Origin of the sequence: Streptomyces sp. NPDC050485 (genome assembly GCF_044458185.1) — a bacterium.
In the GTDB taxonomy this organism is placed as follows: domain Bacteria; phylum Actinomycetota; class Actinomycetes; order Streptomycetales; family Streptomycetaceae; genus Streptomyces.
The window spans coordinates 171,572-285,768 of record NZ_JBITHR010000002.1 but is presented as its reverse complement, the minus strand read 5'-3'; the positions used below and the strand labels follow the sequence as shown (position 1 = coordinate 285,768).

Sequence of the window (114,197 nt, the reverse complement as noted above, 5' to 3'; positions counted from 1 at the left end):
GGGTTCGGCACTCCCGACCACACGCGACGCCGTCAGGCCGGGTGAACCGGGACGGTCCACAGGTTCACCAGGTGCCTCGCGAGTGAAACGTCCTCGATGAAGACCAGCACCTGGAAGCGCAACTGCGCTCGCACGCCTCTCCTTCGCCACCGGGGCGGGCTGGGGGCGACAGTGGACCGGATCCCGTGGCCTGCCAAGAATCTGCGGACCTCGTCAGCGGATTCAGGTGTAGCGACACGTGCCACAGGCGCGAGCAATCCGTACGGGTAAGGACGAGCGCGCCCTCCGGCCACGAGCGCACGAACTGCATGGACCCAGCCACGTGCGCCCATGACCTCAATACCTCCGGCTCGGCGGATCATCGACGGCACGGTTGCCGCATACACCCCAATACGACAGATGCAACCACAAGTCATAAAACGCCACTAAGGCTTCAGATGGGGTGTCATGGTGAAAAAACGGATTCCCGTGTTGACGAACCAGGCTCAACCCAGGACTTCGCCGAGGAAGGCGCTCCACGATTGGAAGAACGGTCGCGGTTTCGCGGCCCTTGCGGATGGACGGGCGCAGCCGGGCTGGCCTGAACTGCAGCCGTTCACTTCCCCCGGCGGTCCGTGACACCACAGCCGGGAAATCGCCGCCTCCACCGCACCCGCAGCGCCGGACAGCGCCAGGAGCCTGGGGGATCCACCAGGTGAGAGCGAAGGCTTCACAACCCGGAAAGATCCAGGACTCCGCCACCAACCCGGGGCACCGATATGCCCACCATTGGGCACAAAAAATGCCCTCCGAAACCGCGTTTCCGCAGGTCAGAGGGCATTTACCGGGTGGAGCCTAGGAGATTCGAACTCCTGACATCTGCCTTGCAAAGGCAGCGCTCTACCAACTGAGCTAAGGCCCCGGATGAGGTGTTGCGGGAACAGAGTACCGGGTGGAGCCGGGGATCTCGCAAAAGGATTGGGACTCCCGGTGGACGACCACTCTCCGTAAGATGCTCGGCGAGGTTCGCACCCGTGAAGCGGCCTCACTGGGGAAGCGATGGGGAGACGCGCAATGGACGCAGCACAGCAGGAAGCGACCGCCAGAGCCAGGGAGCTTCAGCGCAGCTGGTACGGAGAGCCGCTGGGGGCGCTCTTCCGCCGCCTGATAGACGACCTGGGGCTCAACCAGGCCCGGCTCGCCGCTGTTCTCGGGCTCTCGGCGCCCATGCTGTCGCAGCTCATGAGCGGGCAGCGCGCCAAGATCGGCAATCCGGCCGTGGTGCAGCGCGTCCAGGCCCTCCAGGATCTGGCCGGACAGGTCGCCGACGGCAGTGTGAGCGCCGTCGAGGCCACCGACCGCATGGAGGAGATCAAGAAGTCGCAGGGCGGCTCGGTGCTGACCAACACCGCCCAGACGACGTCCAGTTCGGGCGCCCCGACGGTACGTCGCGTGGTCCGCGAGATCCAGTCGCTGCTGCGTTCCGTGGCGGCCGCGGGCGACATCATCGAGGCCGCCGACACCCTCGCCCCGGCCCACCCCGAGCTGGCAGAGTTCCTCCGGGTGTACGGCGCCGGGCGCACCGCGGAGGCGGTCTCGCACTACGAGGCGCATCAGAGCTGACAGGGTCCGATCCAGGGGGGCGCCGGGTGGGTGAGGTCTTCGCCGGTCGGTACGAGCTGATCGATCCGGTCGGACGCGGCGGGGCCGGGGCCGTCTGGCGCGCCTGGGACCGGCGCCGGCGCCGCTACGTGGCGGCCAAGGTGCTCCAGCAGAGCGATGCCCACACCCTGCTCCGGTTCGTCCGCGAGCAGGCCCTCAGGATCGACCACCCGCACGTCCTGGCCCCGGCCAGCTGGGCCGCGGACGACGACAAGGTCCTGTTCACCATGGACCTGGTGAGCGGCGGCTCGCTGGCCCACCTGATCGGCGACTACGGGCCGCTGCCGCCTCGGTTCGTGTGCACCCTGCTCGACCAGCTCCTCGCCGGTCTGGCCGCGGTGCACGCGGAGGGCGTCGTGCACCGCGACATCAAACCGGCCAACATCCTTCTGGAAGCCACCGGAAGCGGCCGCCCGCACCTGCGGCTCTCCGACTTCGGCATCTCGATGCGCAAGGACGAACCGCGCCTCACCGAGACCAACTACGTGGTGGGGACGCCGGGTTACTTCGCCCCCGAGCAGATGATGGGCGCGGAGCCCGACTTCCCCGCCGACCTGTTCGCGGTCGGCCTGGTCGCGCTGTACCTCCTGGAGGGCAGCAAGCCGGACGCACGGGCACTCGTCGAGTACTTCGCCGCCCATGGCACTCCGGGAGCCCCTCAGGGCGTCCCCGAGCCCCTCTGGCAGGTGCTGGCGGGACTGCTCCAGCCGAACCCGCAGAACCGCTTCCGCACGGCCACGGGGGCCCGCAAGGCACTGGCGCAGGCGGTCGAACTGCTCCCCGAGCAGGCCCCGGACGAAGAACCCGTCGAGGTCTTCGACCAGATCGGCCCCCTGCCGCCCGGCTTCGCCGAGGAAGGCCCCGGCCAACCGGCCCCGGAGGCTTCAGTCTCCGTACGGCAGACGGGCGTGGAGCGGGCTGGCGGGCAGCAGGCGGGCCGGCAGCAACTCCCCGGGGAGCAGGGGCATATAGGGCAGGGGTTGCATCAACAGGGCGCAGCATCCGATGAGTTGGGCTCCGGATGCACACCGCAGGGCACCGGCAGCCTTCCGCCGACCCCGCCCACACCCACACCCACACCCACACCCCCCACCCAAGCGCCGCCGCACGCGGACTCGTACGCGCCACCGCAGTACGAGCAGACCCCGAGGACTCCGGCGACCACCCCGTACACAGCTCCGTATCCCCAGGCGACCTCGTACCCCACCGCGACGCGGTACCCCGATGCGGCCCCGTACCTCAACGCGGGCTCCTACCCCAATGCGGCCTCGTACCCCAATGCGTCACCGCCGCCACAAGTTCCCGTCCAGGGCGGCGATTTCAGGCCGCGGCAGCCGGGGCCGTCCGCCAAGGTCGCGGTTCCGGTGCTCCTGGTGGCGCTGGTGTGCTTCGTGGTCGGCTTCTGGGCGCTGACGCAGACCTGAGGGCCCCGGAGCCTGGGGCGCCTACCAGGAGGCGGGCGGACCGAACCCTTGCGGCGCCGGGGCGGCCGCGCGCCTGCGGGCGACCAGCGTCCACACCCCGAGCCCGGCGACCAGCACCGTGCCCGAGCCGATTCCGGCGGCCGCGAGGAGTTTCATCGCGCTGTCGTCGGCAGAAGGGGCGGCCGTCCCGAAATCGGGCGCCCGACCCGCGTACGCCGGGCCGGATGTCGCCCCGCCCCGGATGCTCAGCCGCAGGGTCACGTCGTACGGCGTGTTCCCGAAGGTCTGCCCGACCTCGGGGCTGAGCGACACCGCCAGGTAGTAGGAACCGCTGAAGCGCATCGCCGAGACCTGGTCCGACGGCGCGTAGCGGTTCTCGTAGGCGACCGGCGCGAGCGGGTCGAGCGCGGCCTCCTTCTGCCTGCCCTCGTACGGCGCCGACGCTCCCGAGACCAGCCCGCGCCCGGGGTTGTAGAGCTGGAGGGACAGCGCGTTGCCGACGTAGCCGTCCTTGGCGGTGGCGATGCTGCCAAGGCCGGCGCCGGCGAAGAGCTGCTGCCCCCAGTCGAGCGGCACGCTGAAGAAGAGGGTCTCGCCCGGCTGGATCGTGTCCCTCCACTGTCCTTCGGACAGTGCGGGCGCATCGTAGAAGCCGCTGCCTCCGTGGCGCCGCTGCGGGGCGCCGGCCGGCGGGGCCGGTGACGCGGAGGGCCAGCCGGAGGGCGCCGTACTCGGCCCGGCGGTCTTCCTGGTGGGCTCGGTCGAGTAGCGCAGATCCAGACCCCAGTCGCCGGGCGTGGAGGCGGCGTCGCTCTCCCGCTCGACCACCATGTAGTACGTGCCCGGCTCCTGACAGGTCGACAGGCTTTTGCGCAGGGCACGATAGGCGTAGGCGGCGATGGGGTGCGGGTACTGCGCCGAGCCGATCGAACGGCGCTGGGAGTCGCAGTCGTTGCCGTCGGCGTCCTGGAGCGACACCTTGATGGAGTCGCCGTAGGCCAGCTTGGCGCCCGAGGGCCCCGGCACGGCGACCGCCGACACATAGGCGTCGTTCTCGCCGTCCAGGACGACCTGGAAGTAGAGCTTGCCGTTCGGCTTGATGACCGACCTGTAGGCGGTACCGGACCGCAGGACGGGCCCGTCGGTGTTCTTCGCCGCCCCCGCCACGTCCCGCACACCGTCGGGGTACCGGTACGGCTGCGGCTGCCCGGCCGCGTGTACGGGTCCCGGCGCCGCGAGCAGTGCGCAGAGCGCGCCCGCCACCGCCCCGATCCTGTGCGCCGCCGTCCGGGACCTGCTGTGCCTCGTCCTCACGTCGCCCCGCCCACCTTTGCCCTCGCAAGTCAATTATTCGCTTACGTGAACTCGCTCGTCACCGGGACCGCTCCCACCCCCGGGACAGCACGAAGCCCCGGCCACATCAGCGGCCGGGGCTTCGCAACTGGGTCTTCGGTCTCACACACCCGAACCTGCGGGCACGGAGTCGGTCGCCTCCGTCCACAGATCCTGCTCGGCGCGATCCGCCTGGATCTGGCGGTACACGAGGAGCCCGCCGATGGCGGCCAGTGCGACCAGGAGAAGCTTCTTCACCGCGCGACCTCGTCTTTCCTTGACGTAAGGGACCTCTGTCGCCCGACTATACACACCGATCGATATCAATCGGTGATGCTCCATCCGTGTGTACTTCATCGGAAGATCCGCCGATACGGTGCGTCGCTCCTCGCCACCTCCGCACTGCCCGCACATCATCAGATACAACGCAATTCGGGCAACCCAAAAGCGCACCCTGCGCATGGAAGAAGCGAGGAAGTCATGGCAACCAGCAAGCTCACGACGTGGTGGACGGCCCTCATCAGCATGTTCGTCGCGCTCTTCGCCGCTCTCGGCTTCGCCGGCCAGGCCTCCGCCGCCGCCCCCGTGGCTTCCGTACCGCAGCACGACGTGACGTACAACCGGAGCGAACTCCCCGCCTCCGTTGCTCCTACCGTGCACTGGGCCCTGCCCTCTCCCTCGGCCCTGCCGCCCACCATGAAGCAGCGCATCCGCGCCGAGGCCCATGGCGCCTCGCCCTCCTCCCGGCACCGCGCCGACGTCCGCGACGGGGGCGACGAGCCGAACGCGACCGATGACAGCGCCCAGGAGCCGGAAGCGCCCGGCGCCGGCACAGCCGAGAACAACGCCCCCGTCGGCGACGCCGCCGAGAACAGCACCCCCGCGGGCGGCGATGCGCCGGAAGCCCCCACCGGGGCCGAGGCCCCGACCTCCTGACCCAATCCGCTCCGCCCGAGCTGCGAGCCCGGCAACTTCCCCAAGTTGCCGGGCTCTTCGGCGTTTTCGGGGCCCCCGACGCCGCCCACAGTAAAAGCACAGGATTAAGGCGACAAAACGCCTCGGGGCCTCCAGAGTTTCGTCCTGGAGGCCCCGAGGCGTTCTGGTGGGCTCTTTAGGAGGCGTCGCTCACTCTTTGCGTGTGTCGAACTCGATCGCCATGGCGACCGGAAGCCGCGGGCGACGGCGAGCTCGTCGGCGTGCGTCCCGACACCCGGGAGGACCGGAGGGAGCCGAGGGCTGAGGGGACTGACGGGACGGCATGCAGAAGGCCCGGTGATCGTATGATCTACCGGGCCTGTGACCTGCATCAGGTCTGCTGTGGGGCTAACAGGATTTGAACCTGTGGCCTCATCCTTATCAGGGATGCGCTCTAACCAACTGAGCTATAGCCCCGCCGCGCTCTGCGGGATGTCCCGCGCGCTGACCTCTGAAGATTAGCGCACGGGACGCCCAGTCCCAAAATCGATAGCCGGGCGGCTGTGGACCGCTGCTACTCGTCCTCGGCGAGCGTGAGCTCGATGCCGCCCACGAACCCGGCCGACAGGTTGTAGATGAAGGCGCCGAGCGTCGCGAGCGCCGTGGCGAGCACCACGTCGATCACCGCGATGACCGACGTGAAGAGCAGCACCCGCGGCAGCGACAGGAACGACTGGAGGTCGAAGCCGTTGGACTCGTTGGAGCCGGTGGCCTCGCTGATCGTGCCGCCGACCGTGGAGAACACGCCCATGGCGTCCATGACCATCCACAGCACCGCCGCCGCGATCACCGTGCAGATGCCGAGCGCGATGGACAGCAGAAAGCTGACCTTCATCACCGACCACGGGTCTGCCTTGGCCACCCGCAGCCGCGCCTTGCGCGTACGGGGCGTCGTACGCGCCCCGGTACGCGGCCGGCGCACCGCCTCGGACCGGCTGCCCCGCTGCGGCGCGGGATAGGCCTGCGGCGGGTGGTAGGGCTGCTGGCCCTGCGGGAGCCTCTCACGCTCGCCGGGCAGCGGCCCGTTGGCGTGGCCCTCGTACTCCGTGCGGCCCTGTGGCCCCCGGGTGTCCGTCACCGTTACCCCCTGGGAGTCCGCGGCAGGGCCACGGGCACCGTTCGCTCCGGAAGCGGCCGCTCCGGCGCCCGTGGCTCCACTCACGCTTTACTCCTCGTGCTCCCCGGCCAAGGGCTGGACGCCCTCGGCAGCAGCCTCGGCAGTAGCGCCCTCGGCGTCGTCGGCCCCGTCGACCTCTACGGCCTCGCTGCCCGCCTCGGCGTTACGGGCGATACCGACCACGGCATCGCGCTTGCCCAGGTTGATCAGTTGGACGCCCATGGTGTCACGGCCCGTCTCCCTGACCTCGTTGACTCGCGTACGAATCACACCGCCGCCGAGCGTGATGGCGAGGATTTCATCGCTCTCCTCCACCACCAGCGCGCCGACCAGCGAGCCCCGGTCCTCCACGATCTTGGCGGCCTTGATGCCGAGGCCGCCGCGACCCTGGACGCGGTACTCGTCGACGGGAGTGCGCTTCGCGTACCCGCCATCGGTTGCGGTGAAGACGAACGTACCGGGCCGGACGACATTCATCGAGAGCAGTTCGTCGCCCTCGCGGAAACTCATCCCCTTGACGCCCGAGGTCGCGCGTCCCATCGGGCGCAGCGCGTCGTCCGTCGCCGTGAAGCGGATGGACTGCGCCTTCTTGCTGACCAGCAGGAGATCGTCCTCGGCGGAGACCAGCTCCGCGCCGATCAGTTCGTCGTCGCCGCCGTCCGCGGTCTCCCGCAGATTGATGGCGATGACACCACCCGAACGGGGCGAGTCGTAGTCCTTCAGGGACGTCTTCTTCACCAGGCCGCCCTTGGTGGCCAGGATCAGATAGGGCGCCGCCTCGTAGTCGCGGATCGCGAGGATCTGGGCGATCTTCTCGTCCGGCTGGAAGGCGAGCAGGTTGGCGACGTGCTGACCGCGCGCGTCGCGTCCCGCGTCCGGCAGTTCGTACGCCTTGGCCCGGTAGACCCGGCCCTTGTTGGTGAAGAACAGCAGCCAGTGGTGGGTGGTGGAGACGAAGAAGTGGTCGACGATGTCGTCCTGCTTCAGCTTCGTGCCCCGCACGCCCTTGCCGCCGCGCTTCTGCGAGCGGTAGTCCTCGGTCTTGGTCCGCTTGACGTAGCCGCCATTGGTGATGGTGACGACGATGTCCTCTTCGGCGATCAGGTCCTCGATGGACATGTCACCGTCGAACGGCACCAGCGCCGAGCGCCGGTCGTCGCCGAACTTGTCGACGATCGCGGCCAGTTCCTCGCTGACGATCGTGCGCTGCTTCTCGGGCGAGGCGAGGATCGCGTTGTACTCGTTGATCTTCGCCTGGAGCTCGTCGTGCTCGGCGACGATCTTCTGGCGCTCCAGGGCGGCGAGCCGGCGCAGCTGCATCTCAAGGATGGCGTTGGCCTGGATCTCGTCGATGGAGAGCAGGCCCATCAGGCCCTCGCGCGCGACCTCGACGGTGTCGCTGCGCCGGATCAGCGCGATGACCTCGTCGATCGCGTCCAGCGCCTTGAGCAGGCCGCGCAGGATGTGCGCCCGCTCCTCAGCCTTGCGCAGCCGGAACTTCGTCCGCCGGACGATGACCTCGATCTGGTGCGTCACCCAGTGGCGGATGAACGCGTCGATCGAGAGCGTGCGCGGTACGCCGTCGACCAACGCCAGCATGTTGGCGCCGAAGTTGGACTGCAGATCGGTGTGCTTGTACAGGTTGTTCAGGACGACCTTGGCGACCGCGTCCCGCTTGAGGACGATCACCAGGCGCTGGCCGGTACGGGAGCTGGTCTCATCACGGACGTCCGCGATGCCGCCGACCTTGCCGTCCTTGACCAGGTCGGCGATCTTCTGCGCGAGGTTGTCCGGGTTGGTCTGGTACGGCAGTTCCGTGACCACCAGGCACTGGCGGTTCTGGATCTCCTCGACCGCGACGACCGCGCGCATGGTGATGGAGCCGCGACCGGTGCGGTACGCCTCCTCGATGCCCTTGCGGCCCACGACCAGCGCGCCGGTGGGGAAGTCGGGCCCCTTGATGCGCTCGATCAGCGCGTCCAGGAGCTCCTCGTGCGAGGCCTCCGGGTTCGCCAGGTACCACTGGGCACCCTCGGCGACCTCGCGCAGGTTGTGCGGCGGGATGTTGGTGGCCATGCCGACCGCGATCCCGGCCGAGCCGTTGACCAGGAGGTTGGGGAAGCGCGCCGGCAGGACCGTCGGCTCCTGGTTGCGGCCGTCGTAGTTGTCCGTGAAGTCGACGGTCTCCTCGTCGATGTCGCGGACCATCTCCATCGACAGCGGCATCATCTTGCACTCGGTGTACCGCATGGCGGCGGCCGGGTCGTTGCCCGGGGAACCGAAGTTGCCGTTGGAGTCCACCAGCGGCATGCGCATCGACCAGTGCTGGGCGAGGCGCACGAGCGCGTCGTAGATCGAGGAGTCGCCGTGCGGGTGGTACGTACCCATGACGTCACCGACGACGCGGGCACACTTGTAGAAGCCCTTCTCGGGCCGGTACCCGCCGTCGTACATGGCATACAGGACACGGCGGTGGACGGGCTTCAGTCCGTCCCGTACGTCCGGCAGCGCACGCGAGACGATGACGGACATCGCGTAGTCGAGGTAGGAGCGCTGCATCTCCGTCTCGAGCCCGACGGGCTCGATGCGCAGAACAGGGCCTTCCTCGGTGGGTTCAGCGGTCGCGGGAGTGTTCTCGTCGGCCATTGCTGGTTCTCAAGTCCTTTCGAAGCGGTCAGCGACAGACCGAGTCAGATGTCGAGGAAGCGGACGTCCCGCGCGTTGCGCTGGATGAACGAGCGGCGTGCCTCGACGTCCTCGCCCATCAGCACCGAGAACAGGTCGTCGGCCTGGGCCGCGTCGTCCAGGGTGACCTGGCCGAGCACCCGGTGCTCGATGTCCATGGTGGTGACGCGCAGCTCCTCGGCGTTCATCTCACCAAGACCCTTGAAGCGCTGGATCGAGTCCTCACGGATCCGCTTGCCGTTCTGCTTGCCGAGCTCGGTGAGCGCGTCGCGCTCACGGTCCGAGTACGCGTACTCGAAGTCGTCCCGGCCCCACTTGATCTTGTAGAGCGGCGGACGCGACAGGTAGACGTGCCCGGCCTCGACCAGCGGCCGCATGAAGCGGAACAGGAAGGTCAGCAGCAGGGTGTTGATGTGCTGGCCGTCGACATCGGCGTCCGCCATCAGGATGATCTTGTGATAGCGGAGCTTCTCGATGTCGAAGTCCTCGTGGACCCCGGTACCGAACGCCGAGATCAGCGCCTGGACCTCGGTGTTCTGCAGGATCTTGTCGATCCGGGCCTTCTCGACGTTCAGGATCTTGCCTCGGATGGGCAGGATCGCCTGGTACATCGGGTTGCGGCCGGACTTCGCCGAACCACCGGCGGAGTCACCCTCGACGATGAAGATCTCGCACTTGGTGGGGTCGTTGGACTGGCAGTCCGAGAGCTTGCCGGGCAGCGACGCCGACTCGAGCAGCCCCTTGCGGCGGGTCAGGTCACGCGCCTTGCGGGCGGCGACGCGGGCCGTCTGCGCCTGGATGGACTTGCGGATGATGTCCGCGGCCTCGTTGGGGTTGCGGTCGAACCAGTCGGTGAGGTGCTCGTGCACCACCTTCTGGACGAACGTCTTCGCCTCGGTGTTGCCCAGCTTGGTCTTGGTCTGACCCTCGAACTGCGGCTCGCCCAGCTTGACGGAGATGATCGCCGTCAGACCCTCGCGGATATCCTCGCCCGAGAGGTTGTCGTCCTTCTCGCGCAGCAGCTTCTTGTCACGGGCGTACCGGTTGACCAGGCCCGTGAGCGCGGCACGGAATCCCTCCTCATGCGTACCCCCCTCATGCGTGTGGATGGTGTTCGCAAAGGAGTAAACGCCCTCGCTGTACTGAGAGTTCCACTGCATCGCGATCTCGGCCGAGAGAAGTCGCTCCTTGTCCTCGGCCTCGATGTCGATCACGGTCGGGTGGATCAGCTCGCCCTTGCGCGAGTTGAGGTACTTCACGAAGTCGACGATGCCGCCCTCGTAGAAGTACTTCACCGAGAGGGGCTGCTGCTCCTCCGCCTCATCGGTGGTGTCGGCGCCCGAGACGGCCTTCGCCGACTCGCGCTCGTCGGTCAGCGTCAGGGTCAGGCCCTTGTTGAGGAAGGCCATCTCCTGGAAGCGCCGCGAGAGCGTCTCGAAGGAGTACTCGGTGGTCTCGAAGATGTCGCCGTCGGCCCAGAAGGTGACCGAGGTGCCGGTCTCCTCGGTGGCCTCGTGCTGGGCGAGCGGCGCGGTCGGGACGCCCGCCTTGTAGTCCTGCGTCCAGCGGGAGCCGTCGGTCTTGATCTCGACCGAGACCTTCGTGGACAGCGCGTTCACCACGGAGACGCCCACACCGTGCAGACCACCGGAGACGGCGTAGCCGCCGCCGCCGAACTTGCCGCCCGCGTGCAGCACGGTCAGCACGACCTCGACGGCCGGCTTGCCTTCGGACGGAATGATGCCGACCGGGATACCGCGCCCGTTGTCGATCACTCGTACGCCGCCGTCCGCGAGGATGGTGACGTCGATCCTGTCCGCGTGCCCGGCCAGGGCCTCGTCGACCGAGTTGTCGACGACCTCGTACACGAGGTGATGCAGACCACGCTCACCGGTCGAGCCGATGTACATGCCGGGTCGCTTGCGGACCGCGTCCAGACCTTCGAGGACGGTAATCGCGCTGGCGTCGTACGAGGCGGTGACCTCGCCGTTCTCCCCGACGGCAGTGGACGGGGTGTTCTCGTTGGGGTTGCCGGAATCGGCCACGAAGCGCCCTTTCTGGCACAGCACAAGCCTTCCCCTGTCAGGCAGGAGCGGCTGCGTCGTTCAGCGATGGTCAGCGTCGGGCACCGCCCGTGGGGGCAGGCGTCCGTCCGCGTCTTTCGGTGCATCCCGCGAGGACGGCGGGATTATTGACCAGTCTACCGGTAGCGCCGACATGAATGGGGGTTTGCCGGTGCCTGAGTCCGCATGTGCCGCCCTGAGCGGGCGCCTACCGACTCCCCATATTCGGGGAGGGGCCCCAAGAGCTTCACACGGGCATTCAGCGCTTCGACCTGTCAACCTCCGACTACGGTGAGGGACGCCTCATGCCCCTCACCCGGTTTCAGGCACCTCTCGCGCCCCGTTTTCCCACGTCATCAGGGGTGCGGCGGAGACGCGTAGGACACCCCTCGGCGCGCCCGGACGTCCCGTCCATCGCGGACGTCTCCTCCACGACGTCTCCTCCATACGGAGGGCGTCGCGTCACAGAGGGCGTCGCGGAGGGATCCGGTCCCCCGGCTCACCGGGGGCGCGCCGCCGGCCATCACCCGTAGGTGTCGCCCGGCCCGGTGCTCCCCGGCGCGCGCAGCCTGCCGTAGCGCTGCGGCGGTCCGCTCGGGCCGAACACCTTGATCAGCCGGACCGTGCCCTGCCCCAGGTCCGCGTTGAGCCGCGCCACCAGCTGGGGCGCGAGCAGCCGCAGCTGGGTCGCCCAGGCCGTCGAGTCGCACTGCACGGTGAGGACGGCCTCGGTCTCGTCGTACGACTGGGGTACGCAGTGGTTGGCGAGGTCGTCGCCGACGATCTGCGGCCAGCGGCCCATCACCCCGCCCACCGCGGCCGGCGTCTCCCAGCCGCGCTCGCTGATCAGCCGGTTGATCGCGGCCCCCAGCGGCAGCGGGTCGCGCCCGTCGGCCCGCGCGCCGGAGCGCAGTCCGCCGCCCCGCCGGGCCTGCTTCTTCTGCTGCGCGGCCGCGCCCCGCGCCTTGGCCTGCTCCTTGGCCGCGCGCAGCGCGACCCGCGCCAGATCGACCCCGGAGGACTCGGGCACCTTCGGCTGCTCGGCGGATCCGGATGCCTCGCTCATACCCGCGCCACCTCGCCCGCCGCGACCTCGTAGCGCACACCCGCGAGGATCCCCGGAACGTCGTCGTCCACCGCGGCGGTCACCAGGACCTGCTCGCCCGGAGCGACCAGTTCCGCGAGCCGCTCGCGCCGCTTGGCGTCCAGCTCGGCGAACACGTCGTCCAGGACGAGCACCGGCTCGTTGCCCTCGGCCCGCAGCAGGTCGTACGAGGCGAGGCGCAGTGCCAGGGCGTACGACCAGGACTCGCCGTGGCTCGCGTACCCCTTGGCGGGCAGCTCGCCGAGGTGCAGCAGAAGATCGTCGCGGTGCGGCCCGGCCAGCGTCACACCCCGCTCGATCTCCTGCTTGCGGACGTCCGCGAAGGCCGCGATGAGCTGGCCGTACAGCTCGTCGCGGGTGTGTCCGGAGCCCGGCGCCGACGGCTTGTACTCCAGGGCCAACGGGCCGCCGCCCGGGGCCAGTTGCTCGTACGCCTTGTCCGCCAGCGGCTGCAGCGCGGCGATCAGGTCGAGGCGCTGGGCGAGGAGCTCGGCACCGGCCTGGGCGAGGTGCTGGTCCCACACGTCGAGTGTGGACAGGTCCATGCCACGGCCGCCGTGCCGGCGGGCCATCGCGGCGGACTTCAGGAGGGTGTTGCGCTGCTTGAGGACCCGGTCGTAGTCGGACCGCACCGCGGCCATCCTGGGCGAGCGCGCGGTGATCAGCTCGTCGAGGAACCGCCGCCGCTCCCCGGGGTCGCCCTTGACGAGCGCCAGATCCTCCGGGGCGAACAGCACAGTCCGTACGATCCCCAGCACATCGCGGGGTCTGACCTGCGAGGACCGGTTGATACGGGCCCGGTTGGCGCGGCCGGGGTTGAGTTCGAGCTCGATCAGCTGGGAGCGCTCGCCCTGGGTGACGGCCGCGCGGATGACCGCCCGGTCGGCGCCCATGCGCACCAGCGGCGCGTCGGAGGAGACCCGGTGGCTGCCGAGCGAGGCGAGATAGCCGACTGCCTCGACCAGATTGGTCTTGCCCTGCCCGTTGGCCCCCACGAAAGAGGTGACGCCCGGGTCGAGCGGAACCTCGACCCGGGCGTACGAGCGGAAGTCGGCCAGCGAGAGATGCGTGACGTGCATGGTGTCGCCGACCTCCCCCGGCTGACCTACTGCTCTTTACTGCTACTTGGACTCGACCGCGTGGCCGCCGAACTGGTTGCGCAGCGCGGCGATCATCTTCATCTGCGGGGAGTCGTCCTGCCGGGACGCGAACCGCGCGAACAGCGAGGCGGTGATCGCGGGCAGCGGCACGGCGTTGTCGATGGCGGCCTCGACCGTCCAGCGGCCCTCGCCGGAGTCCTGCGCGAAGCCCTTGAGCTTGTCGAGGTGCTCGTCGTCGTCCAGTGCGTTGACCGCGAGGTCGAGCAGCCAGGAACGGATGACCGTGCCCTCCTGCCAGCTGCGGAACACCTCGCGGACGTCGGTGACCGAGTTGACCTTCTCCAGCAGCTCCCAGCCCTCGGCGTAGGCCTGCATCATGGCGTACTCGATGCCGTTGTGGACCATCTTCGAGAAGTGGCCGGCGCCGACCTTGCCCGCGTGGACCGAGCCGAAGTCGCCCTCGGGCTTCAGTGCGTCGAAGACCGGCTGGACCTTCGCGATGTTCTCGGCGTCGCCGCCGTACATCAGCGCGTAGCCGTTCTCCAGGCCCCAGACGCCGCCGGAGACACCGCAGTCGACGAAGCCGATGCCCTTGATGCCCAGCTCGACGGCGTGCTTCTCGTCGTCGGTCCAGCGCGAGTTGCCGCCGTCCACGACGATGTCGCCGGGCGACAGGAGCTCGGCGAGCTCGTCGATGGTGGACTGCGTCGCGGCGCCCGCCGGGACCATCACCCACACCACTCGCGGACCCGTGAGGCTGTCCACAAGTTCCTTGAGGCTGTGGACATCCGCTACGTCCGGGTTGCGGTCGTAACCGATGACGGTGTGGCCTGCGCGGCGGATGCGCTCGCGCATGTTGCCGCCCATTTTGCCGAGGCCGACGAGACCGAGCTCCATCACATGATCCTTTGACGTTGTGGCTTTCGTACCCGCGTCCGAGCCTACGCCGGGGCCTTCGCACACACCTGCGGGGTCAGCCGCTCAGACGTACGCCCCGGGACCCGGGGCGTACGTCCGCAAAGCCACTCAGCCGGACAACCGCACCGGCATGATCAGGTACTTGTACGCGTCGTCCGCCTCGGCGTCCAGCGCGGGCTTGCCGCTGAGCAGCGCCGGCTTGGTCGAGGTGGTGAAGGCGAGCTGGGCGACCGGGGAGTCGATCGCGCTCAGGCCGTCGAGCAGGAAGGTCGGGTTGAAGGCGATCGAGATGTCGTCGCCCTCCAGGCTGGCGTCGACCCTTTCCACAGCCTGTGCGTCGTCGCTGGAACCGGCCTCCAGGATGAGCACGCCCTGCTCGAAGCTGAGCCGCACCGGGGTGTTGCGCTCGGCGACCAGGGACACGCGCTTGACGGCCTCGACGAAGGGGGCGGTCTCGATCACCGCGACCGAGTTGAACTCGGTGGGGAAAAGCGTCCGGTACTTCGGCAGGTCGCCCTCGAGCAGGCGGGTGGTGGTGCGGCGGCCCGCGCCCTCGAAGCCGATCAGGCCCTCACCGGCGCCGGAGCCGGAGAGCGCCAGGGTGACCGTGTCGCCGCTGGTGAGCGCCTTGGCGGTGTCCAGGAGCGTCTTGGCGGGCACCAGGGCGACCGCGGAGGCGTCCGGGTTCTCCGGCTTCCACAGGAACTCGCGGACCGCGAAGCGGTAGCGGTCGGTGGAGGCCAGGGTGACCGTGTCGCCCTCGATCTCGATGCGGACGCCGGTCAGCACGGGCAGCGTGTCGTCGCGGCCGGCCGCGATGGCGACTTGGGCGGCGGCGGAGGCGAAGACCTCACCGGGAACGGTGCCGGTGGCGGTCGGCATCTGCGGCAGCGCCGGGTACTCCTCCACAGGAAGGGTGTGGAGGGTGAATCGCGAGGAGCCGCAGACCACGGTCGCCCGTACACCGTCGGTGGAAATCTCCACCGGGCGGTTGGGGAGAGCGCGGCAGATGTCGGCGAGGAGGCGGCCGGAGACGAGCACCGTGCCGTCCTCGTCCACCTCGGCGTCGACCGAGACCCGCGCCGAGACCTCGTAGTCGAAGCTGGAGAAGCTGAGCGCGCCGTCCTCCGCCTTCAGAAGAAGGCCCGCGAGTACGGGCGCGGGCGGACGGGCCGGGAGGCTGCGGGCCACCCAGGCCACCGCCTCCGCGAGTACATCGCGCTCCACCCGGATCTTCACCGGAACCGCCTCCTGCTGTTGCTGGCTCGCCCTGCTGGCTTTCGTCGTCGGCTGTATCGCCGGGGACCAGTCTGACGTACGCCGCTGACACTCGGTGCGCGTCGGGGTCAAGTCGCGTCGAGCGGTGTCGGGAGCTCCGGCGGCCAGTTGTGCACAGGCCCCACTTCGAAGCGGATTCCGAGCTAACTCTAAGTGGGAGTAGTAGTAGGGCCTGTGGAAACCGTGGATAACCCCGTTTGCGCAGGTCACGCCCAGTTTTTTGTCCACTGCCCCTGTGGGTGGAGCCGGTGGACAACTCATGGTTTCTGTGGACGCCCGAAAGTTCTGCACAACCAATGCACAGGAGGGGGCTACTTCTCCCCAGGGCTGTCCCCAGCTTTACCCACGTTCCCCACAGGCCAACCCGCCTCCTTGGTGTGACGGCTTTCACTCGGTCCAGTGATCCCGGGTGTTTCCTTGCCGAACAGTGGACAGGGGTGTGGAGAACGTGGTTGAAGCTGGGGACAACGGATCAAGACCTGTGGGTCGCCGGTGGACAACTTCACCCACAGGCTGTGGACAGAGATTTCATCCACAAGCTGTGGAACGACGATGCCCACAAATCCACAGGCTGTTGACCTGGGGTGATGGAGTATCAGCCGCTACGCCTGTGGAAGCAATCTGGACAACTTCGCGGTCCCCAGGGTGTGGACGGAAGAAAGTCCCCGGATCTGTGGAGAACCGCCTCTGACCAGCCGGTATTCGAACACCGGGGGCTCCGTCGGCCTCGTACACACGCTTCCTTCGGAGCCGTACGCACGTATTCCGGGGCCTCCCGAGGGCCTCCCGAAGGCTCGGAACGGGCCCGGACCGGAGTCCGGGAACGCCGAAGGGCGCCCGGAGAATCGATCCCTGGGCGCCCTTCGGGGTGTGTCCGCTGAGGCTCTGTCAGCCGTTCTTGATGCGGTTGGTGAGCTCGGTGACCTGGTTGTAGATGGAGCGGCGCTCCGCCATCAGCGCGCGGATCTTGCGGTCCGCGTGCATCACCGTCGTATGGTCGCGGCCGCCGAACTGGGCCCCGATCTTGGGCAGCGAGAGGTCGGTGAGCTCGCGGCACAGGTACATGGCGATCTGGCGGGCCGTCACCAGGACCCGGCTGCGCGAGGATCCGCAGAGGTCCTCCACCGTCAGACCGAAGTAGTCGGCGGTCGCCGCCATGATGGCGCTCGCGGTGATCTCGGGCGCCGAGTCCTCGCCGCCGGGGATCAGGTCCTTCAGCACGATCTCGGTCAGCCCCAGGTCCACCGGCTGCCGGTTGAGCGAGGCGAACGCCGTGACCCGGATCAGCGCGCCCTCCAGTTCGCGGATGTTCCGCGAGATCCGGGACGCGATGAACTCCAGGACCTCCGGCGGGGCGTTGAGCTGCTCCTGCACCGCCTTCTTACGGAGGATCGCGATACGCGTCTCCAGCTCGGGCGGCTGCACATCAGTGGTGAGGCCCCACTCGAAACGGTTCCGCAGCCGGTCCTCCAGGGTCATCAGCTGCTTGGGCGGCCGGTCCGAGGACAGCACGATCTGCTTGTTGGCGTTGTGGAGCGTGTTGAAGGTGTGGAAGAACTCCTCCTGCGTCGACTCCTTGCTCGCCAGGAACTGGATGTCGTCGACCAGGAGGATGTCCACATCGCGGTAGCGCTTGCGGAAGGTGTCGCCCTTGCCGTCGCGGATCGAGTTGATGAACTCGTTGGTGAACTCCTCGGAGCTCACGTACCGCACCCGTGTGCCGGGATACAGACTGCGCGCGTAGTGCCCGATCGCGTGCAGCAGATGGGTCTTGCCGAGGCCCGACTCCCCATAGATGAACAGGGGGTTGTACGCCTTGGCCGGCGCCTCGGCGACTGCGACGGCTGCGGCGTGCGCGAACCGGTTCGACGAGCCGATGACGAAGGTGTCGAAGAGGTACTTCGGGTTCAGCCGCGCGTGCGGCTCGCCCGGACCGCCCTGCGCGGGCGCCCCGCCGGACGGGGACGGCGCCAGATGACCGGAGCCGCCGCGCTGCGGGGCCTGCCCGTCCGGCAGATCCCGGCGCTCGGGCCGCTCATGCCGTTCGTGCCGCTGTTGCTCGTACGGCTGCGGCTTGGGCTGCTCGTACTGCGGGCGGTCCGGTCCGTACTGGCCGCGGTCCTGCTCGTACTGGCCCCGCTCCTGGCGCTCCGGCGGCTGCGGTGACCGGTAGTCGTGCTGCGGCTGCTGCGGGCGGGGGCTGCCGTAGGGCTCGCGCCACTGCTCGCCGGACGGCTCGCGGTCCTGGAAGCCGCCGAGGCGGGGCTGCTGCCAGAGGTCTTCCTGGGCGCGCGGCCAGGCGCCGGGCTCGGGACGCTGCTGGTACTCGCCGGGGTAGGCGGGGCGCACCGTGGGCAGCCCGTCGTCGGCGGGCCGGCCGTACGGGTCGTCCTGGTAGCGCTGGGGCTGCTGCTGCTGCGGAGGCTGCGGCGCGGGCTCGCCCACGGAGTCGTCGACGGTGATCGCGATCCGGATGGTGCGGCCGCACTCGCGGCTCAGGGTCTCGCTGATCAGCGGGGCGAGCCGGCCCTCCAGGACGCGCTTGCCCCATTCGTTGGGGACGGCGAGCAGGGCGGTGTCGGCCACCAGTGCGAGCGGCTGGCAGCGCTCGATCCACTGCTTGTCCTTGGGCTCGATGCCCTGCTGCCCCTCCCCGAGGAGATGCTCCAGCACTCGTGGCCACACTGCGGCAAGATCGGCAGGTACGTCAGCCACAGGGCACGCTCTCTCGCAGGTCCCACGAATGTGTGGTTCTCGGGACGGGATGGGATGGCACAGACGGCCAGGCAAGGACAGATGGGGAAAAGATTCTCGGAGTTCAGCCACGGTAGTCGGGGCCACTGACGTGGTTCAAGTTGTTGTCCACAGCCTGTGCACAGTGGGCCCCGTCAAGACGCCGGTTTGACCGGATGGCGTAGCCGCGCGTACCGTAACCAGGTCGAGTTGTCGATGGCTGCTGCCGCCTGCCTCCGATGGGCAAAGATCACGATCTGTGATCGTGAAGCGGTGCACACGGGCGTATACGCGAGCTACTCGTGGGCGCACGGTGACAGCCAGGCGATGTCCCGCCGCCAACGAATCATTTCTGGAGCCCCCGAGTGAGCAAGCGCACCTTCCAGCCGAACAACCGTCGCCGCGCCAAGACCCACGGCTTCCGCCTGCGGATGCGTACCCGCGCCGGCCGCGCGATTCTCGCGAACCGCCGTGGCAAGGGTCGCGCCAGCCTGTCCGCGTAATCGCGAACAGGTCATGACGTGCTGCCTACCGAGAATCGGCTGAGGCGGCGCGAGGACTTCGCGACCGCGGTACGCCGAGGACGCCGGGCCGGCCGCCCGCTCCTCGTCGTCCATCTACGCAGCGGTGCAACGGACCCGCACGCGCCTGGGGAGAGCGCTCCCCCGACGCGTGCGGGTTTCGTTGTCAGCAAGGCCGTGGGCGTAGCGGTCGTCCGCAACCTGGTGAAGCGCAGGCTTCGCCATCTGATGCGTGAACGGCTCACCCAGCTGCCCGCCGGTAGCCTGGTGGTCGTACGGGCGTTGCCCGGTGCGGGTGATGCCGACCATGCACAGCTGGCCCGAGACCTGGACGCCGCTCTTTCGCGGCTGCTGGGAGGGGGCGCGCGATGAAGTACCCGCTGCTGGCCCTGATCAAGCTGTACCAGTGGACGATCAGCCCACTCCTCGGGCCCGTCTGCAGGTACTACCCGTCGTGTTCCCACTATGGATATACGGCGATCGACCGGCACGGCGCGGTCAAAGGCACTGCCCTGACCGCCTGGCGCATTCTGCGGTGCAATCCGTGGTCGCCGGGCGGCGTGGACTACGTACCGGAGCGCAAACGACCTCGATGGCACGAGGCGTTGCGCGCTGCCTGGCGCGGCAGGAAGGGCGGGACGTCCGCCGCTGAGACCAGCCCGGCCGCAGAGACTCCGCCCAATGCTCAAGGAGCCTGATTAGTGGACACGATTGCCAGTCTGTTCAGCTTTATCACTTGGCCCGTTTCCTGGGTCATCGTCCAGTTCCACACGTTGTACGGCGCGATCTTCGGGCCGGACACGGGCTGGGCCTGGGGCCTGTCGATCGTGTCCCTCGTGGTGCTGATCCGTATCTGCCTGATCCCGCTCTTCGTGAAGCAGATCAAGTCGACCCGGAACATGCAGGCGCTCCAGCCGAAGATGAAGGCGATCCAGGAGCGCTACAAGAGCGACAAGCAGCGACAGTCCGAAGAGATGATGAAGCTGTACAAGGAGACGGGTACCAACCCGCTCTCCTCGTGCCTTCCGATCCTCGCCCAGTCGCCGTTCTTCTTCGCGCTCTACCACGTGCTCGCCGGCATCGCCAACGGCAAGACCATCGGCGTCATCAACCAGCCGCTGCTGCAGAGCGCCCAGAAGGCCCACATCCTCGGTGCCCCGCTGGCCGCGAAGTTCACGGACGGCGCGTCCAAGGTCGAGGCCCTCGGCGCCACGCTCACCGACGTCCGGGTCGTCACCGCGATCATGATCGTGCTGATGTCGGCCTCGCAGTTCTTCACCCAGCGCCAGCTGATGACGAAGAACGTGGACCTGACGGTCAAGACGCCGTTCATGCAGCAGCAGAAGATGCTGATGTACGTCTTCCCGGTCATGTTCGCCGTGATGGGCATCAACTTCCCCGTCGGTGTCCTCGTCTACTGGCTGACCACCAACGTGTGGACCATGGGCCAGCAGATGTACGTCATCAACCAGAACCCGACGCCGGGTTCCAAGGCTCAGGCGCACTACCTGGAGCGACTGGTCAAGAGCGTCTCCGTGCACGGTGAGGTGCGCGGCAAGCGGCGGCTCGCCGTCGTCCAGGCGATCGTGGCCAAGGGTCCGGACCGCAACGACAACGAGCGCAAGTTCATCACCAGCCTGTCCAAGCAGGGCTTCGCGGCCCAGGCCGACGGCAGCGTGCTGAAGAGCGACACCGCGGCCGCCGAGGCCGAGGGGGCGGCGCCGAAGCGTCAGCAGCCGAAGCGGCAGACCAAGGCGCAGCGTCAGGCCGCGGCTCAGCAGGACGACGCGGCCGCGAAGACCTCGCTGGCGAAGGACTCCGGGGACGCCGCGGACGAGGTGTCCGAGGAGAAGAAGGCCGAACCGCAGGACGCGAAGCCCCAGCCGGAAGCCAAGCCGAAGCAGGGCAAGCCCACCGCCGGCCAGGCGCGAGCCAAGTCGGGTCAGCGCAAGGGTCAGCAGCGGCCCAAGCACCCGTCCAAGAAGTAAGAAGGAGTCCATCCCGTGACGGAAGGCACCACCTCTCCGGCCGCCGAGGGCGTCGACCCCCTTTCCCGCCTGGAGCAGGAAGGGGAGATCGCCGCCGATTACCTCGAGGGCCTGCTCGACATCGCCGACCTCGACGGCGACATCGACATGGACGTCGAGGCGGACCGTGCCGCGGTCTCCATCATCAGCGACAGCAGCACCCGTGATCTGCAGAAGCTCGTGGGCCGCGACGGTGAGGTGCTGGAGGCGCTCCAGGAGCTGACGCGGCTCGCCGTGCACCGCGAGACCGGGGACCGCAGCCGGCTGATGCTGGACATCGCGGGGTACCGGGCCAAGAAGCGCACGGAGCTCGCCGAGCTGGGTGCCAAGGCGGCGGACGAGGTGAAGAGCACCGGTGCGCCGGTGAAGCTGGACCCGATGACGCCGTTCGAGCGCAAGGTCGTGCACGACGCGGTCGCGGCCGCGGGGTTGCGTAGCGAGTCGGAGGGCGAGGAGCCCCAGCGTTTCGTCGTCGTGCTGCCCGCCTGAGCGGTCCCAGTTTTCTCGGCCCCGTCTGTTCGCAGGCGGGGCCGATCTTTGTCAGCCTGATAGTCAGCCGCCACAGTGCGGTCATGCGTAGGTAGGGAAGGGACGGTCCCCGTGACGGAGGCAGAGGCAGCAGCGGAGCTTCCCCCGGCGCCGGAAGTGGCGCGGGCGGTTTTCGGTGAGTTCTTCCCGGAAGCCGTGCGGTATGCGGAGCTGCTCGCGGATGCGGGGGTCAAGCGCGGTCTCATCGGGCCGCGTGAGGTGCCGCGTCTGTGGGAGCGGCATCTGCTCAACTGCGCGGTGCTCTCCGAGGTCGTTCCGGAGGGCGTCACGGTCTGCGACGTCGGTTCGGGTGCGGGCCTGCCCGGCATCCCGCTGGCGCTGGTGCGGCCGGACCTGAAGATCACCCTGCTCGAACCGCTGCTGCGGCGCACCAATTTCCTCCAGGAGGTCGTGGAGCTCCTCGGTCTCGACCATGTGACCGTGGTCCGCGGCCGGGCCGAGGAGATGCTGGGCAAGGTTCCGCCGGTGCACGTGGTGACGGCCCGCGCGGTGGCGCCGCTCGACCGGCTGGCCGGCTGGGGCGTTCCGCTGCTGCGTCCCTACGGCGAGATGCTGGCGCTCAAGGGCGACACGGCCGAGGAGGAGATCATCGGTGCACGCGCCGCCCTGAGCAAGCTCGGTGTGGTGGAGACCACGGTGCTTCAGGTCGGCGAGGGCATCGTGGACCCGCTGTCCACGGTCGTACGGGTCGAGGTCGGCGAGAGCCCGGGTGGTGTGCGGTTCGCCGCGAAGCGCGCCAAGGCCGCCAGGACGAGCCGAACCCGGCGCCGCCGCTGAGCCGTTGCCCCCTGGAGTCTGTGCCTTGTGGGTGCGTTCAGGGGGCGAATGCTCCATAGAAGGCGGCATACGTACGCATTTCGGAGTGTCGTAACGGACTCCGGTGAGCGCGGATGCATCGTGTTTCACGTGAAACGTCGCTCACTGCTGCATGGAATCATCAGCCGCGGCCGTGCGGCTTCCTCGTCGCGCGACCGCAGACCGTTCGCAGGGGGCCCCGAGTCCCCCGAGAGGGCTGCGGAGTTGTCCACAGAGGTGGATTCATCCACAGAAGACCGGGCCTCGCTGGTTCACGACCCCGAAGACATGGGAGGCTCTGCTTATTGCGAGCCTGAAGTCGAGGAGAGTGAATCCTTGCGGTCCGACGCCAACATCGCGGGACCGATGACCGATCCGGTCCCCGGTCCCCGTACCGAATCGGCGGGGGAGGATGTTTCACGTGAAACACCGCCCCCGATGGACGACACCCCCATCGGTCGTGCTGCCCAGCTGGCGGTGGAAGCTCTCGGCCGGGCCGGCGAGGGTCTGCCCCGGCCGGAGCAGACCCGAATCATGGTCGTTGCCAACCAGAAGGGCGGCGTAGGAAAGACCACCACCACGGTCAACCTCGCCGCTTCCCTTGCGCTGCACGGTGCGCGGGTACTGGTGGTCGACCTCGATCCACAGGGCAACGCCTCGACGGCACTGGGTATCGACCACCACGCCGAAGTCCCTTCGATCTATGACGTGCTGGTCGAGAGCAGGCCGCTCGCCGAAGTCGTGCAGCCCGTCCCGGACGTCGAGGGCCTCTTCTGCGCGCCCGCCACGATCGATCTCGCCGGTGCGGAGATCGAGCTCGTGTCCCTGGTGGCTCGGGAGAGCCGGTTGCAGCGCGCCATCCAGGCGTACGAGCAGCCGCTGGACTACATCCTCATCGACTGCCCGCCTTCGCTGGGCCTGTTGACGGTCAACGCGCTGGTCGCGGGGGCCGAGGTCCTGATTCCGATCCAGTGCGAGTACTACGCGCTGGAGGGTCTTGGCCAGTTGCTGAGGAACGTCGATCTGGTGCGAGGCCATCTGAATCCGGCGCTGCATGTGTCGACGATTCTTCTCACCATGTACGACGGCCGGACCAGGCTCGCCTCGCAGGTGGCCGACGAGGTGCGCAGCCACTTCGGCAAAGAAGTGCTGCGGACCAGCATCCCGCGTTCGGTCCGCATCTCCGAGGCGCCGAGCTACGGACAGACGGTGCTCACGTACGACCCGGGCTCCAGCGGCTCGCTCTCGTACCTAGAAGCTGCCCGCGAGATCGCCCTGCGCGGTGTCGGTGTGCAGTACGACCCCACGCACGCGCATGTGGTCAGCCAGAACAACCAGCACAGCATGTCGGAGGGGATCCAGTGAGTGAGCGACGTAGAGGATTGGGGCGTGGGCTCGGTGCGCTGATCCCTACCGCCTCGCAGGAGAAGCCGGGCTCCTCGGTGAGGACGGCTTCCACGTCTCCGTCTTCGGTGCCGCTGCTGACTGCGGAGCGGGGGGTGGCGGCCGCGAAGGTGGCGACGCTGCCGGCGGCTTCTGTTTCACGTGAAACATCGCTGCCCGAGCCCGAGGCCGCACCGGAACTGGTGTCGTCGGCCGGTGCGTTCTTCGCCGAGCTGCCGATCGACTCGATCACGCCCAACCCGCGCCAGCCGCGTGAGGTGTTCGACGAGGATGCTCTCGCCGAACTGGTCACCTCCATCAAGGAAGTCGGGCTTCTCCAGCCCGTCGTCGTCCGGCAGACTGGCCCCGAGCGCTACGAGCTCATCATGGGCGAGCGGCGCTGGAGGTCCTGCCGTGAGGCTGGACTTGAGCGGATCCCTGCCATCGTCCGGGACACCGACGATGAGAAGCTCCTTCTCGACGCCCTTCTGGAGAACCTCCACCGGGCCCAGCTGAACCCGCTGGAAGAGGCTGCCGCCTACGACCAGTTGCTCCGGGACTTCAAGTGCACCCATGACCAGCTGGCGGACCGCATCGGCCGCTCGCGGCCGCAGGTCTCCAACACGCTGCGGCTGCTGCGTCTTTCGCCGCCCGTGCAGCGCAGGGTCGCCGCCGGTGTCATCTCGGCGGGCCATGCCCGGGCGCTGCTCTCGGTGGAGGACACCGGGGAGCAGGACCGGCTGGCCCACCGCATCGTGGCGGAGGGACTCTCGGTGCGGGCGGTCGAGGAGATCGTCAGCCTGATGTCCTCGGAGCCTCAGGCCGCTCCCAAGGCCAAGGGGCCGAGGGCAGGAACGCGTCTGTCGCCCGCTCTCTCGGATCTGGCCAACCGGCTCTCGGACCGCTTCGAGACGCGGGTGAAGGTCGATCTGGGCCAGAAGAAGGGAAAGATCGTCGTCGAGTTCGCCTCGATAGACGATCTGGAGAGGATTCTCGGCACCCTCGCCCCGGGCGAGGGGCGGGTCCTGGAGAAGGGGCTCGCCGAGGACGCCTCGGAGGACGGCGACAGCTGAATCCGTGCGGCGCCGCTTGAGGGCGGGTCGTGTTCCGGTTCCTACCGGAACACGACCCGCCCTTTGCATGCGGACGCTATCCCCGCCATGACCGGGTGGATACGATGCGTACTGGTATGGCACATCCACCTTGATCCACCTTCTAGGGGGCGCGAGGCCATGCGAACGGTGAGCCGCACTCAACTGGTGACAGCGGGTCTTGGCCTCGGGGCCGTCGGCGGATTCGTCGGGAGCCTGCTCCGGGAGCGGGGCGCGCTGACAGCCGCGCGGGGTGCAGCAGGCGAGGGAAGTGAGGAACAGCCTTCATGGGGCGTCGGCTCGTACCGCTCACGCTGGACAACCTTCCGGACCTCCCCAAGCGTTGCCGCTCCTGTGTCTTCTGGGAACTCGACCCGGTCAGCGGAGAGGCCGCGTTAAAGGCCGGCCGGCCCGAACTGGAGAAGGAGGCCTGGATCTCCGCCGTGCTCCTGGAATGGGGCTCCTGCGGACGGGTCGTCTATGTCGATGACATTCCGGTCGGTTACGTGCTCTACGCGCCCCCGGCCTACGTGCCCCGGGCCACGGCCTTCCCCACCAGCCCGGTGTCCGCCGACGCCGTACTGCTGATGACCGGGTGGATCATGCCGGGCTATCAGGGGCAGGGGCTGGGGAGAGTGATGGTGCAGACGGTCGCCAAGGATCTGCTGCGCCGGGGCGTGAAGGCCATCGAGGCGTTCGGAGACGCCCGTTGGCGGGAGCCCGCCTGTGTGCTTCCGGCGGACCATCTGCTGGCGGTGGGGTTCAAGACCGTACGGCCGCATCCGAGGCATCCGCGCATGCGGCTCGAACTGCGCACGACGCTGTCCTGGAAGGAAGACGTCGAACTGGCCCTGGACCGACTGCTGGGCGCAGTTCAGAAGGAACCCGCGCTGAGGCCGCTGTAGGAGTCGACTTCACGTGAAACGGGCCCGCCCCCTCAAGGGGGCGGGCCCGTTTCACGTGAAACAACGAGCGAGTGGAGACTTACTTCTCGCCGATGAAGCCGTCGAGGTCACGCAGGAGCGCCGCCTTCGGCTTGGCGCCGACGATCGTCTTGGCGACCTCGCCGCCCTGGTAGACGTTGAGGGTCGGGATCGACATCACGCCGTACTTGGCGGCGGTCGCCGGGTTCTCGTCGATGTTGAGCTTGACGATCTCGATCTCGTCGCCGTGCTCGGCGGCGATGGCCTCCAGCGACGGAGCGATCTGGCGGCACGGGCCGCACCACGCGGCCCAGAAGTCCACGAGGACGGGCTTGTCGCTCTTGAGGACGACCTCATCGAAGTCGGCGTCGGTGACGTTCTTCAGGGTGCCGGCCACGGCAGTCTCCTAAGGGGGTGTGGGAGGGGAAGGGAGAAGCTGGAAGGAAGGCTCAGACGGTGGCTGCGGCCTTCTCGCCGTCGGCGAGGGCGGCGAGGAAGCGCTCTGCGTCCAAGGCGGCGGAGCAGCCGGTGCCGGCGGCCGTGATGGCCTGCCGGTAGGTGTGGTCGACGACATCGCCGGCGCCGAAGACCCCCGTCAGGTTGGTGCGGGTCGACGGGGCGTCGACGTTCAGGTAGCCCTCGTCGTCCAGGTCGAGCTGGCCCTTGAAGAGCTCGGTGCGCGGGTCGTGGCCCACGGCGATGAAGAGACCGGTCACCGGCAGCGGGGAGGTCTCGCCGGTCTTGGTGTTGCGCAGGGTCAGACCGGAGAGCTTCTGGTCACCGTGGATCTCGGCGACCTCGCTGTCCCAGGCGAACTTGATCTTCTCGTCGGCGAAGGCACGCTCCTGCATCGCCTTGGAAGCGCGCAGGCTGTCGCGGCGGTGGACGATCGTGACGGACTTGGCGAAGCGCGAGAGGAAGGTCGCTTCCTCCATTGCGGTGTCGCCACCGCCGACCACGGCGATGTCCTGGTCCTTGAAGAAGAAGCCGTCGCAGGTGGCGCACCACGAGACGCCGCGGCCGGACAGCTTGTCCTCGTTGGCCAGGCCCAGCTTGCGGTGCTGCGAGCCGGTGGTGACGATGACGGCCTTGGCCCGGTGGACGGTGCCCGCGGTGTCCGTGACGGTCTTGATGTCACCGGTCAGGTCGACGGCGACGACATCGTCCGGAACCAGCTCGGCGCCGAAGCGCTCGGCCTGGCCGCGCATGTTGTCCATGAGCTCGGGGCCCATGATGCCGTCCTGGAAGCCCGGGAAGTTCTCCACCTCCGTGGTGTTCATCAGCGCACCGCCGGCGGTGACGGCGCCCTCGAACACCAGCGGCTTCAGCGACGCACGTGCGGTGTACAGCGCGGCCGTGTATCCGGCCGGGCCCGAGCCAATGATGATCACGTTACGGACGTCGCTCACGGGTTTCTTCCTCGTCTCTGCGGACTGCCTGCTGCCTGTCGGGGCCCCGGTCCAGGACTCTCACCCCACCCAACGGATCCTACGGGGGATGCATTCCCGAGCCGGACGGGCGGCACGGAGACTCGGCTTGCGCCCTGTCTCAGGGGCGGGGATAGGAGTGTGTCAGCAACAGCTTTCCCTGAGCCGGGGGCGTGGCGGTCACGCAGGTGGCGTCAACGACGTACGCCTCCACGTTGGCGGGGTTCGCCCGGTCGGGCAGCACGACGAGATACGCCTTGGTTCCCTCGTACGTGCCCTGCTCGGCCGCCAGAGGAGATTGGGAAGGACGCCCGGTGCCTTCCTGGACACAGGACGGCACGCTGACGGCGGACCGGACCCCGTCCCCCGCGTTCTCGTCGTTGGGTGCCTTCTTCGTTGACGGCGCGATCTTGGCCGAGGGGGCGCTCTGCGCGGTCTGGCCGCCGTGCTGGGATGCCAGCAGCGACTGGACCCGCCCTTCGAGCGTGTCCGATGCGAACACGTTGCCGCTGGGCCGGGGCGTACCGGACGCGTTGGCGTTGGCCCTGGAGGAGGACGAGGGTGCCTGGTCGCTCTGCACGAAGAAGATCCCCGCGCCGATGGCCGCGGCGCCGAGCACGGCGCTGAGCACGGCCGTACGGCGGCGACGTGCCTTGGCGGAGCGGCCGGGGCCGGTGGCGGCTCGGCCGCGCCCGGCGGGGCGGTCAACCACGGGAGCGTCGGGCCGTGCAGCGGCCGGGGCAGGATCGGCCGTCGGCTCGCTCGCGGTGGCGGGTGTTTCACGTGAAACATGCGTCGTTTCACGCGCGGTGTCCTCGGGGGCCGTAGCGTTGAGCAGCGCCTCTGCGGCGAGCGCCGCATCGATGCGCCCCGCCACATCGGCGGGCATCCGCTGCGGCCCGGGCAGCGTGCCGAGCAGATCACGGATCTCTTCGAGCGAGGCCCGTACATCGGCGCAGAGGGCGCAGTCCTGGAGGTGCCTGCGGACGTCCGCCGTACGGGACGGCGGCAGAATGCCCTCGGTGAGTTCGGAGATCTCCGAGACGTCCGGGTGTTGTGTCGTTCCGGTCGTGGATGTCACGCGCGCCCACCTCCGCCCTTCACGGCAGCCGAATCGCTCGGTCCTGCGTTGTCTGTGCCCGACGCCGGTGGGACGGATGTCCCCGGCGTCCGGTTCCTTCCCCCACCGGACTCACTGCTACCCCCCGCGTCACCGCGCAGATGAGTGAGCAGCGGCACCAGCCGTGCGCGCCCCCGTGCACAGCGGCTTTTCACGGTGCCGGTGGGGACATCGAGCATGCGGGCCGCCTCCGCCACCGGATAGCCCTGCATGTCGACCAGTACGAGGGCGGCGCGCTGGTCAGGAGGGAGGGTCCCCAGTGCCTCGATGAGCTGGCGGTGCAGGTCCTGACGCTCGGCTGGGGCTTCGGCCGACTCGTGCGGCTCGATGAGCTGCTCAAGGCGCTCGGGATCGTCGACCGGGGACGTCTTGCGGGAAGCCGCCTTGCGGGCACGGTCGAGACAGGCGTTCACCGTGATGCGGTGCAGCCAGGTGGTGACGGCCGACTGCCCACGGAAGGTGTGCGCGGCACGATAGGCGGAGACGAGGGCGTCCTGGACGGCGTCAGCGGCCTCCTCGCGGTCGCCCAGGGTGCGCAGCGCCACCGCCCAGAGCCGGTCGCGGTGACGCCGCACGAGTTCACCGAAGGCGTGGGGGTCGCCGTCCACATGGCGCGCCAGTAGGTCCTGGTCGCTCAGGTCGCCCAGTGTGGCCTCGTCCAACGGTGAGCCCCTCCCCCTGCCATTCGGTCAGCCGGCGAACTTCACATCCGTGATGGCCTGCTTGTGCCCCGCGTGGCTGTACCGGTCCTCGGGCGATTCGGGCATCGCCGTGATCCAGAGCAGTACATACCGCGATGAGACCGGAGAGCTCGCCTTGAGGTCGGCCTGGGTGCCGCTGGTCCGGGTCGTGGCGATCTTCTTCATCTCCCCGACCGTTGTCGACGGGGACAGCGAGTCCGTCGCGTACAGCGTGATGGTGGTGTGGTCCCCGCCGTAGCGCAACAGTATCGACGCGGTCGAGACGTTCTTGGCCGAGCCGAGGTCGTAGACGATGCCGACCCCTGCCTTCACCGACGGCACCAGGTCGGGGCCGTCGACAAAACTCTTGGTGCGCCAATAGGTGGACGTATCGCCGTCGTAGGTGTTCTTCACGTCGGCCGCGTTCTGGGGCGATCCGTCCGGGGCGTACTCCTCGGCGTCCTGGATCTTGATCGGGGCGGGAGCCTTCGGCTTGTCGCCGTCGCCGTGGTCCGTCGTCTGGGTATTGCCCGTTTCGTTGGACCCCTTGTCGCGGTGGAGCAGGGTGTCCGCCAGCTGCCAGCTGCCGAGACCCAGGGCGGCGATCAGCAGGGCCGAGACGCCCCACTTGAGTGCCTTGCCGGTGCGGCCCTGGAGCGGCGCCGGCGGAGCCGCCACGGGCTGGGGGGCTGTTCCGGGACCGGCGGGGCGGCCGTAGGTGCCCTGCTGGTAGGTGGTGCGCTGGTACTCGGGGGGCGCGGTGAACGCGGGCTCCGGCGGGCGGATGCGCGGCATCTCCCCGACGGCCTTGACCAGTTCGTCCGGGGTGGTGCAGGGCGGCTCCTGGCGGGACGCCGTGGCCCCGTCGTTGACCAGGGCACGCATGGCGAGCTCGGAGAGACCCCGGTGGACACCCGCCCGTACCTGGTCGGGGGCGATCAGACCGACGCCCTTGGGCAGCCCGTGCAGGCCGTAGGCGTCGCTCTCGTACGGCCAGCGCTGGGTGAGCGCGGCGTACAGCAGGGCGCCGATGGCTTCGGTGTCGGTGCGCTGCGGGGTGTCGGAGCTGATGCCGCGCAGCGCGGCGGCGACGGCGAGACCCCGGATGCGGTACTGCCCGGTGGAGGTCCGCAGCACCGCGCTCGGGGTGAGCCGGAGGTGGGCGAGGCCCTCGCGGTGGGCGGCAGACATGGCCTGCGAGACCTGGGTGACCATCTGGTAGGCGTCGTGCGCCTCCAGCGGGCCGAGGGCGAGCAGGGCGGTGAGCTCGGTGGCGTCCGGCAGCCACTCGTGGACGACGTAGACGAGGTCGTTCTCCTCGACGGCGTCCAGGACCTGCACGAAGCGTGGGTCGCCGAGCAGCGCGGAGGACCGGGCGGCGGCCAGTACGGAGCGCGCCCGCGGGTGATCGGCGGGCAGCAGGTGGACGCCGACCGCCCGGCGGAGTTTCTCGTCGACCGCACGCCAGCTGCTGAAACCGTCCAGACGGGTGACGCACTCCTCGAGGCGGTAGCGTCTGGCCAGCTTGTGACCGCTGTGCAGTTCGGGCGTAGCGATGGACGGCTCAGTGGCCTTGCGCTCGCCGCCGGTGCCGTTCGTGCTCTGCTCCGCCGTGTCTGCAGTGTCGATGGACTCCGTCACTCCGTCGGTCGTCGCCTTGTCCGCCTTGGCGGTCAGCGGGTTGTCGCCGCTGTTGTCGGCCACGTCGACGGCAGCCGTGCTACGTTCCGCCACCGTCGCTCCTGCCTCCCCATCCGTTGCGTGCTGTCGGCCAGCCATGCAAAGTCATGCCAATTGTGCCCACAGTCCGGCACTATGCACGACACGCGGTCGCCGACGATGGTTGTGCGCGGGCTCCGGCCTCAGCGGCCGAGGCGGCCGCGCACCATTCCGACCATGGCGTTGAGCTCCTGGATGCGCATCCGCTTGGCCGCCACGAAGAACACGCCGAGCAGGACGGCACCGCCGACGACCAGCGCCACGACCGACCCTCCCGCGCCCTCGCCCAGGAACTTCAGCAGACCGAAGCTGACCGCGCCAGCGGCCAGCGCGGCCGGCACGGCGGCGAGGCAGAGGCGCGCGTACGTACGCAGGACGTGTGCGCCGTCCAGGTCGCCGCCCAGCCGGTTGCGCAGCCGCCGCCAGGCCACTCCGACACCCACGGCGTAGGCCAGACCGTAGGCGGCGGCCATGCCGACGACCGCCCACCGGGCGGGCAGCACTACGTAGCAGACGGCCGAGACGGCCGCATTGACGGCCGCCACGATGACCGTGTTGTAGAACGGCGTGCGGGTGTCCTCGTACGCGTAGAAGCCGCGCAACACGACGTACTGCACGGAGTACGGAATCAGGCCGAGCGCGAACGCCATCAGGATGAAGCCCATCGACTGGGCGGCCTGGACGCCGCTGGAGGCGTAGAGCAGGGTGCACATGGGGACGCCGAGCGCCAGGAACGCGAAGGCGACCGGCACGATAGCGACCGCGGAATTGCGCAGGCCCTGCGAGATGTCGTCGCGGACCGCGCCCGGGTCGTTGTCGTGTGCGGCGCGTGAGATGCGCGGCAGCAGGGCGGCCATGACGGAGACCGTGATGATGGCCTGCGGCATGCCCCAGATCAGCTGGGCGTTGGAGTAGGCGAGGAAACCGGCGCCGGAACGCCCGGATTCCTTGCCCGCCGCCGTGGCGAGCCGTGTGACGACGATGACTCCGGCCTGGTTGGCCAGGACGAACATGACGGTCCACTTGGCGAGCTTGACCGTCTTGCCGAGCCCGTGGCCCTTCCAGTCGAAGCGCGGCCGGAAGCGGAAGCCGGTCTCCCACAGGTAGGGAAGCATCGCCAGCGCCTGCACGACCAGGCCCAGCAGGGTGCCGATGCCGAGCAGCCGGACACCGTCGTGGGGGATCGTCTGGACACCCATGTGGGACTGGGCGGAGGTGCCGTAGACCCAGATGAACAGGCCGAACGTGCAGATCATCACGATGTTGTTGAGGACCGGGGTCCACATCATCGCGCCGAACTTCCCGCGGGCGTTGAGGATCTGGCCCATCACCACGTGCACACCCATGAAGAAGATCGTGGGCAGGCAGTAGCGGGCGAACGTGACGGCGACGCTGTTGGCGGCCGTGTCGTTGGCGATGGTGGGCGACATCAGCTGGATCAGCAGCGGCGCCCCGAGGACCGCGAGGGCGACGATGGTGCCGAGCGCGACCATGACGAGCGTCAGGAGGCGGTTGGCGTAGGCCTCGCCGCCATCCTCGTCGTCCTTCATGGAGCGGACCAGTTGGGGCACGAACACCGAGTTCAGGCCCCCGCCGACGGTGAGGATGTAGATCATCGTCGGCAGGGTGAGTGCGATGGTGAAGGTGTCGCCGAGCAGTGCGGCGCCCAGCGCTGCCGTGATCACCAGGCTGCGTACGAAGCCGGTGAGGCGGGACACCAGGGTGCCCGCCGCCATCACGGCGCTGGACTTCATCAGGCTGGAGGCGCGGCCGCCCGACTTCCGGGGCGGCGCGGGAGCCGGCTCCGGCGCGGCGGGAGCCGGGGGCGGGCTCGCCTGCTGCTGGTCCCGGTAGAGGTGGGCGAACGCGTCCTGCTCGGGGAGTTCCTCGCCGGCCTGGGTGACCAGGTCGTCGACGCCCACGAACTGCGTGCTCCCGGCGGCGTCGCCATAGGGCAGATGGCGCGAGGGCCCCTCGGGCTCGGGCGGCGGGGTCTGCGCCCAGATCCGTGGGTCGGGCGCGTACTGCTGGGCGGCGGGCTGCTGGTAGAGCGGCGGCTGCTCGGTATAGGTGCCCGGAGGCGGCGGCGGGTGGGCCGCGCGGTCGTAGAGCGCCTCGGTCACCGGATCCTGGGCGGACAGGTCCTGGGACCGGTACGGGTCGTAGGCGTACGCGTCCTGGACGTAAGGGTCCGGCGCGGACTGCGGCGGCGGGACCTGCCCGGGCTGGGCGGGTGCCGGGGGCATGCCCCCGGAGGGCGCGGCACCGCTGCCAGCGCCCTGCCCACGGTCACCGTCGTACGGCGCGTTCATGGTTACCCCACCTCATCGTCCCCGGCCGACCGGCCACGACATAGCTCAATGGTCCACTTTCTCACCCGGGCCCGGTGCGGCCCCGCTTTCCGGACCGGTGTCCGGTGCCGGGTCACTCGGCTGCCCGGGATCCGTGCCCGGCGAACCGTTGGACTGCCCGGGGTCGCCGTTCTCCTCGGATTCCTCACGAGCCATGGAGCGCTTGCGATGGGTGTACATCCTGATGCCCGCGAGCACCAGCAGCAGGACACCGCCGGCGATGACCAGCATCACCGTCGGAGTGATCTCGGAGACCTGGACGGTGAACTCCATCGGCTCACCGTACGGCGTGCCGTCCTCGGTGTAGAGGCGCGCGGTCACCGGCACGGGACCGTTGGCGTTGGCGATGGCGGTGAACTTCACCGACTGACTGCGGTCGCCGTCCACCTTCACCGGCTGTTCGCCGATCGCGTCGCCGTCCTGGCCCAGCTGCAGGCGGGTCGGGCTCTTCGGCTGGAGTCTCAGCACCAGGTGGTCGACGCCCTGCACGAGTTTGTTCTGCACGGTGACGGCGATGGTGGCGCTGCGCCCCGACATCGTCGCGGTCGACTTCTGGATGAGATTGACCTGGTCCGTCAGACTGTCCAGGTAGAGCTGGACGCCGGAGCGGTAGTTCTGCGCGCCGCCCGAGTCGCCGCGCCAGGACGTCGACATCTCCCGGTTGATCGCGTTGCCGAAGGGCGTGACCACCCGGTCGGGTGCGGTCAGGATCACCTTGAACTTGTCCAGGGTGCCCTGGGTGTTCTTCATGTCCTGGAAGGCGTTGACCGGCAGTTCCTGCTGGCGCAGCGAATCCGGGTAGGCACCGGCGCCGGGCACCTTCGTCGTGGCGAGCGGATCGGGCTTGGCAGTGGCGGCGCCCGACAGGTCGAGCGGCTGGGTCCAGCGCTGCGGATCCAGCGCGTGCAGTGCGGCGGCCATCGTCTGCGCCTGGCTGACGGTCGGCATCCGCTGCGGGGCCACGACGATGCTGCGCTGCTTTTCGGTGTCCTGCAGCGTGATCGCGAGGGTCTGCGCGAGGAACTCCTGCACCGCGAGCGTCGAGGTGTCCGCCATAGACATGTCGCCCTGGAAGGCCGTGGAGAGCCGGGCGTCGGCGACGATCGCGTTGGTGCCGCCGCCGATCGGCCGGGCCGCCGTGGGAGCGTACGCGACCGCGCCGTCCCGCAGGCTGTCGCTGCGCGCGATCACGTTGTGCGCGCCGGCCGACGTGGCCACATCGACGATGGACGGGTCGACGGCGCCGTCCACGGGCCAGGAGTAGTCGACCGACGGGGTCACGTGGAGGATCGTGTCGATGGTCTTCTGTGCCACCTCGGTGGCGCTCTGGAGATGGCTCAGCGAGCCGGGGACGTCCCGGCCGTGGTGGGCGAGCGAGGCGAGATCGGGGTCGGCGAACGGGAGGGCGACGACCTTCTCGCCCTGGACCGCCGCCTCCAGCGAACTCAGCCACTCCTTGGCCACGTCCTGGCCGGTGCCGGCGACCAGGTTGTCGCCGACCTTGATCTTGTAGTTGCGGGTCATCGCGTCGACGGTGGCCAGCAGATCGGGGTCGATCACCCAGGTCACGGGCAGTTGCCGGCCGAGCGAGACCATCTGCTCCAGCTGGCCGCCGGGGCCGATCTCCTTCGCCAGGGAGTCGTCGGTGAAGACGGGCGTCTGCTGGGCGTCCGAGCCCGTCTGTGCGGTGAGGTGGGCCGAGGAGACGAGCGGCCACAGAAAGGTGAGCTGGCTCTTCTTGCCCTCGGTGGCCTCCGGCTGCCACGGCAGGAAGGTCCGCTGGATGCCGAGCACCTGGTCGTACCGCTGGTTCGCGGTCTGGCCCGACACGGAGACGCCGAGCTGGTAGACGCCGTCCTCGCCGAGGCTCAGCTTGGAGACCGGCACGGACAGGGTGAAGTCCTGGCTGATCCCGGTGTCCAGCTTGTCGAACTTGACGGTGTACCCGTCGCCGATCTCCGCCGCGTCGCTGCTCGGGGAGTACCCGGTGCGGGTGGCCGCCTCGTCGATCGCGGTACGTCCGGACAGTTTCGGCCCCACCCTCAGCCCCACATGGGCGCCGGTGACGGCCTGCCTGCCCTTGTTGGTGACCCTTCCGGAGATCGTCAGGGTGTCGCTTTTGACGGGGGCCTTGGGGGCCACCGAGTCGAGTGACACCTGGACGTTCTGCGTCGAGGTGCTGTCCTCGGCCTGCGCCGCCGGGGTGGCCGTGGCGGACAGCAGGCCCGCGAACAGCGGGGCGCCGACGAGCAGTGCCGCCGTGCGGCGCAGCCACCGGTGGGCAGGAGAGGGAGTCATCCCCTGGGAATCTGCCGCCTCGGCCACGCGCTCGCCCGTCCCTCGCTGTCGTCGCTGTCGGTTGCTGCGTCCACGCATGGTAACGATGCGCACTGTGGCGAAGTGCCGCGGACTGCTCCACATGATCGGAAGATTGCCGTACCGACGGGCCTGCCCGCATATCGGGGGCCCGCAATAAGAATGACGCCCCGGTCGGCCGGGCCACGTACCCTTTTCTGTTGTGCCGAACGCCAACGAAGACAATCCCAGTGCACTGAGCCAGGTGCAGCGCCGCGCGGTGAGTGAACTGCTGCGGGTGTCCCCTGTAGCGGACGATCTCGCCAACCGATTCGAGGAGGCGGGGTTCTCGCTTGCCCTTGTCGGCGGCTCGGTCCGTGACGCGCTGCTCGGGCGGCTCGGCAACGACCTGGACTTCACGACCGACGCCCGCCCCGAGGACGTTCTGAAGATCGTGCGGCCCTGGGCGGACGCGGTCTGGGAGGTCGGGATCGCCTTCGGCACGGTCGGCTGCCAGAAGGATGGTTACCTCATCGAGGTGACGACGTACCGCTCCGAGGCGTACGACCGGACGTCGCGCAAGCCCGAGGTGTCCTACGGCGACTCCATCGAGGAAGACCTCGTCCGCCGCGACTTCACCGTCAACGCGATGGCGGTGGCGCTGCCGCAGAAGGAGTTCGTCGACCCGCACGGGGGCCTGGAAGACCTGGCCGCACGGGTGCTCCGCACGCCGGGAACGCCCGAGGAGTCCTTCTCCGACGACCCGCTGCGCATGATGAGGGCCGCGCGCTTCGCCGCGCAGCTCGACTTCGAGGTGGCCCCCGAGGTCGTCACCGCCATGACGGAGATGTCGGGCCGCATCGAGATCGTCTCCGCCGAGCGCGTGCGGGACGAGCTGAACAAGCTGCTGGTCTCCACGCACCCGAAGAAGGGTCTGCGGCTGCTCGTTGACACCGGGCTCGCCGACCACGTACTCCCGGAGCTGCCCGCGCTGCGTCTGGAGAGCGACGAGCACCACCGGCACAAGGACGTCTACGAGCACTCGCTGACGGTCCTTGACCAGGCGATCGACCTGGAGCAGGACGGTCCGGACCTGGTGCTGCGGCTCGCGGCGCTGCTGCACGACATCGGCAAGCCGAGGACACGGCGGTTCGAGTCGGACGGCCGGGTCTCCTTCCACCACCACGAGGTGGTCGGCGCGAAGATGACCAAGAAGCGGATGACCGCGCTGAAGTACTCGAACGAGATGGTCAAGGACGTCGCGCACTTGGTGGAGCTGCATCTGCGCTTCCACGGCTACGGGACCGGGGAGTGGACCGACTCGGCGGTGCGACGGTACGTCCGCGACGCGGGCCCGCTCCTCGACCGGCTGCACAAGCTGACCCGCTCGGACTGCACTACGCGCAACAAGCGCAAGGCGAGTGAGCTGTCGCGGGCCTACGACGGCCTGGAGGAGCGGATCGCCGAGCTTCAGCAGCAGGAGGAGCTGGACTCGATCCGGCCCGATCTGGACGGCAACCAGATCATGCAGATCCTGGGCATCGGCCCCGGTCCGGCGATCGGGCAGGCGTACAAGCACCTGCTGGAGCTGCGTCTCGAGAACGGGCCGATGGAGCACGATGCGGCCGTCGCGGCACTCAAGGAGTGGTGGGCGGCGCAGGGCTGAGGCCATGTTTCACGTGAAACATGACCGGCTGACGGCATGACGAAGGGGCGGTGTTTCACGTGAAACACCGCCCCTTCGTCATGCGTGCTACTTGGCGTCGCCCAGGCAGAGGGTGAAGGAGTCGCTCTTTTCCTTCCAGGTGAAGGCCGCCGTGGTCCCCGTGACGTTCTGGCAGGTCAGCGAGGGAAGGCTGGCGCCCGGGCTCTTCTTGAGCACCTTGTGGGTCGCCTTGGCGTCCGTGCAGCTCACCTGCTGGATGTCGGGGCTGTTGTCGGTGCCCTTGTTGTACAGGCAGTCGCCGACGGCCAGCTTCTTGGCGTCTTCGCTGTTCTGGTTCAGATACCAGCCGCCGGCTATGACGACCAGGCCGATGACGGCGCCGATCACCTTGAGCGCGGTCTTGCCGCCGCTGCGGGTCGGTGTGCCCTGCGGTGCCATCGGGACACCCTGGTAGGGCGCGCCCTGCGGCGGCCAGCCGGGCTGGCCAGGCTGGCCGGGCTGGCCGTAGGGCCCGGGCTGCCCAGGCTGCCCGTACGGAGCGTTCTGCCCGTACGGAGCGTCGGGGTTCTGGGCGTACGGGTTCTGGCCCTGGGGCGGCGTGGTCACTGAGAGGGTCCCCTCGAAAATGCTGGCGATGTATGACGCCCGTAAGTTAGCGGGCCCCCAGAGCAACGCAGACACCGCAGGTCATTCTGTGGCCCCGATGTGACACTCAGGGACGCGAAACCTGGTCATAAAGGCCGCTACCGCCGCGTAGATGACGGACACCGTGATGACGAGGGCGGCCGAGCGGCCGTCCGGCGGGAGCATCAGGGCGGCTACGGCCGCAGCGCCGACGAAGGCCATGTTGAACAGCACGTCGTACAGGGAGAAGATCCGGCCCCGGAAGGAGTCGTCCACCGAAGACTGGATCACGGTGTCGGTGGTGATCTTCGCGCCCTGGGTGACCAGGCCGAGGACAAAGGCGGCGATCAGCATCGGCACGGGTTCGAAGGGCAGGCCGAGCGCCGGTTCGAGCACCGCGGCGGTGGCCGAGCACACCACGATCCAGCGATACTGGCCGAGCCGTGCCACCGCCCACGGGGTTATGACGGCCGCCGCGAAGAAGCCCGCTCCCGAGACGGCCACGGCGAGCCCGAGCAGCGCGAGACCGCCGGCCGGGCCCCCGTTCCCCGGCTCCTTCGCCCAGGCGTACCGGCAGAGCATCAACAGCATCACCGTCAGTGCCCCGTAGCAGAACCGCATCAGCGTCATCGCGATGAGGACCCGCGCTGCCGATCTGCGTGCGTTCAAGTGCCGTACGCCGTCGGCCAGTCCGCGCGCCGTGGAGCGGATCACCGCGGCCAGGCCGGGCTGCACAGCTTTGGGGTCGGGCCCGAGCAGGCCGGGCGGCAGGCGCAGGGAGGCGAGCGACGCGCAGAGATAGAGGACGGCGCCGAGGACGACGGTCACCGCGTTAGCGTCGATCACCAGGCGCAGCGCGAAGGCCAGCCCGCCGCCCGCAGTGGCAGCCAGTGTTCCGGCTGTCGGGGAGAGCGAGTTGGCCATGACGAGGCGCTCGGCGTCGACCACCCGCGGCAGCGAGGCTGAGAGACCGGCGAGAACGAAGCGGTTGACGGCCGTCACGGCGAGCGCGGAGGCGTAGAACAGCCATTCGGGCGCGGATCCGATGACGAGCAGTGCGGTGCAGCCGGCGAGGACGGCTCGCAGGAGGTTCCCGTACAGGAAGACCTGCCGACGGCGCCAGCGGTCGAGGAGGACGCCCGCGAAGGGGCCGACGAGTGAGTACGGGAGCAGCAGGACGGCCATGGCGGAGGCGATCGCGCCGGGCGAGGTCTGTTTCTCGGGGGAGAAGACGACGTACGTGGCGAGGGCGACCTGGTACACGCCGTCCGCGGCCTGGGACAGCAGCCGTACGGCCAGCAGATGCCGGAATTCCTTCAGACGCAGGAGCACGCGCAGATCACGTACGACGGGCATGTGGGCAAGCGTCACACACGCCAAGGGCCCCCGGGCGCACATGGCACACGGGGACCCTCAGCAGTCCTCAGGGGTGCGAGCTCTAGCGCTCGACCTCGCCCTTGATGAACTTCTCGACGTTGGCGAAGGCCTCGTCGTCGAAGTACTGGACCGGCGGGGACTTCATGAAGTAGCTCGACGCCGACAGGATCGGGCCGCCGATGCCGCGGTCCTTGGCGATCTTCGCGGCGCGCAGGGCGTCGATGATGACACCCGCGGAGTTCGGGGAGTCCCAGACCTCGAGCTTGTACTCCAGGTTCAGCGGAACGTCACCGAAGGCACGGCCCTCGAGGCGCACGTACGCCCACTTGCGGTCGTCCAGCCAGGCCACGTAGTCCGACGGACCGATGTGGACGTTCTTCTCGCCCATGTCGCGGTCGGGGATCTGCGAGGTGACGGCCTGCGTCTTCGAGATCTTCTTGGACTCGAGGCGGTCGCGCTCCAGCATGTTCTTGAAGTCCATGTTGCCGCCGACGTTGAGCTGCATGGTGCGCTCAAGACGGACACCGCGGTCTTCGAACAGCTTCGCCATCACGCGGTGCGTGATGGTGGCGCCGACCTGCGACTTGATGTCGTCGCCGACGATCGGAACGCCCGCCTCGGTGAACTTGTCCGCCCACTCCTTGGTGCCGGCGATGAAGACCGGGAGGGCGTTGACGAACGCGACCTTGGCGTCGATGGCGCACTGCGCGTAGAACTTCGCAGCGTCCTCGGAACCGACCGGCAGGTAGCAGACCAGAACGTCGACCTGCTTGTCCTTGAGAATCTGGACGACGTCGACCGGAGCCTCGGCGGATTCCTCGATGGTCATGCGGTAGTACTTACCGAGACCGTCCAGGGTGTGGCCGCGCTGGACCGTGACGCCCTTGTTGGGGACGTCGCAGATCTTGATGGTGTTGTTCTCGCTGGCACCGATGGCGTCAGAGAGGTCGAGGCCGACCTTCTTGGCGTCGACGTCGAACGCGGCGACGAACTCCACGTCACCGACGTGGTAGTCGCCGAACTGGACGTGCATCAGACCCGGGACCTTGGTGGCCGGGTCGGCGTCCTTGTAGTACTCGACGCCCTGCACCAGCGAGGCGGCGCAGTTGCCCACGCCGACGATGGCTACGCGAACCGAACCCATTCCGGTTGCTCCCTGTGTGATCTTCGAAGTCCTGCGAACGCAGGCCTTCAGTTGGCGGTGTCCTCGGACGGATCCGGCCGGGTGCTGTCCCGGTGCCGGGGCAGGCCGCCCGTCTCTCCTGATGTGTGGTCCTGCTGAGCCGAGCCGGTGGCGGAGCCGGATCGCTGATCCCGTCCCGCCCGCTCGCTCTCGATGAGCTCGTTCAGCCAGCGCACTTCGCGCTCCACGGACTCCATGCCGTGGCGCTGCAGCTCAAGCGTGTAGTCGTCCAGGCGCTCGCGCGTACGGGCCAGGGAGGCACGCATCTTCTCGAGGCGCTCCTCCAGCCGACTGCGACGACCTTCCAGCACGCGCATCCGCACCTCTCGCTCCGTCTGGCCGAAGAAGGCGAAACGGGCGGCGAAGTGCTCGTCCTCCCAGGTGTCGGGGCCGGTGTGGGAGAGCAGCTCCTCGAAGTGCTCCTTACCTTCCGCCGTCAACCGGTAGACGATCTTGGCGCGGCGCCCTGCGAGTGAAGCGGCGAGCGCATCCTCGGGAGCGCTGCCCGGCTCCTCGATCAACCAGCCGTTGGAGACCAGCGTCTTGAGGCAGGGATAGAGGGTCCCGTAACTGAAGGCCCGGAAGATCCCCAACGAGGTGTTGAGCCGCTTGCGCAGTTCGTAACCGTGCATCGGGGCCTCGCGGAGCAGGCCGAGTACGGCGAATTCGAGGATGCCGGAGCGCCTGCTCATCCTTCGCCTCCTCGGTCGTCGGGGACCTTTATGCCGTGCTGATGTATCGACTCGATACATCAGCACGATAGAGCCGAGTCGCGGCTGCGACAAGAGGGGCCATGGTGAACGGCGTCACATCGTCAATTCATAGGCAGCAACTTGCCTGATTTGGGGTGAACTTCGGCCCTGGGGCGGTTTTGGGCGTGCGTAGTCTGTGCGCCATGCAGACCACTGTGTGCCGAGTGACGTCAGGGGGCGTCGGCGTGTTCAGCGCCATCGGCACACGGGATGCAGCGTGGACGCGCCCTTCACAGGGGCGCTCCGCACATCGGGGGGACAGGAACCCAGCTGCCGTTTCCAGGCGCTCTCGCCTGCCCGAGGAGTAGTTGTTCGATGAGCGAGCACCGTCGCAAACCGCCGCAGCCTCAGGGCGGTGGACGTGCTGCTGCCCGGCGCGCCGCGCAGCAGCCCCCCGGCCGCAGAGCGGCTCAGTCGCCGTCCGATGGGTACGGGGCGCCGTCGGCGCCGAACGCGGAGGAGTCGGCCTACGGCGGGCGGGCCGAGGCGCGCCGGGCTCAGCGGGGTGGCGGCCGTAGGCGTGCAGCGGACGCCGGCGGCCCTCCTGGCGGGCCGGGGCGCCGGGCGGGCCGGGGTGGCGCGGGCGGAGGCCGGCCGCCCAAGAAGCGGTTCATCGACTACCCCCGCTACGGCAAGCACGGATGGCGCCGCTGGATGCCGTCCTGGAAGCTGGTCGGCGCCTGCTGTCTGAGCTGCTTCGGTCTGCTGGTCGTCGCCATCGGTGTGGCGTACTACATGGTGGGCGTGCCGGACGTGGCCCGGGCGGCGACGGCCCAGAACAACGTCTACTTCTGGGCGGACAACACGCAGATGGTCGCCACCGGCGGTGAGGTCAACCGCCAGATCATCCCCTACGAGAAGATCCCGGCGGCGATGCGGTACGCCGTCATCTCGGCCGAGAACAAGACGTTCGAGACCGACAGTGGCGTCGACCCCCAGGGCATCGCCCGCGCGGTGCTGAACATGGCGAAGGGCGGCCAGACCCAGGGCGGCTCGACCATCACGCAGCAGTACGTGAAGAACGCCCGCCTCGACGACCAGTCGCAGACGATCACCCGTAAGTTCAAAGAGCTCTTCATCTCCATCAAGGTCGGTGCGACCAAGCAGAAGAGCGAGATCATGGCGGGCTATCTCAATACCGCCTATTACGGCCGCGGCGCCTACGGCCTGCAGGCCGCGGCCCGTACGTACTACGGCAAGGACGCCAAGGATCTCGACCCGAGCCAGTGCGCCTTCCTCGCCTCGCTCCTCAAGGGCGCGACCTATTTCGACCCGGCCGGCGCGCCGGAGGTCGACCCGGCGGCCACCGCCCAGCAGAACACCAAGAACGCCACGGAGCGCTGGGGCTGGATCCTCGACCAGGAGGTCAAGGACAAGCACATGGACGCGGCCGAACGCGCGAAGTACAAGATCTTCCCGATGCCCGACAAGCCGAAGAAGAACGCGAACCTCGGCGGGCAGATCGGCTACCTCGTGGGCCTCGCCCAGGGGTATGCGAGGAACGCCAACCCGGACATCGACCTGACCAAGGGCGGCTACCAGATCCACACGACCTTCGACAAGAAGAAGGTCCAGGAGATGGAAGGCGTCGTCAAGCAGGTCCGGGACAAGAACATCGACCCGAAGAAGCGCCCCGACGTGGACAATTTCGTCCAGTTCGGCGCTGCTTCGGTGGACGTGAAGACAGGGGCCATCGTGGCCATCTACGGCGGTGAGGACGCGACCAAGCACTTCACCAACAACGCCGACGAAACCGGTGCCCAGGTCGGCTCGACCTTCAAGCCGTTCGTCCTCGCGGCCGGGATGGAGTACGGAAAGCGCGACCCAAACAAGCCCGCGCAGCAGAGCGACTCCGACCGGACGCCCGTCTCGCCGGACAGCATCTACAGCGGCAAGAACAAGCTGAAGATCAAGAACTACGACGGGACCATCTGGAAGAACCAGGACGGCAACGAGTGGCTGCAGACCAACGACGGTGACGAGTCCTACAACCCGCCGAGCTACGCCATCGATCTCCGCTACGCGATGCAGGAGTCGGTGAACACCCCGTACGTCCAGCTCGGTATGGATGTCGGCACCGACAAGGTGAAGCAGGTCGCGATGGCGGCGGGGCTGCACGACAGCAAGACCAGCATGGCCTCCTCCAGCGTCCCGTCGTTCTCCATCGGCACGTCGTCGCCCAGCGCGATCCGGATGGCCGGCGCGTACGCCACCTTTGCCGCGAGCGGCACGCAGCGCGACCCGTTCTCCGTCACGTCGGTGCAGAAGGACGGGAAGACGATCTACCAGCACCAGGACCAGGCCAAGAATGCCATCCCCGCCGCTGTGGCCAACAACGTCACGGACGTACTGAAGACCGTCGTCGAAAAGGGCACGGGAACCAACGCGAAGCTCAGCGGCCGTCAGGTGGCCGGTAAGACCGGTACCACCGACGGCAACCGGTCGGCGTGGTTCGTCGGCTACACGCCGCAGTACTCGACCGCCGTCAGCATGTACCGGCTGGACGACAACGAGACCAGCAAGAAGCGCGAGTTCTTGAAGATGTTCGGAACGGGCGGCCAGGAGAAGATCCACGGCGCCTCGTTCCCGTCGACCATCTGGCACGACTACATGGAGCAGGCGCTCGGCGACTCTCCGGCCGAGACGTTCCCGGCCGCCGAGAAGATCGGCGACAAGGTCTACGGCGGAGGCATGTCCCCCAGCCCCAGCGCGGCTCCTTCTCAGAGCGCGCCGTCCTCGCCGTCCCCGTCCAGCACCCCGTCCGGCACTCCGTCGAAATCGCCCTCCCCGAGTCCCAGCAGCTCGTGCAGCAAGTGGGACTGGACTTGCAACGACACGGGTGGCACCAACCAGGGCCCGACGAACGGTGGGACCGTCGGCGGACCCAGCCTCAGCCCGTCGCCCAGCAGATCGAAACCTGGCGGCGGCCCCGGCGGTTGGTTCGCAGGAGCCGGCGGCTAGGTCGGCCGACTGAAGACGAGGGGCGGTGTTTCACGTGAAACACCGCCCCTCGTCTCGTTTCACGTGAAACACACCGCTTGTTTCACGTGAAACACCACCGCTCCCCGTATCGACAGCGGCGTACGGCAGGATGTCGGGCATGACGAGCGAGACGAGCCCCCGTGTGCACGAGGACCGGCGCGGAGCCTCCGCAGAACCCGTCGTACGCCCCACGGAGCAGGACGAGGTCGCCGCGGCCGGAAGCCAGCTGATCGGCGGCCCCCTCGGCCGCTGGGCCAGGCCCGGCCACCACTGGCTCACCCCGATCAGAATCGTGGTGCTCGTCGCGATCGGCATGTTCGCCCTGGGGATGGCTCAGAAGCTGCCCTGCTACGACTGGGCTTGGTTCCGGGGTGCCAATTCGCAGTACACGCACGCCTGCTACTCGGACATCCCGCACCTGTACTCGCTCCGCGGCTTCGCCGACAATCTGGTGCCGTACTTCGACCGCCTCAACGGCGATATGAACTACCTCGAGTACCCGGTGCTGACCGGCCTGTTCATGGAAGTCGCCTCCTGGCTGACACCGGGCAGCGGCGACATGCAGCACCGCGAGCAGATGTACTGGATGGTCAACGCGGGGATGCTGATGGTCTGCACGGCCGTCATCGCCGTCTGTGTCGCGCGGACGCACCGCCGCCGCCCCTGGGACGCTCTGCTCGTCGCGCTCGCCCCCGCCTTCGCGCTCACGGCCACCATCAACTGGGACCTGTTCGCCGTCGCCCTCACCGCGGCGGCCATGCTGATGTGGTCCCGTGGCCGATCGCTCGCCTTCGGCATCCTGATCGGCCTGGCAACGGCCGCGAAGCTCTACCCGGTGCTGCTCCTCGGCCCGCTGCTCGTGCTGTGCTGGCGGGCCGGGAAGTGGCGCGAATTCGGGGCCGCGATGCTCGGCGCCGCCGGTGCCTGGCTGGTCGTGAACCTGCCCGTGATGATGCTCGCGCCCGAGGGGTGGAAGAAGTTCTACACCTTCAGCCAGGATCGGTCGGTCGACTTCGGTTCGTTCTGGCTGATCATTTCGCAGCGCACCGGCAAGGGCCTGGACACCGGCATGGTGAACACCCTGGCCACGCTTCTCATGGTCGTCGCTTGCGCGGGAATCGCGGTGCTCACCCTCACCGCGCCGCGCCGCCCGCGCTTCGCGCAGCTCGCCTTCCTGGTCGTCGCCGCGTTCATCATCACCAACAAGGTCTACTCGCCGCAGTACGTCCTGTGGCTGATCCCGCTGGCCGCGCTCGCCAGGCCGCGCTGGCGGGACTTCCTGGTCTGGCAGGCCGGTGAGGTCGCGTACTTCCTGGGGATCTGGCTGTACCTTGCGTACACGATGAGCGGTGACAAGCATCAGGGTCTGCCGCCCGAGGGTTACCAACTGGCCATCGCCGCCCATCTGTTGACGACGCTGTACCTGTGCGCCGTCGTGGTGCGCGACATTCTGATGCCGGAGCGGGACGTCGTTCGCCGTGACGGCTCGGACGACCCGTCGGGAGGGGTCCTCGACCGGGCCGAGGACGTCTTCGTGCTGGGCCAGGCGGCGCATCCGCCGCGGCACGCTGCACAGCTCGTCGAGGGGCCGCGAGTCGAGTGGGGCACGAATTCACCCGCGTCGTAGAAAAGGCTCGGGCCCCTGGCTGACGGCGGCTGTCGTCGGCCAGGGGCCCGATGTCTTGGGGCAGGTTACCGTTAGCGCTCGACCAGGCGGTCGAACTGCGTGGTGGTGTGGCGCAGATGGGCCACCAGCTCGTCGCCCACGCGCGGTTCCTGCGAGTCCGACGGCACGAACAGGATCGACACCTGCATGTGCGGCGGTTCCGCGAACCAGCGCTGCTTGCCCGCCCAGACGAACGGCGACAGGTTGCGGTTGACGGTGGCGAGCCCCGCCCGGGCGACGCCCTTGGCGCGCGGCATCACGCCGTGCAGGGCCTTCGGGGCCTCCAGACCGACGCCGTGCGAGGTGCCGCCGGCGACCACGACCAGCCAGCCGTCGGAGGCGACCTTCTGCTGGCGGTAGCCGAACCGGTCGCCCTTGGCGACCCGGGTGACGTCGAGGACGGCGCCCCGGTACTCGGTCGCCTCATGGTCGCCGAGCCACAGCCGCGTACCGATGCGGGCCCGGAAGCGGGTCTGCGGGAACTGCTGCTGCAGCCGCGCCTGCTCCTCGGCGCGCAGATGGCTGACGAACATGGTGTGCAGCGGCAGCCGGGCCGCGCGCAGCCGGTCCATCCATGCGATGACCTCCTCGACGGCGTCCGAGCCGTCGGTGCGGTCCAGCGGGAGGTGCAGCGCGAAGCCTTCGAGCCGTACGTCCTCGATGGCGGAGTGGAGCATGCCGAGCTCCTCCTCCTTGACGCCGTGGCGCTTCATCGAGCTCATGCACTCGATGACCACCCGGGCGCCCACCAGAGCGTGCACGCCGTCCACCGAGGAGACCGAGCGGATGACGCGGTCGGGCAGCGGCACCGGCTCCTCGCCGCGCCGGAAGGGCGTCAGGACGAGCAGATCGCCGCTGAACCAGTCCTTGATGCGGGCGGCTTCATAAGTGGTGCCGACCGCCAGGATGTCCGAGCCGAAGCGGGATACCTCGTCCGCGAGCCGCTCATGGCCGAAGCCGTAGCCGTTGCCCTTGCAGACCGGGACGATGCCCGGGAACTGGTCGATCACGGACTTCTGGTGCGCCCGCCAGCGAGCGGAGTCGACGTAGAGGGTGAGCGCCATGGCCGTCCGGACCTTTCTGATGGCTGCGATGTGTCGGGGGTACGGGGAACGAGGTTACGCAACCGGTCAGCGGCGCGACATATAGATGTCCAGCGCCTTGTGGAGCAGCTTGTTCAACGGGAAGTCCCACTCGCCGAGATACTCGGCGGCCTCGCCCCCGGTGCCCACCTTGAACTGGATGAGGCCGAAGAGGTGGTCGGTCTCGTCCAAGGAGTCGGAGATGCCGCGCAGGTCGTAGACGGTCGCACCCATCGCGTACGCGTCGCGGAGCATCCGCCACTGCATCGCGTTGGACGGCCGGACCTCGCGGCCGATGTTGTCGGAGGCGCCGTAGGAGTACCAGACGTGTCCGCCGACGACCAGCATCGTCGCAGCGGAGAGGTTTACGCCGTTGTGCCGCGCGAAGTAGAGCCGCATCCGGTTGGGATCCTCGGAGTTGAGGACCGTCCACATGCGCTGGAAGTACGAGAGCGGACGCGGCCGGAAGTGGTCGCGCACCGCGGTGATCTCGTACAGGCGCTGCCACTCGGCGAGGTCCTCGTAACCGCCCTGGACGACCTCGACCCCGGCCTTCTCCGCCTTCTTGATGTTGCGGCGCCACAGCTGGTTGAAGCCCTTGAGGACGTCGTCGAGCGAACGGTTGGCCAGCGGAACCTGGAAGACGTAGCGCGGCTGGACGTCGCCGAAGCCGGCGCCACCGTCCTCGCCCTGCTGCCAGCCCATCTTCCGCAGCCGGTCGGCGACTTCGAAGGCGCGCGGCTCGATGTGCGTGGCCTCGACGTCGCGCAGGCGCTTCACATCCGGGTCCTGGATACCGGACTTGATGGCGGTCGAGTCCCAGCGGCGGATGACGACGGGCGGGCCCATCTTCACGGAGAACGCGCCCTGCTGCTTGAGGTGCGCGAGCATCGGCTTCAGCCACTCGTCCAGGTTGGGCGCGTACCAGTTGATGACCGGGCCCTCGGGCAGATACGCCAAGTAGCGCTTGACCTTGGGGAGCTGGCGGTATAGCACCAGACCGGCGCCGACGAGCTCGCCGTTCTTGTCGAACCAGCCGAGGCTCTCGGAACGCCATTCCGTCTTGACGTCAGCCCACGCCGGGACCTGGCAGTGGCTCGCCGCAGGCAGGCTCTGGATGTACGCCAGATGCTGCTCACGGCTGATGGTCCTCAGGGTCAGGCTCATGCGGGGCGCTCCTCGGCAGGTGTGTCCCCATGGGTACAGGGGCTCCGGCTCTCGTGCCGAAGCCTACTGGGCCGCAGGAGCGCCCCGGATGGCCGTACGGCACAGTGCCGTACGGCCATCCGGTGGTGGGGGGTGCCGTGCGGTGGTCAGCCGCCGACGACACCGCCGAAGAGGCCGCCGTGGGCCATGCCGAGGAAGAAGCCGACAGCGGAGGCGCCGAGCCCCAGGATCAACAGGAACCGCTCCCGGGTCGTCGCCGAGATGAACTGGCCGTACGCGCCCGTGACAATCCCGGCGAGGCCGGCCCACGAGCTGACCAGGTGGAGGTTGTAGAACCACGCCGTGGTGAAGGCCAGCGCGCCCAGCACGGCCGCGACGGCCGCGAACGTGTCCTGGAGCGGATGGGCCTTGCCGTCGGTGGCGAAGAGGGAGACAGGGGCATTCGGACGCACTGCTTGTGCCATGGGGCACCTCCTGGCGGAAAGCGGCGAAGGGTGACGCCGCACACACCCGATCTGTACAGATTGCGTCCCCTGCCCACCGGATTTCAACCGGAAGCGGGTCAACAGGTACTCTGGACGGTCTGCACCGGTGTCAGCCGTGCCCGCATGCCGTCCCGCTCCTCGTGGAGGGGGATTGTCAGTGGTCGCCGATACCGTTGCTTACGCATCACGACCCTCCTGCCACGGAACGACCGTGGCCGCTGAGTCCAAAGGAGGTGGGTTCCACATGCGTCACTACGAGGTGATGGTCATCCTCGACCCCGATCTGGAGGAGCGCGCTGTCTCTCCCCTGATCGAGAACTTCCTCTCCGTCGTCCGCGAGGGCAACGGAAAGGTTGAGAAGGTCGACACCTGGGGCCGTCGTCGTCTCGCCTACGAGATCAAGAAGAAGCCCGAGGGCATCTACACGGTCCTCGACCTTCAGGCCGAGCCTGCGGTCGTCAAGGAGCTCGACCGTCAGATGAACCTGAACGAGTCGGTCCTCCGGACCAAGGTCCTCCGCCCCGAGACCCACTGAGCTTCCGCTCAGAGGCAATCGGGTCCGAGTAGCAACACAGCAGCCAGCAGCAATCCCCGCCGAGAGGTTCATCCATGGCAGGCGAGACCGTCATCACGGTCGTCGGCAATCTCGTCGACGACCCCGAGCTGCGCTTCACCCCCTCCGGTGCGGCCGTCGCGAAGTTCCGTGTCGCGTCCACTCCCCGTACCTTCGACCGTCAGACCAATGAGTGGAAGGACGGCGAGAGCCTGTTCCTGACCTGCTCGGTCTGGCGTCAGGCGGCGGAGAACGTCGCGGAGTCGCTTCAGCGAGGCATGCGCGTAGTCGTGCAGGGCCGGCTGAGGCAGCGGTCCTACGAGGACCGCGAGGGCGTCAAGCGCACGGTCTTCGAGCTGGACGTCGAGGAAGTCGGCCCCAGCCTCAAGAACGCCACGGCCAAGGTCACCAAGACCACCGGCCGAGGCGGCCAGGGCGGCTACGGCGGCGGCGGTCAGCAGCAGGGCGGTGGCAACTGGGGCGGAGCCCCCAGTGGTGGCCAGCAGGCCGGCGGCGGTGCTCCCGCCGACGACCCGTGGGCTTCCAGTGCGCCGGCCGGTGGCGGACAGCCGCAGGGTGGCAGCGGTGGCGGCTGGGGCGGAAGCTCCGGCGGCGGCTACTCGGACGAGCCGCCCTTCTAGGGCAGCTCGTACCCCCACTTCTTGATCACACAGGAGAAACACCATGGCGAAGCCGCCTGTGCGCAAGCCTAAGAAGAAGGTCTGCGCTTTCTGCAAGGACAAGACCGCTTACGTGGACTACAAGGACACGAACATGCTGCGGAAGTTCATTTCCGACCGCGGCAAGATCCGTGCCCGCCGCGTGACCGGCAACTGCACGCAGCACCAGCGTGACGTCGCCACGGCCGTCAAGAACAGCCGTGAGATGGCGCTGCTGCCCTACACGTCCACCGCGCGATAAGGGAAGGGTGACCGAATAATGAAGATCATCCTCACCCACGAGGTCTCTGGCCTCGGCACTGCCGGCGACGTCGTTGACGTCAAGGACGGCTACGCTCGCAACTACCTGGTCCCGCGTGGTTTCGCGATCCGCTGGACCAAGGGTGGCGAGAAGGATGTCGCGCAGATTCGTCGTGCGCGCAAGATCCACGAGATCGCGACCATCGAGCAGGCCAACGAGGTCAAGGCCCAGCTCGAGGGCGTGAAGGTGCGTCTGGCTGTTCGCTCCGGCGACGCCGGCCGTCTCTTCGGCTCTGTCACCCAGGCCGACGTCGCTGCGGCGATCAAGGCTGCCGGTGGCCCGGACGTGGACAAGCGCCGCGTCGAGCTCGGTGCGCCGATCAAGACCCTGGGCGCCCACCAGGTGTCTGTGCGTCTGCACGCCGACGTTGTCGCGAAGCTCGGCGTCGAGGTCATCGCCGCCTAAGCACCGCACCGCACAGCACAGAAAGGGCCGTACCCTCCGGGGTGCGGCCCTTTCGCTGTGTTTCACGTGAAACGGAAACGTCGTCTCTCACCCTGCTTCGCTGTTTCACGTGACGCTGCACGGCACGGTTTCACGTGAAACACGGTCAGCGTGTCGCGCCGGTGACCAGCCAGCGGCCGGAGCGGGCTCGGAATACCAGGGTCAGCATCCGGACCGTCATCATCAGAGCCATGGCCCACCAGAGCGCGGTCAGCCCGCCGCCGAGCGTCGGAACCAGGAGCGCCACCGGAGCGAAGACGGCCAGCGTCAGCAGCATCGCGCGGGCCAGATAGGGACCGTCGCCCGCGCCCATCAGTACGCCGTCGAGTACGAACACCACTCCGGCGAGCGGCTGGGTCAGCGCGACCACCAGCAGGGCGGGCAGCAGGGTGTCCTGGACGGTCCGGTCGCTGGTGAAGAGCGGGATGAAGGCAGGCCGGGCGGCCACGACAAGCAGGCCGAGCAGTACCCCGAAGGCGATGCCCCACTCCACCATGCGGCGACAGGCCTGCCTGGCGCCCGCCACGTCGTCGGCGCCGAGATGGCGGCCGATGATTGCCTGGCCTGCGATGGCGATCGCATCGAGGGCGAAGGCCATCAGATTCCACAGGGACAGGATGATCTGGTGGGCGGCGATGTCGGCGTTGCCCAAGCGGGCAGCGACGGCAGTGGCGATCATCAGGACGGATCGGAGCGAGAGCGTGCGGACCAGGAGCGGCACGCCCGCTTGTGCGCTGTTCCTGATGCCACCCGTGTCGGGCCGCAGGGAGGCCCCGTGCTGTCGGGCCCCACGCACGACCACGGTCAGATAGACGGCGGCCATGCCGAACTGGGCGATGACGGTGCCCCACCCCGATCCCGCGATGCCCAGTCCGGCCCCGTAGACGAGTCCCACATTGAGCACGCCGTTGACCGCGAAGCCGCCGATGGCGACGTACAGGGGAGTCCTGGTGTTCTGGAGCCCGCGAAGCACTCCGGTGGCGGCGAGCACCACGAGCATGGCCGGGATGCCGAGGGCGGAGATCCGGAGGTAGGTGATGGCGTACGGGGCCGCAGTGTCCGAGGCGCCGAAGACGCCGACGAGCCAGGGAGCGGCTGGCAGTACGGTGGCCACCACGGCGGCGCCCAGGAGCAGGGCCAGCCAGATGCCGTCCATACCCTGACGGATCGCGGCCCGCAGGTCGCCTGCGCCTACCCGGCGGGAGACCGCGGCGGTGGTGGCGTATGCGAGGAAGACGAAGATGCTCACGGCGGTGGTGAGCAGAGGGGCGGCAATACCCAAACCGGCCAGTTGCGGGGTGCCGAGGTGGCCCACGATCGCGCTGTCCGCCAGCACAAAGAGCGGCTCGGCGACGAGGGCTCCGAATGCGGGAACGGCGAGGGACACGATCTCGCGATCGTGTCGGCGTCGGGACTGCCGCCGGTCGTTCTCCGGCGCCGCGGGGGCCAGTGTCATGCGCTCAATCTAATCTTCCACAGGTAATAGATGCAATGCATCTGTGATCCTTACCTCGGAGCCGCGGGCAGCTTCTTGCGTGGGTCGTTTGTCGCGATCTTGAGCCAGTCGGGAAAGTTTTTCTCCCCCACAGCCGGTGGATGGAGAAACCCCAGGTCAGACGGGTGATGGGTGGGAGGCTATGACTTTGTCCACAGTGCTGTCCCCCGGTCCGTGCACAGGTTCCGGAGACTTCTCCACAGCATCCGGTCGTTCGTCCACATGCCCTGTGGATAACCAGATTGGCTGACGCCGCTCGCGGGCCTAACGTGGTCCGGCGCCCGACGCGCCGGAACCGGAGTCGGGCCGCTCGATTTGTCAGTGCCGTGCCGTAGAAAGAGTGGCACGGTTAGGTCCGCGGAGCGGACGGGAGGAGGTGGCCCGGTGAGCATTCCCGAGCCGTTGGACGAGCCCTGGGCCGACACCGGTCCAAGTGACCGTCTGCCTGTTTCCCGCCAGCGCGGCGACAGTGAGGGCCGCGGCGGCCGCGGTCGCGGCAGGGGCCGCGACGACCAGCACGACCGAGGCCAGGACGACTGGGACGGGCCGTCCTCCGGCTTCGAGCGGGTGCCCCCGCAGGACATCGACGCCGAGCAGTCGGTCCTCGGCGGCATGCTGCTGTCCAAGGACGCCATCGCGGACGTCGTGGAGATCATCAAGGGCCACGACTTCTACAAGCCCGCCCACGAGACCGTCTACACGGCGATCCTCGACCTCTACGCCAAGGGCGAGCCGGCCGACCCCATCACGGTCGCCGCCGAGCTGGTCAAGCGCGGTGAGATCACCCGCGTCGGCGGTGCGTCGTACCTCCACACGCTGGTCCAGTCCGTGCCGACGGCCGCGAACGCCTCGTACTACGCGGAGATCGTCCACGAGCGAGCGGTACTCCGCAGGCTTGTCGAGGCGGGCACGAAGATCACGCAGATGGGATACGCGGCCGACGGCGATGTCGATGACATCGTCAACTCCGCACAGGCCGAGATCTACGCGGTCACCGAGCAGCGCACCAGTGAGGACTATCTGCCGCTCGGCGACATCATGGAGGGCGCGCTCGACGAGATCGAGGCGATCGGCTCGCGCAGCGGCGAAATGACCGGTGTGCCCACCGGATTCACCGACTTCGACTCGCTCACCAACGGGCTGCACCCCGGCCAGATGGTCGTCATCGCCGCCCGTCCCGCCATGGGTAAGTCCACCCTGGCACTGGACTTCGCCCGGGCCTGTTCCATCAAGCACAACCTGCCCAGCGTGATCTTCTCGCTCGAAATGGGGCGCAACGAGATCGCGATGCGTCTGCTCTCGGCCGAGGCCCGGGTAGCCCTCCACCACATGCGCTCCGGCACCATGACCGACGAGGACTGGACGCGGCTGGCCCGCCGCATGCCGGACGTCTCCCAGGCTCCGCTCTACATCGATGACTCCCCGAACCTGTCGATGATGGAAATCCGCGCCAAGTGCCGCCGCCTGAAGCAGCGCAACGACCTCCGCCTCGTCGTCATCGACTATCTCCAGCTGATGCAGTCCGGCGGTTCGAAGCGCGCCGAGAGCCGGCAGCAGGAAGTCTCGGACATGTCGCGAAACCTGAAGCTCCTGGCGAAGGAGCTGCAGCTGCCGGTGATCGCCCTCTCGCAGCTGAACCGTGGCCCCGAGCAGCGTACGGACAAGAAGCCGATGGTCTCCGACCTGCGTGAATCCGGCTCCATCGAGCAGGACGCGGACATGGTCATCCTGCTGCACCGTGAGGACGCCTACGAGAAGGAGTCGCCCCGCGCGGGAGAGGCGGACCTGATCGTGGCCAAGCACCGTAACGGCCCGACCGCGACGATCACCGTCGCCTTCCAGGGCCACTACTCGCGCTTCGTGGACATGGCGCAGACCTGATCCCACAGGCTTGTAGCGTCCAATTTCTGACGCCAGATTCCAGATCGCCGCGACCACTGTCTGACGGATTGGTCGTCAAATCTGGGCAACCCCACGCCCGCTGAGCGGGGGCTTCTTCCTGCATGGCGCCCCGTTTACCGGAGAGCGTAGTCGCGTGCCCGCTACCCCTCGATCCGGTCAGCAGCCAGGAGCGTCGGCCTGCGCCCGCACAATCTCGATCTCGGCGTGCAGATCAACCGGCTTGAGCGAGATCTCTCACTCGACTACTACGGGCGGCGTCCCGAACCGGTGGCTACAGCGGTCGGCGTCGGAGGGCTGCTCCATCAGGTGAAAAGCGGTCGACTGGACGCAGGAGCCCAGATAGACCTTGTCCTATGACTTCAGCCAGTTCGCCCGCATCACCTGCGCCCTTCGAAGAGCTGCTTCCGAGCACGCGGCGCGCCCTTCTCCACCGCATCGCCGTCGCCCAGTCCACCGAGCGGGCGCCCTCGCTCGTCGCGGCGGTGGTGCGGGACGGGCGGATGGTCTGGTCCGATTCGCGCACCTCGGTCGACGGCCACGGCCCTGATGCAGACGTCCAGTACCGCATCGGTTCCATCACCAAAACGTTCACTGCCGTTCTGGTGCTGCGGCTGCGCGACGAGGGGCTGCTCGACCTCGACGACCCGCTGGAGAAGCACCTCCCCGGCACGGATGCGGGCGGGGCGACCATCGCTCAACTCCTCGCGCACACAGCCGGGTTGGCCGCCGAGACGCCCGCTCCCTGGTGGGAGCGGACGCCTGGCAGCCTGCGCCCCGAGCTGGCCGATGTGCTGGGCGAGCAGTCGCGGCTGCATCCCGCGGGCCGGCTGCACCACTACTCCAACCCCGGCTACACGCTCCTCGGGTCGCTGGTGGAGGCGGTACGGGGAGTGCCGTGGGAGGAGGCTCTGCGGGCCGAGATTCTCGAACCGCTGGGCCTGGACCGTACGAGTACGCAGCCAATGCAACCCCACGCCGGGGGCTGGGCGGTGCATCCGTGGGCTGATGTACTGCTTCCCGAGCCGTCCGAAGACCTTGGTCTCATGGCTCCCGCCGGCCAGCTCTGGTCGACCGCGGCGGACCTCTGCCGCTTCGCTGCCTTCCTCGCGGAGGGCGACGACCGGGTGCTGAGCGCCGAGTCCGTGGCGCAGATGCGCACCCCTTCCGCGCCCCCGCAGGCGGGAGACCGGGAAGGCGGTTACGGGTTGGGCGTGCAGCTCGCCCACCACAACGGGCGTGATCTCGCCGGGCACACGGGCTCGCTGCCCGGGTTCGTCGCGAGCCTGTGGGTAAGCATGGCGGACGGCGTGGCCGCAGTCGCTCTCGCCAATGCGACGTCGAGCGTGAAGTGCGGCACGCTGGTCTCCGACCTCGTGCGGATCGTGGCCGAGGCTGAGCCGCGCTTCCCCGAGCCCTGGCGCCCGCTCCCCGAGGTCGATGGGGAGCTCTTGGCGCTCACGGGGCCCTGGTATTGGGGCACTCAGCTCTACGGTCTGAGGCTGACTACCGACCGAGGCGTGGCCCTGGAGCCGCTCGGCGGCAGTGGCCGGGCCTCCGGCTTCAAGGCCGCACCTGATGGCACCTGGACCGGCCTCGACGGTTACTACCAGGGGGAGACGCTCCGTGTGGTGCGGCGGCCGGACGGCTCGGTGAGCCATCTCGACCTCGGGTCCTTCGTGTTCACCCGCGAGCCCTACGGGCCGGAGGTGACGGCGGTACCGGGTGGCGTGGATCCCGAGGGCTGGCGCGGAATCTGACGTTTCACGTGAAACACGGGCCATGTCACGGTCCCTGTTTCACGTGAAACAGCGGGACCTACAGAGGCTTCTTGAATCCCACGTGTGAGGCCTCGAACCCCAGCCGCTCGTAGAAGCGGTGGGCATCGGTTCGGGTGATGTCCGATGTCAGCTGGACCAACTCGCAGCCCTGGCGCCCGGATTCGTCGACGGCCCATTCGATGAGCCGGGTGCCGAGGCCGCTGCCGCGTTCGTCGCCGTGGACGCGTACGCCTTCGATGATCGACCGGGTCGCTCCGCGCCGCGACAGCCCGGGGACGATCGTGAGCTGGAGGGTGCCGACAACCTGACCGCCGCGATCGGCGACCACCAGATGCTGGTTCGGATCGTCCGCAAGGCGGTCGTAGGCGCCGCGGTAGGGCGCGAGGTCGTCGGGTGACTCGCGCTGTGCGCCCAGCGGATCGTCCGCGAGCATCGCCACGATCGCTGGGATGTCCTCGGGCATGGCGGGCCTGATTTCAAGATCGCTCATGGCCCCGGATCGTACGCCCGGCTGCCTCAGGCCGGGATGTGGAGGGCCTCGACTGCGCGGACCAGCGGGGCCAGCTCCGGGTTCTTCGCCGCTTCGTCGAGCGCCTCACGCAGGGCCCTGTCGTTGGTCGGCCGGGCGTCGGAGAGCAGGGCGAGCCCGGACTCGGTGACATCGGTGTAGATGCCGCGCCGGTCGGTGTCGCAGAGGTAGCGGGTCAGCAGGCCGCGATCCTCGAGCCGGGTGACGAGCCGGGTGGTGGCCGACTGGCTGAGCACGACGGCGTCGGCCACCTGCTTCATCTGGAGATGACCGCCCGGGCCGTTGTGCTGGCGGTTGAGGACATCGAGGAGTGAGTACTCGCGCACGCTGAGGCCGTGGCCGGACTGCAGGGCGCGCTCGATGTGGGTGTCGATCCTGCCGTGCAGCAGGGAGAGCGCGCACCAGCCCTGGGCGAGGGCGGTCAGTGCGGGGTCCGTGGCGGTCATGCGTGTGTCCTCCATCCGGAGCGGTGTGTCACCAGGATAGGTCACGCATGCAATAGCCCGCGCTTGCAATTAGTCGGCGTCTGCAATTATTGTGAACGCTCGTAAGGTGCTCCCGCAATCTTTGGAAGGTACTTCCATGCCACTCGCGCTCCTAGCCCTGGCCATCGGTGCGTTCGGTATCGGCACCACCGAGTTCGTGATCATGGGGCTCCTCCCCGAGGTTGCCGGGACCTTCGACGTCGCCATCCCCACCGCCGGGTACCTGGTCAGCGGCTATGCGCTCGGCGTGGTGCTCGGCGCTCCGCTCGTGACCATCCTGGGAACGAAGATCACCCGTAAGCGGATGCTGATGCTCCTGATGGGCTTCTTCGTCGTCGGCAATGTCGTCTCCGCCGTCGCACCCAGCTTCGGGCTGATGCTCGCGGGACGGATCGTCGCCTCCCTCGCGCACGGCGCGTTCTTCGGGATCGGTTCGGTCGTCGCGGCCGACCTGGTCGCCCCCGAGAAGAAGGCCGGAGCGATCGCCATGATGTTCACCGGACTGACCGTCGCCAATGTCGTCGGCGTGCCGACCGGCACACTCATCGGCCAGCAGGTCGGCTGGCGCACGACGTTCTTCGTCGTCGCCGCGCTCGGGGTGCTGGGCCTGCTGGGCGTCGCCAAACTCGTACCGGACATGCCGAAGGCCGAGGGCGTACGGCTGCGGCACGAGATCGCCGCGTTCCGGAACGTGCAGGTGCTGCTCGCGATGGCGATGACCGTGCTCGGCTTCGGCGGAGTGTTCGCCGCGATCACTTACATCACTCCGATGATGACCGACGTCGCCGGCTACGCCGACACCTCCGTCACCTGGCTGCTCGTCCTCTTCGGCCTCGGCATGGTCGCGGGAAATCTCATCGGCGGCCGGTTCGCGGACCGCGCGCTGATGCCGCTGCTGTACGTGTCGCTATCCGGGCTCGCCCTGGTTCTGGCGCTGTTCACGGTGGCTGCCCATGACAAGGCCGCGTCCGCCGTCGTGGTCTTCCTGATCGGGGCGCTGGGCTTCGCGACGGTGCCGCCACTGCAGAAGCGCGTACTCGACCAGGCCGCGGGCGCACCCACCCTGGCGTCCGCCGTCAACATCGGCGCCTTCAACCTTGGCAATGCGCTCTCCGCCTGGCTCGGCGGCCTCGTCATCGCGGCCGGGCTCGGCTACACCGCCCCGAACTGGGTCGGTGCCGCGCTCGCCGCGTCCGCCCTCGTGCTGGCCTTCGTCTCCAGCGGGCTTGAGCGGCGTACGAATGCGGGCGGCCGGATCGTCGCGAGTGCCGTCCCCGAGTCGGTCCGTGCCACGGCATCCCACTGAATCAACTGCACTGTCCCATCAAGGAGTTACCCCTCTCATGAGCACCACCCTCGCTGTCGCCCCACTCGGCATCCAGGACGCCGAAGCCCTCGTTGAAGCGGCCCGCTCCGCTGCCGAGACGGCCGGAGTCGCCGTCGCGGTCACCGTCCTCGATGCGGGCGGCCAACTGCTCGCCTTCCGCCGGGACGACCGGGCCGTACTGATCGCGGGCGAGACCAGCACGCGCAAGGCGTACACGGCACTTCAGCTGAACGCCCCCACCGCCGACCTCGTCGACGCGGTTCAGCCGGGCGGCCTGTTCCACACCCTGCCGACGGGTCTCGACCGCCCGCTGCTGTTCATCGCCGGCGGTGTCCCCGTCCACCGCGAAGGCCGCCTGATCGGAGCGATCGGCGTGGGTGGCGGCGCCCCCGACCAGGACCACGGGTTCGCGAACGCCGCCGTGGAGGCCCTGGCCCAGCGTTGACTGCCCAAGTGCCCGCGGAATCAGGGCACATGGGGGCGGACACTCGCGGTTTGGTGAAGTTCTCCCGCAGCGCGGTCAGCCCGCGGCCACCGTCAAAGGTGCGAAGCGGCGCGTCCAGTCGCCGGGGAGAGCCGGGATGCCGTGCGTCATCACCGCGTTGAAACCGACCGACTCCACACCGGAAGCCTTCAGCCAGTTCAGCAGAGTCTCGTGGCGTACATCCACATCGGTGCGCAGCGGGCGGTCCGTGCCGGCCGCGAGGGAGGCGACGAGCGCCTTCGCCGTCTCCGTGTCGCGGGCGATCAGTGGGCCCACCGCATGGGTGTTCATATTGGGCCAGGCGGCCGCGAATCCGGTGAGCCCGGCCGAGTCCTCGGAGACGCGCAGCTGGTCGGCGAAGGCCGGCAGGCGGGCGATCAGGTGGGTGCGGTCCTGGCCGAAGACCTCGGCGTCGAGCCGGAGGATCCTCGGCAGGTCCTCGGCGGTCGCCGGACGGGTCGCCACCGTCGGCGCCGGGCCCGATGGCCGGAAGTGCCCCCGGACCATCTCGGCCCGGCCGGTCGTCTCGAAGCCGAGCTCTTCGTACAGCGGGCGGCCGTACGGCGTGGCGTGCAGGGTGAGCGGAGTGCCCTCCAGCTGCCGCAGGACGTGCTTCATCAGGCGCCGTCCGACGCCCTGGCGGGCGAACCGATCGGCCACCAGGACCATGCCGATGGCCGCGAGACGCGGTCCATAAGAGGTGATGACACAGGCCGTGACGAGGCCCTTTCCATCCGGGGTGTCGATCCCGTAGCCGGTGCCCGCCGCGAGTAGGAATCCCCACTTGTGCTCCTCGCGCGGCCAGCCCCGGTCCTCGGAGAGGTCGGCGCAGGCGGTGAGGTCTTCGGTGGTCAGGCGGCGAATGGGGAGCTCGGCGAGCGGTGAGGGCATGAGGGTCAGGTTGTCTGACGCACTGGCGCGGCGTCCACCACTTTCCGGTTCTCGGCACGGTGCTTCCGGCCACGCCTGGTCAGTCCCCAGGGCTTGAGCACCGAGATCGCCGTCATGAAGAAGTACGCGCTGGAGGAGACGACCGGGGCGGCGACCAGGCTGGTGTCGGGCGCACCGGCCGCGACCGCACTGTTGATTTCGGGCCGCAGCACGAAGGCCGACAGGGAGAGCGTGATCAAGGTCAGCCAGAACTTGATCCAGACCCAGCGATGCCGGGCGAGGCCCCAGCGGGTGCCCAGCGACAGCACCACTCCGGTGCTCAGTGTGGCGAGAGCGATGGGCACCACCAGCCAGTCACCGAAGACCTTCATGGAGCGGTACGCGGCCTCGGTCATGGCGGCGGAGTCCGTGGTGTACGCGGTGACCCCGAGTGTGAGTAGCCCAAGGGCGAGACCCAGCCAGCTCACCGAGACCGCGACATGGGCCACCAGCCAGCCCCGACGGGCCCGCCGACTCAGATGTTTCACGTGAAACAGCGTGCGGCGCGGGCGGATGGATGCAGGGTGAGAGGGATGTTTCACGTGAAACACGGTGCCGTCGAACGCCCCCGCAGGGCGTCCGACGGGGGGAGTAACCCCACGTACTAGCCTCGGCGTACATGGCCAGACTTCACCTCTTCGACCTGGACGGAACGCTCATACGGGGGTCCGCCGCACCGATCGAGATATCCCGGCAGCTCGGACTGCTCAGCGAGATAGGCGAGCTGGAGCGGGAGCTGGCCACCGGACGGATCGGGCCGCCCGAGTACGCGGTGCGCGTGCACGCCCTGTGGTCCGGGCTCACCGAGCAGCATGTGGCGACGGCTTTCGCGACCGCTCCCTGGCTCGTCGGGATCCGGGAGGTCTGGCGAGAGATCCGAGAACGGGGCGACTACTGCGCCGTCATCTCGCTCTCCCCGTCCTTCTTCGTGGAGCGGCTCCTGAGCTGGGGCGCCCACGCCGCCCACTGTTCCCTCTTCCCGGAGGTGCCCTTCACCCGGCCCGTGGACCCGGCGGGAATCCTCAGCCCGGCCGCCAAGGTGACCGTCATGGGGCGGCTGTGCGCCGAGTTCGGTGTCGGCCCCGGGGATTGCGTGGCGTACGGGGACTCGATGTCCGATGTGGAACTCTTCGCGGCGGTGCCTGTGTCCGTCGCGGTGAACGCGGACCGCCATCTCGCCGGGCGGGCCACCCGCACCTACCGCGGTGGCGATCTCCGTGAGGCCTACGCCCTGACCCGGGCCGAGGGAGCCTGACGGGACGCCGGGCCGGATACCCGGACTTCGGCGGCATGCGTACGGGCACCTTGTCTGTGGTGCCCCGGCTACCCCAGATCGGGGGCGTGCATCGCCCGTACGCCCTCGATGTTGCCATCCAGGTAGTGCCTGAGGGACAGCGGGACGAGGTGGACCGAGGCGATCCCGACCCGGGTGAACGGGATCCGGACGATCTCGTACTCCCCGCACGGCTCCTCGATCTCGGGGCCGTGCCGCAGCGAGGGGTCCATGGAGTCCAGGCGGCAGACGAAGAAGTGCTGCACCTTCACCCCGGTCGCCCCGCCGTCGGCGCCGATGTGCTCGACGGTGTCGACGAAGCAGGGCACCACATCGGTGATCTTCGCGCCGAGTTCCTCGTGCACCTCGCGGTGAAGGGCTTCGACGACGGTGGAGTCCTCGGATTCGACGCCGCCACCGGGGGTGAGCCAGTACGGATCCATGCCGGGCTTGGTTCGCTTGATCAGGATCAGGTCGTCACCGTCAAGCAGAACAGCTCGTGCGGTGCGCTTGACCACTGGACGTACGGTCATGGGAGAAATGTGGCCCGAAGGGGCGCCTGCGAAACTCCCCGGGCTCCCCCGCCGCTTCTCAGCCCCAGTCGGCCGCGGCACGCAGCAGCCATTCCTGCGCCCGCGCGATGTGGGGCAGCCCGAGTGTGCCGGTGCGCACCGCGAGGAAATACGTGCGCAACGGCGGCACCGGAGGGTCGAGGAGCGCCACCACCTCGCCCTGCTCCAGGGCCGTCTCGCACAGATAGCGCGGCAGTACGGCGAGGCCCGCGCCGGCCGTCACCGCCGCGAGGACAGCCCGCAGGTCGGGGGCGACGATCGTGCCCACGGCAGTCGGTTTGGTGTCGAACACCGACGCCCAGTAGCGCGTCACCAACGGCAGCGACTCATGGACCTCCACCACCGGGATCGGCTCCAGGACACGGGGTCCGTCGCGTCGGAGCGCGGCGGGGCTGAGCCGCGCCGCCCAGCGCACCCCCGCGACCAGTACGTGCTCCTCGTCGCACAGCGGCGTCGCGGTCAGCAGCCGGCCGCGCGGGCGGGCGGTGGCGATGGCCAGATCGTGGTGGCCGGCGGCCAGCCCTTCGAGGGTGTCCTCGGCGCTGCCGAAGGAGGCCCGCAGCGCGAGGCCCTGCGGAATGAGGCGGGTGAGCGCGGGCAGGGCGCGCAGCGAGGTGAACTCCGGAGGCCCGGCCAGATGCAGGGTCCGCAGGCCCGCTTCCCCGGCGAGCCCGGATTCGGTGATCTCGACCAGGGCGTCCAGATGCGGCGCGGCCCGCTGGGCCAGTTCGTCGCCGACGGTCGTCGGGGTCACCCCGCGCGCCTGGCGGAGGAAGAGGGGGCGGCCCAACTGCCGCTCCAGGGTGCGGATCTGGCTGGTCACCGCAGGCTGTGAGAGCCCGAGCAGTGATGCGGCGCGGGTGAAGGAGCCGGCCCGGTGCACGGTGACGAACGTACGCAGCAGGGCAAGGTCCATGCTGCCCTCCCGTCCTGAACTGCCTTGCGACGTCCCCGGCCGGATCCAACTATAAATATGTCGATAGGTCGCTGTCGCTACTGTGATTGGACACTGACGCAGAGTCAACTAGCCTTGTTCGGGCGGTTCTTCGCGCGCGAGAACCGGGACGGTCCGAGCCATGAGGGGGGAGGCTCGGACCGTCCGTCCTACGTAGTGGATGTACTGCCCACCGGAGTCATCCGGCGGAACCCGCCTGGTCGAGGGCGCGTTCCACATCCGCGATCAGGTCGGCGGGGTCCTCGGCGCCGGCCGAGAGACGGATGAAGCCCTCCGCGACCGCGTCGCCGCCCCAGCGGCCGCGCCGCTCGGCCGTGGACCGCACCCCGCCGAAGCTGGTGGCGTCGTCGACCAGGTGGAGCGATTCCAGGAACCGCTCGGCGAAGCCGCGGTTCGGCAGGTCGAAGGAGACGACGCAGCCGAAACGCCGCATCTGCCCCGAGGCGAGGCGGTACGACGGGTCGGACGGCAGCCCCGGGTAGCGCAGCCCCGTGACCTCGCCGCGCTTGGCCAGTGCCTCGGCGAGCGCCAGCGCGTTCGCCGACTGGCGGTCGGCGCGCAGCTGCAGGGTGGCAAGGGAGCGGTGCGCCAGCCACGCCTCCATCGGCCCCGGGATCGCCCCGACGACCTTGCGCCACTTGCGGACCCGGGCGGCGAGGTTTGGATCGTGGCACACCACATAGCCGAGCAGAACGTCGCCGTGCCCGGTCAGACCCTTGGTGCCGCTGGCGACCGCGAAGTCCGCGCCGAGTTCGAGGGGCCGCTGCCCGAGCGGTGTGGCCAGGGTGTTGTCGACCGCGACCAGGGCGCCCGCCTCATGTGCGGCCCGCGCCAGACGGCGTACGTCGCACACATCGAGGCCCGGATTGGAGGGCGTCTCGATCCAGAGCAGCTTCGCGCCGTCCAGGACGGCCAGTTGGGCATCGCCCGCGGTCGGCGCGGTGCGCACCTCGATGCCGTACGCCTCCAGCTGCTCGCGCACCAGTGGCAGCGCCTGATAGCCGTCGTCCGGCAGGACCACCGTGTCGCCGGCGCGCGCCTGGGAGAGCAGCACGGCCGAGACCGCCGCCATCCCGGAGGCGAAGACGACTGCCTCGGCCGTTTCGTCGGGGGACTCCAGCTCGGCGATGGCCCGCTCCAGGTGAGTCCACGTCGGGTTGGTGTCGCGGCCGTAGGTGTACGGGCCCGCCGCCTCGCCGGGCAGATGGAAGTGGGCGGCGAACACCGGCCCGGGGAGGGCCGGTTCGTACGCCACGGGCTCGGGAAGACCGGCCCGTACCGCCCGTGTTCCGTCACCGGGATTCGTCATGCGCACGCTCCACAACGGGAGAGGGGGTGGCCAAGGCTCAGTCCCTGTCGTCGGGCAGGACGATGTGCATCGCCCAGGACACGATCGAGATGATCAGGGCGCCGAGCACGGCGGTCCAGAAGCCCTGGACGTGGAAGCTGAGGTTGAGCCTTCCGGCCAGCCAGGAGGTCAGCAGCAGCATCAACGCGTTGATCACCAGTGTGATCAGGCCGAGCGTGAGGATGAAGAGCGGGAAGGAGAGGAACTTCACCACGGGCTTGACGACGAAGTTCACCACGCCGAATACCAGCGCGACCAGAATCAGCGTCAGCACCTTCTTGCCGGTGCTGTCGCCGGTCAGGGTGATGTTCTTGACCAGCCAGATGGCGACCGCGAGGGCTGCCGCGTTGGCGATCGTCTTGACTACGAAATTCTTCATGTGTCTGATCGTGGCAGACCTGATCGGCACGAGTGCAGGGGCAGAGGGCGATGAAAGAATTCCGGCTCGACGAGTTGGAGGCGGAACGGGCCGCCAACGACGGCGCATATCTGCAGTTTCTGCGCGAGCGGAACATGTCGGTGGGGTTGTACGCCCTCGACGCGGGCGCGCACGACCCGCAGTCCCCGCACGCCCAGGACGAGGTCTACTTCGTGGTGAGCGGCCGCGCCTCGATCACCGTGGGCCTGGAGACGACGCAGGTCGCGCGGGGCAGCGTGGTCTATGTGCCGGCCGGGGTGGCGCACAAGTTCCACCACATCGCCGAGGACCTGAGGGTTCTGGTGGTCTTCTCTCCGCCCGAAAGCTGAGGGTCGCCCCCGAGTCTCCCTAGGGGTTCGGTCAGGGGAGTTCAAGGGCTGCGAGGGCCCCGCACGGCACCCCCTCGCCCCTAGCATCGAGAGTGTCGAAAGCACACAACTCGTGAAACGAACGGAAAGAGGTTGGACGATGGCCGCACGGGAGATGTTCGCGGGGATGCCCTGGTGGGTGAAGTGGGTCGCCGTGCCCGTCATCGCCCTGTTCGTGTTCGGCGGGCTGATCGCGAGCGTGGTCGGCTTCCTGTTCGGGCTGCTCTTCAAGGTCCTGGTCTTCGTGGCCCTGGTCGGCGGTCTGATCTACGTCGTACGGAGGTTCATGTCCTCCTCGTCCTCCTCGCGCGGCGACTGGTAGCGCTCACGCGGCGACTGGTAGCGAAGCCGGGCGGAACCTGAGGTTCCGCCCGGTGGCCGTACCGGGTCCGACCGGGCCCCGGGCCGATCCCGGCAAGCTGTGACCAGTGCGTTCGGGGATTAGCCCGGCCGGGGGAACGGGCCCGTGCAACCCCCTTCCGCAAAGGGGGCGGCCGTTAGAGTGGCAAGCCTCTGCCGCCCCCTTGGGAATCACGGGTCCCGACCGCACACGACCGCCGGTCCGACCGGCCCGTGCCGCCGTCCACGGGACCGCGGCGGGCGCGCGGGGGCGGCCCCCGCGGGCGGGCGTGGTGCCCGTCAGGACGCCTGGGGGTGACCTGTTGTGGCCACGGCTTCGAATGCCGCCGTCCCTACCCTGATCGGTTCGGTCCAGCGGGCGCTGCGCCTGCTGGAAGCGGTCGGTTCCCACACGGACGGCGCCCCGGCCAAACAACTGGCGCGAGAAGCCGGACTGCCGCTTCCCACCGCGTACCACCTGCTGCGGACCCTGACCCACGAGGGCTATCTGCGGCGCGAGAACGGGGTGTTCGTCTTCGGTGCGGCGGTCGAGCGGCTGGCGGACGGGGGCGCGCTGCAGAATCGTCGCAGCAAGATCGCCAACTCGCTGGTCCGCTGGCGGGACTCCGTTGGGGTGCCCGTCTACTTCGCGGTCTACCGCGAGGGTGAGATCGAGATCGCCGGGGTTGCCGACACCCCCGCCGTGCCCGCCGTCGAGGAGTGGGCCGACTTCCGCGAGACCGGGCACGCCCACGCGATCGGGCAGTGCCTGCTGAGCCAGCTCGACGACCGCACGCGCGAGGACTACCTCGACCGTCACCCGGTCCGGTCGATTACTCCCTACACCGTGCGGGACCGGCGCGCCCTGCTGGACCGGCTGGCGGCTACGGAGCGTATGCGACCTGTGATCGAACGGCAGGAGTACGTCCTGGGCACCGTCTGCGCCGCCATCCCCATCACCGCCGGTTCCAGCGCCGCGACCATGGCCATTTCCATGCCCCTCCACCAGGAAGAACGGCTGCTGCCCGCGATCGAGCAGCTACGGGGCGAAGTGGGGAGCCTGCTCAGTTCGCTCACGTTCTCTATCAGTATCTGAAAACTCACTCCTTGTGATCTGTTAGCGCTTACAGCACGATGGCGTCAAGAGGGCCATGGGGGATCAATCCCGGCCAGTTTCAGCTAAAGCGGGGTGCGTGTGATGCGTGGGTCGGTTGAGGCAGAAGTGATGATGAGCTTCCTCGTCTCCGAGGAGCTTTCCTTTCGGATCCCGGTGGAGCTGACATACGAGGCGGCGGACCCGTATGCGGTGCGGATGACCTTCCACCTTCCCGGCGACACGCCTGTCACCTGGGCTTTCGGCCGCGAGCTGCTGCTCGACGGCATCAACAGGCCGACCGGGGACGGTGATGTGCGGATCGAGCCCACCGAGCCGGATGAGCTCGCCGATGTGCGCATCCGGCTCCAGGTGGGCGCCGACCGGGCTCTGTTCCGGGCCGGCGCCGCACCGCTGGTGGCCTTCCTGGACCGCACCGACCGGCTCGTGCCCCTGGGGCAGGAACGGATGCTCGGTGACTTCGACGGGCATCTGGAGGACGCGCTCGGCCGCATCCTCGCCGAGGAGCAGAACGCCGGCTGACCCGGAGTCCGCTACTTCTTACGGCGGTGACCGCCCCCACCGCGTACCGGACCCAGCCGTGCGGCGGTGCCGGTGCCGGAAGCCGGGCGGTCGGCGGACACCACCAGGGCGGCCAGCGCGGTGGTCACCGGCACCGAGGCGACCAGTCCGATCGACCCGACCAGCGTGCGGACCACCTCCTCGGCGACCAGCTCGCTGTTGGCCACCGTGCCCACACTGCTCTGCGCGATCGAGAACAGCAGCAGCAGGGGCAGCGCCGCGCCCGCGTACGCGAGGACCAGGGTGTTGACCACCGACGCGATGTGGTCGCGGCCGATCCGGATGCCCGCCCGGTACAGACCGCGCGGACCCATCGTCGGATTCGCCTCGTGCAGCTCCCAGACCGCCGAGGTCTGCGTGACCGTCACATCGTCGAGCACGCCCAGCGAGCCGATGATGACGCCGGCGAGCAACAGGCCCGACATGTCGATGTCCGGGTAGAGGCCGTGGATCAGACCGGTGTTGTCGTCGGTGTTGCCGGTGAGCGAGGCCCAGCCGATGAAGACCGAGCCGAGCAGGCCGATGAGGATCAGCGAGACGAGGGTGCCGAGGACGGCGACGGAGGTGCGCGCCGAGAGGCCGTGGCACATGTAGAGCGCGATCAGCATGATGGCGCTCGCTCCGACCACCGCGACGAGCAGCGGATTGGAGCCCTGCAGGACCGCCGGCAGGATGAACAGGGTCAGCACCGCGAACGAGACCACCAGGGCCACCAGCGCCATCACCCCGCGCAGCCGGCCGACGACCACGACCGCCAGTGCGAAGATCCCGGCGAGCAACGCCATGGGGAATCTGCGGTTCACATCGGTCACCGAATACTGCAGGTCATGGGGGGCGTCGGGGGCATACGCCACGATCACGCCCTCGCCCTGGTGCAGTTGGCGGGGCGAGTCGGGCTGGACGATCTCGGTGAAGGTTCGGCCCTTCTCCTTGCCCGAGGTGACCTCGACGGTCGCCTTCCCGCACAGGCCCTGCTGGGCACGCCTGGCCTGCTGGCCCTCGGCGGTGGAGGTGTCGCCGTTCGACGGGGTCTGACCGGCATTGACCGTCTTGCAGTCCACCTTGTCCACTTTGATGACCTTGGCCTGCTGGGTCTGGCGGTCGAAGCCGACGCCGGTGCGCTGGTGCGGCGGGGCGCCGCCGGGCCAGAGCACCACGAGACCCACAACTACCGCTGCGGAGAAAGGAATCAGCACAGCGGCGATGACTTTGCGGAGGTGCTTCGACACGGGTGCAGCGGGGCCGTGGCTGTGCGAGTGGCCATGCCCGTGGCCGTGTCCGCTCGGCTGTTGCGGATGGTGCGGTTCTGGTGAGGTCACCGCACGATCATCGCAAGAACGGAGGGGGCCCTCTGTTCAGCACGCCAGTGATGACGCTAGCGTGGTGACACCTTTGCACACGCGGGAGCTCGGAGCACCGGGCTGAGAGGGCGCTGAAAGCCGTACGAACCGTACGGAACAGGCTGCGCCGACCGCCGAACCTGTTACCGGGTAATGCCGGCGTAGGGAGTAGGTCTCATGACCATTCAGGATGCACGCACGCCTGCCTCCAGTACCGAGGAGAGCGGGAAGTCCATCGGCTGGCACAAGGGGTACGTCGAGGGGTCGCGCCCGGACCTCCGGGTGCCGGTCCGCCAAGTGCACCTCACCAACGGCAAGGACGTGACGCTGTACGACACGTCGGGGCCGTACACCGACCCGAACGTCGAGACCGACGTCCGCCGCGGCCTCGCCCCGCTCCGGGAGAACTGGATCATCGGGCGCGGCGACACCGAGGAGTACGCGGGCCGACCGGTCCGCCCCGAGGACGACGGCATCAAGCACACCTCGCCGCGCGGGGGCCTCAAGAACCTCGACGCGGTCTTCCCCGGCCGCCCGCGCCAGCCCCGCCGGGGCCGCGGCGGCCAGGCCGTCACCCAGCTCGCGTACGCGCGCCGCGGCGAGATCACCCCGGAGATGGAGTACGTCGCGATCCGCGAGAACGTCTCCCCCGAGGTCGTCCGGGAGGAGATCGCGGCGGGCCGCGCGGTGCTGCCCGCCAACATCAACCACCCCGAGATCGAGCCGATGATCATCGGCAAGCGGTTCCTGGTGAAGGTCAACGCCAACATCGGGAACTCCGCGGTCACCTCCTCCATTGAGGAAGAGGTCGACAAGATGACGTGGGCCACCCAGTGGGGCGCGGACACGGTCATGGACCTCTCCACGGGCCGCAACATCCACACCACCCGTGAGTGGGTTCTGCGCAACTCCCCGGTCCCCATCGGCACCGTGCCGCTGTACCAGGCGCTGGAGAAGGTGGACGGCCGCGCCGAGGAACTGACCTGGGACATCTACAAGGACACGGTCATCGAGCAGGCCGAGCAGGGCGTCGACTACATGACGGTCCACGCCGGTGTCCTGCTGCGGTACGTGCCGCTGACCGCCCGCCGCAAGACCGGCATCGTCTCGCGCGGCGGGTCGATCATGGCGGCCTGGTGCCTGGCGCACCACAGGGAGTCGTTCCTGTACGAGAACTTCGAGGAGCTCTGCGAGATCCTCGCGGCGTACGACGTGACGTACTCGCTGGGCGACGGCCTGCGGCCGGGTTCCATCGCGGACGCCAACGACGAGGCGCAGTTCGCGGAGCTGCGCACGCTCGGGGAGCTCAACACGATCGCCAAGCGCCACAACGTACAGACGATGATCGAGGGCCCCGGGCACGTCCCGATGCACAAGATCAAGGAGAACATCGACCTCCAGCAGGAGATCTGCGAGGAGGCCCCGTTCTACACCCTGGGGCCGCTGACCACCGATGTGGCGCCCGCCTACGACCACATCACCTCCGGCATCGGTGCGGCGATGATCGCCTGGTGGGGCACCGCGATGCTCTGCTACGTCACGCCCAAGGAGCACCTCGGCCTGCCCAACCGCGATGACGTGAAGACCGGCGTCATCACCTACAAGATCGCCGCGCACGCGGCGGACCTGGCCAAGGGGCACCCGGGGGCGCAGGAGTGGGACGACGCGCTCTCGGACGCCCGGTTCGAGTTCCGCTGGGAGGACCAGTTCAACCTGGCCCTCGACCCGGACACCGCCCGGGAGTTCCACGACGAGACGCTTCCCGCGGAGCCGGCCAAGACCGCGCACTTCTGCTCGATGTGCGGCCCGAAGTTCTGCTCGATGAAGATCTCGCAGGACATCAGGCGCCAGCACGGCGGCGATCTGAAGTCCGAGGAGATCGAGGCCGGGATGGCGGAGAAGTCGGCAGAGTTCGCGGCAAGCGGGAACCGGGTGTACCTGCCTCTCGCCGACTGACGTACGGGGCTGGTTGTTTCACGTGAAACGGGGTGTTTCACGTGAAACAACCAGCCCGTTGGCCGCTCAGTCCGGCTGGTGCTCCGGCCCGCCGAAGTCGGGGCTGGTGAAGTCGGGGCTCGTGAAGCTGGGATGGCTGTTGGGGGAGGCGCCGTCATCGGGGCTGTCGAAGCCCGGGCGGTCGTAGCCGAGGGTGGGGATGCGGCCCATGGGGCGGCGCGGGGCAGGGGCTCCGGGATCCATGCTCGGGTCGGCGAGCGCGTCGCGCAGGAAAGGGTAGACGCCGCGTTCCAGCAGGGCGTGGCGCCAGGCCTCGCGGGCGCGGGCGACCTCCTGGGTGCGCTCGTCGGGGGCGTCCGCCTCGCCGTCCTCGTCGATGGCCACGACCTGGGTCGCGCCGTTGCGCAGCGCGGTGAGCAGCAGGCCGATGCCGGCCGCCAGTATCGCGGCGGCGGTCAGCGCGCCGAAGAACCAGCCGGCCGTCAGCATGGTGTCGGCGAACGCGGGCTGCGGGTTGAGCATCTTCAGGATGTAGCCGACTAGCAGGAAGATCGCGGCGGCGGTGCCCGCAAGCACCGGGGCCAGTACGGTGACGACGGCGCCGATGCCCGCTCCCGAGGGCTCCAGGACCTCGCCGGCCGCCGACACCAGGTCGGAGCCGGCGGCTTCTCCTCCCACGGGCTGCGTGCGCAGCTCTTCGCGCGCCGCGACGTAGTGCTCGTACTCGGCGCTCGCCCGCTCGGTGATGAAGGTGCCGGCGGCGAGCACCATGGTGCGCAGCTGCACGGCGTTGAGGCGGTCGCCGATACCGGACAGCTCGGGCCGTTCATGCGCGGTGCGCAGTGCCTCGTCGAGAATCCGCTCGAACTCCGGGCGGTCCTCGACCAGCAGGTGCGGAGCGCTGTTCATGTGCATCCCCCGATGCTCCGTAGGGCCGGGAAGCCCGCCTGATGAACGGGCAGTTGGGCGGAAACGGAGGAGAGCCTGCTACGGATAACCCGATGGTAGAGCCGCTACGGCACGGGGTGACAGGGTGTTTCCAGAAATGGCATACCCGGCGCTTTGCGGAACGCCTTCCCTGTCAACCGTCAGTCATGCAACGGAAGTTGCTGGACCAGCAGTTTTCCGGCCATGGTCACGCCGCCGTCCATGGCGATGGCAAGACCGTCGGCGTACACGTGCGGACCCTCCACAACCGGGCGCGAGTCCTCCTCGCCGTCCTCGGTGCCGACCTCGCCGAGGAGATACGGAATCGGGCTGTGGCCGTGCACCACGCGCTGTCCGCCGTATGCCGAGAGCAGTTCGCGCGCGGCCTGCGGGCCCGTGTCGTCGCGGAACGCGAAGCGCTTGGTGAACTTGCGGAACAGGTCCCAGCACTCGTCGGCGTCGCCCCGGTTGAGGATGGCGTGGACGGTGTCGTTGACCGCCTCGATGGAGTCGCCGTACTCCAGATAGGCGGTGGTGTCGGAGTGCATCAGCAGGTGGTCGTCCTCCTGCTCGATCGCGTCGAGCCGGGACATCCACTGCAGGTGGACGTCCTGGAGCCGGTCCATGTCGGCCTTCTGGCCGCCGTTGAGCAGCCAGGCGGCCTGGAAGGTGGCGGTGCCCGCGCCGGAGTTGACGGGGGTGTCGGCGAACCGCTTGGCGCCGATGAGCAGCAGCTCGTGGTTGCCCATGAGGGCCTTGCAGTAGCCGCCGGCGGCCGCTGCCTCGGCGGAGAGCCGCATCACCAGGTCGATGACGCCGATGCCGTCGGGGCCCCGGTCGGTGAAGTCGCCGAGGAACCAGAGGCGGGCGGTGCCCGCGGCCCAGTTGCCCGATTCGTCGATGAGGCCCTGCTCGCGCAGGGCGGCCAGGAGTTCGTCGAGGTAGCCGTGGACGTCGCCGACGACGTACAGCGGGCCCGGTCCGTCCGGCGCCTGCGGGGCGACGGGCTCGACCGTCGGCAGCCGCAGGGTGTCTCCTCGGTTGATCACCGGGAGGTCGCGAGCAGTCGGCGTGTAGTCCTCGGAGGGCTCATCACCCGGACGGGTGGCCCCGCTGGGCGCCGGAGGCTGCGCGATCGGTGTGGGTGCTTCCGGGCGGCGGGCCGGGGGCTCCTGCTGGAACACCGGCGCCATCGGCTCCGGCCGGGCGGCCGGTTCCTCCGGGTGTGGCGCGGGGGCCTGTTGCGCGTACGGCGGCACCCGGAAGTCACGCAACGTCTCCGTCCGCACGGGTCCCTGACCGGCCCCCTGAGTCATCGACCCCTCCACCACCGTCGCGCCGCCGTACACCGTAGGAGCCTCCAGGTCGGGAGGGGATCCGTGGTGTCGTGCGCCCATCATAGGAATGAGCCTCATGCTGTGTGACGCACCAGGGGTGGTCAATCCGGGTGCGGGTGGCTTTCACGGGTCGTTATGCCCGCAATGTGACGGTCTGATCCGGGCCGATTCCTGTGATTCGACCGGCCCTCAGTCCCGCACCGGCCGGTCGGCGGGCGCCGACCGGCCGCGGATCATTCCTTGTTCGGGCCGGGCTGGTCCTTGGCCGGGGAGCGGGGCGGGCTGACCGTGGTGCGCGGCGGACGGCGCTGGGACGACGTCCGCACGATCAGTTCGGTCGGTATCACCTGCTCGATCGGGTGACCGTTGTCGATCCCTTCGATCGCGTCGATGAGAAGCTGGACGACGGCCGTGCCGATGCGGCGCGGTTTGAGCGAGAGCGTGGTGATGGGCGGTTCGGTGGTGGCGTACACGGTGGACTCGCTGCAGCACACGAGGAGCAGGTCCTCGGGCACTCGCAGTCCGTACCGCCGGGCGGCGGCGAGCAGGTCGGTGCCGTTGGGGTCGAAGAGGCCGTACACGGCGTCGGGCCGGTCCGGGCGGGCGAGCAGCCGGTCGGCCGCGACGGCGCCCGCACAGGGGTCGTGGGCCGGGTAGGACTCGTACACCGGGTCTTGGCCGACGCGTTCGCACCAGCTGAGGTAGGCCTCGGTGGACAGTCGGGTGTAGGTGTCGGTGGTGGTTCCGGTGAGCAGGCCGATCCGGCGGGCGCCGGCGGCGGCGAGATGGTCGAGCAGGCCGAGTACGGCGGCCTCGTGGTCGTTGTCCACCCAGGCCGTGACGGGCAGGGAGCCCGCCGGGCGGCCGTCGGAGACGACCGGAAGGCCCTGGCGTACGAGTTCGGTGACGACGGGGTCCTGGTCGGAGGGGTCGATGACGACGGTGCCGTCGAGGGCGACGTTCGACCAGACGTCCGCCGGGCTGCGGCGTGAGGTGGCGGGCAGGATGACAAGGGCGTAGCCGCGGGCTAGTGCGGCCGAGGTCGCGGCTCTCGCCATCTCGGCGAAGTACGCGAATTCGGTGAAGGTGAAAGGTTCATCCCCGTAGGTCGTCACGGTCAGGCCGATCAGGCCCGACTTTCCGGTACGGAGCGTGCGGGCCGCCGCGGATGGGCGATAGCCCAGCCGGTCTGCGACCTCGCGGACGTGTCGGCGGGTGGCGTCGGGGAGCCGCCCCTTGCCGTTGAGCGCGTCGGAGACGGTCGTGATGGAGACACCGGCGGCGGCGGCCACGTCCCGAATGCCCGCCCGCCCCAGCCGGCGACCGGTCGACCGGCTCACCTGGTGCTTCCCTGCTGCTGTCATGGCGAGCCGATAGTAGGGCGATGACAGGCGGTTGGCCCTGGTGCATATGCGCGCGTTGACAGGCACGTTTCTGCATGATCACAGACCGTCAATGACCTTGTTATGTAAGGTGGTTGGTGGAATCGGCGTAGGGGTGACGGTTGTCGACCCGTACGCAGGTGACAACTGTCCGATGTCTCGAAGAGGTCTCAACTCACCCTCATGGGGGATGCGCGCCACGGCGCGGGCCACCGGCGTGCAGCCACAGCAGCAGCGCTCCCCCTCTCCGCGCGCCCACCGGGAACCGGTCCCCGCCCGCTATTCGCACGGGAGCCGAATCCTCATAAGGTGAGGAGTATTGGATGTGTACGCGGCTGTCCGCGGCGGCGCGCGCAGTACGTGCATGGAACGGTCGAGGAGGACCTGCGGTGAGCGAGACGAGCCCCAAGCTGCGCGCCGAGCTGGACGGCATCCCCACCTACAAGCCCGGCAAGCCCGCGGCGTCCGACGGCCCGGTCGCCTACAAGCTCTCCTCGAACGAGAACCCGTACCCGCCGCTGTCCGGTGTGATGGAGAGCGCGATCGCGGCCGCGGGGAACTTCAACCGCTATCCGGACATGGCGTGCACCGGATTGATGAACGAGCTGGCCGATCGTTTCGGCGTTCCCGTCACGCACCTGGCCACCGGCACGGGTTCGGTGGGTGTGGCGCAGTCGCTGCTCCAGTCCACCTCCGGCCCCGGTGACGAGGTCATTTACGCCTGGCGCTCGTTCGAGGCGTACCCGATCATCACCCAGATCAGTGGAGCGAAGTCCGTCCGGGTGCCGCTGACCCCCGGCGAGGTGCACGACCTCGACGCGATGGCCGACGCGATCACCGACCGGACCCGGCTGATCTTCGTCTGCAACCCGAACAACCCGACCGGCACCGTGGTGCGCCGGGCCGAGCTCGAGCGCTTCCTCGACCGGGTGCCCTCCGACGTCCTGGTGGTGCTCGACGAGGCGTACCGGGAGTTCATCCGCGACACCGAGGTGCCGGACGGCATCGAGATCTACCGCGACCGGCCGAACGTGGCGGTGCTGCGCACCTTCTCCAAGGCGTACGGGCTCGCCGGGCTGCGGGTCGGCTTCGCGATCGCCCATGAGCCGGTCGCGGCGGCGCTGCGCAAGACGGCCGTGCCCTTCGGCGTCAGCCAGCTCGCCCAGGACGCGGCGGTCGCCTCGCTGCGAGCCGAGGACGAACTGATGGGCCGCGTCGGCGCGTTGGTGTGCGAGCGGGCCCGGGTGTACGAGGGCCTGGTCAAGCAGGGCTGGACCGTGCCCGAGACGCAGGCGAACTTCGTCTGGCTGCGCCTCGGGGAGCGCACGGTCGACTTCGCCGCCACGTGCGAGGAGGCGGGCGTCGTGGTCCGGCCGTTTGCGGGCGAGGGAGTGCGCGTCACGATCGGCGAGAGCGAGGCCAACGACCTGTTCCTGAAGGTCGCGGAGGGCTTCCGCAAGCAGATCTGACGGGCCTCAGGGTCGGCTGTGGTCGAAGCCGCGCGCGGGTTCGGGCGGGGTTTGGCCACCGGCTCTCAGAGGGCGTCGACCCTGATCGGGTCGCCGGAGCGGACGGTGGCGAGCTGTCGCGGGTCGCCGTCGATGCGGCCGAGGATGTTGCAGGGGCTCGCGAGCCGGCACTCCTCTCCGCGCGAGATCGGCGTGGGGCCGTAGGGCAGCGCGAGCGCGTCGCCGTCGGTCCAGAACGCCACCGTGCCGGGTTCCACCACCTGCTGGGCGTCCGCCTCCGGGGCGGGGGAGACGGGGGTCTCGAAGTAGACCTCCTCGCCCCAGGTGTGGGCGGTGGAAGTGATCGGGAGTGCCCCCGCGAGCGCCGTGCTCGTGGGGGTTTCTTCGAGTGTCGCGGTGAGGCTTCCCGCGGGCCATGAGATGCGGATGCGCAGCTGGTTCTTCATGGCGCCGAATTCAACAAGATGTTGAATCTGCTGGGAAGGGGGTGTCCATGTTTAGGGACCCCCCCTGAAGCAGCCGACAGCATGTACGACATAATGCTTGTGAATGTGAACGCGTTCACAAGCGTGTCCTGTTGCTCCCATGATCAGTGGGATTAAAGGGGCAAACTGCGGCTTTGACCACGGCGACGTAAGGAGAGTGACGACGTGGACCTGGCTCTGGCGCCGGAAACCCTGGCGCGATGGCAGTTCGGTATCACCACCGTCTACCACTTCCTCTTCGTCCCTCTGACGATCTCGCTCGCCGCACTTGTCGCGGGCCTGGAGACCGCCTGGGTGCGAACGGGCAAGGACAAGTACCTCAAGGCGACGAAGTTCTGGGGCAAGCTCTTCCTCATCAACATCGCGATGGGTGTCGTCACCGGCATCGTCCAGGAGTTCCAGTTCGGCATGAACTGGTCCGACTACTCGCGATTCGTCGGGGACATCTTCGGTGCGCCGCTCGCCTTCGAGGCCCTCATCGCCTTCTTCTTCGAGTCCACCTTCATCGGGCTGTGGATCTTCGGCTGGGACAAGCTGCCGAAGAAGATCCACTGCGCCTGCATCTGGATGGTCTCCATCGGCACCATGCTCTCCGCGTACTTCATCCTGGCGGCCAACTCCTGGATGCAGCACCCGGTCGGCTACAAGCTCAACAAGGCCACCGGCCGTGCGGAGCTCACCGACTTCTGGCACGTCCTCACCCAGGACACCACCCTCGTCGTCGTCTTCCACACCCTGACCGCGGCCTTCCTCACCGGCGGCGCGTTCATGGTCGGCATCGCCGCCATCCACCTGCGCCGCAAGAAGCACATCCCGGTGATGCGCACGTCGCTGCGGCTCGGCCTGGTCACGCTGGTGATAGGCGGACTGCTCACGGCCGTCAGCGGCGACTCGCTCGGCAAGGTCATGTTCAAGCAGCAGCCGATGAAGATGGCTGCCGCCGAGGCACTGTGGGACGGGCAGAACTCCGCCCCCTTCTCGATCTTCGCCGTCGGAGATGTGGCCAAGGGCCACAACGACGTCGAGATCTCCGTGCCCGGAATACTGTCCTTCCTCGCCGACAGCAACTTCTCCTCGTACGTCCCCGGCATCAACGACGTGAACAAGTCGGAGCAGCAGAAGTTCGGGCCCGGCGACTACCGGCCCAATATCCCGGTCACCTTCTGGGGCTTCCGCTGGATGATCGGCTTCGGCATGGCGTCCTTCGTCATCGGCCTGGTCGGACTGTGGCTGACCCGCAAGAAGTTCATGCTGGCGCCGGGGATGCGGACCGGTGAGGACGAAGTGCCGAATCTGGTGCTCCTCAAGAGCACGGCTCTCAGCGCCCGCCTGACCAAGTGGTACTGGTTCTTCGCCGTCTGGACGCTCGGCTTCCCGCTGATCGCCAACTCGTGGGGCTGGATCTTCACCGAGATGGGCCGCCAGCCCTGGGTCGTGTACGGCGTGCTGCGTACGAGGGACGCGGTCTCCCCCAGCGTCTCGCAGGGCGAAGTCCTGACCTCGATGATCGTCTTCACGACGCTGTACGCCGTGCTCGCGGTGATCGAGGTCAGGCTGCTGGCCAAGTACGTCAAGGCCGGACCGCCCGAGCTCACCGAGGCCGACCTCAATCCGCCCACCAAGATCGGCGGGGACGACCGCGACCCCGACCGGCCGATGGCCTTCTCGTACTGAGGCTGAGGAGATCGAGGCATGGAACTCCACGACGTCTGGTTCGTACTCATCGCCGTCCTGTGGATCGGCTACTTCTTCCTGGAAGGCTTCGACTTCGGAATCGGAGTCCTGACGAAGCTGCTGGCCAGGGACCGCACTGAGAAGCGCGTCCTGATCAACACCATCGGCCCCGTCTGGGACGGCAACGAGGTGTGGCTGCTCACGGCCGGCGGCGCGACCTTCGCCGCCTTCCCCGAGTGGTACGCGACGCTCTTCTCAGGCTTCTACCTGCCGCTGCTGATCATCCTGGTCTGCCTGATCATCCGCGGTGTCGCCTTCGAATACCGGGCCAAGCGGCCGGAGGAAGCCTGGCAGCGCAACTGGGAGCAGGCGATCTTCTGGACCTCGCTCATCCCGGCATTCCTGTGGGGTGTGGCCTTCGCCAACATGGTGCACGGCGTGAAGATCGACGCGCACAAGGAGTACGTGGGCAGCTTCTGGGACCTGCTCAACCCGTACTCGATCCTGGGCGGCCTGGTCACGCTCTTCCTCTTCACCTTCCACGGTGCGGTGTTCGCCTCGCTCAAGACGCTCGGCGACATCCGGGAGCGGTCCCGGGCGCTGGCGTTCAAGCTGGGGCTGGCGACGGCCGTGCTGGCGCTCGGCTTCCTGATCTGGACCCAGGCCTCGCGCGGCGACACGAAGAGCCTGGTCGCGATGGTCATTGCCGTACTGGCGCTGATCGGCGCGATCGGGGCGATCAAGGCCGGGCGGGAGGGCTGGTCCTTCGCGCTGTCGGGCATCACGGTCGCGGCCGCGGTGGCGACGCTCTTCCTGACGCTCTTCCCGAACGTCATGCCGTCCTCGCTGAACGACGCCTGGAACCTCACGGTCTCCAACGCCTCGTCCACGCCGTACACCCTGAAGATCATGACCTGGTGTGCGGGCGTCGCGACCCCGATCGTGCTGCTCTACCAGGGCTGGACCTACTGGGTGTTCCGCAAGCGGATCGGCACCAAGAACATCGCCGATGCGCACTGACCTCTGAGGGCTTCCAACGAGGTCCTCGGTGGGGTGTGTTTCACGTGAAACACACCCCTCTGGTCCTTCTCTGATCTTCCAGTTGGGGATGTTTCACGTGAAACCGATCGACCCGCGTCTGCTCCGGTACGCCCGTGCCACCCGCTTCTTCCTTGCGGCGGTGGTGGCCCTCGGTCTGGTGGGCGCGGGGCTGATCATCGCCCAGGCGATGCTCATCGCCGAGGTCGTGGTCGGCGCGTTCCAGCACGGCCATGACGCGGCCGGGCTGAGGACGCCGCTGCTGTTCCTGGCAGCGGTCGCGGTCGGGCGGGGGCTGGTCTCCTGGCTGACGGAGCTTGCCGCCCACCGGGCGAGCGCGGCGGTCAAGTCGGAGCTGCGGGGGCGGCTCCTGGAACGAGCGGCCGGGCTCGGCCCCGAGTGGCTGAGCGGTCAGCGCACCGGGTCGCTGGTCGCGCTTGCGACGCGCGGTGTCGACGCGCTCGACGACTACTTCTCGCGCTATCTGCCGCAACTGGGCCTCGCCGTCGTGGTGCCGGTGGCGGTGCTCGCCCGGATCGTCACCGAGGACTGGGTGTCGGCGGCGACCATCGTCGTCACGCTGCCGCTGATCCCGCTGTTCATGGTCCTCATCGGCTGGGCCACCCAGTCGCAGATGGACCGCCAGTGGCGGCTGCTCTCCCGACTCTCGGGGCACTTCCTCGACGTGGTCGCCGGGCTGCCCACCCTGAAGGTGTTCGGGCGGGCCAAGGCACAGGCCGAGTCGATCAGGTCGATCACCTCGGACTACCGCAGAGCGACGCTGAAGACCTTGCGGATCGCCTTCATCTCTTCGTTCGCCCTCGAACTGCTCGCCACGATCTCGGTGGCGCTGGTCGCGGTCGGCATCGGCATGCGGCTGGTCCACGGCGACCTCGACCTCTACACCGGTCTGGTGATCCTGGTCCTCGCCCCCGAGGCCTATCTGCCGCTGCGCCAGGTCGGGGCGCAGTACCACGCGGCGGCGGAGGGACTCTCAGCCGCGCAGGAGATCTTCGACGTCTTGGAGACCCCGCTGTCCGAGGGCGGCAGGGGCAGGGTGCCGGTCGGTCCGGTCCGCATCGAAGCCGAAGCGGTGACAGTACGGCACCAAGGGCGGACCGAACCGTCCCTGGCGGCCGCCTCCCTGGTGGTGGCGCCCGGCGAGACGGTGGCGCTGACCGGGCCGAGCGGAGTCGGGAAGTCGACGTTCCTGAACGCGGTGCTCGGCTTCGTGGCCCCGGAGGAGGGCGGCCGGATCCTCGTCTCCGGCACCGATCTGGCCACGCTGTCCTTGGCGGAGTGGCGCGAGCGGATCGCCTGGGTGCCGCAGCGACCGCACCTCTTCGCGGGGACGATCGCGGAGAACGTACGCCTTGCCAGGCCGGACGCGGACGATGCGGCGGTGCTCGACGCGCTGCGCGACGCGGGAGCGCACGACTTCGTGTCCGCCCTGCCGAACGGTGCGGACACGGTCCTCGGAGAGGGCGGCGCGGGGCTCTCGGCGGGACAACGGCAACGCCTCGCGCTGGCCCGCGCCTTCCTGGCCGACCGGCCGGTGCTGCTGCTCGACGAGCCGACGGCCGCGCTCGATGGCGAGACGGAGGCCGGCATCGTCGATGCGGTGCGCAGGCTGGCGGTGGGCCGTACGGTCCTGCTCGTCGTGCATCGCCCGGCGCTGCTCGCGGTCGCGGACCGGGTGGTGGAGCTGCGGCCCGTCGAAACACCGGCCTGCGTCCCGGTGCGGGGCGCGGCGGTCCATGCGCCAACTGGGCCTAAAAGTGGGCCCGTTGAAGCCCTTCCCGTCGACAGCTCCACGGGTGATGCCTCAGCCGCCCGGAACCCGCTCGCCCGGGTCCGCGCCGCCGCTCGGGGACTGCGCGGTCGCATCGCCCTCGCACTGCTGCTTGGCGCGCTGGCGCTCGGCTCGGCCGTGGGCCTCATGGCCACATCCGGCTGGCTCATCTCCCGGGCCTCGCAGCAGCCGCCGGTGCTCTATTTGATGGTGGCCGTCACCGCGACCCGGACCTTCGGGATCGGACGGGCCGTGTTCCGCTACGCCGAACGTCTCGTCTCCCACGATGCCGTGCTGCGGATGCTCGCCGAACTGCGGGTCGCGGTGTACCGGCGGCTGGAGACGATCGCGCCCGCCGGGCTGCGCGAGACCCGGCGCGGCGACCTGCTGTCCCGCCTCGTCGCCGATGTCGACGAACTCCAGGACTACTGGCTGCGATGGGCCCTTCCGGCCGGGGTCGCGGTCGTCGTGTCCGTGCTGAGTGCCGGGTTCACCGCCTGGCTGCTGCCCGAGGCCGGTGCCGTGCTCGCCGCCGGACTGCTCGTCGCGGGGATCGTGGTCCCGCTGGTCAGCGGCGCCTGCGCACGCCGGGCCGAGCGGCAGTTGGCCCCCGCACGCGGGGTGCTCGCCACCCGGGTGGCCGATCTGCTCACCGGCACCGGCGAGTTGACCGTCGCGGGGGCGCTCGACCGTCGTACCCGCGACGTCAAGGAGGCCGACTCGGCACTCATCCGGATCGCCTTGCGGGGCGCCGCCGCCACCGCGCTCGGCGGTGGGCTCTCCGCACTGGCCTGCGGGCTCACCGTGGCGGCCGCGGCGCTGGTCGGAGTGCAGGCGGTCGTGGCCGGACGCCTCGACCCAGTGCTGCTCGCGGTGATCGTCCTGGTTCCGCTCGCCGCTTTCGAGGCAGTGACCGGGCTGCCGCTCGCCGTGCAGTCCCGCCAGCGGGTGCGGCGTAGCGCGGAGCGGGTCTACGAGGTGCTCGATGCGCCCGCGCCCGTACAGGAGCCGGAATCCCCCCTCGCCGCGCCGACGTCGCCTTTCCCGCTGGAGCTGCGCGGACTGTCCGCCCGGTACACGGGTCAGGAGCGGGACGCGCTGCACGACTTCGCGCTCAGCCTCACCCCGGGCAGGCGGGTCGCCGTCGTCGGAACCTCCGGATCCGGCAAGACCACCCTCGCCCAGGTGCTGCTCCGCTTCCTGGACGCCGGGAGCGGTACGTACGAGATCGGCGGGAGCGAGGCGAACCTGCTGAACGGCGACGACGTGCGACGGCTCGTGGGACTGTGCGCCCAGGACGCCCACCTCTTCGACAGCTCCGTGCGCGAGAACCTGCGCCTCGCCCGCCCCGATTCCACCGACGACGAACTGCGCGCCGCCCTGGACCGGGCCCACCTGCTCGACTGGGTCGACGGGCTGCCCGACGGCCTCGACACCCTCGTCGGCGAACACGGCGCACGGCTGTCCGGTGGACAGCGCCAGCGGCTCGCACTGGCCCGGGCACTCCTCGCCGACTTCCCGGTGCTGGTCCTGGACGAACCCGCCGAGCACCTGGACCTGGCGACCGCGGACGCGCTCACCGCGGACCTGCTCGACGCCACCCGGGGCCGCACAACCGTGCTGATCACGCACCGGCTGCGCGGCCTGGAAGCGGTGGACGAGGTGGTTGTCCTCGATGAGGGGCGGACCGTGCAGCGCGGCGCGTACGAGGACCTCGCGCTGGTCGAAGGGCCGCTGCGGCGCATGCTGGAGCGGGAGCACGAGACCGAGGCCACGCAGTACCCGACTTTCCTCGCCAAATAGGACTAACTAGTCTCAAGGCATGTCACTGTCGCCAGACCCGAAGAGACCGACGGGCCACCAGGACGTCAAGGACCTGGACCGCAGGGACCAGGATCCGCTCGAAGCGGCGACCCGAGCCACCCGCAGCCTGCAGGGGCTCTCCACTGAGCTCACCGCTCGGGTGCCGCAGTTGCTGGAGGCGATGCGCTCGGTGGGCACCGGCCTTGAACTGCACTCCACTCTGGACCGGATCTGCGAGACGGCGGCCGAACTCGCCGACGCGCGATACGCGGCCATCGGGGTCGTCGACGAGGAACGCCGGGGGCTCTCCGACTTCGTGACATACGGCGTCGGCGACGACGTGGCCCACGCCATCGGGCACCTGCCCGACGGCCACCGCGGGCTGCTCGGCTGGCTGATCCACCATCCCGAGCCGCTGCGGCTCTCCGAGATCTCCGCCGACCCGCGCTCGGCCGGACTCCCCCCGAACCATCCGCCGATGCGCACCTTTCTCGGCGTCCCGATCCGCGTCCAGGGCGAGATCTTCGGCAATCTTTATCTGACCGAGAAGCACAACGGGGCCGAGTTCAACGACTACGACCTGCACATGGTGCGGGTCCTGGCCACCGAGGCCGGGATCGCCATCGGCAACGCCCGGCTCTACGAGGCGGCGCGCCAGCGCGAGCGGTGGATCGACGGCTCGGTCGCCGTCACCACGGCCCTCCTCTCGGGCGGCGACGCCGACGACGCCCTGGAAGTCGTCGCCGAACAGGCCCGCCATCTCGCGGACTCCGATGCCGGAATAGTGCTCCTGCCCGCCGAGGAGGGCGGCCTGGAGATCGTCGCCGTCTCCGCCGACGACCAGGGCACAACGCTCGGTGTGGTGGTCCCGCCGGAGAGCCCGGTCGTCTCGACGCTGCTGGCCGGCGAGGCGGTCTTCGTAGAGGACGCCGCATCCGATCCGCGCATGATCACCAAACTGTCCGAGCGGTACGGGCCGAGCATGCTGCTGCCGTTGCAGAGCGGCGGCCGGGTCCTCGGCGCGCTCGCCACGCCCCGGGTGCGCGGCGGACGTCCCTTCACCGAGGCCGAGCGGACCCTGGCCAGCCAGTTCGCCTCGCAGGCCGCGCTCGCGCTGATGATGGCGGAGGCCCAGCGCGACCGGGAGCGGCTCGCGGTGTACGAGGACCGCGACCGGATCGCCCGCGATCTGCACGACCTGGTCATTCAGCGCCTCTTCGCCACCGGAATGATGCTGGAGGGCGCCCAGCGCAAGTCCGTCGTGCCCGAGGTGCAGGGTGGTATCGGCAAGGCGGTCGATGAACTCGACGTCACCATCCAGGAGATCCGGACCGCGATCTTCGCGCTCCAGCAGGGCCCGGCCGAGGCGCCCTCCGGACTGCGCACCCGCGTACTGCGGGAGATCAACATGGCTGCTGTGCCGCTCGGCTTCAAGCCCGCCCACCGCTTCCTCGGTGCCGTCGACACCCTGGTCGGCGAGCTGACCGGCAAGAACCTCATCGCGGCATTGCGCGAGGCGCTTTCGAACGCCTTCCGGCATGCCGAGGCATCCCGGATCGAGGTCGTCGTGGACGCCACCGCGCAACTGCCGGACGGCAGCCCGGGGGTGCGGCTGACGGTCGCTGACAACGGGATCGGGATCCCCGCGGGCGGCCGCCGCAGCGGACTGCGCAACCTCCAGCGGCGCGCGGAGGCGCTGGGCGGATCGAGTTCGTACGGCGCCGGCCTCGGGGACGGCGGGGGCGGGACGACGGTGCTCTGGGAGGCACCGCTCTGAGCGCTGTTTCACGTGAAACAGCGCGGGGAGGCGGGGAAGGTGTGTTTCACGTGAAACACCGGGCTGAGCCAGGGGAACCGACCGGACTCAGAGGGTCTTGAGGATCTGCTCGATCACGACGGCCACGCCGTCCTCGTTGTTGGCGACGGTACGCCCGGAGGTGGCGGCGAGGACATCGGGATGGGCGTTGCCCATGGCGTACGACGTGCCCGCCCAGCTCAGCATCGCCATGTCGTTCGGCATGTCGCCGAAGGCCACGACCTCGGCGGGCGAGATGCCGCGCTCGGCGCAGCACAGGGCCAGCGTGGAGGCCTTCGAGACACCGGCGCCGCTGATCTCCAGGAGCGCGGTCGGGCTGGACCGGGTGACCTCGGCGCGCTCGCCGATCGCCGTACGGGCCAGCGCGAGGAAGTCGTCGGGGGCCAGCTCGGGGTGGAACGCGAGCACCTTGAGCACCGGCTGGTCCGCCGTGTCGGCGTCTTCGGCCAAGATCTTTTCGGCCGCCGAGACGCTCGCCGCCGGGTCCATGTGCATCGGCGGATAGGCGAGCTCGTGGTGGAACCCGGCGGTGCGCTCGACCGCGAAGGACGTGCCGGGCGCGGCCGCCCGTAGGAGCGTGACGACATCGAGGGCGGCGGCCCGTTCCAGCGGTCGCACCTTCACGAAACGGTGCCCGTCGCCGACGCCGTGCAGATCGACGACCGCCGCCCCATTGCCGCAGATGGCCAGGCCGTGACCGTGGACGTGGGCGCTGACAACGTCCATCCAGCGGGCCGGGCGGCCGGTGACGAAGAAGACCTCGATGCCCGCCTCCTCGGCGGCGGCCAGGGCCGCGACCGTACGGTCGGAGACCGATTTGTCGTCGCGCAGCAGGGTGCCGTCCAGATCGGTGGCGATCAGCCGTGGTGCGGTGGGCAGGTACCGGATGGCCGGGGCGGGGTCCGTAGCAGAGGTCACAGGAACCATTGTTCCGTACATGAGTGCACGGATGTGCGAATGGGCGCATACCTGAGAGCGCACGCCGGTGCGCCTGGGGCACGAGGGGGCGTACGGGAAACCGGTAATGCTCCGGGAGGTGTGTGTGCGGTGCTGCGGAAGTTTCTGTAGTGGCTTCAGGCACCCTGTGCTTCGGGCGTGCCGGAGGTGACGGGATCCGACGTACGCTCGTGGGTATGCGTCTGAGCACTGTGATTCTTCCGGTACGCCGCTGGCACGACGGCGGTCGCGACGAGTGGCTGCGCGCCGAGGAGCTGGGCTTCCACACCGCGTACACCTACGACCATCTGTCCTGGCGGACGTTCCGCGACGGCCCGTGGTACGGCGCGGTCCCGACGCTCACGGCAGCCGCTGCCGCCACCACCCGGCTCCGGCTCGGCACGCTGGTCACCTCGCCGAACTTCCGGCACCCGGTGACCCTCGCCAAGGACCTGATCACGCTCGACGACGTGTCGAACGGCCGGATCACCCTCGGGATCGGAGCGGGCGGCAACGGCTTCGATGCCACCGCGCTCGGCCAGGAGGCATGGACTCCGCGCGAACGGGCGGACCGCTTCGGCGAGTTCGTGCCGCTGCTGGACCGGCTGCTCACCGAGGACTCGGTGACGTACGACGGCACCTTCTACTCGGCGGTCGAGGCCCGCACCATCCCGGGCTGCGTCCAGCGGCCCAGGATCCCCTTCGCGGTGGCCGCGACCGGACCGCGCGGGCTGAAGCTGGCGGCGAAGCACGGGCAGGCATGGGTGACCACGGGTGACCCGAAGCTGTTCGAGAGCGGTACGCCCGAGCAGTCCGTCGAGGCCATCCGCGAGCAGATCAAGAAGCTGGGCGCGTCCTGCGACGAGATCGGGCGTGAGGTGGACGAGCTGGACAAGGTCCTGCTCACCGGCTTCACTCCGCAGCCCGGCCGCCCGCTGGAATCGCTGGACGCGTTCGTGGACTTCGCGGGCCGGCACTTCGAGCTCGGCGTCACCGAGATCGTCCTGCACGCGCCGATCCCGGACTCGGAGTTCGCGGCCGACCAGAAGGTCTTCGAGCAGATCGCGACCGAGGGCCTCGCGCAGCTCGCCCGTTAGCCCTTACTGCTGCGGACGTGCGCGCTCATCCAGGGGGTGAGCGCGCCGAGCAGCACCAGTTCCTTGTATGTCTCGTCGCCGGGCAGCGGCACCACCAGCCACCATCCGGGCGGGAAGAACCGGCCCTTGACGTGGGCGAGCCCGCCGTAGACGGAGCCCAGGAAGGCAGGCACGGAGTCGCGCCGGACATCGTCGAACTGCACGCCGTCCACGGTGACTTGGGCGTCATCCTCCGGATAGACCCGCACGGCCACAGACGGCGAGCCGCCGAGCTCGACGTACGCCTCGTGCGGCAGCGAACCGTCCGGATCGACCACCGTGAACACCCCGGAAGAGGTGCGACGGGAGGTGCGGTCGGCGCCGATGTCGTCGGTGACCTCGACCACCAGCCCGTGCTCGTCGGCGATCGCACGGATCGCGGTGACCACGGATTCGGTGGTGGGCAGATGCGGGGACGCCATGGAGCCGATCATGTCAAAGGTGCTCAGGTCGGCAGCCGCAGATACTCCGGCGGTACGGAGCCGGTGAGCCACACCCCGTTGGCGCTGACGTGGAAGACATGGCCGGCCTGGTACATGGACCCGGCGTCCACGCTCAGCACCACGGGGCGGCCGCGGCGCGCGCCGACCCGGGTGGCGGTCTCACGGTCGGGCGAGAGATGCACATGGTGGCGGTTCATGGGGCGCAGGCCCTCGGCGCGGATCGCATCCAGGCTGCGGGCCACGGTGCCGTGGTAGAGGTACGCGGGCGGTTCGGCGGGCGGCAGGCCGAGGTCGACGGCCACGGTGTGGCCCTGGCTGGCCCGGATGCGGTTGCCCGCAACGGCGAAACGCCGCTTGTCGTTGGTGGCGACGACATGGTTGAGCTCGGCGCGGGTGATGGGGAAGCGATGCGCGGCCGCCGCCCGCAGCAGCACGTCGATCTCCACCCAGCCGCGGGGATCGAGGGTCAGCCCGATCCGCTCGGGCTGATGACGCAGATGCTTCGACAGATACCTGGACACCTTCACGGTGCGTCTGTCGTCCGGGAGCGGCCGCGCGCTATCGCGCGACGTCTCCTGCGGGTTTTCTGTCATGCGATCAGGGTGCCGGGCAGAGGGCGTCCCGGCATCCCAATTACCTTGGCGGCGCCGCCTGTTACGGCTTGAGCTGCTCCGCTGCCCACCGGGCCCACTCCTCTTGCATCTCGCTGAGCCGCTTGCCGTACTCCAGCGCGAGGCGGCCGTGCACCGAGATGGCGTCGTCGCCCCAGTCGATGACTGCCTCCGCCTCCTTGAGGCCCGCGAGCCGGCGGGCCGAGCGCTCGGCCTCGGTCAGCAGATACGTCTGCGCTTCGAGCGGGGTCAGCTCGCCGAGGAAGAAGACGCGGAGCAGGGCGTCGCTGCGCCGGGTGCGGACCGGCTCGACCTCGGTGAGCCAGTGGTGCAGCTCGGCTCTGCCCGATTCGGTGATCGCGTACTCCTTCCGGCCGCGCGGGCCCTCGGCGGACACCTCGACCAGACTGGCATCGGCGAGCTTGCCCAGCTCGCCGTAGACCTGGCTCTGGGTCGCCGACCAGACGTGGGCGAGCGAGGTCTCGAACAGCTTCATCAGGTCGTAGCCGCTGGCCGGCCGGTCGGCCAGGAGGCCCAGGACTGCATGGCGGAGGCTCATGAAAGGGACTCTACATTCCACTCTTGACACGTCAAAACGAGAACCTCTACATTTGACATGTCGAAGTTGGAATGTGGAGCTGAGCGAGAGCTCGGAACAGAGGGGGACTCTCATGAACTACCTGCGCGGATTCATCCCGTGGATCGTCTTCGCCGCCGTCGGCAGCTCGCACTGGCAGTGGGGCGCGGTCGCCGCCCTCGCGGTGGGTGCCTGGCTCTTCTACGCCGACCGCAAGCGCGGGGTCTGCGGTGACTCCCTGATTCTCGAGCAGTCCACGATCGCCTTCTTCGCCGTCCTGAGCGTCATAGCCTTCGCAGCCCCCGACAGCGGCCTCCGCGAGTACGGCGGCGCGCTGGCCACCGGCTGGCTGGCCCTGACCGCCTGGGGGACGCTGGCTGCCCGCCGGCCCTTCACCACCGGGATAGCCAAGCGGCAGGCGCCGCGCGAGGTGTGGAACAACCCCGTGTTCATCCGGATCAACGTGGTGCTGACCAGCGTCTGGGCGGCCGCCTTCACCCTGACAGCGGCCGGGCTCGCCGTCATCGACGCCGAGTCGCTGGGCAGCACCGTCTCGATAGCCGTGCAGGTCGCGGGATTCGCCATCCCCGCATTCATCACCGCCCAGTACCCGGAGCGAGCCCGCCGCGCCGCCGTCCAGAAGGCCGCCTGAGACCATGACCGCCACCTTCAGCGGTACCGCCGCGACCCCGTCGGCGCCGCACCTCGCGGGCAACTTCGCCCCCGTCGCCGAAGAACTGACCACTTGCGAGCTGCCCGTCACCGGCGCCATACCGCCCGAGCTGTCCGGCTGGTACGTACGCAACGGACCCAACCCGCACGACGCCGCTTCCGCCCACTGGTTCTTCGGGGACGGGATGGTCCACGGCGTCCGGCTCGAAGGAGGCAGGGCCCGCTCCTACCGCAACCGCTGGGTGCGCACCTCCACCTTCACGGACGGCGCACGCGTCTACGACCGGCAGGGCAACGCGGACTTCACCGCCGGAGCCGCCAACACCCACGTGGTGCGCCATGCGGGACGCACCCTCGCGCTGGTCGAGTCGTCCTTCCCGTACGAACTGGACGGCCGGCCGGGGCACGAGCTGGAGTCGCTGGGGGCGTACGACTTCGACGGCCGGCTCAGCACCGCGATGACCGCGCATCCCAAGACCTGCCCGGTCACCGGCGAGCTGCACTTCTTCGGGTACGGGATGGTCGCCCCGCCGTTTGTCACCTACCACCGCGCGGACGCGCGCGGCGAGCTGGTGGTGAGCCGGCCGGTGGAGGTGCCCGGGGCGACGATGATGCACGACTTCCATCTCACCGCGTCCCATGTGGTGTTCATGGATCTCCCGGCCGTCTTCGACCTGGAGCGGGCGATGCGGCCCGGCGGCGGCATGCCCTACCGCTGGGACGAGGGGTACGGGGCGCGCCTCGGCGTGCTGCGAAGGGACGATCCGTATGGCGAGGTGCGGTGGCTGGCGGTCGATCCCTGCTACGTCTTCCACGCGCTGAACGCGTACGACGAGCCCGGTGACGGCGCTGGGCGCGGGGAGCGGATCGTGCTGCACGTCGTGCGGTACGAGCGGCTGGGGGCACCCGGGGCCACCCTGTGGCAGTGGACGCTGGACCTGGCGACCGGGGTGGTCCGGGAGGAGCAGTTGGACGACCAGTCGTGCGAGTTCCCCCGGGTCGATGACCGGCTGGCCGGGCTCGAGGCACGGTTCGGGCATGTCACCGTGGCGCAGACACCGTCCTCGGGGCCGATATCGGGGGCACTGCTCCGCTATGACCTGGGGACGGGTGCTGTGCAGCGGCACGAGTTCGGGGCGGGGCGGGCGCCGGCGGAGGCCGCGTTCGCGCCCGCGGACGACCGGCCGGGCGGCCCGGGGTGGCTCCTCAGCTATGTGTACGACGCCACCAGGGATGCCAGTGATCTGGTCATCGTCGACGCGGAGAACCTCGCGGCCTCGCCGGTCGCGACGGTCCATCTTCCGCAACGCGTGCCGTTCGGCTTCCACGGGAACTGGCTCGCCGATCAGTGACGCCAATCACCTTATCGAGGAGGTGAGTTGGGTTTGGTCCACAGTGAAGTCACGTTATCCACAGGCAATTTGACGGCACTGTGGACAACTGGAGGGTTGTTTGGGCGGTTTGGTGGATTTGGGCCAGATATAGGCTGGTTCAGTAAGATGGCATCTATTTGCTACCCCGTGTTGGGGCCGAGAGGGTGTCCAAGGTGCGGCTCTGCACCTCGCGTTCGGTGGCCGCCGTGATGAACGCGGTGATGTTGTCCGGCCCCACCAGGTTCTGAACGGCCCGGATGGTGGCTGCGGGCAGCGTCACCGGGCCGGGGTCCGGCGTGGGCGGGGCGGCGGCGGGGGTTCCCAGATGGCGCTGAAGGTGGCGGGTCGCGAACAGGCGCATCGCGCGGGCGAGTTCGGCGTCGACGGTCTGCTGGGCCAGCGGGCGCAGGCGGCGCACCAGATCGGCGGCTTCGGCGGCCTCGGCGTCGGTCGGGGGGTGGTGGCCCAGATAGCGGGCGAAGACGTGTTCCGTGGTGAAGTCGAGGAACCGGGCCGCGATGTGTTCCACCTGGCCGCGCAGTTCGCGCAGGTGTCCGGAGATGGCGTCGAGCGGCACCCCGGCGGCGTGCAACTCCGCTGCCACGGCGAGCTCTTGGGGGCTGGGGACCAGGAACTCGGAGTCGTTGCCCGGGATGCGTTCCAGGATGCCGAGTTCCACCGCGTCGGCGACGGCCGCGTCGTCCTCGTCGCCGCCGAAGGTCGCGTCGAGAGCGGCTCGGGAGATCCGGGCGGCCTCCTCGTCGGTCCAGGGGCCGCTGACCTCGGCGACCAGGCCGAGGACGCCGCCGAGGCCCCGGCCGGCGTCCCAGGCCTCCAGGAGTTCCTTGATGGAGGCCAGGGTGTAGCCGCGGTCGAGCAGATCGGCGATCTGGTGCAGCCGGGCCAGGTGGGTGTCCCCGTACACATTGGACCGGCCGCGGCGTTCGGGCCGGGGCAGCAGTCCCCGGTCCTGGTAGGCGCGGATGGTGCGGACCGTGGCGCCGCTGGCGTGCGCCAGATCCTCGATCCGGTACTCGGCCGTCGCCGTCGTCGTCGGCGTCACCTGCTGAACCCCTGACTGCCCGGACAAACCCACTCCTCTAACCCAAGGCGGCGCGGCCCACCGCGCCCGCCGCCGCTCGGGCCGCCGGCGAGGTCGCGAGATAGTCGACGGCCTTGCGCAGGGAGCCCTCCTGCGAGGGATGGTACGACCGGCGGAAGTAGCGGGGTATGGCCGTGCCGAGCTCCTTCCAGCTGGGCAGCAGACCCCGGCGCACGGCCCGGTTGTGTTCGCGCAGCGAGTAGCGCAGCCGGCCGGCGAGCCGGGGGTCGTGCCGGATCAGGTAGGAGGCGCCCCACGCCCACAGCCACAGCAGCACCGGGGCGACCACCACCATGCCCTCGACGCGGCGGGCGTACCGGGGCAGGCCCGTTCCGCCGCAGTGCTGGTACATGTCGAAGGCGACCGCCCGGTGCTCGACCTCCTCCGCGCCGTGCCAGCGCAGCAGGTCCAGCATGACCGCGTCCGAGCCGGCCCGGTCCAGCCCCTCGGCGTGCAGCACCCAGTTGCCGAGCACCGCGGTGAACTGCTCGATCGCGGCGATCAGCGAGAGCCGGAAGCGCAGCCACTCCTGGGTCGGTACCGGCGCCCCGAACGGCGGTTGCTCGCCGAGGAGTTTCTCGAAGAGGAAGTCGACGTGCCGGGTGTAGGCGGCGGTGTCGAGGCGCTGCGCCGCCAGATGGTCCAGGACGTAGGCGTGCTGCACGCTGTGCGTGGCCTCCTGGCCCATGAAGCCCTTGACGTCCTTGAGCAGCACCGGGTCGCTGACCAGCGGCAGCGCCTCCTTGAACACCTTCACGAACCACCGCTCGCCCGCCGGAAGTAGCAGGTGCAGCACATTGATGACATGGGTGGCGGTGGGTTCGTCGGGTATCCAGTGCAGCGGTGTTCCGTCCCAGCCGAACGAGACCCGGCGCGGGGTTATCCGGTAGTGCTCCTCGCCTTTCGTGCCTTCTCGGCGCTCGGTGCTCACAGCGGCGGCTCCAATCGGGCGATCGCGCGCAGGGCCCCGGGCGCGAAACGGGACATGAAGTGGGCGCCGCGGGCCTCGGGCGTCACCGGCACCACGGCCTGGTTCGTCACCACGGCCCGCAGAATCGCCGAAGCGACCTTCTCCGGTGGGAAGTTGCGCATCCCGTACAGGCGCGAGGTCTTCTTCTGGAGGCGCTGCTCCTCCTGGGTGTCGGCCCCGGCGAAGTGCGTGGTCGAGGTGATGTTGGTGTTCACCAGGCCGGGGCAGATCGCCGAGACGCCGATGCCCTGCCCGGCCAGTTCCGCGCGCAGGCACTCGCTGAGCATCAGCACCGCGGCCTTCGACGTGCTGTACGCGGGCAGCGCCCGGGAGGGCTGGAAGGCGGCGGCGGAGGCGGTGTTGACGATGTGGCCGCCCTGGCCGCGCTCGGCCATCTGCTTGCCGAAGACGCGGCAGCCGTGGATGACGCCCCACAGATTGACGTCGAGCACCTTCTTCCAGTCCTCGGCGGTGGTGTCGAAGAAGGAGCCGGAAAGCCCGATCCCCGCGTTGTTGACCAGGACGTCGACGATGCCGTACTCGGTGGCGACCTTCGCGGCCAGCTTCTCCATCGCCTGCTCCTCGCTGACGTCCACGGTCTCGCCCCAGGCCTCGGGCGCGCCGATCAGCCGGGACATCTCCGCGGTCCGGGCCGCGCCCTCCGCGTCCCGGTCCACGGCCACGATGCGCGCCCCGGCCTCGGCGAACGCGAAGGCGGTGGCCCGGCCGATGCCGCTCGCCGCACCCGTGACCAGGACCAGCTGGCCGCCGAACCGGTCGGCGTACGGGCCCGTCGCGACCGCGTCCCGCGCCGGGGTGCCGTCCTCGTTGGCGCGGACGAACTCGCTGATCCAGGCGGCCAGTTGGTCGGGCCTGGTGCGCGGCACCCAGTGCTTGGCGGGCAGGGTCCGGCGGATCAACTGCGGAGCCCACTGCTCCAGTTCGGCGTACAGCTGCGGTGAGAGGAACGCGTCGTCGAGCGGCGTGATCAGCTGGACGGGCACATGGGCATAGGCGTCGGAGCGGGGGCGGCGCAGCCGGGCGCGGACGTTGTCGCGGTAGAGCCAGGCTCCGTGCGCCGCGTCCTCGGGAAGGGACGCCGTCGGATAGCCGTCGGCGGGCACCTTCTCCAGGCGCCGCAGGATCTTCGGCCACTGCTTGCCGAGCGGGCCCCGCCAGGCCAGCTCCGGAAGGACCGGGGTGTGCAGCATGTACACGTACCAGGACTTGGCGCCCTGGCCGAGGAGCTGGCCTACCTTGCGCGGGGTCGGGTGGCTCATCCGGTGCTTGATCCAGTGCCCGAGATGGTCGAGGGAAGGACCCGACATCGAGGTGAAGGAGGCGATCCGGCCCTCGGTGCGCTTGACCGTGGCGAACTCCCAGCCCTGCACCGAGCCCCAGTCGTGGCCGACCAGGTGCACCGGCCGGTCCGGGCTGACCGCGTCCGCCACCGCGAGGAAGTCGTCGGTCAGCTTTTCCAGGGTGAAGCCGCCGCGCAGCGGGGCCGGCGCCGTGGAGCGGCCGTGCCCCCGGACGTCGTACAGCACGACGTGGAAGCGCTCGGCCAGCCGCTCGGCGACCTCGGACCACACCTCCTTGCTGTCGGGGTAGCCGTGTACGAGGACCACGGTCGGCTGGGAATCGTCGCCCAGCTCGGCGACGCACAGCTCGATCCCGCCGGTCCGCACCCAGCGCTCGCGCGCCCCTTCGATGTTCACGCTCGCCATGCTCACGCCGCCTTCTCCTCGGCCCAGCGCCGCACATGCGGCAGGTCGTCGTCCAGCCAGAACGCGCTCTGCTCGGGATCCCGGGAGTCGGTCACGACCAGGATCTCCTCGAACTTCGCACCCGTACCCCGGAAGCCGAGATGCGGCTCGACCGCCCACAGCCCCGGCTGCGGAGGATGGTCGGAGAACTTGTACGGGGACCACAGCGGCGACCAGCCGTCCCGGTGGCCGTGCACCGCGTCGCTCGCCAGGCCCTTCAGCGCCTGGGTGCCGAACCCGAACACGTTCGGCGACCAGCGGCGCTCCTTCACTCGGTCGATCTTGTGGGCGATCACGCCGAACGGATAGGCCCGGTGCCGGTTGGCGTACCCCTGGCGGACCATGAGCCGGTCCACGTCCTCGTAGATCTCGCGCAGCGGCCGTTTCTCGCGCACCTCGCGCAGGATCAGCTCGCGGTGCGCCTCCAGGTCGGCGAGCAGCCGGTTGTGCACCGGGTTGAGCCCGAGGCAGCCCGAGTAGCCGATGTCCGCGGTGTAGCCCTGGTGGACCGGGGCCATGTCGAGGATGAACGGCATCCCCGCCTCCAGGCGCCGGTTGGTGGGGAAGAACTGCAGAGGTACCCGGAAGTTCACGAATGCCGTGCGGTCGCCGAACCAGGCGAACGGCAGGTGGAACCAGTCGCGCACCCCGCGCCCGCGCAGCCAGTCCCGCTGCATCCGCGCGGCCTCCCGCTCGGTCACCCCCGGTTTGAGCTGCGCGGCAACCGCCTCCGCGCACTCGTACGCGAGGCTCTGTACGTCCCTGAACCCGCGCAGTCGCGTGTCGAGTTCAGCCTTCACCGCCGATGGCATCCGTCCACCCCTGTCGCCCTACGCGTGCGTAACTTGACACTGATGAATGTGACAATGCCCGGCGGCTGCGTCAAGAGCCGTGCACCAGGCTGTGGACAGCGAGCCGGTTGTGGACAACCCGGTGACCCGGCGGGGGGAGCCTGTCAGCCTCTCGTACGGGTCCCCTACGGGTCCGTACCTCTGGAGTCGGACACGGATCCAGCCGCCTGGTCTGACGATTCGTGTGTCCCGCGCCACTACCGTCGATGACGTGACTGTGATCGCGACCGAAAGCCTGAGCAAGCGGTTCCCCAGGGTGACCGCGCTTGACCGGCTCTCGTTGGACATCGGCCCCGGCGTGACCGGGCTGGTGGGCGCCAACGGAGCCGGCAAGTCCACGTTGATCAAGATCCTCCTTGGTCTCTCGCCCGCCACGGAGGGCACCGCTGCCGTGCTCGGCCTCGACGTGGCCACCAGCGGCAGCGCCATCCGCGAGCGGGTGGGCTACATGCCGGAGCACGACTGCCTGCCGCCCGACGTCTCGGCCACCGAGTTCGTCGTGCACATGGCGCGCATGTCGGGCCTGCCGGCCACCGCGGCCCGCGAACGCACCGCCGACACACTGCGCCACGTGGGCCTCTACGAGGAGCGCTACCGGCCCATCGGCGGCTACTCGACCGGCATGAAGCAGCGGGTCAAGCTCGCCCAGGCGCTCGTCCACGACCCCCAGCTGGTCCTCCTGGACGAGCCGACCAACGGTCTCGACCCGGTCGGCCGCGACGAGATGCTCGGCCTGATCCGCCGCATCCACACCGACTTCGGCATCTCGGTCCTGGTCACCTCGCACCTCCTGGGCGAGCTGGAGCGCACCTGCGACCACGTAGTGGTCATCGACGGCGGCACGTTGCTGCGCTCCAGCTCCACCAGCGACTTCACGCAGATGACCACGACCCTCGCGGTCGAGGTCACCGACTCCGACACCCACCCCGACGGCACGGAGACGGTGCGCAAGGCGCTCGCCGCCGCCGGGATCACGCTGCACGCGGGCGTGGAGGACGGACTGCCGGGCGCCGGCCACATCCTCCTGATCGAGGCCACCGGCGAGGACACCTACGACACGGTCCGCGACACCGTGGCCCACCTCGGCCTCGGTCTCGTACGGATGGAACAGCGCCGCCACCACATCGCCGAGGTGTTCAAGACCCCGGCGCGGGAGCCGGTCTCCGAACGCGCCGCCGCATGGGCGGCCACCGCGGCCGGCGCCGAGCAGAAGGGAGGTGGCCACGATGGCAACTGACAGCACCCAGACCCAGATCCACAACATCGGCTACCGCAACTACGACGGGCCGCGCCTGGGCCGGGCCTACGCCCGCCGCTCGCTCTTCTCGCAGTCACTGCGCGGGGCGTACGGACTGGGCCGCAGCGCCAAGTCCAAGGTGCTCCCGATGCTGCTGTTCGCGGTGATGTGCGTGCCCGCGGCCATCATGGTCGCGGTCGCCGTCGCCACGAAGGCCAACGACCTCCCCGTGCAGTACACCCGGTACGCGATCTTCCTCCAGGCCGTCATCGGGCTGTTCATCGCCGCCCAGGCACCCCAGACCGTCTCGCGCGATCTGCGCTTCAAGACGGTGCCGCTGTACTTCTCGCGGCCGATCGAGCGCCTCGACTACGTCCTGGCCAAGTTCGCCGCCATGGCGTCGGCGCTCTTCATCATCACGGGCGCGCCGCTGGTGATCCTCTATATCGGCGCGCTGCTCGCCAAACTCGACTTCGCGGACCAGACGAAGGGGTTCGCCCAGGGGCTGGTCTCGGTGGCACTGCTCTCGCTCCTCTTCGCCGGCATCGGCCTGGTCATCGCCGCGCTGACGCCGCGCCGCGGGTTCGGCGTGGCCGCGATCATCGCCGTACTGACCGTCTCCTACGGAGCGGTCTCCGCGGTCCAGGGCATCGCCTTCCACCAGGGTTCCACATCGGTGATCCAGTGGCTCGGCCTGTTCTCCCCCATCACGCTCATCGACGGCGTGCAGAGCGCGTTCCTCGGCGCGAGCTCCTCCTTCCCCGGCGGGAACGGGCCGGGGTCCGGGGCCGGAGCGGTCTATCTGCTCGTCGTCCTCGCGCTGATCTACGGCTCGTACGCCGTGCTGATGCGCCGTTACCGGAAGGTCGGGCTGTGACCACCATCGACATCGACCACACCTCGCGCTGGTTCGGCAATGTGGTGGCGGTCAACGACGTCACCATGACGATCGGCCCCGGTGTGACCGGACTGCTCGGCCCCAACGGCGCCGGAAAGTCCACCCTCATCAACATGATGGGCGGCTTCCTCGCCCCGTCCACGGGAACGGTCACGCTCGACGGCGAGCAGATCTGGCGCAACGAGTCGGTCTACCGGAAGATCGGCATCGTCCCCGAGCGGGAGGCCATGTACGACTTCCTCACGGGCCGCGAATTCGTCGTCGCCAACGCCGAGTTGCACGGCCTCGGCGCCCGCGAGGCCGGGCAGGCCCTGGCCACGGTCGAGATGGAGTACGCGCAGGACCGCAAGATCCAGACGTACAGCAAGGGCATGCGCCAGCGCGTCAAGATGGCCTCCGCCCTTGTCCACAACCCGTCGGTGCTGCTGCTCGACGAGCCCTTCAACGGCATGGACCCGCGCCAGCGCATGCAACTGATGGAGCTGCTGCGGCGGATGGGCGCCGAGGGCCGCACGGTCCTGTTCTCCTCCCACATCCTCGAAGAGGTCGAGCAGCTGGCCTCGCACATCGAGGTCATCGTGGCCGGGCGGCACGCGGCCAGCGGCGACTTCCGCAAGATCCGCCGTCTGATGACGGACCGGCCGCACCGCTATCTGATCCGCTCCAGCGACGACCGGGCGCTGGCCGCGGCGCTGATCGCCGACCCGTCGACCGCGGGGATCGAGGTCGACCTCAAGGAGGGCGCGCTGCGCATCCAGGCCGTCGACTTCGGCCGGTTCACCACCCTGCTTCCGCAGGTCGCGAAGGCGCACGGCATCCGGCTGCTCACGGTCTCGCCGTCCGACGAATCCCTCGAATCCGTCTTCTCCTACCTCGTAGCGGCCTGAGCGCCTCCAGAAAGGAGCGGACGTTCCCATGTACAACCCGACCGTCGCCCGGCTCACCTACCGGGCTCTGCTCGGCCGCCGCCGGGCCGCCATCCTCTTCGTCCTGCCTGCCCTGCTGATCGTGATCTCGGCGGCGGTACGTTCCTTCAGCGGAGCCGACGACCAGGTCGCCGCCGACCTCCTCGGCAGCTTCGCGCTGGCCACGATGGTGCCGCTGATCGGTGTCATCGCCGGTACCGGCGCGATCGGCCCGGAGATCGACGACGGCTCGATCGTCTATCTGCTGGCCAAGCCGGTGAAGCGCTCGACGATCATCTTCACCAAGCTGATCGTCGCGATCGCCGTGACGATGGCCTTCTCCGCGATCCCGACGCTGATCGCCGGGTTCATCCTGAACGGCAACGGCCAGCAGATCGCGATCGCCTACACGGTGGCGGCGCTGGTCGCGTCCATCGCGTACGCCGCCGTCTTCCTGCTGCTCGGCACGGTCACCCGGCACGCCGTGGTCTTCGGCCTGGTGTACGCGCTGGTCTGGGAGTCGCTGTTCGGCAACCTGGTGCCGGGCGCGCGCACGCTGAGCGTGCAGCAGTGGTCGCTCGCCCTCGCCGAGAAGATCGGCGCGAACGGCGTGATCTCCTCCGACGTGGGACTGCCGCTCGCGGTGATCCTGCTGGTGGGCGTGACCATCGCGGCCACCTGGTACGCGGGCCGGAAGCTGCGCACGCTGAAGCTGGCCGGGGAGGAGTGACGGGGGTTTCCCGGACAGGGGCGGGGCCCGGCGACGACAACTCGTCGCCGGGCCCCGCCTGTTGTGCTGATCGTCCGCCTGCTGCCGGTTGCTCCCGGCCTACTTCCGGCGCCTGCGGCGCTGCGGCGGAACGGCGGGCCACTGCCGCTTGAGCTCCGCGACGTCCTCGGAGAGATCCGCGAGCCGGACGCTCATCGCTCCGACCACGCGGTTGGTGGCGTCGAGCCGCCGGTCCACGGCTTCCAGCCGGTGGTCCATCGCCTCGATCCGGTGGTCCATCACCTCCATGCGGTGGTCCATGGCCTCCAGCCGCACCGACATCCGCCGAAGCACCGGACCGAGCTCCTGGAGCGCGGGCCCGATCTGGGCCATGGAACTCTCCAGGTTGGTGACCCGAAGGTCCAGACCGTCGTAGCGGGGATCACTCGCGATGACGGTCCGGGGGGTCTCCTCGGTGTCGAGGAGATAGCTGCGTACACACCGGGCTACTTCGCTGTCGCGAAGGAGCATGGCTACGTTGAGGACGGCTCGGCGGGTGAAGACCCGGAGGTGGGAGCGCCCCTGTGGATAACTTTCGGGGCTGCCGTCGGATGACGTGGTCGTTTTGACCACGTCATCAATGCGCAGTTCATCGCCACCAAGAGTGATCATTCCGTTGATGGTCAGCTCTTCGCGATGGCGCCTGACGATGCTATGCACAGCCTCCTTGTGGACAGCGAAGTACTGGGCGACCCCCTCGGTGGTCACATGCAACCCATCAGGTAGCAACTGCAACGCCTTGACCTTCTCCAGGACGTCGACGCGCCCCAGATGGTCGGCGCGCAGGGTGCGCGATTCGAGCAGGGCGACTTCGGATGGCATGGTCGGGCCTTCCGTTCATGGTCGTTGGTGCATGACTGGGACGCCCTATCCCCGGGCTACAGGGGTGGAGGTCCGCTCATCTACGCCACTGACTCAATGACCGGTTCTTGTACCGCGACCGGCAATCCCCAAATTCACGAAAGGTACGACGCCAGCAACTCCAGTTGCCTCCACGCACGTTGACAACGAGCGGACTTTCGTACAAGTCACGCATCCGAGGAACATGTGTTGGGAACAACCGTTTCCCCCGGGTGTCCGGGCCGGGCCGGACACCCGGACAAACCCGTTCGGCCGAACCGCGCGCGCTAAACCGTCCGGTCCCGGGCCGCGAACAGGCCCACCGCCAGGGCCGCCGCGCACACACCGAGGACCAGCGCGATCGGTACGGTCCAGCCGCCCGTCGCCTGGTGGACCGCGCCCGCGGCGATCGGGCCGGCGGCCGCCAGCAGATAGCCGACCGTCTGGGCCATGCCGGACAGCCGGGCCGCCGTCCGGGCGTCGCCGGAGCGCAGCACGATCAGCGTGAGGGCCAGGCCCACCGCGCCGCCCTGGCCGATGCCGAGGATCGCCGCCCACAGCCAGGCGCCGCTCACCGGAGCGATCATCAGGCCCGCGTATCCGGCCGCGACCAGCGAGGTGACCAGAGCGATCAGCGGGCGCTGGCTGCGCATCCGGCCGGCGAGGAGCGGCACGCCGAACGCACCGGCCACCTGGATCAGGTTGTTGAAGGCGAAGATCACGCCTGCGGTGGAGTGGCTCATGCCGTGGTCCGTGAAGATCGTCGGCAGCCAGGCGATCAGCACGTACGACCAGAGCGACTGCAGACCCATGAAGAGCGTGACCTGCCAGGCCAGTGCCGAGCGCCACACGCTCTTGTCGGCCGCGGGCCCCGCGGAAGCCGCGACCCGTACCTCATGCCCCGTACGGCCGCGCGCGATCAGCACCTGCGGCAGCCAGGCCACCGCCGCGAGGACCGCGAGCAGCGACCACACCGCCAGCGAGGCCTCCCAACTGCCCCCGAACGCTTTTTCCAGCGGCACCGAGGAGGCCGCCACGACCGTCGCGCCCGCGATCATCGCGCCGGTGTAGACCGACGTCATCGCCGCTGCCTTGTCCGGGAAGTCGCGCTTGATCAGGCCCGGCATCAGCACGTTGAGCAGGGCTATCGCCGTACCGACCAGCACTCCGCCGCCGTACAGCGCCGCCGCCGAGTGCACCACCCGCACCAGGATGCCGACCGCCAGGAGGAGCAGGGCGAACAGCAGTACCGGCTCGCTGCCGAAGCGGCGCGCCAGCCAGGGCGCCACCAGTGCGCCGAGCCCCAGGAACAGCACCGGCACGGAGGTCACCAGGCTGCTCGCCGTCGGCGACAGCCCGAACGACTGGCTGATCTCGCTCACCAGCGGCGACACACTCGCCAGCGCCGCCCGCATGTTCACCGACGCCAGCACGATCCCGACCAGCAGCACCACCGGATGCGCGAGCAGCGCCCGTCGCGCGGCAGCGCCTTGGGGCGCGGGCCGTACATCGGCCTCGGCATCCGGCAACAGCAGTTGATCAGCATCCGGGCGTGACAAAACAAGCACCTTTCTCGAAGGGTGAAGAGCGAAGGCCGAAGAGTGGACTTTGAAGAGCTGACGTCGAAGGGTGCAGCTCGGTGTTCGGAGGGTGAACCGGGGCCTCAGCGGGCCCTGGCCACCACCGCGCGCACTGCTTCCAGGGGCTGCCGCAGCAGTTCCCGTACGGCGCGCTCGGCGGCCGCCGGGTCGCTGCTCTCGATCGCGTCGACCAGCGCCTCATGGGTGTCGAGGTCGATCGGCGGCATCTCCTCGTCGCGCAGCGAGGTGATCAGGCTCTCGTGCACCTGCACCGAGAAGAACCGGTACACCTCGATGAACGCCGGGTTGTGCGTCGCCTGCACCACACCCATGTGGAACGCCATGTCGGCGTCGGCGGCCCGGTCGCCGTGTTCGCGAAGGGTCTGCAGCACGCCCCGCAGGGCCACCATGTCGTTGGTGTCGCGCCGTTCGGCGGCGAGCCGGGCGGCTTCGGCCTCCAATGCGACGCGGAGTTCGAGGACGTCAAGGGCGCCGGCTGCGCGAATGCCCCGGAGGACCGCGGCGGGGTCGGCCGTGGAGCGGACGAAAGTGCCGTTGCCCTGGCGCGATTCGAGCAGCCCGGCGTGGACCAGGACGCGTACCGCCTCGCGGACGGTGTTCCGGCCGACGCCCAGCTGCTCGGCGAGCTCGTGCTCGGTCGGAATGCGGTCGCCGACCGCCCACTCGCCATTGGTGAGCTGGGCGCGCAGCTGATCGACCACCGTGTCCACCAGGGACTGCCGTCCCGCCGTACGAAGAGCCATGTCGTTCTCCATTCACCCGGTTGCCCAGTCATCCTACAACTCTCCCTGAGCCGGCCTTGGTCTTGCCCCACAGCGTTCCGCGTCATCATCTAGGGATGACGACCACGCTCCACCGCGGCACCGAGCCCTCGCGGCCGGTCCGGACCTGGGTGCGCTCCGCACCCGGGACGCACATCTGGCTGCTGATCATCGCGATCACCAGCCTCGTCATCGAGCTCTCCTCGCAGGGCCTGGAGCACTTCCTGCTGCACCGCAACAGCAGCAACATCCACGAGCTGACCAAGCACCCCGTGCAGTCCCTGTTCACCAGCGCCTTCTGGATCGAGAACCCCTCCTCGTTCCTGCTCTATCTGGTGTTGTTCGAGCTCGTGCACGCCACGGTGGAGCGCTGGCTCGGCACGCTGCGCTGGCTGTGCACGGTCGTCGTCGGGCATGTGGTGGCGACCCTGATCAGCCAGGAGTACGTCCTGTGGTCGATCCAGAACCAGCATCTGCCCAAGCGTCTCGCGCACGCCATGTCCCATGTCGTGGACATCGGCGTCAGCTACGGGCTCGCCGCCTCGGCGGGCATCCTCGTGTACCGGCTGCCGCACCCCTGGCGCTGGCTGTACCTCGCGGGGGTGATCGGCTTCTTCGGCATCCCGGTCGCGACCGGGGGTACGTTCACCGACCTCGGCCATTTGACCGCGCTGGCCATCGGCTTCGCCTGCTGGCCGCTGACCAGGGGCGTACCCGAGCGAAAAGCAGTGGCGGCCAACGGCCGTGCGGGGCACAGTGGTTGAGGCAGGCGCACGCGGAAGACGCGGACCCGCTGGAACGGGGAGGAGCGCGACGACGACCGTACATTCGAGTCCGTCGAGCTCCCGGCGGGATGGCGCAGGGCAGGCAGCGGAGTAGCACCGACGACTCCGCGTGCCGCTCGCGAGCGGCTGCCGGGGCGGCCGCTTCGAGCGCGCATCCGCGCGAGGCCGCCCCTCTCGTACGTGTAAGGGGCGCCCGCAAGGCGGACGCCCCTTACACGTAACGGCACTTACTGCTGACGACAGTACTTACTGCTCACGTCACCGTAGTCGTCGCTGACGTGGACCCGGATTCGATCCGGCCTTCACTGCTGGAGCAGCTGCTCCAGCACCACGGCGATGCCGTCGTCCTCGTTCGACGCGGTGATCTCGTGGGCCACGGCCTTCAGTTCGTCATGGGCGTTGGCCATCGCCACGCCGTGCTCGGCCCAGCCGAACATGGGGATGTCGTTCGGCATGTCGCCGAACGCGATCGTGTCCCGCGCCTTGCAGCCGAGCCGGCGGGCGGCCAGCGAGAGGCCGGTCGCCTTGCTCAGGCCCAGCGGCAGCAGCTCCACTATGCCCGCGCCCGCCATGACCACGTCCACCAGGCTGCCGACCACCTGCCGCGTGATCTTCGCCAGCGCATCGTCGTCGTACCCGGGGTGCTGGATGTACACCTTGTTCAGCGGGGCCGACCACATCTCGGCGACGTCCTCGATGTGCAGGACCGGCAGCGGCCCCTCCTGCACCCGGTAGCCGGGGCCGACCAGGACCTCGCCGTCGATGCCGTCGCGGCTCGCGGCGAGCGCCAGCGGGCCGATCTCCGCCTCGACCTTGGACAGCGCCAGACCGGCGAGCTGGCGGTCCAGCGTGACCGAGGTCAGCAGCCGGTGCTCACCCGCGTGGTAGACCTGCGCGCCCTGGCCGCACACCGCGAGGCCCTCGTAGCCGAGGTCGTCGAGGATGTGCCGGGTCCAGGGCACCGCCCGGCCGGTCACCACGATGTGCGCGGCGCCCGCCGCGGTGGCGGCGGCGAGCGCGTCGCGGGTGCGCTGCGAGACCGACTCGTCGGAGCGCAGCAGCGTCCCGTCCAGGTCGGTCGCGATCAGCTTGTACGGGAACGGGCGCCCCACGGCGGTGCTCACTTGGAGATCGGCTCCAGGACCTCGCGGCCGCCCAGGTAGGGGCGGAGCACGGCCGGGACCCGCACCGAGCCGTCGGCCTGCTGGTGGTTCTCCAGGATCGCCACGATGGTGCGCGGCACGGCGCACAGCGTGCCGTTCAGCGTCGACAGCGGCTGGACCTTGCTCTTGCCGTCGGCGCTCTCGCGCATCCGGACCGACAGGCGGCGGGCCTGGAAGCTGTCGCAGTTGGACGCCGACGTCAGCTCGCGGTACTTGCCCTGGGTCGGGATCCACGCCTCGCAGTCGAACTTCCGCGAGGCCGAGGCGCCCAGGTCGCCGGTGGCGACGTCGATCACCTGGAACGGCAGCTCAAGACCGGTCAGCCACTGCTTCTCCCAGTCGAGCAGGCGCCGGTGCTCGGCCTCGGCGTCCTCGGGGTGGACGTAGGAGAACATCTCGACCTTGTCGAACTGGTGCACCCGGAAGATGCCCCGGGTGTCCTTGCCGTAGGTGCCGGCCTCGCGGCGGAAGCACGGCGAGAAGCCGGCGTAGCGCAGCGGCAGCTTGTCGGCGTCGATGATCTCGTCCATGTGGTACGCCGCGAGCGGGACCTCGGAGGTGCCGACCAGGTAGAAGTCGTCCTTCTCCAGGTGGTACACGTTCTCGGCGGCCTGGCCGAGGAAGCCGGTGCCCTCCATGGCGCGCGGGCGGACCAGCGCCGGGGTGAGCATCGGGATGAACCCGGCCTCGGTCGCCTGCGCGATCGCCGCGTTGACGAGCGCGAGCTCCAGGAGCGCGCCGACACCCGTCAGGTAGTAGAAGCGTGAGCCCGACACCTTGGCGCCGCGCTCGACGTCGATGGCGCCCAGCGCCTCGCCGAGCTCCAGGTGGTCCTTGGGCTCGAAGCCCTCGGCGCCGAAGTCGCGGATCGTGCCGTGCGTCTCCAGGACGACGAAGTCCTCCTCGCCGCCGACCGGCACGTCCGTGTGGACGATGTTGCCGAGCTGGAGGAGCAGCTGCTTGGCCTGCTCGTCGGCCCCGTTCTGCGCGGCCTCGGCGGCCTTGACGTCGGCCTTGAGCTGCTCGGCCTTCTTCAGGAGCTCGGCGCGCTCTTCCGGCGTGGCCTTGGGGATGAGCTTGCCGAGCGACTTCTGCTCGGAGCGCAGCTCGTCGAAGCGGAGGCCCGAGGACCTGCGCAGCTCGTCGGCGGAGAGCAGGGCGTCGACAAGGGCGACGTCCTCTCCACGGGCGCGCTGGGAGGCGCGAACACGGTCGGGGTCCTCACGGAGCAGGCGAAGGTCAATCACCCCTCCAGGCTACCGGTGCGGACTCCCGGCCCCCCACCGGATATCCGGGGTGCGCCCGCCCGCGTGTCGCTTTGTCCGAATTGACCGATTTAGGGAATCTGACGTTGAAATTCCCGAGTGGGCGTCAAGGAAATCGACGCCATTCCCCCGGAAAGGGGCGCTTTGTGGACGGTTGTTGACCGACTGCCGTGCCGCGCAAGGGACTTGTCCACAGAAGTGCACACCGCCGGAGACTTATCCACAGGCTGTGCGGGAGATCTGTGGACTGCGCGGGAGATCGTTCCGAAAGCCGCATGAGAGTCCCAGGATTCCCGTCTCAAACCCGTTCCACACACTCATTCGGGTGGGAATTGCTCGCTCTAAAGAGTTGATCAATGGAATTGAGGTGACACGGGGCGGCCTGGCGTCCTGTGGACTGATCTGCCGTCACTACAGGGATTTGTCGACTGTGTCCGGTTGCGTTGTCGACTTACCCACAGGTCGAGAAGGCTGCCTGTGGATAACTCTGTGGACAACGAAAATCAGCAGGTAGGACCGCCTGATGCACAGGAGACCGGGCCGCCATGGCCTGCGAAGCCCTACGGGCGGCCGTCCTCGCAGCGCGCCAGCCACTCCGCCGCCTCCACGAACGCCGCGTCCGAGGTTCCGGCCCGTAGCGCCCGGACGTCGTCCAGCGTCACCTCCGCGCGCGGGTACGACCCGAGGAAGCGCACCTCCGGGCAGATCCGCCGCAGCCCCATCAGCGCCTCCCCCACCCGGCGCTCCGAGACGTGGCCCTCGGCGTCGATGGCGAAGCAGTAGTTGCCGATGCCCTGACCGGTCGGCCGGGACTGGAGCAGCATCAGGTTGACCCCGCGCACCGCGAATTCCTGGAGCAGTTCGAGCAGGGCGCCCGGGTGGTCCTCGCGCTGCCAGATGATCACCGAGGTCTTGTCCGCGCCGGTCGGCGCCGCGGGCCGGGCCGGGCGGCCGACGAGCACGAAGCGGGTCTGTGCGTTGACCGCGTCGTGGATGTCGGTGATCAGCGGCTCCAGGCCGTACGTCGCCGCCGCGAACTCACCCGCGAACGCGGCGTCGTACCGGCCCTCCTGGACGAGGCGGGCGCCGTCCGCGTTGGAGGCGGACGACTCCCAGAGCGCCTCCGGCAGATTCGCCTTCAGCCAGTTGCGCACCTGCGGCTGGGCCGCCGGGTGCGCCGTGACCGTCTTGATGTCCGAGAGCTTGGTCCCCGGGCGCACAAGGAGTGCGAACTTGATGGAGAGCAGCACCTCGCGGTAGATCATCAGCGGCTCGCCCGAGACCAGCTCGTCGAGGGTGGTGGTGATGCCGCCCTCCACCGAGTTCTCGATGGGGACGAGGGCGGCGGCCGCCTCCCCGTTGCGCACCGCGTCCAGGGCGGCCGATACGGACACCATCGGGACCAGTTCGCGGGTCGCGGCCTCGGGGAGCGTGCGCAGGGCGGCCTCGGTGAACGTGCCCTCGGGACCCAGATAGGTGTATCGCGTGGCGGACATGCACGTCACACTAATGGCCCGAACTCGCCCGCACCCAGTGGTCACCGCGATGGGCTCCTCCCGGCGGGCCCCGGTCACGACTCCAGGAGCCGCTGGCCCACGTACTCGTCCGCCTTCGGCCCGCCCGGAACCGCGAAGAGCCCGCTCGCCTCGTGCCGCAGGAAGGCCGACAGCGCGTCGCCCCGGTCGAGCTTGCGCTGCACGGGTACGAAGCCCTTGACGGGGTCGGCCTGCCAGCAGACGAAGAGCAGCCCCGCGTCCGGCGTACCGTCCGCCGCGATGCCGTCGTGGTACGAGAAGGCGCGCCGCAGCATGGCCGCGCCGCCGTTCTGCTCGGGGGCGGCGATCCGCGCGTGGGCGTTCTCCGGAATGACCAGCTTGCCGTCCGGGCCGAACTTGTCGAGCTGCATCTTGGTCGTCTCGGTACCCCCCGAAAGTGGGGCGCCGTCCGACTTCTTGCGGCCTATCACCTTCTCCTGATCGGTCAGCGGCAGCTTCTCCCAGGTGTCCAGGAGCATCCGGATCCGGCGTACGACCGCGTACGAGCCGCCCGCCATCCACTCGGGCCGCGCGGTGTCCGGCACGAAGATCCGCTGCTCGAAGTCGGCGTCCGAGGGCTTGGGGTTGCCGGTGCCGTCGATCTGGCCCATCAGATTGCGGGCGGTCATCGGCTTCCTGGTGGCGCCCGGGGTGCGGTTGAAGCCGTTCATCTGCCAGCGCACCTTCGCCGCCGCCCCGGCGTCCTGCTGGATCGCGCGCAGGGCGTGGAAGGCGACCAGCGCGTCGTCGGCGCCGATCTGCACCCACAGGTCGCCGCCCGAGCGCCGGGGGTCGAGCTGGTCGGAGGAGAAGTCGGGCAGCGGGTCCAGCTGTGCCGGGCGCCGGTCGGTCAGCTGCGTACGGTCGAAGAAGCCGTGGCCGAAGCCGAAGGTGATGGAGAGGGACGAGGGGCCCGCGTCCAGGGCGACTCCCGTGTCCGCGGTGCCCGCCGGCTCGCCCGCCATCAGGGACTTGGCCGTCGCCGACCAGCGCCGCAGCAGGGCCGCCGCCTCCTTGCGGCCGGCGCCCGGGGCGAGGTCGAAGGCGATCAGATGGCCGCTGGCCTGAAGCGGAGTGGTGATCCCCGCTTGATGTTTCCCGTGAAACATCACCTCGGTGGCGCCGACGGTCGTGAGCGCGGCCCCCGAATCCGGGGCCTCCGCCGCCGCGTAGACCGCCGCGCCGCCCGCGGCCCCCAGCGCCAGGCCGGCCACACCCGTCGCGCCGACGGTGCCGAGCAGCTTGCGACGGGAGATGTCCAGGGCGGGGCTGCCGGTGGTGGCCGGGCCGGAGTTCTTGCTCTCGCTCATGTCAGTTCTACTCAGCCGATCTTGACGTTCTTGTCCACGGTGGTCTCGTCGATCTCGGAGGTCCGCACGGTCACCGAGATCTGCCAGTCGCCCGCCATCGGGATCTGGACGCCGCTCGCGCTCCAGTGCCCGGCGGCGACGCGGTCGGGCACGACGGGCAGCGGGCCGACGGACTTCGCGGCCAGGGTGAAGGAGACCTTCAGCTCCGGGGCGTCCTTCGGCTTGCCCGAGGGGTCCTCAAGCCGGACGTTCAGGTCGTTGGCGCCGGTGCGGCCCGGGTCGAGGGTGAGTTTGACGGTGCCCTTGCCGTTCTGGCCACCGGTGTCGAACGGCAGCCGGATGTCGACCGGCCGGTCCGCGACGGCGACCTCGGACCCGGCCCTCGCCCGGTCCACCGCCTCCTGGGTGCGGCCGGGCTCGGTCGAGGTCAGCACCGTCGTCACGGCCAGCAGCACCACCGCGATGCCGGCCTCGGCGAGGACCGTGCGGCGCAGCCCGGTCCGCTCGGGGTCGGCGTCCCGGATCCGCTTCTCGCGGGCCGTGCTCATCGCGGCCCGCTGGCGCGCGAGTTGAGCGGCCCGCTTCGCGTCCTCGCCGTCGTCGGGAACGGTGACCGGCTCCGGCTCGCTCGCCCGCTGCTCCACGATCGCGGCGGCCTCGGCCTCCGGCGCGGTGTGCTCCGACAGGCGCGCGGTCCAGCGCCGCGAGACCGAGGCGGTCCCGACCAGCACGGCGACCAGGCCGACCTTGACGAGCAGCAACTGCCCGTAGGCGGTGTCGACCAGGGCCGACCAGGTGCCGACCTGCCGCCAGGACTGGTACAGCCCGGTCGCGGCGAGCACGGCCACGCTGCACAGCGCGACGCGCGAGAACCGCAGCACGGCCGCGCGCTCGATTCCCGGGGTCCGGTAGAGCACGACCAGGAGGGTGGCCAGCCCGCCGAGCCAGGCCGCGACGGCCAGCAGGTGCAGGACGTCGACGGGCATGGCGATGCCGGGCTGCAGACCGGTGGAGGCGTGCTCGGAGAGTGCCCAGGTCGCGGCCAGACCGGCGGCGACGACGGCCCCGCCGATGGCCAGGCCGAACGTGAGGTCCTTCTTCTCGGCCTCGTCGTCTCGCTTGGCGTACGCCCCGAACAGCACGGAGACGAACAGGGCGGCGGCGCCGAGCAGCAGCAGCCGGGAGATCAGTGCCGCGCCCGGCTTGGTCTCCAGGACCGCCCGCAGCCCGTTCAGGTCGAAGGCGTCCGCGAGGTTCCCGGAACCCGTGTAGGGCGTGCGGAGCAGCAGCATCGCGAGGGTGGCCACGGTCATCGTGAGCCAGCCGCCGACGACGACGCGCTGCACCGGGCGCACGGTCGCCCCCTGCCGCCAGCAGGCGAGCACGAAGGCCGCGCCGCCCGTGAGCAGCACGAAGCCGCCGTACGCCGCGTACCGCGTGATGCCGTAGAGGACGCCGACGAGGCCGCCGCCCACCTGCTGGCTGGGGATGACGGCGGCGGTCGCGGAGGGGGCGCCGATGGAGAAGGTGAAGGCACCCGACACCGGATGGCTGTCGGCGGAGATCGCCTGCCAGGCCACCGTGTAGGTGCCGTTGGGGATGCCGGTGCGCAGCCGGACGCCGTATTTGACGACGCTGCCGCTGCACAGGTTGACGAGTTCGGCGGTGTCGGAGCGCTTGCCCGTCGGGTCCAGGACCCGGATGGAGTTGGCGTCCAGGGCGACGCCCTCCGAGAAGGTGAGGGCGACCTGGGCGGGTGCGGTGGCGACCACCGCCCCCTCCTTCGGGTCGCTGCCGGTGAGCGCGGCGTGCGCGGACGCGGGTACGGCGCCTGCGAACAGCGCGCCGAGCAGCGCAACCGTGACGAGCAGCAGCCGGGTCAGGGGCCGGCTCGCGATGGTTCCGAGGCGTGGGGCGGTGGCCGTCATGTCAGTCCCTCAAGTCCCTCTGGGTGCCTCAGTGGTGCTTCGGGTTGTACGTGGCTTCCTTCACGGGGAGGTCGACCTTGACCGGGTCGGCCTTCTCGAAGTGCAGCTCGATGGTGACCTTCCCACCCGCCTTCGGCTGCTGCTTGAGACCCATGAACATGATGTGGCTGCCGCCGCGTTCGAGGTCCAGCTCGCCGTTGGCGGGGATGTCGAAGGACGTCACCTCCTGCATCTTCTGGTTCTTCGTCTCGTGGATCGTGATGTTGTCCGAGAGGTCGCTGGTGACCTTGGTGAGCTTGTCGGCGGTCCCGCTGTCGTTCTTGACGGTGAGGAAACCGCCGGCCATGTCACTGGTCGGCTGCGGCATGAACGCGTCGCTGACCTGGAGCTTCGGCTTGGCTTCGGCGCTGGAGGAGCAGCCTGCGAGGGCGAGACCCGCGGACAGGGCTATCGCGGCGGCGGCGGTGGAGCGGATGGTGCGGGTGGTGCGGCGGTTCACGGGTTCTCCCCCTTGATGATCTTCGGCAGGTCCTTGGTGTAGTCGGCCACGGTCGCGTCCTCGCCGTAGAGGACGTACCCCTGGTCCGTCTTGGGGGAGAAGGCGATGACCTGCGCCCCGTGCATCGAGACGACCTTGCCGTTCTTGTCCTTGGTGGCCGGGTCGATGCCGATGCCGAGCTGGCGGGCGCCGGCCTGGATGGTGGCGAAGTCGCCGGTCAGGCCGATGAACGACGGGTCCTGGCCCTTGAGCCACTTGCCGAGCGAGGCGGGGGTGTCCCGCTCGGGGTCGGTGGTCACGAAGACCACCTGGAGCTTGTCCTGTTCGGCCTTGGGCAGCGCCTTCTTGGCGACGGCGATGTTGCCCATGGTCAGCGGGCAGACGTCCGGGCAGTTGGTGTAGCCGAAGTAGATCAGCGTCGGCTTGCCCTTGGTCTCGGCGCGGAAGTCGAACTTCTTGCCGTTGGTGTCCGTCAGGACGAGGTCCGGCTTGGGGAACGGCCGGTCGAGCAGCGTCGCGGCCTGGGTCTTCGCCGAGGCGGAGACATCGGCGACGGGCTTGGAGCCGCTGTCACCGCCGCCGCACGCGGTCAGGGTGAGCGCCGTTGCCGCCGCGAGGGCGGCGGCAGTCAGCGCGGTCTTAGTGCGCATGAGGAGATTTTCCGGTCTTTTCCGGTCGAAGGGTGAAAGGGCGGATCACGCGGAGCGGCGGCGACCGGCGAACACGCCGAAGGCCACCCCGGCGATGCCGACGACGATCCCGACGACGCCCAGGATGCGGGCGGTGGTGTCGGTGGAGGACGAGGACGTGGCGGAGGCCTCGGTCTTCTTGCCCGCGGGACTCGCGGCGGCACCGGCACCGGTCGGCGCGGAGAGCTGAAGGGTGGGCGCCGGGTTCGCGGGCTCGGGCGCGCCCTTCTTCGAATCCTGGATCCAGCGGACGACCTCGTTGTTGTCGTACGTCTGGAGGGCCTTGAAGACGAGCTGGTCGGTGTCGGTGGGCAGGGTGCCGATGGAGAGCGGGAACTTCTGGACCTGGCCGGGCTCGATCGCCCCGCCGGTCCAGGTCACCTTGGTGACGGCCTCGTTGATCTGCTTGCCGTGCACGGTCAGCGGCTTGTCGAGCTTGGACTTGGTGACCTCGACGGTCCAGCCGGGCACCGGCTGCGGCATCACGGACGCCAGCGGGTGGTCGGTGGGCAGTGAGACCTCAAGCTTGACGGTCTTGGCGTTGTCGCGCTCGTTGGGGACCTTGAAGTCGACGAAGGCGTAACCCCCCTTGGCGGCGGCGCCCTCCGGCTGCACGGTGACGTGGGCGAAGGCCGTCCCCGAAAGCAGCAGGACGGAGGTGGCGGCGATGGATCCGACGACGGCGACACGGGTACGCGAACGGGCAACGTTCATGGCTAGAGACACTCCAGTCAGCAGGAAGGTGCGGACGGTCCACCGCGCCAGGGTGCGCGGGGACCCGCGACACCACTCCTGCGGTACGTGGGCGGAGTGGGCCGCGTTCAGGCTGCGAGGGCGTATGCCGCGGGCGGCCCGCGCCTGATCACCGAGTGCTGAAGTGGCGCCCCGGCCAGCGGAACGGGGGCGGATTGGTGTGCGCGGGGGGCGCGCGGGCCCTGCTGGTCCGCCGTCATGAGCCCGGCGCACAGGGACCGTACGAACGCGAGGGCGTGCCGCAGAGAGCGTACGGACGCGGCCTCGGCGGCGGCCGTGACGGACTCGGCGGCCAGGTGGACCACCCGGAACAGGGCGGCCTCGCCGCGCCGCAGCAGCCACCCGGTGGCCAGCGCGGCCAGCAGGTGGCAGAGCAGCATGGGGAGCGAGGGCAGCAGCGAGGCGGCGAGCGACGCGGAGTGCGCCGAGCCCGGGGCGCTGCCGGCCATGCCCGACATCATGTCGGCCATCCCGGGCATGCCGGCCGTGCTCGCGTGGCCGCCGGCGACCCGGGCGGGGTCGATGCCCGCGTCGGTCACGATCCGCTGGGCCTGTGCCGCGGTGAGCGGGGCCGGTCCGGCGCCGCAGAGAAGTTTGCCGGCGAATCGCACCAGAGGGAGGTCGCCGGTGGATCCGTCGCCGGAGGCGGCCGCCGTGTGCTGGCCGACGCCGAAAAGGGTGTGCAGGGCGAGCTGTCCGGCCGCGAGCGCGGCCGCGATGGGCGGCAGTGAACGCTCCCGCCCGGCGAGCGGCGACACCACGGCGAACACCCCGAGGAAACCGGCGAGCAGCGTCCACCAGGGGACGGTCGCACAGGCGGCCATGACGTGCCCCATCGCGGACAGCACGACGCAGACCGCGGCGAACACCGCGGCCCTGAACAGCCGGAGACCGGCGCCTGCTGGGGCGTGGGGGGAAGACATGGCGGGGTCATCATCGCACTGCGCTTACCCGCTCCATACGGCAGGTCCGGAACGTCGCATTTGGTGTCGGTCGAGCCGTTCCAGCGAAGCGGAGCAGAAGGTTCCGGGGTGCTTTACACCGGCGTGAGGGGCGCGTACATCCGCCGAATGGGCGCCATCACGTCAAGAGCGCGCTTACGGATGAGTAGTTGCGGCAATACTGCGCCCGTAGAGAGAAGGGCTTGTCGAGCCGCAGCCAGGAGGCTGGAGCATGAGCATCTGGTGGTCTCTCCACTTGCGGCGCGAGGCTGCGAGCGTTCCGCTCGCCCGTCGTCTTCTGCTCGGCGCCATGGAGACCGCCGGGGTCGACCCCGACATCTCCTACGACCTGTCGGTCGCGCTCAGCGAAGCCTGCGCGAACGCCGTCGAGCACGGCGGGGACGCGGTGTCCGGGAGCGCGTCGGCGGCGTACCGGGTGACCGCCTATCTCGACGGCGAGAAGTGCCGCATCGAGGTCGCCGACTCGGGACCCGGATTTCCCGCCCGGCGCATCCAGCGCACCGCGGTGCCGGCCAGAACCGGCTGTCTGCCCGAACACGGCAGGGGCCTCGGCCTGATCGAACAGCTCGCCGACCACGTGCACTTCAGGAACCGGCCGGGCCGGGGCGCGGTGGTCAGCTTCGACAAGATCCTGAAATGGCGCGAGGACGCGCTGCTCAAGGTGTCCTGAGCGGCGCGCCCCCGGGCGCTGAAGAGCGGTGGATCAGGCCTGCTTGACCCGGGCCATCCACGCCTCGACCTCGTCGGCGCGGCGCGGCAGCGTCGCGGACAGGTTCTCGTTGCCGTCCTCGGTGACCAGGATGTCGTCCTCGATCCGGACGCCGATGCCGCGGTACTCCTCCGGCACGGTGAGGTCGTCGGCCTGGAAGTACAGACCGGGCTCGACCGTCAGGCACATGCCCGGCTCCAGGTCGCCGCCCACGTACGCCTCGGTGCGCGCGGCCGCGCAGTCGTGGACGTCCATGCCGAGCATGTGGCCGGTGCCGTGCAGCGTCCAGCGGCGCTGGAGGCCGAGCTCCAGGACCTTGTCCACGTCCAGGTCGCCGAGCAGACCCCACTCGACGAGCTTCTCGGCGAGCACGCGCTGGGCGGCGTCGTGGAAGTCGCGGAAGGCCGCACCGGGCTTCACCGCGGCGATGCCGGCCTCCTGCGCCTCGTACACCGCGTCGTAGATCTTGCGCTGGAGCGGCGAGAAGGCACCGTTGATCGGCAGGGTGCGGGTGATGTCGGCGGTGTAGAGCTCGTTGGTCTCCACGCCGGCGTCCAGGAGCAGCAGGTCGCCGGAGCGGACCTCGCCGTTGTTGCGCACCCAGTGCAGGGTGGTGGCGTGCGGGCCCGCGGCGCAGATCGAGCCGTAGCCGATGTCGTTGCCCTCGACGCGGGCGCGCAGGAAGAACGTGCCCTCGATGTAGCGCTCGCTGGTCGCCTCGGCCTTGTCGAGCACCTTGACGACGTCCTCGAAGCCGCGGGCGGTCGAGTCGCACGCCTTCTGCAGCTCCGCGATTTCAAACGCGTCCTTCACCAGGCGCGCCTCGGAGAGGTGCACGCGCAGCTCTTCGTCGCGCTCGGCGGTGACCTTGTCGGTGAGCGCGGCCTCGATGGCCGCGTCATGGCCGCGTACGGCGCGGACCGGACCGGTCGCCTCCGCGAGCGCGGCGGGCAGCTCGCGGACGTCCTTGGCGGGGATGCCCAGGAGCTGCTCGGCCTCGGTCAGCGAGTGACGGCGGCCGACCCACAGCTCGCCCTGGCCGGACAGCCAGAATTCACCGTTCTCGCGGTTTGAACGCGGAAGCAGGTAGAGCGTGGCCTCGTGCCCGTCGCCCGTGGGCTCCAGGACGAGCACGCCGTCCTCGGTCTGGTCACCGGTCAGGTACGCGTACTCGGTGGAGGCGCGGAAGTTGTACTCGGTGTCGTTCGAGCGGGTCTTCAGGTTGCCCGCCGGGATCACCAGGCGCTCGCCCGGGAAGCGCTTGGAGAGGGCGGCGCGGCGGTCGGCGGTGTGGCCGGCCTGTGCGATCGGCTCCAGGCCGCGCAGCTCGGTGTCCGCCCAGCCCGACTTCATGTTCTCGGCCAGCTCGTCGGAGACGCCCGGGTACAGGCCGTTCTTCCGCTGCTTGATCGGCTTGTCGTCCGCTTCTTCCGGGGTCTCCGGCGTGAGCTGGTCCGCCACGGTTCTGCCTCCACTAGTACGACATCGGACTCCCCCGAGGCCTTCGGGGCCAGGGGGGCCTCCACCATCGTACGGGCGTGCGGAAGGGGGTCCAGAGCCGTTGTGCCTGTTACCCGGGCTAGTCGAAGCGGGCCGCGAGAATCACCACGTCCTCGGCGCTGTCCGCCGCGTCGAGCCCGTCGGGCAGCACGGTCCGCAGGACGTGATCGACCAGGGCGTCCGGATCGTCCCGCACCGCCTTGGGGACGCTCGCCGCGGCCGCGTGCAGCCGGGCGAAGGCCCGGTCCATGGGGTCGCCGGTGCGGTGCAGCAGCCCGTCGGTGTAGAGCAGCACCGTTTCTCCGGGGTCGGGCGAGAGCTCCACGCTGGGCGCCTCCCAGCAGGCCAGCATGCCGAGCGGTGCCGAGAGGGAGGTCTCCACGAACTCGGTGCGCCGGTCGCCGGTGATCAGCGGCGGGGCGTGCCCGGCCCCGGCGAGGAGGATCTTGCGCCGGGCGGGCTCGCAGTAGGCGAACAGCGCGGTGGCCGAGCGGGCCGGCTCGGTCAGCCGGAGCAGCAGTTCGAGGTCGGAGAGCACCG

The 114,197-nt window shown here is 69.2% G+C and carries 103 protein-coding genes, 2 tRNA genes and 1 riboswitch (1 of these 106 cut by a window edge); of the genes, 43 read left to right on the top strand and 62 right to left on the bottom strand.

What is annotated here, in order from left to right; genetic code table 11:
* Positions 1-828 precede the first annotated feature (828 nt).
* A tRNA-Ala gene (locus tag ACIBK6_RS05005) sits at positions 829-901 on the bottom strand.
* Between the two features lie 152 nt (positions 902-1,053).
* Here ACIBK6_RS05005 and ACIBK6_RS05000 point away from each other — a divergent pair.
* On the top strand, positions 1,054-1,602 hold the full coding sequence (locus ACIBK6_RS05000) for a helix-turn-helix domain-containing protein (RefSeq protein WP_399048851.1): 549 nt from the start codon (positions 1,054-1,056) through the stop codon (positions 1,600-1,602).
* A 26-nt stretch (positions 1,603-1,628) separates the two neighbouring features.
* The gene (locus ACIBK6_RS04995) at positions 1,629-3,065 is read left to right on the top strand and encodes a protein kinase (RefSeq protein WP_399048850.1); all 1,437 of its coding nucleotides are present in this window, start codon (positions 1,629-1,631) and stop codon (positions 3,063-3,065) included.
* Between the two features lie 21 nt (positions 3,066-3,086).
* Here the strand turns inward: ACIBK6_RS04995 and ACIBK6_RS04990 are convergent, their stop codons facing one another.
* Together ACIBK6_RS04990 and ACIBK6_RS04985 are read right to left on the bottom strand one after the other, a co-directional pair.
* The gene (locus tag ACIBK6_RS04990) at positions 3,087-4,379 is read right to left on the bottom strand and encodes a hypothetical protein (RefSeq protein WP_399048848.1); all 1,293 of its coding nucleotides are present in this window, start codon (positions 4,377-4,379) and stop codon (positions 3,087-3,089) included.
* A 141-nt stretch (positions 4,380-4,520) separates the two neighbouring features.
* Entirely contained in the window at positions 4,521-4,655 is a 135-nt protein-coding gene (locus ACIBK6_RS04985; RefSeq protein ID WP_003958712.1) for a DLW-39 family protein, read from the bottom strand.
* Positions 4,656-4,877: 222 nt separating this feature from the next.
* Here ACIBK6_RS04985 and ACIBK6_RS04980 point away from each other — a divergent pair, with 222 nt between their 5' ends.
* Complete coding sequence (locus tag ACIBK6_RS04980; RefSeq protein ID WP_399048846.1) at positions 4,878-5,333, top strand: DUF6344 domain-containing protein; 456 nt, start codon at positions 4,878-4,880, stop codon at positions 5,331-5,333.
* Between the two features lie 382 nt (positions 5,334-5,715).
* On the opposite strand, the gene ACIBK6_RS04975 is transcribed toward ACIBK6_RS04980, so the two are convergent.
* The 9 genes from ACIBK6_RS04975 to dnaA form a co-directional block, all read right to left on the bottom strand.
* Positions 5,716-5,789, bottom strand: a tRNA-Ile gene (locus ACIBK6_RS04975).
* A gap of 97 nt (positions 5,790-5,886) precedes the next feature.
* On the bottom strand, positions 5,887-6,450 hold the full coding sequence (locus tag ACIBK6_RS04970; RefSeq protein ID WP_399048845.1) for a DUF3566 domain-containing protein: 564 nt from the start codon (positions 6,448-6,450) through the stop codon (positions 5,887-5,889).
* Positions 6,451-6,537: 87 nt separating this feature from the next.
* The gene (gene gyrA, locus ACIBK6_RS04965; protein WP_399048844.1) at positions 6,538-9,135 is read right to left on the bottom strand and encodes a DNA gyrase subunit A; all 2,598 of its coding nucleotides are present in this window, start codon (positions 9,133-9,135) and stop codon (positions 6,538-6,540) included.
* Positions 9,136-9,179: 44 nt separating this feature from the next.
* Complete coding sequence (gyrB, locus tag ACIBK6_RS04960) at positions 9,180-11,243, bottom strand: DNA topoisomerase (ATP-hydrolyzing) subunit B (protein ID WP_399048842.1); 2,064 nt, start codon at positions 11,241-11,243, stop codon at positions 9,180-9,182.
* A 517-nt stretch (positions 11,244-11,760) separates the two neighbouring features.
* On the bottom strand, positions 11,761-12,303 hold the full coding sequence (locus tag ACIBK6_RS04955; protein WP_399048841.1) for a DUF721 domain-containing protein: 543 nt from the start codon (positions 12,301-12,303) through the stop codon (positions 11,761-11,763).
* On the bottom strand, positions 12,300-13,421 hold the full coding sequence (gene recF, locus ACIBK6_RS04950) for a DNA replication/repair protein RecF (RefSeq protein WP_399048840.1): 1,122 nt from the start codon (positions 13,419-13,421) through the stop codon (positions 12,300-12,302). Before recF ends, ACIBK6_RS04955 begins: the two co-directional genes overlap by 4 nt.
* Positions 13,422-13,463: 42 nt before the next feature.
* Positions 13,464-14,339, bottom strand: coding sequence for a phosphogluconate dehydrogenase (NAD(+)-dependent, decarboxylating) (gene gnd / locus ACIBK6_RS04945; protein WP_399048839.1), 876 nt, complete (start codon positions 14,337-14,339; stop codon positions 13,464-13,466).
* Between the two features lie 129 nt (positions 14,340-14,468).
* Entirely contained in the window at positions 14,469-15,599 is a 1,131-nt protein-coding gene (gene dnaN / locus ACIBK6_RS04940; protein ID WP_399048837.1) for a DNA polymerase III subunit beta, read from the bottom strand.
* Positions 15,600-16,526: 927 nt separating this feature from the next.
* Complete coding sequence (gene dnaA, locus ACIBK6_RS04935; RefSeq protein WP_399048836.1) at positions 16,527-18,353, bottom strand: chromosomal replication initiator protein DnaA; 1,827 nt, start codon at positions 18,351-18,353, stop codon at positions 16,527-16,529.
* 383 nt (positions 18,354-18,736) lie between these two features.
* Between dnaA and rpmH the strand changes: the two genes are divergently transcribed.
* The 9 genes from rpmH to ACIBK6_RS04890 all read left to right on the top strand — a co-directional run bounded on the left by rpmH (position 18,737) and on the right by ACIBK6_RS04890 (position 25,642).
* Positions 18,737-18,874, top strand: coding sequence for a 50S ribosomal protein L34 (gene rpmH / locus ACIBK6_RS04930; RefSeq protein ID WP_006381191.1), 138 nt, complete (start codon positions 18,737-18,739; stop codon positions 18,872-18,874).
* An 18-nt stretch (positions 18,875-18,892) separates the two neighbouring features.
* The gene (gene rnpA, locus ACIBK6_RS04925; protein ID WP_399048835.1) at positions 18,893-19,264 is read left to right on the top strand and encodes a ribonuclease P protein component; all 372 of its coding nucleotides are present in this window, start codon (positions 18,893-18,895) and stop codon (positions 19,262-19,264) included.
* Entirely contained in the window at positions 19,261-19,590 is a 330-nt protein-coding gene (yidD, locus tag ACIBK6_RS04920; RefSeq protein ID WP_399048834.1) for a membrane protein insertion efficiency factor YidD, read from the top strand. The genes rnpA and yidD overlap by 4 nt, the downstream gene beginning before the upstream one ends.
* A 3-nt stretch (positions 19,591-19,593) precedes the next feature.
* Positions 19,594-20,880 carry a membrane protein insertase YidC gene (gene yidC, locus ACIBK6_RS04915; protein WP_399048833.1) on the top strand — a complete coding sequence of 429 codons (1,287 nt, stop codon included), beginning with the start codon at positions 19,594-19,596 and terminating at the stop codon, positions 20,878-20,880.
* Positions 20,881-20,895: 15 nt separating this feature from the next.
* The gene (locus ACIBK6_RS04910; protein WP_399048832.1) at positions 20,896-21,408 is read left to right on the top strand and encodes a protein jag; all 513 of its coding nucleotides are present in this window, start codon (positions 20,896-20,898) and stop codon (positions 21,406-21,408) included.
* A 111-nt stretch (positions 21,409-21,519) separates the two neighbouring features.
* Complete coding sequence (gene rsmG / locus ACIBK6_RS04905; protein ID WP_399048831.1) at positions 21,520-22,245, top strand: 16S rRNA (guanine(527)-N(7))-methyltransferase RsmG; 726 nt, start codon at positions 21,520-21,522, stop codon at positions 22,243-22,245.
* 306 nt (positions 22,246-22,551) lie between these two features.
* Entirely contained in the window at positions 22,552-23,628 is a 1,077-nt protein-coding gene (locus tag ACIBK6_RS04900) for a ParA family protein (protein WP_399048829.1), read from the top strand.
* Positions 23,625-24,719: a ParB/RepB/Spo0J family partition protein gene (locus ACIBK6_RS04895; protein WP_399048827.1), complete on the top strand. Its 1,095-nt coding sequence runs from the start codon at positions 23,625-23,627 to the stop codon at positions 24,717-24,719. Before ACIBK6_RS04900 ends, ACIBK6_RS04895 begins: the two co-directional genes overlap by 4 nt.
* Before the next feature lie 305 nt (positions 24,720-25,024).
* The gene (locus ACIBK6_RS04890) at positions 25,025-25,642 is read left to right on the top strand and encodes a GNAT family N-acetyltransferase (protein ID WP_399048825.1); all 618 of its coding nucleotides are present in this window, start codon (positions 25,025-25,027) and stop codon (positions 25,640-25,642) included.
* Positions 25,643-25,721: 79 nt separating this feature from the next.
* Here ACIBK6_RS04890 and trxA read toward each other — a convergent pair whose 3' ends face one another.
* From trxA to ACIBK6_RS04855, 7 genes are all read right to left on the bottom strand, one after another.
* On the bottom strand, positions 25,722-26,057 hold the full coding sequence (gene trxA / locus ACIBK6_RS04885; RefSeq protein ID WP_399048823.1) for a thioredoxin: 336 nt from the start codon (positions 26,055-26,057) through the stop codon (positions 25,722-25,724).
* Positions 26,058-26,109: 52 nt separating this feature from the next.
* Entirely contained in the window at positions 26,110-27,069 is a 960-nt protein-coding gene (trxB, locus tag ACIBK6_RS04880; protein WP_399048822.1) for a thioredoxin-disulfide reductase, read from the bottom strand.
* A 139-nt stretch (positions 27,070-27,208) separates the two neighbouring features.
* Positions 27,209-28,168, bottom strand: coding sequence for a hypothetical protein (locus ACIBK6_RS04875; RefSeq protein WP_399048821.1), 960 nt, complete (start codon positions 28,166-28,168; stop codon positions 27,209-27,211).
* Positions 28,165-28,869 carry an RNA polymerase sigma factor SigM gene (gene sigM, locus ACIBK6_RS04870; protein WP_399048820.1) on the bottom strand — a complete coding sequence of 235 codons (705 nt, stop codon included), beginning with the start codon at positions 28,867-28,869 and terminating at the stop codon, positions 28,165-28,167. Before sigM ends, ACIBK6_RS04875 begins: the two co-directional genes overlap by 4 nt.
* Before the next feature lie 27 nt (positions 28,870-28,896).
* Positions 28,897-30,621 (bottom strand): serine/threonine protein kinase, encoded by a 1,725-nt coding sequence (locus tag ACIBK6_RS04865; RefSeq protein WP_399048818.1) that lies wholly within the window; start codon positions 30,619-30,621, stop codon positions 28,897-28,899.
* 128 nt (positions 30,622-30,749) lie between these two features.
* The gene (gene murJ / locus ACIBK6_RS04860; protein WP_399048816.1) at positions 30,750-32,918 is read right to left on the bottom strand and encodes a murein biosynthesis integral membrane protein MurJ; all 2,169 of its coding nucleotides are present in this window, start codon (positions 32,916-32,918) and stop codon (positions 30,750-30,752) included.
* Positions 32,919-32,963: 45 nt separating this feature from the next.
* Positions 32,964-35,282, bottom strand: a complete 2,319-nt coding sequence (locus ACIBK6_RS04855; RefSeq protein WP_399048815.1) for a DUF6049 family protein — start codon at positions 35,280-35,282, stop codon at positions 32,964-32,966.
* A 193-nt stretch (positions 35,283-35,475) separates the two neighbouring features.
* Here ACIBK6_RS04855 and ACIBK6_RS04850 point away from each other — a divergent pair, with 193 nt between their 5' ends.
* Entirely contained in the window at positions 35,476-36,918 is a 1,443-nt protein-coding gene (locus ACIBK6_RS04850; protein WP_399048813.1) for a CCA tRNA nucleotidyltransferase, read from the top strand.
* Positions 36,919-37,005: 87 nt separating this feature from the next.
* On the opposite strand, the gene ACIBK6_RS04845 is transcribed toward ACIBK6_RS04850, so the two are convergent.
* From ACIBK6_RS04845 to ACIBK6_RS04830, 4 genes are all read right to left on the bottom strand, one after another.
* Complete coding sequence (locus ACIBK6_RS04845) at positions 37,006-37,524, bottom strand: hypothetical protein (protein WP_399048812.1); 519 nt, start codon at positions 37,522-37,524, stop codon at positions 37,006-37,008.
* Between the two features lie 81 nt (positions 37,525-37,605).
* Positions 37,606-38,898: an MFS transporter gene (locus ACIBK6_RS04840; protein ID WP_399048811.1), complete on the bottom strand. Its 1,293-nt coding sequence runs from the start codon at positions 38,896-38,898 to the stop codon at positions 37,606-37,608.
* Positions 38,899-38,980: 82 nt separating this feature from the next.
* Positions 38,981-40,063, bottom strand: a complete 1,083-nt coding sequence (locus tag ACIBK6_RS04835) for an inositol-3-phosphate synthase (protein ID WP_399048809.1) — start codon at positions 40,061-40,063, stop codon at positions 38,981-38,983.
* 47 nt (positions 40,064-40,110) lie between these two features.
* Positions 40,111-40,794 (bottom strand): helix-turn-helix transcriptional regulator, encoded by a 684-nt coding sequence (locus ACIBK6_RS04830; RefSeq protein ID WP_399048807.1) that lies wholly within the window; start codon positions 40,792-40,794, stop codon positions 40,111-40,113.
* Positions 40,795-41,169: 375 nt separating this feature from the next.
* On the opposite strand from ACIBK6_RS04830, the gene ACIBK6_RS04825 reads away from it, so the two are divergent.
* A complete protein-coding gene (locus ACIBK6_RS04825) occupies positions 41,170-43,815 on the top strand; it encodes a transglycosylase domain-containing protein (RefSeq protein ID WP_399048805.1) in 2,646 nt (881 codons plus the stop codon).
* Between the two features lie 139 nt (positions 43,816-43,954).
* Positions 43,955-45,463, top strand: a complete 1,509-nt coding sequence (locus tag ACIBK6_RS04820) for a glycosyltransferase family 87 protein (protein WP_399048804.1) — start codon at positions 43,955-43,957, stop codon at positions 45,461-45,463.
* 71 nt (positions 45,464-45,534) lie between these two features.
* Here ACIBK6_RS04820 and ACIBK6_RS04815 read toward each other — a convergent pair whose 3' ends face one another.
* The 3 genes from ACIBK6_RS04815 to ACIBK6_RS04805 all read right to left on the bottom strand — a co-directional run bounded on the left by ACIBK6_RS04815 (position 45,535) and on the right by ACIBK6_RS04805 (position 48,215).
* Entirely contained in the window at positions 45,535-46,566 is a 1,032-nt protein-coding gene (locus tag ACIBK6_RS04815; RefSeq protein WP_399048803.1) for an alanine racemase, read from the bottom strand.
* A 66-nt stretch (positions 46,567-46,632) separates the two neighbouring features.
* Positions 46,633-47,751: a lipid II:glycine glycyltransferase FemX gene (locus ACIBK6_RS04810; protein ID WP_399048802.1), complete on the bottom strand. Its 1,119-nt coding sequence runs from the start codon at positions 47,749-47,751 to the stop codon at positions 46,633-46,635.
* Positions 47,752-47,897: 146 nt separating this feature from the next.
* Positions 47,898-48,215, bottom strand: coding sequence for a hypothetical protein (locus tag ACIBK6_RS04805; RefSeq protein WP_399048801.1), 318 nt, complete (start codon positions 48,213-48,215; stop codon positions 47,898-47,900).
* A 265-nt stretch (positions 48,216-48,480) separates the two neighbouring features.
* On the opposite strand from ACIBK6_RS04805, the gene rpsF reads away from it, so the two are divergent.
* The 4 genes from rpsF to rplI all read left to right on the top strand — a co-directional run bounded on the left by rpsF (position 48,481) and on the right by rplI (position 50,175).
* Positions 48,481-48,771 carry a 30S ribosomal protein S6 gene (gene rpsF, locus ACIBK6_RS04800; RefSeq protein WP_100575641.1) on the top strand — a complete coding sequence of 97 codons (291 nt, stop codon included), beginning with the start codon at positions 48,481-48,483 and terminating at the stop codon, positions 48,769-48,771.
* 74 nt (positions 48,772-48,845) lie between these two features.
* The gene (locus tag ACIBK6_RS04795; protein ID WP_399048800.1) at positions 48,846-49,430 is read left to right on the top strand and encodes a single-stranded DNA-binding protein; all 585 of its coding nucleotides are present in this window, start codon (positions 48,846-48,848) and stop codon (positions 49,428-49,430) included.
* Positions 49,431-49,473: 43 nt separating this feature from the next.
* Positions 49,474-49,710: a 30S ribosomal protein S18 gene (gene rpsR / locus ACIBK6_RS04790; protein ID WP_005315025.1), complete on the top strand. Its 237-nt coding sequence runs from the start codon at positions 49,474-49,476 to the stop codon at positions 49,708-49,710.
* An 18-nt stretch (positions 49,711-49,728) separates the two neighbouring features.
* The gene (gene rplI / locus ACIBK6_RS04785; RefSeq protein ID WP_114038679.1) at positions 49,729-50,175 is read left to right on the top strand and encodes a 50S ribosomal protein L9; all 447 of its coding nucleotides are present in this window, start codon (positions 49,729-49,731) and stop codon (positions 50,173-50,175) included.
* 145 nt (positions 50,176-50,320) lie between these two features.
* On the opposite strand, the gene ACIBK6_RS04780 is transcribed toward rplI, so the two are convergent.
* A complete protein-coding gene (locus ACIBK6_RS04780) occupies positions 50,321-51,670 on the bottom strand; it encodes an MATE family efflux transporter (protein WP_399048797.1) in 1,350 nt (449 codons plus the stop codon).
* Positions 51,671-52,093: 423 nt separating this feature from the next.
* Here ACIBK6_RS04780 and dnaB point away from each other — a divergent pair, with 423 nt between their 5' ends.
* Positions 52,094-53,590: a replicative DNA helicase gene (gene dnaB, locus ACIBK6_RS04775; protein WP_399048795.1), complete on the top strand. Its 1,497-nt coding sequence runs from the start codon at positions 52,094-52,096 to the stop codon at positions 53,588-53,590.
* A gap of 374 nt (positions 53,591-53,964) precedes the next feature.
* Entirely contained in the window at positions 53,965-55,368 is a 1,404-nt protein-coding gene (locus ACIBK6_RS04770; protein WP_399048794.1) for a serine hydrolase domain-containing protein, read from the top strand.
* A 58-nt stretch (positions 55,369-55,426) separates the two neighbouring features.
* On the opposite strand, the gene ACIBK6_RS04765 is transcribed toward ACIBK6_RS04770, so the two are convergent.
* Positions 55,427-55,879: a GNAT family N-acetyltransferase gene (locus ACIBK6_RS04765; protein ID WP_399048793.1), complete on the bottom strand. Its 453-nt coding sequence runs from the start codon at positions 55,877-55,879 to the stop codon at positions 55,427-55,429.
* Positions 55,880-55,905: 26 nt separating this feature from the next.
* Positions 55,906-56,364, bottom strand: a complete 459-nt coding sequence (locus ACIBK6_RS04760) for a MarR family winged helix-turn-helix transcriptional regulator (protein ID WP_399048792.1) — start codon at positions 56,362-56,364, stop codon at positions 55,906-55,908.
* A 136-nt stretch (positions 56,365-56,500) separates the two neighbouring features.
* On the opposite strand from ACIBK6_RS04760, the gene ACIBK6_RS04755 reads away from it, so the two are divergent.
* Both ACIBK6_RS04755 and ACIBK6_RS04750 read left to right on the top strand, forming a co-directional pair.
* On the top strand, positions 56,501-57,709 hold the full coding sequence (locus ACIBK6_RS04755) for an MFS transporter (RefSeq protein WP_399048790.1): 1,209 nt from the start codon (positions 56,501-56,503) through the stop codon (positions 57,707-57,709).
* A 37-nt stretch (positions 57,710-57,746) separates the two neighbouring features.
* A complete protein-coding gene (locus ACIBK6_RS04750; RefSeq protein WP_399048788.1) occupies positions 57,747-58,175 on the top strand; it encodes a heme-binding protein in 429 nt (142 codons plus the stop codon).
* Positions 58,176-58,250: 75 nt separating this feature from the next.
* On the opposite strand, the gene ACIBK6_RS04745 is transcribed toward ACIBK6_RS04750, so the two are convergent.
* Together ACIBK6_RS04745 and ACIBK6_RS04740 are read right to left on the bottom strand one after the other, a co-directional pair.
* Positions 58,251-59,105: a GNAT family N-acetyltransferase gene (locus tag ACIBK6_RS04745; protein ID WP_399048787.1), complete on the bottom strand. Its 855-nt coding sequence runs from the start codon at positions 59,103-59,105 to the stop codon at positions 58,251-58,253.
* 5 nt (positions 59,106-59,110) lie between these two features.
* Complete coding sequence (locus ACIBK6_RS04740; protein WP_399048786.1) at positions 59,111-59,632, bottom strand: DUF2269 domain-containing protein; 522 nt, start codon at positions 59,630-59,632, stop codon at positions 59,111-59,113.
* 131 nt (positions 59,633-59,763) lie between these two features.
* Here ACIBK6_RS04740 and ACIBK6_RS04735 point away from each other — a divergent pair, with 131 nt between their 5' ends.
* The gene (locus ACIBK6_RS04735; protein WP_399048784.1) at positions 59,764-60,399 is read left to right on the top strand and encodes an HAD family hydrolase; all 636 of its coding nucleotides are present in this window, start codon (positions 59,764-59,766) and stop codon (positions 60,397-60,399) included.
* 68 nt (positions 60,400-60,467) lie between these two features.
* On the opposite strand, the gene ACIBK6_RS04730 is transcribed toward ACIBK6_RS04735, so the two are convergent.
* The 4 genes from ACIBK6_RS04730 to ACIBK6_RS04715 form a co-directional block, all read right to left on the bottom strand.
* The gene (locus ACIBK6_RS04730; RefSeq protein WP_399048783.1) at positions 60,468-60,950 is read right to left on the bottom strand and encodes an NUDIX domain-containing protein; all 483 of its coding nucleotides are present in this window, start codon (positions 60,948-60,950) and stop codon (positions 60,468-60,470) included.
* 58 nt (positions 60,951-61,008) lie between these two features.
* Positions 61,009-61,905 (bottom strand): LysR family transcriptional regulator, encoded by an 897-nt coding sequence (locus ACIBK6_RS04725; protein WP_399048782.1) that lies wholly within the window; start codon positions 61,903-61,905, stop codon positions 61,009-61,011.
* Positions 61,906-62,122: 217 nt separating this feature from the next.
* Positions 62,123-63,253 (bottom strand): cystathionine gamma-lyase, encoded by a 1,131-nt coding sequence (locus tag ACIBK6_RS04720; RefSeq protein ID WP_399048781.1) that lies wholly within the window; start codon positions 63,251-63,253, stop codon positions 62,123-62,125.
* A gap of 37 nt (positions 63,254-63,290) precedes the next feature.
* Positions 63,291-63,671, bottom strand: coding sequence for a phage holin family protein (locus tag ACIBK6_RS04715; RefSeq protein ID WP_399048777.1), 381 nt, complete (start codon positions 63,669-63,671; stop codon positions 63,291-63,293).
* Positions 63,672-63,721: 50 nt separating this feature from the next.
* Here ACIBK6_RS04715 and ACIBK6_RS04710 point away from each other — a divergent pair, with 50 nt between their 5' ends.
* From ACIBK6_RS04710 to ACIBK6_RS04695, 4 genes are all read left to right on the top strand, one after another.
* Positions 63,722-64,039, top strand: a complete 318-nt coding sequence (locus ACIBK6_RS04710; RefSeq protein WP_399048776.1) for a cupin domain-containing protein — start codon at positions 63,722-63,724, stop codon at positions 64,037-64,039.
* Between the two features lie 139 nt (positions 64,040-64,178).
* Positions 64,179-64,400, top strand: a complete 222-nt coding sequence (locus tag ACIBK6_RS04705) for a DUF5326 family protein (RefSeq protein WP_399048775.1) — start codon at positions 64,179-64,181, stop codon at positions 64,398-64,400.
* A 342-nt stretch (positions 64,401-64,742) separates the two neighbouring features.
* Entirely contained in the window at positions 64,743-65,513 is a 771-nt protein-coding gene (locus ACIBK6_RS04700) for an IclR family transcriptional regulator (protein WP_399048773.1), read from the top strand.
* Positions 65,514-65,615: 102 nt separating this feature from the next.
* On the top strand, positions 65,616-66,053 hold the full coding sequence (locus ACIBK6_RS04695) for an SsgA family sporulation/cell division regulator (protein WP_399048772.1): 438 nt from the start codon (positions 65,616-65,618) through the stop codon (positions 66,051-66,053).
* Positions 66,054-66,064: 11 nt separating this feature from the next.
* Here the strand turns inward: ACIBK6_RS04695 and ACIBK6_RS04690 are convergent, their stop codons facing one another.
* The gene (locus ACIBK6_RS04690; protein ID WP_399048770.1) at positions 66,065-67,411 is read right to left on the bottom strand and encodes a YibE/F family protein; all 1,347 of its coding nucleotides are present in this window, start codon (positions 67,409-67,411) and stop codon (positions 66,065-66,067) included.
* A 71-nt stretch (positions 67,412-67,482) separates the two neighbouring features.
* A riboswitch (TPP riboswitch) is annotated at positions 67,483-67,617 on the top strand.
* On the opposite strand from ACIBK6_RS04690, the gene thiC reads away from it, so the two are divergent.
* Positions 67,610-69,388, top strand: a complete 1,779-nt coding sequence (gene thiC, locus ACIBK6_RS04685) for a phosphomethylpyrimidine synthase ThiC (protein WP_399048769.1) — start codon at positions 67,610-67,612, stop codon at positions 69,386-69,388. Its footprint overlaps the riboswitch before it by 8 nt.
* 66 nt (positions 69,389-69,454) lie before the next feature.
* On the opposite strand, the gene ACIBK6_RS04680 is transcribed toward thiC, so the two are convergent.
* From ACIBK6_RS04680 to ACIBK6_RS04670, 3 genes are all read right to left on the bottom strand, one after another.
* Positions 69,455-70,303 (bottom strand): hypothetical protein, encoded by an 849-nt coding sequence (locus ACIBK6_RS04680; RefSeq protein WP_399048768.1) that lies wholly within the window; start codon positions 70,301-70,303, stop codon positions 69,455-69,457.
* A 173-nt stretch (positions 70,304-70,476) separates the two neighbouring features.
* Positions 70,477-71,646 (bottom strand): metallophosphoesterase, encoded by a 1,170-nt coding sequence (locus tag ACIBK6_RS04675; protein ID WP_399049304.1) that lies wholly within the window; start codon positions 71,644-71,646, stop codon positions 70,477-70,479.
* A 239-nt stretch (positions 71,647-71,885) separates the two neighbouring features.
* On the bottom strand, positions 71,886-73,016 hold the full coding sequence (locus ACIBK6_RS04670; protein WP_399048767.1) for a LacI family DNA-binding transcriptional regulator: 1,131 nt from the start codon (positions 73,014-73,016) through the stop codon (positions 71,886-71,888).
* Positions 73,017-73,423: 407 nt separating this feature from the next.
* Here ACIBK6_RS04670 and hisC point away from each other — a divergent pair, with 407 nt between their 5' ends.
* Positions 73,424-74,503 carry a histidinol-phosphate transaminase gene (gene hisC, locus ACIBK6_RS04665; RefSeq protein ID WP_399048765.1) on the top strand — a complete coding sequence of 360 codons (1,080 nt, stop codon included), beginning with the start codon at positions 73,424-73,426 and terminating at the stop codon, positions 74,501-74,503.
* 65 nt (positions 74,504-74,568) lie between these two features.
* On the opposite strand, the gene ACIBK6_RS04660 is transcribed toward hisC, so the two are convergent.
* Positions 74,569-74,949 (bottom strand): cyclophilin-like fold protein, encoded by a 381-nt coding sequence (locus ACIBK6_RS04660; protein ID WP_399048763.1) that lies wholly within the window; start codon positions 74,947-74,949, stop codon positions 74,569-74,571.
* Between the two features lie 204 nt (positions 74,950-75,153).
* On the opposite strand from ACIBK6_RS04660, the gene ACIBK6_RS04655 reads away from it, so the two are divergent.
* The 4 genes from ACIBK6_RS04655 (at position 75,154) to ACIBK6_RS04640 (ending at position 83,072) form a co-directional block, all read left to right on the top strand.
* Positions 75,154-76,662 carry a cytochrome ubiquinol oxidase subunit I gene (locus tag ACIBK6_RS04655; RefSeq protein WP_399048761.1) on the top strand — a complete coding sequence of 503 codons (1,509 nt, stop codon included), beginning with the start codon at positions 75,154-75,156 and terminating at the stop codon, positions 76,660-76,662.
* An 18-nt stretch (positions 76,663-76,680) separates the two neighbouring features.
* The gene (cydB, locus tag ACIBK6_RS04650; RefSeq protein ID WP_399048760.1) at positions 76,681-77,682 is read left to right on the top strand and encodes a cytochrome d ubiquinol oxidase subunit II; all 1,002 of its coding nucleotides are present in this window, start codon (positions 76,681-76,683) and stop codon (positions 77,680-77,682) included.
* Between the two features lie 97 nt (positions 77,683-77,779).
* Positions 77,780-81,295 carry a thiol reductant ABC exporter subunit CydD gene (cydD, locus tag ACIBK6_RS04645; RefSeq protein WP_399048758.1) on the top strand — a complete coding sequence of 1,172 codons (3,516 nt, stop codon included), beginning with the start codon at positions 77,780-77,782 and terminating at the stop codon, positions 81,293-81,295.
* 19 nt (positions 81,296-81,314) lie between these two features.
* Positions 81,315-83,072: a GAF domain-containing sensor histidine kinase gene (locus ACIBK6_RS04640; RefSeq protein WP_399048757.1), complete on the top strand. Its 1,758-nt coding sequence runs from the start codon at positions 81,315-81,317 to the stop codon at positions 83,070-83,072.
* Positions 83,073-83,159: 87 nt separating this feature from the next.
* On the opposite strand, the gene ACIBK6_RS04635 is transcribed toward ACIBK6_RS04640, so the two are convergent.
* Positions 83,160-84,038, bottom strand: a complete 879-nt coding sequence (locus tag ACIBK6_RS04635; protein ID WP_399048756.1) for an HAD hydrolase family protein — start codon at positions 84,036-84,038, stop codon at positions 83,160-83,162.
* Positions 84,039-84,238: 200 nt separating this feature from the next.
* Here ACIBK6_RS04635 and ACIBK6_RS04630 point away from each other — a divergent pair, with 200 nt between their 5' ends.
* Entirely contained in the window at positions 84,239-85,144 is a 906-nt protein-coding gene (locus ACIBK6_RS04630; protein WP_399048755.1) for an LLM class flavin-dependent oxidoreductase, read from the top strand.
* Here the strand turns inward: ACIBK6_RS04630 and ACIBK6_RS04625 are convergent.
* The 3 genes from ACIBK6_RS04625 to ACIBK6_RS04615 all read right to left on the bottom strand — a co-directional run bounded on the left by ACIBK6_RS04625 (position 85,141) and on the right by ACIBK6_RS04615 (position 86,796).
* Positions 85,141-85,605, bottom strand: a complete 465-nt coding sequence (locus ACIBK6_RS04625; RefSeq protein ID WP_399048753.1) for a hypothetical protein — start codon at positions 85,603-85,605, stop codon at positions 85,141-85,143. The genes ACIBK6_RS04630 and ACIBK6_RS04625 overlap by 4 nt on opposite strands.
* Positions 85,606-85,628: 23 nt before the next feature.
* The gene (locus ACIBK6_RS04620) at positions 85,629-86,219 is read right to left on the bottom strand and encodes an RNA 2'-phosphotransferase (RefSeq protein WP_399048752.1); all 591 of its coding nucleotides are present in this window, start codon (positions 86,217-86,219) and stop codon (positions 85,629-85,631) included.
* Positions 86,220-86,280: 61 nt separating this feature from the next.
* The gene (locus ACIBK6_RS04615) at positions 86,281-86,796 is read right to left on the bottom strand and encodes a PadR family transcriptional regulator (RefSeq protein ID WP_399048751.1); all 516 of its coding nucleotides are present in this window, start codon (positions 86,794-86,796) and stop codon (positions 86,281-86,283) included.
* 112 nt (positions 86,797-86,908) lie between these two features.
* Here ACIBK6_RS04615 and ACIBK6_RS04610 point away from each other — a divergent pair, with 112 nt between their 5' ends.
* Entirely contained in the window at positions 86,909-87,466 is a 558-nt protein-coding gene (locus ACIBK6_RS04610; protein WP_399048749.1) for a hypothetical protein, read from the top strand.
* Between the two features lie 4 nt (positions 87,467-87,470).
* A complete protein-coding gene (locus tag ACIBK6_RS04605; protein ID WP_399048748.1) occupies positions 87,471-88,838 on the top strand; it encodes a carotenoid oxygenase family protein in 1,368 nt (455 codons plus the stop codon).
* 154 nt (positions 88,839-88,992) lie between these two features.
* Here the strand turns inward: ACIBK6_RS04605 and ACIBK6_RS04600 are convergent, their stop codons facing one another.
* The 4 genes from ACIBK6_RS04600 to ACIBK6_RS04585 are packed head-to-tail and all read right to left on the bottom strand — an operon-like array spanning position 88,993 to position 93,509.
* The gene (locus ACIBK6_RS04600) at positions 88,993-89,922 is read right to left on the bottom strand and encodes a MerR family transcriptional regulator (protein ID WP_399048746.1); all 930 of its coding nucleotides are present in this window, start codon (positions 89,920-89,922) and stop codon (positions 88,993-88,995) included.
* Between the two features lie 37 nt (positions 89,923-89,959).
* Positions 89,960-90,892, bottom strand: coding sequence for a metal-dependent hydrolase (locus ACIBK6_RS04595; protein ID WP_399048745.1), 933 nt, complete (start codon positions 90,890-90,892; stop codon positions 89,960-89,962).
* Positions 90,889-92,658 carry an SDR family oxidoreductase gene (locus tag ACIBK6_RS04590; RefSeq protein WP_399049302.1) on the bottom strand — a complete coding sequence of 590 codons (1,770 nt, stop codon included), beginning with the start codon at positions 92,656-92,658 and terminating at the stop codon, positions 90,889-90,891. Before ACIBK6_RS04590 ends, ACIBK6_RS04595 begins: the two co-directional genes overlap by 4 nt.
* A gap of 2 nt (positions 92,659-92,660) precedes the next feature.
* The gene (locus ACIBK6_RS04585) at positions 92,661-93,509 is read right to left on the bottom strand and encodes a M24 family metallopeptidase (RefSeq protein WP_399048743.1); all 849 of its coding nucleotides are present in this window, start codon (positions 93,507-93,509) and stop codon (positions 92,661-92,663) included.
* 223 nt (positions 93,510-93,732) lie between these two features.
* On the opposite strand from ACIBK6_RS04585, the gene ACIBK6_RS04580 reads away from it, so the two are divergent.
* From ACIBK6_RS04580 to ACIBK6_RS04565, 4 genes are read left to right on the top strand one after another with little or no spacing between them, the layout of a single operon-like run.
* Positions 93,733-94,785 (top strand): ABC transporter ATP-binding protein, encoded by a 1,053-nt coding sequence (locus ACIBK6_RS04580; RefSeq protein WP_399048742.1) that lies wholly within the window; start codon positions 93,733-93,735, stop codon positions 94,783-94,785.
* A complete protein-coding gene (locus tag ACIBK6_RS04575; protein ID WP_399048740.1) occupies positions 94,775-95,662 on the top strand; it encodes an ABC transporter permease subunit in 888 nt (295 codons plus the stop codon). Before ACIBK6_RS04580 ends, ACIBK6_RS04575 begins: the two co-directional genes overlap by 11 nt.
* Positions 95,659-96,570 carry an ABC transporter ATP-binding protein gene (locus tag ACIBK6_RS04570; RefSeq protein ID WP_399048739.1) on the top strand — a complete coding sequence of 304 codons (912 nt, stop codon included), beginning with the start codon at positions 95,659-95,661 and terminating at the stop codon, positions 96,568-96,570. The genes ACIBK6_RS04575 and ACIBK6_RS04570 overlap by 4 nt, the downstream gene beginning before the upstream one ends.
* A 28-nt stretch (positions 96,571-96,598) precedes the next feature.
* Positions 96,599-97,318 carry an ABC transporter permease gene (locus ACIBK6_RS04565; RefSeq protein ID WP_399048738.1) on the top strand — a complete coding sequence of 240 codons (720 nt, stop codon included), beginning with the start codon at positions 96,599-96,601 and terminating at the stop codon, positions 97,316-97,318.
* A 99-nt stretch (positions 97,319-97,417) separates the two neighbouring features.
* Here ACIBK6_RS04565 and ACIBK6_RS04560 read toward each other — a convergent pair whose 3' ends face one another.
* From ACIBK6_RS04560 to ACIBK6_RS04550, 3 genes are all read right to left on the bottom strand, one after another.
* Entirely contained in the window at positions 97,418-98,179 is a 762-nt protein-coding gene (locus ACIBK6_RS04560) for a hypothetical protein (protein WP_399048737.1), read from the bottom strand.
* A 305-nt stretch (positions 98,180-98,484) separates the two neighbouring features.
* Positions 98,485-99,756, bottom strand: coding sequence for a CynX/NimT family MFS transporter (locus tag ACIBK6_RS04555; RefSeq protein ID WP_399048734.1), 1,272 nt, complete (start codon positions 99,754-99,756; stop codon positions 98,485-98,487).
* Positions 99,757-99,860: 104 nt separating this feature from the next.
* A complete protein-coding gene (locus tag ACIBK6_RS04550) occupies positions 99,861-100,541 on the bottom strand; it encodes a FadR/GntR family transcriptional regulator (protein WP_399048733.1) in 681 nt (226 codons plus the stop codon).
* A gap of 95 nt (positions 100,542-100,636) precedes the next feature.
* On the opposite strand from ACIBK6_RS04550, the gene ACIBK6_RS04545 reads away from it, so the two are divergent.
* Positions 100,637-101,323, top strand: a complete 687-nt coding sequence (locus tag ACIBK6_RS04545) for a rhomboid-like protein (protein WP_399048731.1) — start codon at positions 100,637-100,639, stop codon at positions 101,321-101,323.
* A 323-nt stretch (positions 101,324-101,646) separates the two neighbouring features.
* Here ACIBK6_RS04545 and ACIBK6_RS04540 read toward each other — a convergent pair whose 3' ends face one another.
* From ACIBK6_RS04540 to ACIBK6_RS04500, 9 genes are all read right to left on the bottom strand, one after another.
* Positions 101,647-102,468, bottom strand: coding sequence for an HAD family hydrolase (locus ACIBK6_RS04540; RefSeq protein ID WP_399048730.1), 822 nt, complete (start codon positions 102,466-102,468; stop codon positions 101,647-101,649).
* Positions 102,465-103,754, bottom strand: coding sequence for a serine--tRNA ligase (gene serS / locus ACIBK6_RS04535; RefSeq protein WP_399048728.1), 1,290 nt, complete (start codon positions 103,752-103,754; stop codon positions 102,465-102,467). Before serS ends, ACIBK6_RS04540 begins: the two co-directional genes overlap by 4 nt.
* A 578-nt stretch (positions 103,755-104,332) precedes the next feature.
* Positions 104,333-105,268: a prephenate dehydratase gene (gene pheA, locus ACIBK6_RS04530; protein WP_399048726.1), complete on the bottom strand. Its 936-nt coding sequence runs from the start codon at positions 105,266-105,268 to the stop codon at positions 104,333-104,335.
* A gap of 74 nt (positions 105,269-105,342) precedes the next feature.
* Positions 105,343-106,617 carry an iron uptake transporter deferrochelatase/peroxidase subunit gene (gene efeB / locus ACIBK6_RS04525; RefSeq protein WP_399048725.1) on the bottom strand — a complete coding sequence of 425 codons (1,275 nt, stop codon included), beginning with the start codon at positions 106,615-106,617 and terminating at the stop codon, positions 105,343-105,345.
* A gap of 11 nt (positions 106,618-106,628) precedes the next feature.
* Positions 106,629-108,545 carry a copper resistance CopC/CopD family protein gene (locus ACIBK6_RS04520; protein WP_399048724.1) on the bottom strand — a complete coding sequence of 639 codons (1,917 nt, stop codon included), beginning with the start codon at positions 108,543-108,545 and terminating at the stop codon, positions 106,629-106,631.
* Between the two features lie 28 nt (positions 108,546-108,573).
* Positions 108,574-109,044 (bottom strand): copper chaperone PCu(A)C, encoded by a 471-nt coding sequence (locus tag ACIBK6_RS04515; protein ID WP_399048722.1) that lies wholly within the window; start codon positions 109,042-109,044, stop codon positions 108,574-108,576.
* Positions 109,041-109,694, bottom strand: a complete 654-nt coding sequence (locus tag ACIBK6_RS04510; RefSeq protein WP_399048721.1) for an SCO family protein — start codon at positions 109,692-109,694, stop codon at positions 109,041-109,043. The genes ACIBK6_RS04515 and ACIBK6_RS04510 overlap by 4 nt, the downstream gene beginning before the upstream one ends.
* 45 nt (positions 109,695-109,739) lie before the next feature.
* A complete protein-coding gene (locus ACIBK6_RS04505; protein WP_399048720.1) occupies positions 109,740-110,447 on the bottom strand; it encodes a YcnI family protein in 708 nt (235 codons plus the stop codon).
* A 107-nt stretch (positions 110,448-110,554) separates the two neighbouring features.
* Positions 110,555-111,409 (bottom strand): hypothetical protein, encoded by an 855-nt coding sequence (locus ACIBK6_RS04500; protein WP_399048719.1) that lies wholly within the window; start codon positions 111,407-111,409, stop codon positions 110,555-110,557.
* A gap of 250 nt (positions 111,410-111,659) precedes the next feature.
* Between ACIBK6_RS04500 and ACIBK6_RS04495 the strand changes: the two genes are divergently transcribed.
* A complete protein-coding gene (locus ACIBK6_RS04495) occupies positions 111,660-112,118 on the top strand; it encodes an ATP-binding protein (RefSeq protein ID WP_399048718.1) in 459 nt (152 codons plus the stop codon).
* 33 nt (positions 112,119-112,151) lie between these two features.
* Here the strand turns inward: ACIBK6_RS04495 and ACIBK6_RS04490 are convergent, their stop codons facing one another.
* Both ACIBK6_RS04490 and ACIBK6_RS04485 read right to left on the bottom strand, forming a co-directional pair.
* Entirely contained in the window at positions 112,152-113,618 is a 1,467-nt protein-coding gene (locus tag ACIBK6_RS04490; protein WP_399048716.1) for an aminopeptidase P family protein, read from the bottom strand.
* A gap of 118 nt (positions 113,619-113,736) precedes the next feature.
* Positions 113,737-114,197, bottom strand: partial view of a PP2C family protein-serine/threonine phosphatase gene (locus tag ACIBK6_RS04485; protein WP_399049301.1) — the 3' end only. The gene runs 1,027 nt beyond the window's last position; 461 of the gene's 1,488 nt are visible here — the last part of the coding sequence; the start codon falls outside the window, past its right edge — the gene reads right to left on this strand; its stop codon occupies positions 113,737-113,739.

Bases quoted from the DNA above. Each gene is read 5' to 3' on its own strand.
- ACIBK6_RS05000 (WP_399048851.1), top strand. From the start codon at position 1,054: ATGGACGCAGCACAGCAGGAAGCGACCGCCAGAGCCAGGGAGCTTCAG.
- ACIBK6_RS04980 (WP_399048846.1), top strand. From the start codon at position 4,878: ATGGCAACCAGCAAGCTCACGACGTGGTGGACGGCCCTCATCAGCATG.
- gyrA (WP_399048844.1), bottom strand. From the start codon at position 9,135: ATGGCCGACGAGAACACTCCCGCGACCGCTGAACCCACCGAGGAAGGC.
- ACIBK6_RS04955 (WP_399048841.1), bottom strand. From the start codon at position 12,303: ATGAGCGAGGCATCCGGATCCGCCGAGCAGCCGAAGGTGCCCGAGTCC.
- recF (WP_399048840.1), bottom strand. From the start codon at position 13,421: ATGCACGTCACGCATCTCTCGCTGGCCGACTTCCGCTCGTACGCCCGG.
- gnd (WP_399048839.1), bottom strand. From the start codon at position 14,339: ATGGAGCTCGGTCTCGTCGGCCTCGGCAAAATGGGCGGCAACATGCGC.
- yidD (WP_399048834.1), top strand. From the start codon at position 19,261: ATGAAGTACCCGCTGCTGGCCCTGATCAAGCTGTACCAGTGGACGATC.
- ACIBK6_RS04900 (WP_399048829.1), top strand. From the start codon at position 22,552: ATGGGAGGCTCTGCTTATTGCGAGCCTGAAGTCGAGGAGAGTGAATCC.
- ACIBK6_RS04890 (WP_399048825.1), top strand. From the start codon at position 25,025: ATGGGGCGTCGGCTCGTACCGCTCACGCTGGACAACCTTCCGGACCTC.
- murJ (WP_399048816.1), bottom strand. From the start codon at position 32,918: ATGAACGCGCCGTACGACGGTGACCGTGGGCAGGGCGCTGGCAGCGGT.
- ACIBK6_RS04840 (WP_399048811.1), bottom strand. From the start codon at position 38,898: ATGCCCGTCGTACGTGATCTGCGCGTGCTCCTGCGTCTGAAGGAATTC.
- ACIBK6_RS04835 (WP_399048809.1), bottom strand. From the start codon at position 40,063: ATGGGTTCGGTTCGCGTAGCCATCGTCGGCGTGGGCAACTGCGCCGCC.
- ACIBK6_RS04830 (WP_399048807.1), bottom strand. From the start codon at position 40,794: ATGAGCAGGCGCTCCGGCATCCTCGAATTCGCCGTACTCGGCCTGCTC.
- ACIBK6_RS04825 (WP_399048805.1), top strand. From the start codon at position 41,170: ATGAGCGAGCACCGTCGCAAACCGCCGCAGCCTCAGGGCGGTGGACGT.
- ACIBK6_RS04820 (WP_399048804.1), top strand. From the start codon at position 43,955: ATGACGAGCGAGACGAGCCCCCGTGTGCACGAGGACCGGCGCGGAGCC.
- ACIBK6_RS04815 (WP_399048803.1), bottom strand. From the start codon at position 46,566: ATGGCGCTCACCCTCTACGTCGACTCCGCTCGCTGGCGGGCGCACCAG.
- ACIBK6_RS04810 (WP_399048802.1), bottom strand. From the start codon at position 47,751: ATGAGCCTGACCCTGAGGACCATCAGCCGTGAGCAGCATCTGGCGTAC.
- ACIBK6_RS04805 (WP_399048801.1), bottom strand. From the start codon at position 48,215: ATGGCACAAGCAGTGCGTCCGAATGCCCCTGTCTCCCTCTTCGCCACC.
- rpsF (WP_100575641.1), top strand. From the start codon at position 48,481: ATGCGTCACTACGAGGTGATGGTCATCCTCGACCCCGATCTGGAGGAG.
- ACIBK6_RS04795 (WP_399048800.1), top strand. From the start codon at position 48,846: ATGGCAGGCGAGACCGTCATCACGGTCGTCGGCAATCTCGTCGACGAC.
- rpsR (WP_005315025.1), top strand. From the start codon at position 49,474: ATGGCGAAGCCGCCTGTGCGCAAGCCTAAGAAGAAGGTCTGCGCTTTC.
- rplI (WP_114038679.1), top strand. From the start codon at position 49,729: ATGAAGATCATCCTCACCCACGAGGTCTCTGGCCTCGGCACTGCCGGC.
- ACIBK6_RS04780 (WP_399048797.1), bottom strand. From the start codon at position 51,670: ATGACACTGGCCCCCGCGGCGCCGGAGAACGACCGGCGGCAGTCCCGA.
- ACIBK6_RS04770 (WP_399048794.1), top strand. From the start codon at position 53,965: ATGACTTCAGCCAGTTCGCCCGCATCACCTGCGCCCTTCGAAGAGCTG.
- ACIBK6_RS04765 (WP_399048793.1), bottom strand. From the start codon at position 55,879: ATGAGCGATCTTGAAATCAGGCCCGCCATGCCCGAGGACATCCCAGCG.
- ACIBK6_RS04760 (WP_399048792.1), bottom strand. From the start codon at position 56,364: ATGACCGCCACGGACCCCGCACTGACCGCCCTCGCCCAGGGCTGGTGC.
- ACIBK6_RS04755 (WP_399048790.1), top strand. From the start codon at position 56,501: ATGCCACTCGCGCTCCTAGCCCTGGCCATCGGTGCGTTCGGTATCGGC.
- ACIBK6_RS04750 (WP_399048788.1), top strand. From the start codon at position 57,747: ATGAGCACCACCCTCGCTGTCGCCCCACTCGGCATCCAGGACGCCGAA.
- ACIBK6_RS04745 (WP_399048787.1), bottom strand. From the start codon at position 59,105: ATGCCCTCACCGCTCGCCGAGCTCCCCATTCGCCGCCTGACCACCGAA.
- ACIBK6_RS04735 (WP_399048784.1), top strand. From the start codon at position 59,764: ATGGCCAGACTTCACCTCTTCGACCTGGACGGAACGCTCATACGGGGG.
- ACIBK6_RS04730 (WP_399048783.1), bottom strand. From the start codon at position 60,950: ATGACCGTACGTCCAGTGGTCAAGCGCACCGCACGAGCTGTTCTGCTT.
- ACIBK6_RS04725 (WP_399048782.1), bottom strand. From the start codon at position 61,905: ATGGACCTTGCCCTGCTGCGTACGTTCGTCACCGTGCACCGGGCCGGC.
- ACIBK6_RS04720 (WP_399048781.1), bottom strand. From the start codon at position 63,253: ATGACGAATCCCGGTGACGGAACACGGGCGGTACGGGCCGGTCTTCCC.
- ACIBK6_RS04715 (WP_399048777.1), bottom strand. From the start codon at position 63,671: ATGAAGAATTTCGTAGTCAAGACGATCGCCAACGCGGCAGCCCTCGCG.
- ACIBK6_RS04710 (WP_399048776.1), top strand. From the start codon at position 63,722: ATGAAAGAATTCCGGCTCGACGAGTTGGAGGCGGAACGGGCCGCCAAC.
- ACIBK6_RS04705 (WP_399048775.1), top strand. From the start codon at position 64,179: ATGGCCGCACGGGAGATGTTCGCGGGGATGCCCTGGTGGGTGAAGTGG.
- ACIBK6_RS04695 (WP_399048772.1), top strand. From the start codon at position 65,616: ATGCGTGGGTCGGTTGAGGCAGAAGTGATGATGAGCTTCCTCGTCTCC.
- thiC (WP_399048769.1), top strand. From the start codon at position 67,610: ATGACCATTCAGGATGCACGCACGCCTGCCTCCAGTACCGAGGAGAGC.
- ACIBK6_RS04680 (WP_399048768.1), bottom strand. From the start codon at position 70,303: ATGCACATGAACAGCGCTCCGCACCTGCTGGTCGAGGACCGCCCGGAG.
- ACIBK6_RS04670 (WP_399048767.1), bottom strand. From the start codon at position 73,016: ATGACAGCAGCAGGGAAGCACCAGGTGAGCCGGTCGACCGGTCGCCGG.
- ACIBK6_RS04660 (WP_399048763.1), bottom strand. From the start codon at position 74,949: ATGAAGAACCAGCTGCGCATCCGCATCTCATGGCCCGCGGGAAGCCTC.
- cydB (WP_399048760.1), top strand. From the start codon at position 76,681: ATGGAACTCCACGACGTCTGGTTCGTACTCATCGCCGTCCTGTGGATC.
- ACIBK6_RS04640 (WP_399048757.1), top strand. From the start codon at position 81,315: ATGTCACTGTCGCCAGACCCGAAGAGACCGACGGGCCACCAGGACGTC.
- ACIBK6_RS04635 (WP_399048756.1), bottom strand. From the start codon at position 84,038: ATGGTTCCTGTGACCTCTGCTACGGACCCCGCCCCGGCCATCCGGTAC.
- ACIBK6_RS04625 (WP_399048753.1), bottom strand. From the start codon at position 85,605: ATGGCGTCCCCGCATCTGCCCACCACCGAATCCGTGGTCACCGCGATC.
- ACIBK6_RS04620 (WP_399048752.1), bottom strand. From the start codon at position 86,219: ATGACAGAAAACCCGCAGGAGACGTCGCGCGATAGCGCGCGGCCGCTC.
- ACIBK6_RS04615 (WP_399048751.1), bottom strand. From the start codon at position 86,796: ATGAGCCTCCGCCATGCAGTCCTGGGCCTCCTGGCCGACCGGCCGGCC.
- ACIBK6_RS04610 (WP_399048749.1), top strand. From the start codon at position 86,909: ATGAACTACCTGCGCGGATTCATCCCGTGGATCGTCTTCGCCGCCGTC.
- ACIBK6_RS04605 (WP_399048748.1), top strand. From the start codon at position 87,471: ATGACCGCCACCTTCAGCGGTACCGCCGCGACCCCGTCGGCGCCGCAC.
- ACIBK6_RS04590 (WP_399049302.1), bottom strand. From the start codon at position 92,658: ATGGCGAGCGTGAACATCGAAGGGGCGCGCGAGCGCTGGGTGCGGACC.
- ACIBK6_RS04585 (WP_399048743.1), bottom strand. From the start codon at position 93,509: ATGCCATCGGCGGTGAAGGCTGAACTCGACACGCGACTGCGCGGGTTC.
- ACIBK6_RS04575 (WP_399048740.1), top strand. From the start codon at position 94,775: ATGGCAACTGACAGCACCCAGACCCAGATCCACAACATCGGCTACCGC.
- ACIBK6_RS04565 (WP_399048738.1), top strand. From the start codon at position 96,599: ATGTACAACCCGACCGTCGCCCGGCTCACCTACCGGGCTCTGCTCGGC.
- ACIBK6_RS04560 (WP_399048737.1), bottom strand. From the start codon at position 98,179: ATGCCATCCGAAGTCGCCCTGCTCGAATCGCGCACCCTGCGCGCCGAC.
- ACIBK6_RS04550 (WP_399048733.1), bottom strand. From the start codon at position 100,541: ATGGCTCTTCGTACGGCGGGACGGCAGTCCCTGGTGGACACGGTGGTC.
- ACIBK6_RS04545 (WP_399048731.1), top strand. From the start codon at position 100,637: ATGACGACCACGCTCCACCGCGGCACCGAGCCCTCGCGGCCGGTCCGG.
- pheA (WP_399048726.1), bottom strand. From the start codon at position 105,268: ATGTCCGCCACGCGATACACCTATCTGGGTCCCGAGGGCACGTTCACC.
- efeB (WP_399048725.1), bottom strand. From the start codon at position 106,617: ATGAGCGAGAGCAAGAACTCCGGCCCGGCCACCACCGGCAGCCCCGCC.
- ACIBK6_RS04520 (WP_399048724.1), bottom strand. From the start codon at position 108,545: ATGACGGCCACCGCCCCACGCCTCGGAACCATCGCGAGCCGGCCCCTG.
- ACIBK6_RS04510 (WP_399048721.1), bottom strand. From the start codon at position 109,694: ATGCGCACTAAGACCGCGCTGACTGCCGCCGCCCTCGCGGCGGCAACG.
- ACIBK6_RS04505 (WP_399048720.1), bottom strand. From the start codon at position 110,447: ATGAACGTTGCCCGTTCGCGTACCCGTGTCGCCGTCGTCGGATCCATC.
- ACIBK6_RS04500 (WP_399048719.1), bottom strand. From the start codon at position 111,409: ATGTCTTCCCCCCACGCCCCAGCAGGCGCCGGTCTCCGGCTGTTCAGG.
- ACIBK6_RS04495 (WP_399048718.1), top strand. From the start codon at position 111,660: ATGAGCATCTGGTGGTCTCTCCACTTGCGGCGCGAGGCTGCGAGCGTT.